Source organism: Lachnoanaerobaculum sanguinis (assembly GCF_033242365.1).
Lineage (GTDB): Bacteria > Bacillota > Clostridia > Lachnospirales > Lachnospiraceae > Lachnoanaerobaculum > Lachnoanaerobaculum sanguinis.
On the sequence record NZ_BTHK01000010.1, the window covers coordinates 1 to 115,343 of the forward strand.

Consider the following 115,343-nt stretch of genomic DNA (forward strand, 5'->3'; position numbering starts at 1 on the left):
TTTTTAGAAGCTCTGTATAGTGTTCAAAGTTAGCCTCGTAGTATTTAGTTCTGTATAGATCAAGAACCTGACTTCTGATATCAGGGTGGATGGTGGTAGCCGGCTTCTTACCTCGGTTACCATGAATAAAGAATACTTTACCATCTTTAATATAGCCTTGTATCATACGGTTTATATGCCTCTTGGTGCATCCTAGGATAAGAGCAGCTCTATCCTTATTAGCTGTATCGGGGTGATCTACCAGACCCTTAATAACCTCGTACTTTCTTTGTTCATCCATTGATAAAATAACCTTTCTGATAAGTCAGTCCCTCCTAGTGTTAGAATATACAAAATAGTATTCTACCATAAGTGGGACATTTTTATTTGTGGTATAATGGGACTTTATCATATATGGCTTATAATCGTGTAATTTATTTGAAATACATATTGACGAATCTGTACTTTATGGTATAATGATATAGATTTTGAATTTCACAACCGGAGGGAGGTTAGATCTTAGATGTCAAACGTGATTGTGAAAGAAAACGAGAGTCTTGACAGTGCACTTAGAAGATTCAAAAGAAATTGTGCTAAGGCAGGCATTCAACAAGAAATTCGTAAGAGAGAGCATTACGAGAAGCCAAGCGTAAGACGTAAGAAAAAGTCTGAAGCAGCTAGAAAGCGTAAGTTTAATTAATTGCGTGTTTTCACAACCTCGGTCATTTGACCGGGGTTTTCTTTTTAAAGAAAACTTTTAAGGAGAACAATTTGAGTATAATTGAAAATATTATAGATATACCTATGGAGCATGAAAGGAATGTCTGTGGTGAGTTTGATGTATATTTGAAGAAAATAGAGAGAACGCTGAAGGTAAGTATGATTGCCAGAGACGGCAGTATAAAAATAATAGGCCCGAAACCTTATGTAGATAAGGCGAAATCTGTTTTCAACAATCTTATAGAACTTTCTAAAAGAGGGAATCAAATCACAGAGCAAAATATAGATTATGCCCTTTCATTGTCATTTACACTTGAAGATGACAAGATTCTTGAAATCGATCAGGATGTTATAGCAAGAACTATCTTAGGCAAACCTATAAAGCCGAAGACTCTGGGGCAAAAACAGTATGTAGATCTTATCAGAGAAAAGATGATAGTTTTCGGTGTAGGCCCTGCAGGAACGGGAAAAACTTATCTTGCTATGGCAATGGCGATACAGGCTTTTAAAGAAGGAAGTATAAACAGAATTATCCTTACCAGGCCTGCAATAGAAGCCGGAGAAAAACTGGGATTTTTGCCGGGAGACTTGCAAAGTAAAATAGACCCTTATTTAAGACCTCTATATGATGCGTTGTATCAGATAATGGGTGCCGACAGTTTCCTGCATAATCAGGAAAAGGGATTGATTGAAGTCGCTCCTCTTGCATATATGAGAGGTAGAACTCTTGATAATGCATTCATAATTCTTGATGAGGCGCAAAACACCACACCTGCACAGATGAAGATGTTTTTAACAAGAATCGGTTTCGGTTCAAAGGTGATAGTGACCGGAGACCAAAGTCAGAAGGACCTTCCTCAGGGACAGACTTCGGGTCTTGACAGTGCACTTAAGATTTTAAAAAATATAGATGATATAGGTATATGTATGCTTACCAATAAGGATGTGGTACGACATCCTTTGGTTCAAAAAATTGTGGAAGCCTATGATATATATGAAAAGAAAAATATATCAAAGGATGATAAAAAGAGATTTAGAAAATAAATACAGCCTTTTGGCAGATTTTATAACGGCGAGGGAGTATGACTATAGAAATAAGCTATGAGTCTAAAACGAATCTTGAAATACCATATGAAGAAATAATCAATAAAATGGTAGTTGCATCACTTGATTTTGAAGATTGTCCTTATGAGGCGGAAGTTTCGGTGACAATTGTGGATGATGAGGAAATAAGAAGGATAAATAATGAGTACAGAGGCATTGACAGGGCTACAGATGTGCTTTCATTTCCTTTTAATGAGTTTTCCGCCCCCGGAAATTTTGATGATATTGAAGAAAATATAGATGCATTTAATCCGGAAACCGGAGAATTGCTTCTTGGAGATATTATACTTTCTACAGAGCATATACTGGAACAGGCTAAGGAATATGGGCACAGCAAAACCAGAGAGTTGGCTTTTTTGGTGGTACATTCCATGCTTCATCTGATGGGATATGACCATATGGAAGATGATGAAAGAATTGTTATGGAAGAAAAACAAAGAAAAATTTTAGAGCTTGAGGGGATTAGCAGATAATGCCGGTAAAAACAACAAAGAAAGAATCTAATAATTTTTTGGTGCAGGGAGCCATATTGGCGGTTGCGGGAATTTTGGTCAGACTTATAGGACTTGCCTACAGAGTACCTCTTCTTAGAATAATAGGAAGTAAGGGTATGGGATATTATTCCACCGCATATAATTTGTATGCGATTATTCTTTTGCTTTCTTCATATTCATTGCCGCTTGCCGTAAGTAAGATGGTTTCTTCAAGAATTGCAAAGAATGAATACAAAAATGCAAATAAAATACTCAGGGCAGCCCTTATATATGCAACGATAGTGGGAGGCCTTGGTTTTGTTATAGTTTTTTTCGGAGCAAACTTTTTTGCAAGCAATCTGTATCAGATGCCTTTGGCAAAGTATGCTCTGCAAAGCCTGGCACCTACCATATGGATTATGGCATATCTTGGAGTGCTTCGAGGATACTTCCAAGGTCATTCTACAATGGTACCTACGGCTCTTTCTCAAATCTTTGAGCAGATAGTAAATGCTGCTGTATCAGTGGGTGCGGCTTATTATTTGTGTGAGGCGGCATTAAAACAGGCAAAGGGTGAGGATGTAAAGGCGGCTTACGGTGCAGCCGGAGGTACAATAGGTACCGGTGCAGGTACAGTTATAGCCTTGTTTGTAATGCTTGCATTCTTTTTTGTGACTGCGAATGTAAGAAGAAAGAATATCTTAAATGATAAAACACTAAGAAAAGAAAGCTTTTCTACAATTACAAGAGTGTTGATACTTACAGTAATACCTGTAATAGCGTCTACAGCTATTTATAATATAAACTCTGTGCTTGACGGAATGGTGTTCGGACAGAGTATGAAAGCTTTGGGACTTGAAGAAGAGACATCAAGACTTTACGGAATATACACAGGTGGATATCTTGTACTTGTAAATGTTCCGGTTGCTATAGCAAATGCTATGTCTTCATCCCTTATACCGACTATTTCAAGAAGTTTTAGTAAAGGTGAGAGAAGTGATGTAAACTCAAAGATATCAATGGTTATCAGATTTGCCACTATTGTAAGTTTTCCATGTGCAATAGGGCTTGCGGTTATTTCAATGCCTGTAATGGGAATACTTTTTAATTCTGCGGAAGATGCCATGTTGGCTGCATACTTGATGATTCTCGGATCGGGAGTTGTTGTATTGTACTCTGTTTCTACAGTTACAAATGCTGTACTTCAGGGAACCAGCCTTATAAATAAGCCGGTTAAAAATGCTTTTATATCACTGATAATACATTTTATTATACTGTATATATTATTATTTACATTTAAATCAAATGTAATCGGATTGGTATTCGGAAATATGGTATTTGCTCTTTCGATGTGTATTTTGAATGCCGGAAGTATAAGAAGAAATCTATCCTATAAACAGGAACTTATAAAGACTTATCTTATGCCTTTTATTTGTGCAGGTCTTATGGGAATAGTTGTTTATATAGTATATACTTTTATTCTAAGATTCAGCAGCAGCAGGGTTATACTTACATTAATACCTATTATGGTTGGAGCACCTGTTTATGCAATACTTTTGATCGGTACAAGAACTATATCAAAGAATGAGATATTGCAGATGCCAAAGGGCAGAAAATTAGTAAATATTTTACAGAAAGTCAGGCTTTTGAAATGAAAGTTGGGATTGTAGGCGGTGGAGCAGCAGGTATTATGTCTGCTCTATTTGCGTGTAATGGAAAGGATGAAGTTACTGTCATTGAGCACAATGACAAGCTTCTAAAGAAGATACTTTCTACCGGAAACGGAAAATGTAATTTTACAAATACAAAATTAGAGCCTTCAAATTATCACTATAATGAAAGAGCAATAAAGTTTATAGAAAGATTTAACCAATTTGATACTATAAAGTTTTTTAACAGTATAGGGGTAATAGAGTATATAAGAGACGGATATACATATCCAAACTCGGAGCAGGCGGCTTCTATCAGAAATGCACTTTTAATGGAGCTTGAAAGATATGATGTGAATATACTTTTAAATACCTATGTAACAGATATATATAAGAATGATGATTTATTTACGCTTTGTATCTGCAACGCAAATAATAAAAGCAAATCAAAGCTTTATTTTGACAAGATTATTATAGCTACAGGTTTAAAAGCAGCACCCAAACTTGGAAGTGACGGATCTTTTTTTCCTGTTTTAAAAAAGCTTGATATAAAATATAAGTCTGTTTTACCTGCACTTTGCGGTATCAGCTTAGATAATAAAAATTTCTTTAAAATGACATCAGGTGTCAGGGCAAAGGGGAAAATATCGGTAGCTGTTAAGGATGAGGAACTTGCAAGTGACTTTGGAGAATTGCAGTTTAGTGATACAGGTATATCGGGGATACCTACATTTCAAGTAAGCAGGTATGTAAGTATTGCTCTTGATAAAAAAGAAAGTGTTAAAGTTTCGCTTGATATGTTTTCACATCTTGGAAATATAGAAAATATATTAAATGAGAGAAGGAAAATACCTTCATTTATTACAATGGAGGATATAGGAAACGGACTCATAAACTCTAAGCTTTGGCTTGGAATAATTGGTTTGGCAGATATCAGGGCTGATCTAAAAATAAAAAAATGTGATAATAAGAGTTTTGATAGACTAATTGCTATTTGTAAAGAGATGAAATTTGATGTTAAAGGCACCGGAGATTTTGACAAGGCGCAAGTTTGTACAGGTGGTATTGCCTTGGATGATGTTGATGATAATCTGATGTATAGGGATATTAAGAGCATGTACTTTGCAGGTGAAATACTTGATGTTGACGGGATTTGCGGAGGCTACAATTTGCAGTGGGCATGGACATCCGGATATATAGCCGGTGCCGGAAGATAAGGAAGAAAAAATGTTACATATAAATTCTTTACAGCTGAATGTACATCATGATGAAAATGATTTAAAGAAAAAACTTGCCAAGACTATCGGTTGTAATATAGATGAGATAGAAGAATATGAAATAAGGAAAAGATCAATAGATGCCAGAAAAAAGCCTGAGATCTCATATTCTTATTCCATAGATGTCAGTCTTTTAAATGAGGCTAAATATTTAAAGAAAAATAAAGCTTTGAGCATTGCAAAGCCGGTTGTTTATGCTTATGAAGATGTAGAAAAGCATGAAATTTCGGAAGAGAGTAAAAGACCTGTGGTGGTGGGATTTGGTCCTGCGGGTATATTTGCAGCACTTTTACTTGCAAGGTATGGCTTAAAGCCTATAGTAATAGAGAGAGGTGGCTGTGTTGAAGACAGAACCTTGAGCGTAAATAAATTTTGGAGCGAAGGAAAGCTTGACACCGAGTCCAATGTTTCTTTTGGAGAAGGAGGAGCAGGTACATTCTCGGACGGAAAGTTAAATACCTTGGTAAAAGATACTTTCGGTAGAAACAAATTTGTGCTAAGTACTTTGGTGGAATACGGAGCACCAAAGGAGATTTTGTATGATAATAAGCCGCATATAGGTACAGATCTTTTAACAGGCATAGTAAGAAAGATAAGAGAAGAAATAAAGGAACTTGGTGGAGAGGTAAGATTTGATACCAAACTTATAAATATAGAAAATATAAAAGATAATAAAAAGAAGATAGAAGTAGTAAACAAAAGAGATTGCAAACATGAAATAATCGAATGTGAAAATATAATACTCGCACTTGGACATAGTGCCAGAGATACCTTTAAAGCTTTAAAGGAAATGGGAGTTTATATGGAACCGAAGTCATTTGCACTTGGTATAAGAGTTTCTCATTCACAACATTTGATAGATGTTTCACAGTTTGGCGAAAAAGAAGCGAGGTTTTTATCGCCTGCACCTTATAAACTTACGTTTAAGTCAAGCTTTGACAGGGGTGTGTATTCATTTTGTATGTGTCCCGGCGGATATATAGTAAATGCTTCTACGGAAGACGGAAGAATTGCCATAAACGGTATGAGCTATCATAAGAGAGATTCGGGAGAGGCAAATTCCGCTATTATTGTAAGTGTATCTGAAGAAGATTTTGATAAATACTCCGATCCTAAAGATCCGCTAAAAGGTGTAGAGTTTCAAAGAAGACTCGAAGAAGAGACCTTTCATATGGGCAATGGAAGAGTACCTGTACAAAGACTGGTTGATTTCCTTGAAGGAAGAGAAAGTAGCGGATTTGACAATACAAATCTGAAGATAAAGGGAAGTACTACTATTGCCAGAGTGGATAAGCTCTTCCCAAAAGAGATATATGAGAGCATGAAAGAGGCATTTTTAGACTTTAATCGTAAGATAAAAGGATTTATAAATGAAGATGCCTATGTAGCAGCTATAGAGTCAAGGACATCATCACCTGTAAGAATAAGCAGAGACGAGTCTTTACAAGCAAATATTTCCGGCATATATCCATGTGGTGAGGGTGCCGGATATGCAGGCGGCATAATGAGTGCTGCCATGGACGGATTAAAGGTTGCAGAAAGAATTATTGAAAAGTATAAGGAGGAGTATGGATATTAGACAAAAGGTAAGAGATGCAAAAAGAATTGTAATAAAAATCGGTTCTTCAAGTATCACTCACGCCCAAACTGGTGAGCTTCATCTTTCAAAAATAGAAAAACTTATAAGACAGATAGCAGATCTTAGAGGAGCAGGAAAGGAAGTTGTATTGGTTTCATCAGGTGCTATTGCAACAGGAAGACATTCTCTCGGTATAAATGAAAAGCCTTCCACACTTTCACAAAAGCAGGCTCTTGCGGCGGTAGGACAGGCCAGACTTATTATGGAGTACAGAAAGCTTTTTTCTGAATATAATCTTAGAATAGCACAGATTTTGATGACAAAATCAACAATAACGGAGGATACCTATCGTGATAATGCCAAGGCTACTTTTACACAACTTTTGGCATATGGTGCAGTGCCTATAGTAAATGAAAATGATACCATATCTACATATGAGATTCAGTTTGGTGATAATGACAGATTGTCTGCTCTTGTAAGTGCGCTTGTGGAGGCGGATCTTCTTATACTATTATCTGATATTGACGGACTTTATACCGACGATCCTAATACAAATAAGGATGCGGAGTTTATAAGCTTTGTAGAGGATGTAGACAAATATATGGATATGGGAAAAGCTACATCAAAGTCCGGTCTTGGAACAGGTGGAATGTATACAAAACTTTTGGCGGCACAGATTGCAACCAATTCAGGCTGTGATATGGTAATTGCAAGTGCGGAGGATATGAGTATAATAGAAAATATTGCAAATGGTGAGGAAATAGGGACATATTTCCCGGCAAAGAGCAATAAGGATTTTGATTGGTTAAATTGTTTGGAATAGTAGGTGAAAAAATGGATAATACAAAGATTGACAGAATTAATGAATTAGCTCATAAGCAAAAGAGCGTAGGACTTACAGAGGAAGAAAAGATAGAGCAGGCGGCACTTAGAAAAGAATATATTGAATCAATAAGGGAAAGTTTAAGAGCAAATCTTAATAATATTTCCATAGAAGAGGCTGACGGCAGTATAACAGACCTTGGTGAGAAGTTTGGAAAGAAGAATGAATAAGACAGGGCTTAGAAAGTACTTGTTGGAAAAGAGAAATTCACTGTCAAGAGAAGAGGTTTTATCTGCAAGTGAGAGTATAATAAGAAAAATAGATGCTTTAATAAAGAAAAATAAAAGTATGTTAATTCTGGGATTTATGCCGCTTGGAAATGAGATAGATCTAAGACCTTTATATGAAAAGATACTTGCCGGATATTATAAGGATGAGTTTGATATTGATATTATATTGGGCTTACCGAGAGTATGCGGTAAGGAAATGAAATTTTTTAAGATAAGCTCAATTAAAAATCTTGAAAAATCAAAGTTTGGCATTATGGAGCCGGAGATTAACAGTGAAGAAATCATTGCAAAAGATGCGCATGTTTTTGTACCGCTTATAGGACTTGACAAGAATAAGAAAAGACTTGGATTTGGCGGTGGATTTTACGACAGATATTTTGGAAAGCATAGAGAGAATACTTTGTACGGGCTCGCATATGATTTTCAAGTAGATGTTGATTTTGATGTGAATGAGTATGATATTGCAATGGACCATATTTTTATAGCAAAATATTAGAAAGAGGATTATGGAGAATTTAATACCTAATGAAGAACTGTTAAGACAGGAATATTTCATGTCTGAGGTTAATGATATAATACATGCAAAGGCAATGGAAAGGGGAGTATATCCAACTTATAAGGTGGTGACCTTCGGTTGTCAAATGAATGCGAGAGATTCCGAGAAACTTTCAGGAATTCTAACAGGCATTGGATATATGGAAGCTGAGAATGAGGAGGATGCAGACCTTGTACTTTTTAATACCTGCACTGTAAGAGAGAATGCAAACGACAGACTCTATGGTAGAGTGGGACAGCTCAAAAAAAGCAAAGAAAAAAATCCGGATATGATAATCGGTATCTGCGGATGTATGATGCAGGAAGCGGAAGAGGTTGAAAAGATCAAAAAATCTTACAGACATGTAGATCTTGTTTTTGGAACACACAATATATATAAACTTGCTGAGATACTTTTTGAGCATCTTACAACTAAAAAGCAGGTTGTAAATGTTATGGAAAGTGCCGAGATGATTGTTGAGAAGCTTCCGAATAAGAGAGAGTTTGCCTTCAAATCGGGTGTGAATATCACATTTGGTTGTAATAATTTTTGTAGTTATTGTATAGTGCCATATGTAAGAGGTAGAGAAAGATCAAGAAAGCCTGAGGAGATAATAGATGAGATCAAGAGCCTTGTAGCTGACGGCGTAAAAGAAATCATGCTTCTTGGACAAAATGTAAACTCATATGGCAGAGGACTGGGAGAAGAGATAAGCTTTGCGACTCTCTTAGACAGGATCGCTCAGATCGAAGGTTTGGAGCGACTAAGATTTATGACACCTCATCCCAAGGATCTTTCTGATGAAGTCATAGAGGTGATGAAAAGGAATAAAAAGATATGCAAGCATTTACATCTGCCACTGCAGTCGGGAAGCTCTGATATTCTTAAAAAAATGAATCGAGTATATACTAAAGAGGGTTATCTTGACTTGGTAAGAAGAATAAAGGCGGCTATTCCGGATATTTCACTTACAACAGATATTATAGTGGGATTCCCTGGAGAAACTGAGGAAGATTTCCTTGATACTTTGGATGTGGTAAAAGAGGTTAGATATGACTCTGCATTTACATTTATTTATTCAAAGCGTTCAGGAACACCTGCTGCAAAGATGGAGGATCAGATAGATCCTAAGGTTATAAAGGACAGATTTGACAGACTTTTAAAAACCGTACAAGATATTGCGGCGGAAAATACAAAGAAAAATGAAGGAAAATGTATGCCTGTTTTGGTAGAGGGCAATAATGATCATCTGGATGGCTATCTTAGCGGAAAGCTTGAGAATAACTTAACGGTACATTTCAAAGGTCAAGAAAGACTTATAGGTGAAATAGTGGATGTTATCTTGGATGAAGCAAAAGGCTTTTACTATATGGGACATATAAAGACAAGTGAGGCATAAATGGCACTATCTCCTATGATGTCAAAATATCTGGAGACTAAGAAAGAGTATCCGGATTGTATACTTTTTTATCGTCTGGGCGATTTTTATGAAATGTTTTTTGAGGATGCTACTGAAGTGGCAAGGGAGCTTGAACTTACCCTTACAGGTAAGGATTGTGGACTTGAAGAGAGAGCACCTATGTGTGGTGTGCCATATCATGCTGCTGAAACTTATATAAACAGACTTGTACAAAACGGTCATAAGGTTGCTATTGCGGAGCAGATGGAAGATCCTAAGCTTGCAAAGGGACTTGTAAAAAGGGAAGTTGTTAGAATTGTTACTCCGGGTACTATCACAAGTACCGGAGTATTAGCTGATGATAAAAATAATTATATTATTTCCATATTCTATATTGATGAGAGATTCGGGCTTGCAATATGTGATATTTCAACCGGAGATTTCTTTGTTACAGAGCTGGTTTCTATAAGAGAACTCTTTGATGAGATACAAAAATACCAACCCACAGAAATTATATGCAATCATGCATTTGAGATCAGCGGTATTTCACTTGAGGAACTAAAGAAAAAATATAATATTACAATAACATCACTTGATAATACATATTTCAGTGAGAAGAACAGTATAGATATATTAAAGAGACATTTTGCGGTTTCAAGTATTGAAGCATTGGGACTTTCAGAGTTTTTGGATGCGACCATCTCATCAGGAGCAATGCTTAGATATCTCTATGAGATGCAAAAGAGCTCCTGTGCACAGATAGTGGGAATAAGTGCATATAAAAACGGAGACTATATGATAGTGGATACCAGCTCAAGAAGAAATCTTGAGCTGGTGGAAACTATGAGAGAGAAAAAGAAAAACGGCTCACTCTTAGGTGTACTTGATAAGACAAATACAGCTATGGGTGCCAGAATGCTTAGAGGTTTTTTGGAGCAGCCGCTTGTAAATAAAGAAAGAATAATAAACAGGCAGGAAGCCGTGGCGGAACTCTTTGACAGATATATTGACAGGGAAGAGCTTAGAGAATATTTAAATCCGATTTATGATCTGGAGAGACTGATGTCAAGAGTTGTAACAAAGAATGCCAATACCAGAGATCTTCTATCACTATCTGCTTCTTTGAAGATGATAAGTCCGATAAAAGAGGCTTTAAAAACTTTTGAGTCTGAAGAGATCAAAAAGACAAATAATAATCTCGACAGGCTTCACGATATAATCGACATAATAGATAGGGCTATAAATGAAGACAGTCCACTTTCACTAAAAGAAGGCAATATTATAAATACCGGATATAATAGTGAGATAGATAAGCTTAGGCAGGCAAAAACTGAGGGTAAGAATTGGCTGGCTTCTTTGGAATCTGAAGAAAAAGAGAAAACAGGAATAAAGAATCTTAAAGTAAAGTTCAACAAGGTATTTGGATATTATTTTGAGGTGACCAATTCGTTCAAAGATATGGTGCCGGATTATTTTATAAGAAAGCAGACTCTTACCAATGCAGAAAGATATACCACAGATAAGCTTAAAGATTTGGAAAATATAATACTTGGGGCTGAGGATAAGTTAAACAGTCTGGAGTATGAAGTCTTTGTTGAAATCAGAGATGAGATTGCAAAGAATGTAAACAGAATACAATCAAGTGCCAAGGCGGTTGCTTATATAGATGCATTATGTTCATTGGCTACGGTGGCTTATAACAATAACTATGTAAAACCTGAAATAAATACTTCAGGTGTTATTGACATAAGGGATGGCAGGCATCCGGTAGTTGAGACAATGCTAAATGATGATTCGTTTATTGCAAATGATACCTATCTTGATCAGAATAAGAAAAGGATGTCTATTATTACCGGACCTAATATGGCAGGTAAATCAACTTATATGAGACAGACAGCTCTTATTTGTATGATGGCTCAAATAGGAAGTTTTGTACCTGCAAAGCAGGCAAATTTATGTGTTTGTGACAGAATATTTACCAGAGTGGGAGCTTCGGATGACCTTGCAAGCGGTCAGTCTACTTTTATGGTGGAGATGACTGAGGTTGCAAATATCCTTAGAAATGCCACCAGAAATTCTTTGGTTATTTTGGATGAGATAGGAAGAGGTACATCTACTTTTGACGGTCTTGCTATTGCATGGGCAGTGGTAGAGCATATTTCAAATATAAAACTGATAGGTGCAAAGACACTTTTTGCAACACATTATCATGAGCTTTCAGAACTTGAAGGTACTCTTCCGGGTGTAAATAATTACTGTATTTCAGTAAAGGAAAACGGTGATAATATAGTATTTCTTAGAAAAATAATAACAGGCGGTGCAGATAAGAGTTATGGTATACAGGTAGCAAAACTTGCAGGTGTACCCGATAGTGTAACAAACAGAGCAAAGGAGCTTATAGAGGAGCTTTCAAGCGCTGATATTGCGACCAGAGCCAGAGAGATTGCAGAGGCTACACCGGCAGTTTCAAAGAGAAAACCTGTAAAGAAGATGAGTGAAGTGGAGGCGGGACAGCTTTCACTATTTGATGCGATAAATAATGATACGATTATTAAGGAAATTTCAGAAATCGATATTACTTCAATGACTCCTATGGATGCTTTGAATACATTGTATGCTTTACAGAATAAGATAAAGAACAGGATATAAGTTTATGATTAATATACTGGATAAGGGGACTATTGATAAGATTGCGGCAGGTGAGGTGGTTGAGAGACCTGCATCAATAGTAAAGGAGCTTTTGGAAAATTCAATAGATGCGGGAAGTTCTTCCATTACAGTAGAGATAAAAAATGGTGGAATTGACCTGATAAGAATAACGGATAATGGCTGCGGTATTGATTCAAAAGAAGTAAAAACAGCCTTTTTAAGGCATGCCACTTCAAAAATAGTCAGTGATAAAGATCTTATCTCTATAAAGAGTCTGGGATTTCGCGGCGAAGCACTTTCAAGTATTGCTGCGGTTTCAAGATGTGAGATAATCACAAAGACAAGAGATGAACTTACCGGTGTTCGCTACTATATGGAAGGTGGTGTAGAGGTTGAATTTGAAGAAATAGGAGCACCGGACGGAACCAGTATAATTATCAGAGATATTTTTTATAATACTCCTGCCAGAAGAAAATTCTTAAAAACCGCTTCTACGGAGGGAGCACATATAAGTGAGCTTGTAGAGAAGATGGCTATGTCAAATACGGACATTGCCTTTAAGTTTATATCAAATAATCAGGTGAAGCTACAGACAAACGGAAACGGAAATCTGAAGGATATAATATATCAGCTTTATGGAAAGGAGATTTCCAAGGCCTTATGTGCGGTTGATTATGAAAAAGACGGGGTAAAGATAAAAGGTGTTATTGCAAGACCTGAAGTTACAAGAAGTTCCAGAAGTCTTGAAAATATCTTTGTAAACGGCAGATATATAAAGGACAATATTATTTCAAAGGCTATTGAAGACGGTTTCGGCGACAGACTTATGCAACATCAGTATCCTTTTTGTGCGCTCAGCTTCTATTTGGAAGGTGTGGATGTAAATGTTCATCCAAGAAAGATGGAAGTGAGATTCTCTGACGGAAATCATATCTACAACTGTACAAAAGAGGCTGTGGAGGAGATTTTTAAATTACAGAGCAGTATCAGAGAGGTACCTGTGGGTAAAGACACTGCCAATGAAAAGAAGGTGTTTATTAATACACCTGAGCCTTTTGAAAACAGAAGAAGAGATATTGACTTTAATAAATCCGCTAAAAGTGATGAGATACAGTGGACTATACCCAAGGAGACAAACTACAATCCGCAAAATGACTACGCACTTTTAAAAGATGATGTTTCAAATAATTCTTCTGATAATGCTGCAGGATATTATAGAGATTTTGAGTATGCCGCCGGGGCAAGGGATGTGTCAAAAGATTCATCAAGCGAGGCAGATACTTTAAGTGCAAGACAATCTGCATCACAGCTTTCATTTTTTGATACGGAAGCAAAAAAGTATATAAAGGTAATAGGACAAGTTTTTGATACATACTGGATAATTCAACTGGAAAATGAGATGTATATAATTGACCAGCATGCGGCACATGAAAAGGTAATGTATGAAAGACTTTTAAAGGAAAGTAAGGACAATAAGATTTCCGCTCAGATGATAAATCCGCCTATTATAGTTACCTTAACCGATTTGGAGCAGGATGTTTTAATTAAGCATATGGATGAGTTTAGGGCGGCAGGATTTGATATAGAGGAATTTGGAGGAAAAGAATATAAGATAAATGCAATTCCTAATATTTTTCCTTCAATACCGAAGGCGGAGCTTTTTAATGAAATGCTTGCAGACAGCACAAATTATGATATTATATCTCCGTCAGAGCTTATTTTGGCAAAGACGGCATCTATGGCTTGCAAGGCGGCTATAAAGGGAAATATGAGAATATCCCTGATGGAGGCAAATGACCTTTTTGATGAGTTGCTGTCACTGGATAATCCATACAATTGTCCACATGGAAGACCTACTATAATAAAAATGAGCAAGCAGGAAATTGAAAAGAAATTTAAAAGGATAGTATGACAAAGAATAAATTGATTATTCTTGCGGGACCTACCGCATCGGGTAAAACCTCAGTATCCATTGATTTGGCTAAAAGACTTGGGGGAGAGATAATAAGTGCGGACTCCATGCAAGTATATAAATATATGGATGTGGGCACTGCAAAAATATCGGTAGAAGAGATGCAGGGTGTAAAACATCATTTGATAGATGTGCTGAATCCAAAGGAAGATTTCAATATCGTAAAGTTTCAAAACATGGTAAAATGTTCTATAGAGGAAATAGTAAAGAACGGACATATACCTATATTGGTTGGAGGAACAGGTTTCTATATACAATCTGTTATTTATGATATTGATTTTAATAATGAGGATGATAACAGTTCTGTAAGAAAAAAGCTTGAAGAAGAATATGATGCTTTCGGTGCGGATTTTATGCATGAGAAACTGAAAAAAATTGACATTGTTTCAGCACAAACCATACATAAAAATAATAAGAAGAGAATAATTCGTGCAATAGAGTACTTTTTGATAAATAATGAGCCTATCTCATCACATAATGAAGTCCAAAGAGAGAAAAAATCACCATATGATTACAGATTCTTTGTACTGAATCCTCCAAGAGATATCCTATATGAAAGAATAAATAAAAGAGTGGATATTATGGTGGAAAACGGACTCGTTGATGAAGTTAAGAAGCTTAGAGAAATGGGACTCTCAACGGCGAATATTTCCATGCAGGGGATAGGGTATAAAGAGATAATTGAGTATCTGGACGGAGAGGTTTCTTTGGAAACCGCTATAGAGAATATTAAGCAAAATACAAGGCATATGGCAAAAAGGCAGGTAACCTGGTTTAAGAGAGAAAAGGATGTAATTTATGTGGATCCTTTCTCATTTGAGAGCAATGACAAAATAGTTGATTATATGATTGAGAAAATTAATACGGAAAGAATAGATAATGAGTGATTTAAATAATATTTATGCGGAATTCGGTATTTCAAAAAAAGTTATAGACTTGTCTGAAAAAGTATTGGCATCTTTGGAGGAAAGATTTCTTGAGATAGATAAGAATGCCGAGTTTAATCAGATGAAAGTGCTTGCGGCAATGCAAAAACATAAGGTAAGCGATATACATTTTGCGGCAACTACCGGATATGGATACAATGATTTGGGAAGAGATGTGTTGGAGGATGTATATGCTACAGCATTTAAAGCGGAGGCTGCACTTGTAAGACCGCAATTGGTAAGCGGCACACATGCACTTCATATAGCACTTTCAGGGAATTTAAGACCCGGTGATGAACTTTTATCACCTGTAGGAAAGCCTTATGATACTTTGGAAGAGGTTATCGGTATAAGAGATTCAAGAGGATCTTTAAAAGAGTATGGTGTTAAATATTCACAGGTTGACTTACTTTCAGACGGTTCTTTTGACTTTGAAGGAATAAGAAAAGCTATAAATGAAAAAACAAAGCTTGTTACAATACAAAGATCAAAGGGCTATGCTACAAGAAAAACATTGTCTGTGGAGAAGATAGGTGAGCTTATAAAGTTTGTAAAATCAATAGATCCTAAGATCATATGTATGGTGGATAACTGCTATGGTGAGTTTGTAGAGAGAATAGAGCCTATTGAAGTAGGTTCTGATATGATAGTGGGTTCTCTTATAAAAAACCCGGGAGGCGGACTGGCTCCTATAGGTGGCTACATTGTCGGAACTAAGGAATGTGTGGACAATGCTTCATATAGACTTTCGGCACCGGGACTTGGAAAAGAAATAGGAGCAAGTCTTGGGATGAATACAAGTATGTTTCAGGGGTTTTTCCTTTCTCCTACAGTAGTTGCGGGAGCGTTAAAGGGTGCTATATTTGCGGCAAATCTTTATGAGAGTCTTGGATTTGACTGTCATCCGAATGCTACCGAGCCAAGATTTGATATTATTCAGGAAATTACTTTAAGAGATCCGAAAGCCTTATGTGCTTTCTGTGAGGGCATACAGGCGGCGGCTCCTGTAGATTCATATGTAAAGCCCGAACCTTGGGCGATGCCGGGATATGACAGTGATGTGATAATGGCGGCAGGAGCTTTTGTTGGCGGTTCTTCAATAGAGCTTAGTGCGGACGGACCGATGAAAGAGCCGTATTCGGTGTTTTTCCAGGGAGGACTTACCTGGTATCATGCAAAACTTGGAATAATGCTGTCACTGCAGAAGATATATGATGCAGGACTGCTTTAGAACTTTACAAAATATTAATTAATTACTTTTATATTTTGTGATAAAATAAAATTACCTTTCATGCTTGGAGAGCGGAAAGGGATTTATGGGGAAAATAAAGGAATTACCACTTGAACAAAGACCATATGACAGAGCGCTGGAGTATGGAGTGGAATCGCTTACAGATGTTGAACTTTTGGCTGTGCTTCTTAGAAGCGGTACAAAGGATGTCAATGTTGTAAATCTTGCATACAATATTCTTGAGGGTAATGGTGAAGGATTTGGAATACATAGTATTTTTCACCATAATATTGATAAATTGATGGCCATCAAGGGTGTGGGCAAGGTTAAGGCCGTACAGATACTTGCGCTTGGAGAGTTTTGCAAAAGAGCTTGGGAGAGAAAAAACACAAGAAAGAGCATTTCTTTTTCTTCTCCTGACTTGGTTGCAAATTATTATAAGGAGAGTATCAGACACTTGGAAGTTGAGGAACTTAGAATTATTTTCCTTGACACAAGGCAGAGACCCATTTCCGATATGGTGATTTCAGTTGGAACTGTGAATGCTTCTTTGGTTTCTGTCAGAGAGATCTTGATAGAAAGCTTAAAGCATTTGGCGGTAAATGTTATTTTACTGCACAATCATCCAAGTGGTGATCCGTCGCCGAGTAAGGCGGACATAGATATAACAAAGGATATTAATAAAGCGCTTGATAGTATAGGAATAGAACTTATAGACCATATAGTCATAGGTGACAACTGCTATTACAGCTTTAAGGAACAGGGGATTATTTAATGGATTCTAGAAACCGACTTGTACTGATAATTTTAAGTATAATTAGTATCATTCTTATAGGAATAACTTCATTCAATGATTCTATTATTTCGCCTTTAAGACAGGCGGTAGGAATTGTATTATTGCCGGTTCAATCCGGAGTAAATACTGCCGGTAGGGCGATATATGACAATATAGAAGAGCAAAGAAAGTTGCATGACGCAATCAATGAAAATACCTTGCTCAATAAAAAAATTGATGAGCTAACGGAGGAAAACACGAAGTTGATGGCGGATAACGGGGAACTTGCAAGACTCAGAGAATTGTATAAGCTTGATGAAAGTTATTCGGACTACGAGAAGGTTGGCGCCAGAGTAGTGGCAAAGGACAGTACAAAGTGGTTTTCTACTTTTACTATCGACAAGGGAAGTGATGACGGCATAGCAGTAGACATGAATGTTATAGGCTATGGCGGACTGATCGGAATAGTGACCGATGTAGGGAAAAATTATGCAAATGTCCGTTCAATTATAGATGATATATCAAGAGTAAGTGCAATGTCTCTTAGAACAGGTTCTCTTTGCAGAGTTGACGGTAATCTTGAGCTTTATAATGACGGAAGATTGATTTTAAAAGATGTAAAGTCGGATGCGGATATCTCCGAGGGTGATATGATAGTTACATCAAATGTATCAACCAAGTATTTGCCGAATATTTTAATCGGCTATGCCAGAGATTTAAAGGAAGATTCTTCAAGGCTTACAAAGAGCGGATATATAATACCTATAGTGAATTTTGATACTATATCTGAAGTTCTTGTAATAACCAAAAAGAAGGAAGTGAGTGATTAAATGAGAAGAATAATAGTAAATATAGCTTTTATTATATTTGCATTTGCACTTCAGATATGCATTTTCCCGTTCATACCGTTTTTATATGCCTCGCCGAACTTACTTATAATACTGACATTCACTTATGGATTCAGTCTCGGTGTGGAAGAAGGAATGCTCTACGGTGTGTTATGTGGAGTTTTGATGGACTTGTACTTTGCAGGTCCTTTCGGATTTTTTACTTTATTATTTATATGGATAGGGTATATCAACGGTAAGCTTTCAGCCTTCTTTTATGAGGAATATATAGTTTTACCATTCATAGTGTGTACAATAAGTGAAGTTATGTACAATGTATTTATTTATGTTTTCAGATTCTTGATAAGAGATAAATTTGAATTTTTATACTATTTGAAAAATATTGTAATACCCGAGGTAATAATAACGCTTATATTTACATTGTTATTATACAGGTTTTTACTTTGGTACAATAAAAAACTCAGGATATTGGACAGTAGAGGAATTAATTAGTGATAAGGGATTTTAAAGATTTTTTAGGGGACTTTTTTGAAAAGATAAAATCCTCCAGACTATTTATACTTAGTGTAATATACGCCTTCATGGTATTTATCCTTGGATCTAAACTTTTCACCATGCAAATGGTAAACGGAAAAGAGGCACAGGATAAGTATGTTCAAAAAATAAAGAAAACGGTAGCCACCACAGGTGCAAGAGGAAATATATATGACAGAAACGGCAATCTTTTGGCCTATAATAAACTGTCTTATACGGTAACTATCACAGATGGCGGATACTATAAAAAGGTTAATTACAAAAACAATATGTACTACAGGCTGGTACAGATTTTAAGAAAACATGACGAAAATATCGAGGGAGATTTTTTGGTGGCGGTAGATGAAAACGGTGATTTCTACTATACCACAAAATCCGACACAGCCAGACTGAGATTTATTGCAGATATGTACGGCTTGAAATCATTGGATGAACTTGATGATAAGGCCGGAAAGTATCCTTCAAATATCAGTGCGCAGGAGATGGTTGATAAAAAGCTTAAAACCTACGGACTTGATAAAATGACTGACAGTGAAGGTAATATCTACAATCTGTCCGGTCAGGACAAAATCGATTTGATAAATATAAGATATGAGATGGGCAAAAAACTTTACAGAAGGTATGAGCCTACTATTATATCTACAAATATATCTGAAGAAGCAAAGATTGACATTATGGAAAATACGGCATCTTTAATAGGTGTCGATGTGGAAAATGACACCCTAAGAGTCTACAATGATGCGGTTTATTTTTCAGATATAATCGGATATACGGGAAAAGTTCCGGATGACAAGCTTGATGAACTTTTAAAGGAAAGACCTGATTATACATTAAATGATATTGTAGGAAGAATCGGTATAGAAGAGAGCATGGAGACCACATTACAGGGTACAAAGGGCTCAAAGACTATGATAGTTGATAATGTGGGAAGGATTATAGAGACCATAAGCGAAGTTGAATCAAGTGCGGGAAATGATGTATATCTGACTATTGATAAAAATTTGCAAATAGCTACTTATCGTTTGGTTGAGCAGCAGCTGGCAGGTGTTTTGGCAAGTAAGATTGTAAATGAGGACAATCCGAATACAGATTCAACAGATTCAACACATAGACTTATACCAGTAAAAGATGCTTACTATCAGCTTATAGGAAACAATGTACTTGATACGACTCACTTTGCAAAAGCGGATGCGTCTGCAACGGAGCAAAGTTTGAATGCAAAGCTTACAGCACAAAAGGAAAATATTTTAGTATCAATAAATAACGAGTTGACTTCAAGTACCCCTACGGTAATGGGCGGATTGCCTGAAGATACAAATGCATATTTAAACTATATTCATTCCGCACTTACAAAGAAGAGTATAATAAAGAAGGATAATATAGATACAAAATCCGAGGTTTATCAGGCATGGAAAAATGAGACCACTTCACTTAGAGATTATTTGTTTATAGGAATATCAAGCGGGTATATCGATACTACGATATTCTTTAACGACAGTAATTATTCAAGTGCTGAGGATATATACAGCAAGCTTGTAGAGTATATTCAAGATATGCTTAAGGATGATGCCGATTTTGATAAGCTTGTTTATAAATATTTGATCAGAAACAATGTGGTCACAGGAAGAGAACTTTGTCTGGCGCTTTTCGATCAGGGAATACTTAATATGGATGAAGCCGCATATGCTCAATTGGCTGCCGGAAATGAAGGCTTTGCTTTCCCTTTCTTTATTGATAAGATTTCAAGGATAGAGATAACACCGGCACAGCTTGCGCTTGATCCTTGTTCTGCCGGAGCGGTGGTTACAGATGTAAATACCGGTGAAGTGAGAGCATTGGTATCGTATCCGGGTTATGACAACAACAGATTGGCAAACTCTATGGACGTTACATATTTTAACAAATTGCTGGAGGACGAAAGTTTGCCGCTATATAATAATGCGACCCAAACAAAGAAGGCACCGGGTTCAACATTCAAGCCTATTACAGCAATTGCAGGTCTTGAAGAGCATGTTATAAACGCAACTGACACGGTAGTGTGTACAGGTATTTACGATACTATAAATCCTGCTATAAAATGCTGGATTTATCCGGGAAGTCACGGCCCCGAGTCTGTAGTAAAAGCTATACAGGATTCATGCAATGTATATTTTGCCGAAACGGGACACAGACTTTCTACAGACGGTAACGGTGAGTATTCATCAGAACTTGGTATAGAGAGACTTAAAAAATATGCCACAATGTTCGGACTCGATCATAAATCCGGAGTTGAAATAGTGGAAAATGAACCACAGATTTCAGATATCAACCCTGAACAGTCATCTATCGGTCAGGGTAATCACTCATTTGCAAATATTCAGCTTGCAAGATATGTAGCGACTATTGCAAATCAGGGAACTGTTTTTGAACTGAGTCTTTTGGATAAGGTTTGTGATCAATACGGAAATGTTTTACAGGATTACACCCCTGTTTCAAATTATCATGTGGATATCAGTCAGGATACATGGAATAATGTTCGAGAGGGTATGTACAGGGTTATAAAAGAAGGTTCCGCAAGGAAAGTATTTACAGATCTTAATATTAATATTGCGGGAAAAACAGGTACCGCACAGGAGTCAAAGACTAGAGGAAATCACGCTTTCTTTATCTCTTTTGCACCTTATGAAAGTCCTGAGATAGCTGTTACGGTAAATATCCCTTACGGATATTCCTCTACAAATGCGGCAGTTATCGCTAAGAATATTTATAAATACTATTATAATCAAATTAGTTTGGATTATATATTGAATAATAGTGCACTTGATGTAAGTGATGTAAGAATTGGTGACTGATTTTAGAAGAAAATATGTTAATTTTCAAAAAACACTGGATTTTTTTGCTAAATTCGTGTAGAATTTGGAGAGTAGAGAATGTTAGACGGTTTTAAGCTTAGATATTATCCGTTCAGGCTGTTGGTTTATATTATAGTTTTAAATACTATAGGTGTATTGGTTATTTCCAGTGCTACAGGCGGAGATAAAGGGATGGTGGCCAAGCAGATATTTGGCGTTGTCCTCGGACTTGTACTTGTGGTATTGATATCACTTATACACTACAGAAAATTGATGGAACTGATGTGGATAGTGTATGGAATATGTATTATCTTGCTGCTTGCGGTGTTACTTTTCGGTTATGAGCCGGAGGGGGCAGGAGCGGTGAGATGGATTAAGGTACCGGTTATTGGACAGTTACAGCCTTCTGAGATAGTCAAAATAGGTATGATTTTATTTATTGCCGCTTTTTTGGGTAAACATCAGGAGGATATCGACAGAATTTCATTTTTACTTGTATTTGCCGTAGTTGCTGCTATACCATGTATTTTAATACTGAAAGAGCCTGATTTATCAACTACAATTGTAGTATTTGTTATGATAATAAGTATGCTGTTTATCTCAGGAATCAGCTATAAATGGGTACTTGGCAGTCTTGCATTTTTAATACCATCAGCAGTAATATTTATATTTTTATTACAAAGTAACACAGTTCCCTTTTTAAGGGGATATCAAGCAAATAGAATACTTGGATGGATATATCCGGATAAGTATGCAGACATAAATGTACAGCAGGACAACTCGATTATGGCTATTTCATCAGGTCAGTTGATGGGTAAGGGACTGAATAATAACACTTTTGCTTCGGTTAAGAACGGAAACTTTTTATCCCAGGAGCAGACGGATTTTATATTTGCGGTTATTGGAGAGGAACTGGGATTTGTAGGCAGTATGGTGGTAATAGCGCTTTTTGCGCTTATAGTTGTTGAATGTTTTCACCTTGCTTCTAAAGCAAAAGATTTAGAAGGTAAGTTGGTTTGTGTAGGCTTTGCCGCATTGGTCGGATTTCAGAGCTTCACAAATATATCGGTTGCAACAGGACTTTTTCCTAATACCGGATTGCCGCTTCCATTTATAAGTTATGGAGTGAGCTCGCTTTTAAGCTTATTTTTAGGTGTAGGACTGGTTGCAAGTGTGGCTGTAAGACAGGGTAAGAACTAATATTTGGAGGTAAAGATGAATATAGGTTTGATCGCACATGATGCTAAGAAGAAGCTCATGCAGAATTTTTGTATTGCATATAGAGGTATTTTATCAAAACATAATTTATCAGCGACAGGAACCACAGGAAGATTGGTGGAAGAAGTTACCAATCTTAATATACATAGATATTTGGCAGGGCATCTTGGAGGCGAACAGCAGCTTGGTGCTCAGATAGAAAATAATGATATAGATCTGGTAATCTTCTTAAGAGATCCCCTCACAAAGAAGAGCCATGAACCGGATGCCGATAAGGTTATGAGACTTTGTGATACACATAATATACCTTTGGCAACAAATCTTGCTACAGCAGAGCTTCTTATAATGGCACTTGACAGAGGTGACTTTGAGTTTAGAGAGGCATATAGATAGTCTGATGGCGGATTATACTAAAAGAGGGAAAAAGCCGGTAAATAAAATATACTTAATTATTCCCGTTATTATACTGACAGCACTTTTCCTGGGAGGAGTATACTATTCTCAGTTTATGATGACCGAGTACGACTTCTCCGGAAGGCTTTCAAGTCTTGATATTGACACAAAAATTTCACCGCTTGCGGCAAATCTTGCATTGCCTGTTGAGGACAATGTTGACGTAGATGATATTTCTTCGGAAAGTGTCATATTGGCAGGGGGTGATGGAAGCCTTTTGGCATCGAAAGACGCTACAAAGCAGATGTATCCTGCAAGTACAACCAAAGTAATGACCGCATTGTTGGCACTCAAATACGGAAATCTTTCAGATGAGGTAACTGTGACCGACGACAGTGTTATAACCGAGGCTGGAGCAAGTCTGGCAGGAATCAAACCCGGAGATAAGTTGACACTTGATCAACTTCTATACGGACTTATGTTGCCTTCGGGAAATGATGCGGCAAATGCCATCGCCGTACATATCGGAGGCAGTGTAGATAATTTTGTAAAGATGATGAATGATGAGGCAAAGAGAATTGGAGCTGTGGATACCAATTTCGTTAATCCCAGCGGCCTTTCCGACAGCAATCATTATACAACGGCATATGATCTTTATTTAATATTTAATGAAGCTATGAAAGACAGCAGATTTATGAATTACGCGGGAGCCCCGTCTTATAATGTATCATATACGGCAGCTGACGGAAGTCAGGTTACAAAAAGTTGGAAAAACGGAAACAGATATATAACAGGTCAAGCGGCCGCACCGAGAGGTATAGTGGTTGATGCCGGAAAAACCGGAACCACCCTGGCGGCAGGTAGTTGTCTTGTGATTTGCAGTGAGAATGCTGAGGGAAAAAGATATATTTCTGTTGTATTGAAGTCTAAGAACAGAGCGGACTTGTACGACAATATGTCTAAACTTCTTTCAAAAATCAATAAATAGCATTGCACTATTCCTATTAATATTTTATAATATCATTATATTATTTTATATTTGATAACAGTAAGTTTAAGGAGGACGTTACCATGGTTTCTATTATTGCAGGAGAGAAGGGTAAGGGAAAAACAAAGATTTTACTTGAAAGAGCCAATGAAACTGTTTCAAAGGCAAACGGCTCAGTCATTTATCTTGACAAGAGTTCAAAGCATATGTATGAACTTAATAACAAGATAAGACTTATTAATGTTAGTGAATTTCCTATCATGTCAGCAGACGGTTTTGTAGGATTCCTGGCAGGACTCATTTCATCCGATCATGATATTGAAGCTATATTCCTGGACAGCTTTTTAAAACTGGCGGTACTTGAAGGAGCAGATATTACTTCAACAATCGATCGTATAGAGACATTGGGAGAGAAATATGGAATCACATTCGTTTTAAGTGTTTCAACGGATGCATCAAATCTACCTGAAAATGCAAAGAAGAATGTTTCTGTAGCATTATAATAAAGAAAATAATATCATATAATTTTGTACGTGAATTATCTGATTTAACAGATAAAGGCAGACTCGATTTTGAGGTCTGCCTTTTTTAAATTTAATTGAAAAAAACACTCTTGTGCAGTATAATGTAGAGAATTGTATTTATGCAGGCAATAATGGCTTGCTTTTTTAAGGAGAATAAAATTGGCTGATTCTAAAAAAATTATTCCCTATAGAAAAAAAAGAATTATTAATGTGGGTGTTATAATATTCCTGTTTGTATTCTTTTATCTGATATTAATTCTTGTTAAATTTGCTACAAGAAAACAGATAAGATATAATGAAGTGGTTGAGGGAAGTATGTCCGAGAATAAGACGCACACCGGACTTATACTAAGAGATGAGAGTGTTCAAGTTTCACCGGATGGAGGATATATAAATATATATATGAGAGACGGTAAAAGAGCGGCTGTAGGAAGCAGAGTATATTCCCTTGATGCTACCGGAGATTTAAAGAAGCTTATGGAGGCGTCGGCAGGAAAAGAAGATACCATATCGGATTCGAGTGTTATTGAAATGAAAAAGAAGCTTTCAAATTTTACTTCCAACTATTCGGATTCTGATTTTGAGTATGTCTATGATACAAAATATTTATTGGACAATGCCGCAAGTGAATATTCGAATTTAATAAACATAGAAAATATTGATAATATTTCAAATGCAAACGGTTTGAGCCTTAATGTGGTTACCTCACCTTATTCCGGAGAAATATCATATGCTATGGATGATATTGCCGAGAAAAAAGAGGAAGATCTGACTAAAAGCGATTTTGATACATCAAAACATCCTATAAGTTATATAAAGAATGAACAGCTTATAGAGGCGGAAACAAAGGTTTATAGGATTGTAAACAGTGAATCATGGAGTATATATTTTGAATTTGAAAAAGGTGAGGAAGAGCTATATGCAGAAAAGAAGGCTTTGACTGTAAAATTTAAATCAAATGGTCTGACACTTACAGGAGATTACTCTGTTGTAGAAACAAAAGACGGATATAGTCTGGGAAAATTGACATTTGATAAATATATGGTACAATTTATTTCAAACAGATATGCGGAGTTTGATATACAATCATCAGTTGTAAACGGCTTAAAGATTCCGTCCAAATGTGTGCTTGAAAAAGACTTCTATACTATACCTGTTGAATATATGGCAAAGGGTGGAGATGGTGTAAGCGACGGATTTTATAAGCAGGTGGATAAAGACGGTACGACTTCAACGGTTTTTGTGCCGGAAGATATAATCAAGATTACGGATACAAATTGCTATATCAGTACAGAGAATAAGGATATAGTATCCGGTGATAAATTGATAAAACCTGATTCAAATGAGATATTTGAGGTTTCAAATAAGGAAAAATTGTTGGGAGTATACAATATAAATAAAGGATATACGGTATTTAAGAATATAGATATACTCGGATCGAATAAGGAATTTTATATTGTAGATAAGGGTACCAAATACGGTTTAAAGGTATATGATCATATTTTATTGAATCCTGACGGTTTTAAAGAAGGAGATTTTATTTATCAATAGGAGAAACTATGGTTAAGGAAAACTTACAAAATGTTATAGACGATATGAAAATCGCCTGTGAAAAAAGCGGTAGAAATATAAATGATGTAACTCTTATTGCTGTAAGCAAAACAAAACCGAATGAACTTATTATGGAAGCTTATGAAAGCGGAGTAAGAGATTTCGGAGAAAATAAGGTGCAGGAGCTTTTAAGAAAAAGAGAGGAACTGCCGAAAGATATCAGATGGCATATGATCGGACATTTGCAGACAAATAAAGTCAGACAACTTTTAGGTAATACCGTACTTATACATTCTATAGACAGTATAAGACTTGCGGATACGATAGATACTGAGGCAAGAAAAAAAGGTATTCATGTTGACGGATTGCTTGAAATTAATATTGCAAAAGAGGCCTCAAAATACGGTTTCCTGGAAGAAGAACTTGATGAGATTTTACCTATATTTGCAAGATATAAGAACCTACATATCAAAGGATTGATGACAATTGCCCCAAATGTAGAAAAATCGGAGGAAAATAGAAAAAATTTCAAGAAAATAAAGAAAATATCTGTTGACATAATTGAGAAAAACTATGATAATATAGAAGTAGAATTTTTATCAATGGGAATGTCTGGCGATTATACTGTAGCGCTTGAAGAGGGTGCAAATTTGGTAAGAGTTGGTACAGGAATATTTGGGAAAAGATAAAAAAGATTGGAGAGAACACGTGAAGATGGAATTTTTTGATAAGATCAAAAGGTATTTACGAGTGAATGATAGCGATGATGAATCTTATGATGATGATATTATCGAAGTCGATGAGTATGAAGATGATGAAGATGATACAGACATCAAAAACGCAAGCGAGCAGGTAGAAGAAGAAGAGCCTATGAGGCCTAAAGTTGCGAGCAGAAATACTAAGGTTAACAAAGTTATTCCTATCAGAAAAGATATGGAAGTTACTATGTTCAGACCTACATCTGTAGAAGAGTCAAGAAATGTGGTTGACAGCCTTAAAGAAGGTAAGACGGTTGTTCTTAACCTTGAAGATGTAAGAATTGCTGTTGCACAGAGAATAGTAGATTTTATTTGCGGTGCTGCTTACGATATGGAAGGAAATCTTCAGAGCATCTCTGACAGTATTTTTATCGTTACACCTTCAAATATAAGCTTGTCAGGTGAGTTTGTCGATTTACTTGGTGGCTCAGGAAGTATAGAACGCAGCAGTGCAGACGCTTCAGGATATGGTATGAGGTTATAATTTTGGAAAAAGAAGAACTATTTCTAAGAAATAAGTTTTTAGATTTAGCAAGAAACGCATATTTTAAGAACATTGTTATGTATTCCATGTTCTTGAATTTAAATGAGCAGACAATTTTTGAAACAATTCAGAAGGATCTCCCGAATATAAGATATGTTATGTTTGGCGGTTATTCTGAAGCGGAAAGAAAAATTGTCTGCTTTTATTGTGATAATATTCCTGAATTTGATATGCTGGAATATATTAAGATTTCTCCTGTTAATAAAAAGTTTGCAGACGATCTTACTCATCGTGACTTTTTGGGTGCATTGATGAATCTGGGCATTGAAAGGCATATGGTGGGTGATATATGTATAGTAGACAATACAGCACATATAATTACGTTTAAGAGTATGTCGGAAACTATAATAAGCGAGCTTACTACGGTTAAACGCACAAAAGTCGTATTGGAGAGAGAAAGTGCGGATGAATTGAAGGCGGTAAACAGAGTGGAATATAAAAAGATAAATATTCCTTCCGAGAGATTGGACTCAATAATAGGTTCGATATACAATATTTCACGAAGTAAGGTTAATTTGTATATTGATGCCGGTAAGGTGTTTATAAATTCAAGACAATGTTTTTCACATTCATCAAAAATAAAATCAGGGGATATTATAACGGTACGAGGGCTTGGTAGAGCAAAATTTTTGGGCATAAGTGCTTTATCCAAAAAAGGCAGACTGTTTGCGGAAACGGAAATTTTTAAATAAGGATTAACAAATGTATTTAAACAGATTAGAAGTTAAATTTGAAAATAAGCCATGTTATGACATTGTTATTTATGATGACTTTTCTGACTTAAAAAATGAATTAAGTAAATTTGATATAGAAAACAGAAAAATTTGTATTGTCACAGACTCAAATGTGGCTGAAATATATCTTGATAAGGTAAAAGAAGAACTTGACGGACTAAAAGTATTTACGCATATATTCGAAGCCGGAGAACAGAATAAACATCTTGAAACTGTTTCAGGAATATATGATACTTTGATTTTTAATAAGTTTGACAGAAAAGATATCTTACTTGCTCTGGGTGGAGGTGTGGTAGGTGATATCTGCGGATTTGCTGCAGCCACATACCTTAGAGGAATTGATTTTGTGCAAATTCCGACAACTTTAGTTTCGCAGGTGGATTCAAGTATCGGAGGTAAAACCGGAGTTGACTTCAAGCATTTCAAAAACATGGTTGGAGCGTTTTATATGCCGAAGCTTGTATACGTAAATATAAATACTTTAAATACTTTGCCTGAAGCGGAATTTTCTTCAGGTATGGGCGAAGTTATAAAACATGGTTTGATATTTGACAAAGATTATTATTACAGTCTTTTTGAAAATCATAAAAAAATATTGTCGGGTGATATAAAAGCCTTGGCCGATATGGTACTTACAAGTCAGAAGATTAAAAAAGAGGTTGTGGAAAACGACCCTTATGAAAAAGGTCAAAGAGCTATATTAAACTTCGGACATACTTTGGGTCACGCTATTGAAAAAGAAAAGAACTTCAGCCTTTCACATGGAGCATGTGTGGGGCTTGGAATGCTTGCTGCTTTTGATATCTGTATAAAAAAGAATAAACTCGGTGTAGATGACAGAAAGTTTCTTAGTGATTTGATGGAAATTTATTCGCTTGAAACCGGAACGGATATAGATGTAGATAAAGTTTTTGAAGCTACATTTAATGATAAAAAGATGGAAGCCGGACAAATAAAGTTTATTCTATTAAATAAAATAGGAGATGCATATATAGACAGAAGTGTTAATAAAGAAGATATGGTGGAGGCGTTGAAGAGCATATGCAAAGAAATATAGTTTATAAGTTTGCATCATTTTTTATTATGGTTGCAATATTGGTGGGAGTTGACCAGTGGAGTAAATATGAAGTTATGATGAAATTAAAAGATGCTCCTGCTTATCCTCTTATAGATAATGTATTGTATTTCTGGTATTCGGAAAACTCCGGTGCGGCTTTCGGTATATTGCAGGGAATGCATATTTTCTTTTATATAATTACCGTAGCGGTTTTACTGGGTATAATCTATCTGCTTTTTAAGTTGCCTTCAGATAAGCGTTATTATCCTTTGCTGTTTTGTGGAGACTTGATTTTTGCAGGTGCAATCGGTAATTTTATTGACAGAATAATAAGAAGTTATGTGGTCGACTTTATTTATTTTAAACCTATTAATTTCCCTATATTTAATTTTGCGGATATCTGCGTAACAGTGGGTACATTTGTACTTTTTCTTTGCCTCGTATTTGTATATAAAGAAAACGAATTGGAATTTTATAAAAAATAATTTTAGTTTGGAGATAAATGGATAACTTTGAAATAAAAGTGGAAGAATCTGATATTAACAGAAGAATAGATGTATTTCTTGCGATGAATCTTGAGAGTTTTTCAAGATCGTATATTCAGGATTTAATCAAGAAGGGTAAGGCTTGTGTAAACAAAAAAGCCGTAAAGGCAAATTACAGGCTTAGAGACGGTGATATTGTAGATCTTGCCATACCCAAGCCCGAGCCGCTTGAAATTCTCCCTGAAAATATACCGCTTGATATAGTATATGAAGATGACGATGTAATACTTATAAATAAGCCGAAGGGTATGGTTGTACATCCGGCTGCAGGGCATTACAGTGGAACTTTGGTAAATGCTCTTTTATATCATTGCAAGGATAATCTCTCAGGAATAAACGGAGTGCTAAGACCCGGAATAGTGCATAGGATAGATATGGATACCACAGGTATAATAATTGCATGTAAAAATGATAATGCACATCAGCATATTGCAAAACAATTGGCCGAACACAGTATTACCAGAAAATATGTTGCTATAGTTACAGGCAATATTAAAGATGATGAGGGGACTGTGGACGCTCCGATAGCCAGATCGAAAAATGACAGGATGAAGATGGCTGTGGACAAAGACGGAAAGAGAGCGGTGACTCATTATAAAGTCCTTGAAAGATTGAATAACTATACATATATTGAATGTGTACTTGAAACCGGAAGAACTCATCAGATAAGAGTACATATGTCATATATACATCATCCTCTGCTTGGTGATGAAGTGTATTCCGGAAAAAAAGAAAATATGAAGCTGGAGGGACAATGCCTTCATGCAATGGTACTTGGTTTTATACATCCTCGAACAAATGAATATATGGAATTTGAAGCGCCTGTTCCGGATTACTTTAATGAAATATTAAGAAAATTTAGAAAGAATTAAATATAAAACAGCATAAACATTAGCTAAAAAGTGACAATTGAAAGACAGATATATATACATTCTGCTTTTTTTGTTATATAATAATACATATAAATTATCTGTGTTTACATTTTTAGTATTGTGAAAAATATGTAGACGGAAATTGATTATTTAGGAGGTAGGTATGGACAATAGATTGGTTATTACCATAGGTAGACAGTGCGGAAGCGGTGGAAGAAGGATCGGTCAGATGCTGGCTGAGCAATTGGGTATAAAATGCTATGATAAAGAAATACTCAACAGGGCTGCTAAAGAGAGCGGACTGGCTGCAGAGTTGTTTGAGACTCATGATGAGAAGCCGACAAGTTCATTTTTATACTCTCTTGTGATGGATACTTATTCTTTAGGATATACATCTTCATCCTATATGGATATGCCTATAAATCATAAGATTTTTTTGGCACAGTTTGACACTATTAAAAAGCTTGCATCCGAGGAGTCATGCATTATAGTCGGAAGATGCGCAGATTATGCTTTGGCTGACGATCCGAATGCATTTTCAGTATTTATTACAGGAAATGATGAGGACAAGATTAAGAGAATTATGGAAACCAACAATATTGAAGCCAATAAAGCAAAGGATATTATGGTAAAGACAGACAAGAAGAGGTCAAGCTATTATAACTATTACTCAAGTAAGAGATGGGCAGACTCAAGAAGTTATGATTTGACTGTAAACAGTTCAACACTCGGACTTGAAGGAAGTGTAGAACTTATTAAAACATTTGCAAAGATAAAAGGTTTATTATGAGATTAAAGTTTATTTGTCAGGCTATGCTTATAGCAGGAGTTTTGACGGCGTGTGGCGGTAATAATTCAAGTACTAAGAATACGGTTGAAACTTCATCCGCTGTAAGTGTGGAAAGCAGTGCGGACGGAAAGGTAGTGCAGACAGATGTCGTAAGAAAGGTGACAAGGAGCAACAAGGATTCAACAACTGCACAGAGCTCTAAAGAGCCTGAGAGCAGTACTGAAGTTACTTCGACAGCTGCCTCAAATACTACCGTGTCGGAGACCTCCGCTGTAGAAGAAACTACAACAGTCAAGGAAGCTCAAGCTGAAACTAAAGCACAAAAGTCTGAGGTAAAAGAAGCTGGAGAAATAGGACTTGATCCAAGTTGGCAGTATGCATCATTTTCAAAAATAAATTCAGGTAAAAGCGTGCTCTATAAGCCGAGTGAAAACGGTAACGGCATCACTATAGCCGTAAATGCCGGACATGGTACAAAGGGAGGCTCTTCACAAAAAACACAATGTCATCCTGACGGAACCCCAAAGGTAACAAGCGGTACCACAAAAGCCGGAGCCACCACAGCTATTGCCGTTTCCGAGGGTATGACATTCGCAGACGGCACACCTGAAAGTACCGTAACATTTGAGATGGCAAAGATACTGAAAGACGAGCTTTTATCCAGAGGATATAATGTGTTGATGATTCGTGACGGCAGTGATGTTCAGCTTGACAATATTGCAAGAACGGTAATAGCAAATAATGTTGCCTCTGCGCATATAGCATTGCATTGGGATTCCACAAATGCAGATAAAGGGGCGTTTTATATGGGTGTTCCTGAAGTGGACTCATACAGAAGTATGGAACCTGTAGCTTCAAACTGGAAAAAGCATGAAGCCCTCGGTAAGTCTTTGATAAACGGATTGTCTTCAAACGGAACAAAGATTTTCAGTAAGGGAAGAATGGAGATGGATCTTACACAGACATCTTATTCAACTGTTCCGTCGATTGATATTGAATTGGGAGATAAAACATCGGATCACGGAAAAGATGAACTGAAAAAACTGTCAAAGGGACTTGCTGACGGTATTGACAGTTATTTCGGAAGATAAAATCAAGCAAAAATTTAGGGAGTATTATGAAAAATAAATTAAAATATCTTATATGTATATTGGCATTTTTGCTTCTTACAGCATGTGGCGGTGTTGTTAAAACAGATATGAATTTTGATGATTCCTTTGCCGGAAGCAGAGTTATGACATATACAATATCAAATTCGGACTATACATCATATGTTCAAAAAGATTTTGCAACCGTAGCGGCAACATTGAAGGCGCTTTGTCCTGAAGATATTGAAATCACTTCCGTTACACAGGATGATTCAAATATTGTTGCTGTATTTACTATAAATTTCTCATCAAAAGATGACTATGAGAAAAAGGTTGGAAATATATTAAAAGCTGTCGGAAGCGACATAGAACCGAAGGTAACACTTTTAAGATCAAATACCGCATTTGCAAAGGGAGTTGCATTTCAGGAAAATTTCGGCACTGAAGACCTTCTAAAATGGATGCGTGACGGAATGATGAATAATGAATATATTACATCTTCATATGAGATTTATATATTCTCTACAAGTCAGGTCAGCCTTAGTATATCAGGTGAGGAATATGAAAAAGATGCCAATATGAGCATAATAGATGTAAATACTACAAAGTATTTGCCTATTAACGGTATCGAGTTCAATACAGTTATAAACAAAGACGGAAGTATTGACAGAAGTATTGCTATAGATATTCCGAATACCAGCTATGATCAGGCTAAAGATGATATAGATAAATTTATGGCTGAAAGATCGGGTGAAGTCGGAACAGGAACATGGTCGGAAGCAAATAATTCACATATTTTCACTGTTGAGGGTAAGGCTTTAAGTGCAGATGACTGTAAAAAGATGACTGAAAAGTTTACCGGAAAAAGTCTTGACAGTACGACCGGTTCAGTTGCAAAGGATACTCAAGTCTCAGAGGAGACTCAGGTGGAGTCTGAGAGTAAAGAAAGTACCGAGGAGAGCACTGAAGCCACATCCGATACATCGGATGCTGTAGATAAAAGACATTTGTTTTCTAAAAATTATACTCTTAATGAGTATATAAATTTGGAAGACTATATCAGTAATTACAATAATGCCGTAAGCTTTGATTATTATGTAAATCCTGAGAATAATTATGAAGGAACTATAACAGACGGTACAGGATACTCATCTACAGTTTTACGTTCTGCAATAAGCGGTGACGCAAATACTTTGCTTTACAGCGGTTACAGTTCAACTTTTGATATAAAGCTGGATGTGAATATTTTGCCAAATGTAAGCAAATACAAGCATATCGTTGAGATTACTCCTACAGGTAAGATAAAAAGAGATATTACCGTGGTTTTCAGTGAGTCTTTCAACGAGGATGATGCAAAGTCTCTTGAGGAAAAACTTAAGAATGTTCTTTCTGACAGCAAGATAAAGCTTGATAAAGTGTCTTTAAACGGTAAGGATCTTGAAGTTAAGATATCTTCTTCCGGTACTATTGAAGAAGATGCCAAGATGTGGGAAGAAACTACAGGATATACCGGATCAATCAGCAGCTTGGACGTAGATAAGAAGGGCCTTTTTGTAACAAAGCAGAGAATTTCATTTATGGATGACTTTAATCCTGAGATTTTCACATCCGGAAATGTTGATTCATATGAATACATAGTTAAAAATGCCGGTAAGCCTGTAGATAAGGATTTATACTTGGCAGGAAGTTTTGAAAACGCAGAAGCAAAGTTTAAGGGCAATAACTTCATTGTAAAGGGTGAGAATGTTATGATGTCAAATTACAGTTCTCCATTCTTTGTGAGCGTTCGTACAAACTTTACTATATATATTATCTTTGCAGCTGTTGCATTTGTATTTATTTTGATAATAGCTATACTTCTTCTGATTTTGTTTAATAAATCCAAGAAGAATAAGAATGATGTAAAGGTTGCAGATGCACCCGTTAATACAACAAGCAATACGGTAAGTATTAAAAAGGATGATGTTAAGGAAGCTGTAGTAGCGGATAAAACTCCTGAAAATACACAGGATACGGAAGTTGTGAATGAAACAAAGGATGAGGTTAAATTAAATACTGTTGTATGTGACAGTTGCGGCAATGAGTGTCCTGAAACTTCAAGTTTTTGCACTAAATGCGGGCACAGCCTTGAAGATGCGAAAAAGGCTAAAGAAGCAACATCTTCCTATGTAGATGAGGCTGCAAAGCTTGCAAGAGAGATGGCATCAGATGATACGGAATCAAAAGGAGTATCACTTTCTAAATAAAATATTAAGAGATAGCGTTTAATACTTTAAGGTGGGCTTTTGCCCGCCTTTTTTATAGAAATATCACTTATTATTCTATTTTTCTTAGTGTATATTGTTTTCATCTATGATAGAATATATAGAAGTACTTCTTGAAAGGAGCATTACTCCAAAATGAGAGATGATGATTTTTACAGAGAACTTAGTGAAGCTGACAGTGAAGATCTTGAAAAATACTTAAAAGATTTAGCTAAGCTTAAAAAAATTAGAGAAGAAGAAAAACTTAAAGAAGAAAATAAAAAACTGCTTAAAACATTAAGTGAAAACAATAAGAAACTTGAAGAAATCGGACAGAATATAAGAAAAGTGGAAAAGAAACCGGATAAGATAAATATCATAGGTTCAAAGAAATCTTCAAAGATAAAGAACGGAAGAAATATAAAAAGTAATACTAACGATGATGAGGAAACCGGCGGAATAAAAATTCCTTTGCCAAAAAGCAGTCAAAAAGCTGTAGTAAGAAGGGATGATGTATACAGAACTCAGACCGTTCAAAGAGAAGAGACACCTAAAAAGGTGGTTAAAAAGAAGGTTACAAAGCCTGTTACCAAAAAGATCGTTAAAACTAAAAAAGTTACGAAAAATGTGAATCCAAGGACTGTGAAAAAAGTCGAAAAAGAAAAAGTTAAAAAACCTAAAAAGAAAAGAGGTTTTTTGACAAGGCTTTTCCTTTTGGTATTACTGTTTACAATAGTCGGAGGAGGAACTTATTTTGCATTCCACTATGTTAAAAATCAAAAGGGTTACTATACCGTGGCAGTTTTCGGTGTGGACTCAAGAGACGGAAATGTGGAAAAGGGTGCATTAAGTGATGTGAATATGATTGTCAATGTAGACAGAGAAAGCGGAGATATACAGCTTATATCAATCTATAGAGATATGTATTCAATGATAGATGAGGACGGAAAATTCCATAAGTTCAATCAGGCCTATGTAGAAGGCGGACCTGAGCAGGCGCTGGAGACTCTAAACAGAAATCTTGACCTTGATATAAAGGATTATATAACGGTGAACTGGAAGGCGGTAATTGACGCCATAAATATACTCGGTGGAGTAGACCTTGAAATAACGGATGCAGAGTTTAAATATATGAATTCATTTATTGCAAAGACTGTAGAGGCTACAGGCGTGGGATCATATGAGCTTGAGCATGCGGGAATGAATCACCTTGACGGAGTCCAGGCTGTAGCATATGCGAGGCTGCGACTTATGGATACCGATTTTAACAGAACGGAGAGACAGAGAAAGGTTGTAAGCCTTGCTTTTGATAAGGCTAAGAACGCGAATTTCTCTACTTTGTACAGTATTTTGGTGGCTGTTCTGCCTCAGACCTCTACTAATGTAGGAATAGATAATCTTATACCTTTTGCAAAGGATATATCAAAATATCATTTGAGTGAAACAACAGGATTCCCTTTTGATAAAGATACAAAGAAAATGCATAAGAGAGATTATGTTATTCCGATAACATTGAAATCAAATGTTATAGCTCTTCATGAGATGCTTTACGGTAAGATACCGGGATACAGCTATACCCCGAGTGAAATGCTGAACAAGATAAGCAATAGAATTATCAAGGATACAGGTATGGGAGCCGATAAAGAGAATACCGATATAACTCTGGATTCCAATTTGGACGGTGCCATAGGAATAAGTCCTCATAAGAGTGAAGGTGAGGAGCATCATGAAAATAATGAGGGTGAGCATCCTGATGAGACACAGGAACATGAGTCACATGAAGAATCACATGAAGATACACAACCTGAAGAGAATATAACTGAAGCTGCAATTGAAGGTGAAAGTGAAACAAGCAGTGAATAAAAGGAGAATATAATGGCGGATACAAATATTTTAGTAGTAGATGATGAAAAGGAGATTGCTGACCTTGTTGAAATTTATCTGGTCAGTGACGGATATAAAGTTTTTAAAGCAAACAGTGCGGAAGACGGATTGAAGATAATAGAGAACGAAGATATACATCTTGCAATACTTGACATAATGATGCCCGGTATGGACGGACTGGAGATGTGTAAGAGGATAAGAGAAACACATAATTTCCCTATAATACTTCTAAGTGCAAAGAGTGCGGATCTTGATAAGATACTTGGACTTGGAACAGGTGCTGATGACTATGTTACAAAGCCTTTTAATACTTTAGAGCTGACGGCAAGAGTTAAATCACAGCTTCGCAGATATACTCAGCTTAATCCGAACAGTACAGTTTTGGAAAAGGACGATCCTAATGAGATAAGACTTAAGGGAATGTCTATAAACAAAGATAATCATAAGGTAGTCATAGAGGGAAAAGAAGTTAAACTTACACCTATAGAGTTCGATATCTTATATTTGCTTGCAAGTAATGCCGGAAGAGTATTCTCAACAGATGAAATCTTTGAAAAAGTATGGAATGAAAAGGTATATGAGGCCAATAACACAGTAATGGTTCATATAAGAAGACTTCGCGGAAAAATGAATGAAGATGAAAGAGAAAACAAGATTATAACTACTGTATGGGGTGTTGGATATAAAATTGAGAGATGATTTGGAAAAGAAATTTCAGACTAAAGTAATAATTAACATACTATTCAGTCTGGTGATTTCTATTTTGGTAGAAACTCTTTTGCTCAGCAATATTTCGATGTTCTCAGGATTGCATATAATAAATCGTGAAAATGATACTCTTTTGATAAGGGGTAACGGAAGCGACCTGGTTGTTATTCTGATTTTACTTGTATTCGGCATAGGAGTATTTGCACTTTCGTTTTGGATTTTGCAAAGAAAGTCATTTGAGTATATAGATGACATACTTCTGGCAATAAAGAAGATTTCGGCCGGAGATTTGAATACAAATATTGATGTAAAAGGCGATAACGAGTTTTCAGAGATAGCCGCAAGCATTAATAAGATGGCTGAGGAGATCAGAGTTTTGATGGAGAGTGAGAGACATAATGAAAAGTCAAAAAATGAGATGATTACAAATATTGCTCACGATCTTAGAACTCCGTTGACATCAATACTCGGATATCTTGATTTGATAAATAAAAGAGATTTGTCTGAGGAGACCAAAAAAGAGTATTTGAAAATAGTTTATGAAAAGTCAAAGAAGCTGCAGGATCTTATTGAGAGTCTTTTCAGCTTCACAAAGACAAATTCATCAAAACTTGTATTGAAAATAGATAAAATAGATATTATAAAGCTTTTATGTCAGCTTATGGAGGAGTTTTACCCTAATTTTGAAAATAAAGGTATTACTTGCAGTGTAAATACAAATGAGGATTCATGTGTAATAGACGGAGACGGTACTTTATTGGCAAGATTGTTTGATAATCTTATTAATAATGCCATCAAATACGGTGCTGACGGAAAAAGAATAGATATAAAAATTTCTGTTGAAAAGAAAATAGTAAAGATTGCGGTAATCAACTATGGTAAAGTTATTCCGGCAAACGAGTTACCTCTTATTTTCGGCAAATTCTACAGAGTGGATCAGGCCAGAAATTCTAATACGGGAGGAACCGGACTTGGACTTGCCATAGCAAAAAATATCACAGAGCTTCACCATGGAATTATTGATGTAAGCAGTGATTTGAGCGGAACAATATTCAGCGTAACATTACCAAAGGAGTTAGATGTTGAAAGGGAAAATTTTAAGAGGACTGAATAAAATACTTTTATTATCATTGGTATTATTTTTACTGTCTGCAGTACAATTTCCTATAAACACATTATCTGCAACTGAACAAAATAAGGAAATAACTATAGATATAAGCTACGGTTACGGGAATATAGCAAAGGGAGGGAGATACCTCCCTATTCATGTATATTATAAAAATTTCACAAATGATAATTTTACCGGAAAAGTATCTATTGAATTTAATGAGGCGGATAATAAAAAATATGCTTATGAGTACAATGTAAATCTTGAGCAAAAGAAGAGTTATTTGGCTGATTATTACATAAGAATCAGCAATGAAGTGAATAAAATTGTAGTTGTACTGAAAGATGAAAATAAAAAAACAATAATAGAAAAAGAAGTATCTTTGAATATGGAAGCCAACCGTTCAAAAATAATGGTTGGCTTACTTAGTGACAGTCAAAATAAGCTGGATTACTTTGACGATGTGGCAATAAATTTCGGCCTTTTAAATTTGAATACGGTAAATTTGGCTGCAGGATCATTTCCGAAGTCAAGTTCAGGGCTTGAACAGCTGGATATGATTATAATAAGTAACTTTAGAATAAGAGATTTGTCAACGGAACAGTCCAGAGCATTGATGAATTGGGTAAAACAGGGAGGAGTCCTTGTAATGGGTACAGGTCAAAGAGCTGATGATACGATTGGAAGATATGCTCCTGAGCTTTTGGAGGACATATATGATTCTCCGCAGATGAAAACTTTGAACTTTACATTTAACAATGAAAGTAAAAGTATCGACCTCTACACTACATCAATAAATATGCATGGAGGAAATGTCCTTCTCTCAGACGGAGATTTTCCTCTTATAACTTCTGTAAATAAACAAAAAGGATTGATAGCGGTTGCAGGTTTTGACTTTTGTGATTTAAATGTTTTTGCGGCAGAAAATACTCAGTTTGCAAGATATATTATTTCGACCGTTCTGGGAGATGAGAGGATAGAGACTTTTTCAAAGCAAAGTGAAGTTTCAGATGATACATTCCAAAATATTGAGCCTATATTAAATTCGTCGGAAACCAATAAGTTGCCGCCTATGACTGTCTATACCTTGATATTTATTGCTTATGTACTTTTAATAGGACCTATTTCTTTTATATATTTAAAAGACTATGGACTTGCAATATATTACAGGAAGATAGTAGTGCTTATGTCCTTATTATTACTTGCGGTAATTATTATATATAACGGAAGAACAAGGTTTACCACAACATTCTACAACTACGTTACGGTTTATGAAGCCGGAGATCTGGATGTATCGGAATCCACATATGTAAATCTTAGAAACCCTTATAATAAGCCTTACAATGTGGTTATAGATTCAAATTACTCTGTTATACCGGTAATAAGAGACAGGTCGGATGTGGACGACAGAAGAGTTTTAAATAAGTCTACATCTGTAAATATTGATAATGAGGAGTACACAAAAAATATTTCTCTAAATCATGTAGGTGCATTTGCTTCAAATATCTGGAAGCTGGATAAAACAATAGAGAATTTGAACAATGAGGGATTTACAGGTGAAATAAATTTCTTTGACGGAAGTTTAAGTGTTGAAATTACAAATAATTATGATTATAAGGTAAAAAATGCCACCCTTATTCTGTATGGAAAAATTGCGCTGCTTGGAGATTTTGATAAGGGAGAGACAAAGCAGATAGATAATTGTCAGTTTATAAATATACCTTTGACAGACTTTGATATTACTTCAAGAATTATTACAGGAATGGTTGGAGAAACTACGATAAATCAAAACGGCAGTGTGAACGGTATGGACACCGAGAAATATATGCAGCTTTTAAATGTCTCAAATTTCCTTTCATTTTATCTTGGAGAAAATTCCAACGGATATACTGCAGATGCAAGAATTATCGCATTTTCGGATACGGCGCTCTCAAATCCTATATTTTTTAATAATACCATGGAGGGTAGCGGACTGACATTACTTACATCTGTTATACCTGTAAATTCTATTGAAGACGGAAAAATTTACAGACAGTCGCTTTTAAAGATGCCTATAGTGCTTAGCGGAGATTATTCTTACATAAACAATGCACTAAAGAGCAATGAAGCTACGGTACTTGAGTATTTCTTGGGCGAAAATATAAATATCGCACAAGTAAAATTTGAGCAGATATCAGATATATTTTCAGATACAAGATACAGTGACAGTGTGAAGGTCTTTAAGGGAAATATTGCTTTGTATAACTTTAAAACCGGAAACTTTGATTATATTTCAAAGAACAATTTCTCTATATTGGAGTTATTGACATATCTGTCGGATACAAATACTATCAGAGTAAGATATTCAAATATAGAAAACGGGAATTTGGAAACCGCTTTGCCGATGGTAAGTGTTTTAGGTGTGGAAAAATAGATGTTAGAAATAAAAAATATAAGTAAATCATATGGAAGACATCCGGCATTATCAAATCTTTGCCTAAGAATACCGGATGGAGCACTTTACGGACTTGTCGGTCCAAACGGTGCAGGTAAGACAACCGCTATAAAGATTATTTCGGGAATTATATATCCTGATAAAGGGAGTATATTTTTTGATGATATAAATCTATGTGACGATCGGAAAAATTCAAAGGAAACGGTAGGTTACGTTCCGGATGTGCTTGGAATTTATGATGATATGACGGTATTTGAATATATGATGTTTTTTGCTTCTACATACGGTTTGACCGGGTATCTTGCAAGAAAGAAGTCGGAAATTCTTTTGGAGCAGGTCGGTATGACTGATAAGAGAGAGTTTTATTTGAACGAGCTTTCAAGAGGAATGCAACAAAAACTTTGTGTAGCAAGAGCATTAATACATGATCCAGCACTTATCATTATGGATGAGCCTGCAAGCGGACTTGATCCGAGAGCCAGATACGAGCTTAAGGAACTTTTACAGGAGTTAAACGCCGCAGGTAAAATGGTGATTTTAAGCTCACATATTTTATCGGAGATTTCAGAAATCTGTACGGACATAGGAATTATAGAAGGCGGAAAGATGATAATATCCGGAAGTGTTGAAGAAATAATGGCAAAAGTTGAGGGGGCAAACCCTATAAAAATAAAGGTATTAAATAATGAAAATTTAGCACTTGAAATATTAAAAAATAATAAAAATGTCAGATTTTTATCTGTAGATAACAGCTATTTTATGGTATACTTTGAGGGTAAAAAGATAGATGAAGCCGGATTATTGTCGGAACTTATAAGAAACAATGTTTTAGTAAGTGAATTTATAAGAGAACCGGGAAGTCTGGAATCATATTTTATTAAGGTTACAAACCATTCAAATGAAAGCGTGATTTTTAGCAATGAATATTAATCCGATTTATGAAAGGGAACACAGAGTAAGTACAAGAAGTATGAAACTCTCAATTGCTATTCTTGTATTTAACTTTATTGTGGCGGCAGTTACTCTGATAGAGATGAATGATGTTGTAGACTTTGCAAGGAAAACGTCATTTATAGACTATACTTCTTTTTTACAAATATTCAGAATAGTTATATTTGTTCCTGCGCTTTTACTTATATTTGTGGCACCAAGTTTTATATCAGGTGCAATAAGTGATGAGAGACAAAGAGGAACACTTGAAATATTACTGACTACAAAGATGACCGCAGAAAATATAGTCTTCGGTAAGTTTTTGAGTTTATTTTCCTCGATTATGCTTATACTGATATCACAATTACCAATTATGGCAATTTTATTTTTATATGGCGGAATAACTGTTCCCGATATTATAAAACTTGTTATAAACTTTGTTGTGTTTGTAGTACTTATTATTTCAATGGGGATATTTTGCTCAAGCATATCTATGAGGACAAGTGTTGCAACAGCTCTCCTGTATTCGGGAGTTTTAGGGCTGTTTATAGGAACATTGATATTATATTTTTTATCTGCAAATTCATTTGTAACGGATGAAAGCGGATTTTTCGGAATTGTTTTTATCAGATTCAGTAAGTTTGTTTTGTTGTTTAATCCTTTAGTCAGCATAGATTTTTTGTTATCGAAGATTATGGGAGAAGACAGTTCGGATATATTGGTAAGCCTTTTTTGGTATAATAATTGGTTTTACATAAATATGTTTTTGGATTCGGTATTGTCAATTGTATTTTTGGCATTGTCTGTATTAAAAATTAAACCGCATGGTAAGACTTGGAGGAAGCATGGCAACAGTAATTTATAAATGTAAAAATTGTGGCGGTCCGGTAAAGTATTCTGCAACACTTGGGAAGTTTAATTGTGAATATTGTAATACGGTTTATACGGAGGAAGAGGTAAAAAACTTAAGCCTTTTGTCTCAAGATGAAGATGTGGTGGAAGACGGAGACAATGGTGAGTATCTTGAATATCACTGTCCAAGTTGCGGCGCAAATATTGTAACGGATGAGACTACCGTAGCAACCACATGCTATTATTGTAAAAATCCTATAGTGATGTTCGGAAAACTTGAGAAATCACAGATGCCTACAAAAGTTATACCTTTTAAGGTGGACAGAACAAGAGCTCTTGAATCTTTTGAAAACTGGATGAAGACAAAGAAATTTGTGCCGAAGAGTTTTTTCAATGACAAGAAAGAAATCGAAGAAATAAACGGAGTATATTTCCCATACTGGCTGTATGACACAAATGTACTTGTAGATCTTGACAGAGAGGGAAGCAGGACATATTCAAGAACTGAAGGAAATTACAGAGTGACTTATGAAAAGCATTTCAGGATTATCAGAAAAGGAGATGTGGATATTAAAAATCTCCCGAAGCTTGCTCTTGCCAAGTCAAACAAAGTTCTTGTAGAGTCTGTATATCCTTTTGATTTTAACGGTGCGATAGATTTTGATTCTTCATATTTAAGCGGATTTGTAGCGGAAAAAAAGGATATAGAAAAAGAAGCCCTTATGTCATCGATAGAAGATGATGTATATAGATACTCTACAAAGGTTGTAAGAGATTCTATGACGGGAGAAAGTGTAAATGTGGTAAATAATGATTTCACCATAGGTCAGGGAAGCTTTAAATATGCCATGTTGCCGGTTTGGGCAATATCATATAATGATAAAGACAGTAATAAGCACTTTTTCTTCAGTGTAAACGGACAGACCGGAAAGGTAGTGGGTAAATTACCTCTGGATATGGGAAAACTTTATCTGTCCGGACTTATGTATGTTTTACCGATATTTGCAATAATCATGGCAATACTTTATTTTACAAATAATTTACAGAGCAATATTTTTTGGTTTACCTTGGTGGGAAGTATAGTGGGATATTTTCTCTATATATCCAAAGTTGCGGCTGACTACAATATGACTTCCGCAAGTGTAAAAAACCGTGGTATAAACCAGATAGATTTCAATAATAATTATTCTGAAAAGATTGAGTATTGTAAGGATATAGACCTGGGTACAAGAATAATCGGAAGGTCGAGAATAGAAAGCAGAAAATAAACTTTATTATTTTTAATATATATGTTATAGTTTAGACAATCTAGAAATAGGAGTTTAGAATGGAATTCATAAAGTATAAAAGTACCAGAGGCAAAGAGACCGGAGTAAATGCGTCAGAAGCTATTCTTAAAGGATTGGCGGATGACGGCGGACTGTTTATGCCTGAAAAATTTCCGAAGTTCGATTTTTCTTTGGAAGATTTAAAGGGGAAAAGATATCAGGAAGTTGCCTATGAGGTAATGAAGCTTCTTTTGAGTGATTATACAAAAGAAGAATTGACGGATTGTATAGAAAAAGCATACGATGAAAAGTTTGATACTGAAGAGATTGCACCGCTTGTAAAGGCGGGAGGGGCGTATTTTCTGGAACTTTTCCACGGTGATACTATAGCATTTAAGGATATGGCTCTTTCAATATTGCCTCATCTGCTCACAACAGCCGCCAAGAAAAACGGTATAAAGAATAAAATAGTTATTCTTACAGCTACAAGCGGTGATACCGGTAAGGCTGCAATGTCGGGATTTTGTGATGTTGAGGGTACAGGCATTATAGTATTCTATCCTAAGGACGGTGTCAGCAATGTACAGAGATTGCAAATGGTGACACAAAAGGGTAACAATACGGATGTAGTAGCAATACACGGAAATTTTGACGATGCACAAAGCGGAGTAAAAAAGATATTTTCCGATAAAGAGTTTGCAAAAAAACTTTCAGAAAACGGAATACAGCTTTCCAGTGCAAACTCCATAAATATAGGACGTCTGGTACCACAGATAGCTTACTATGTATATGCTTACGTTAAGCTGCTGGAAAGTGGCGATATAGCTGCAGGCGAAAAGATAAATGTATGTGTTCCTACAGGAAACTTCGGAAATATACTTGCGGCATATATTGGAAAACAGATGGGATTACCTGTGGATAAACTCATATGTGCTTCAAATGAAAATAAAGTTTTATTTGATTTCTTTGAGAATGGGGTTTATGATAGAAATCGTAAGTTTGTTTTAACATCTTCACCGTCTATGGACATACTTATTTCAAGCAATCTTGAAAGATTGATTTATTTAAGCTGTGGAAGTGACGGAGAGTATGTTTCAAAGCTTATGAAAGATTTATCATCAGGCGGTAAATATGAAGTTACCGAAGCTATGAAGGATTTTATGAAAGACTTCATCGCCGGATTTGCTGATGAAGGGAAAAATTTTGAAGGTATAAAATCTCTGTATGACAGTACAGGTTATATTATAGATACACATACCGGAGTGGCATTCTCAGTATATGAGGATTATAAAAATGCCACAAAGGATATGACAAAGACGGTCATAGCATCCACAGCAAGTCCATATAAGTTTGCTGACAGTGTACTTGAAGCAATCTTTGGACAAAAGCAGGATATGGGAGATTTTGAAGTCATTGACAAATTGCATGAGATTGGAGCACCTGAAATTCCGAAGGCAATATTGGAGATAAAAGATGCAAAGATTCGACATACAAGAGAATGTGACAGTGCAGATATGCAAAAAGAAGTAGAAGATATTCTATTCAACAACAGGAGGTAGATATGTTAGTATCAGCAAAAGAAATGCTTGATAAGGCAAAAGCCGGACATTATGCGGTAGGACATTTTAATATCAACAACTTAGAGTGGACAAAGTCTATTTTGTCGGTAGCTCAGGAGATGAATTCACCTGTAATCCTTGGAGTTTCAGAGGGTGCGGGAAAGTATATGACAGGCTATAAGACAGTAGCTGCAATGGTAAAGGCAATGATAGAGGAGATGGGAATTACAGTTCCTGTAGCACTTCACCTTGACCACGGTTCATATGAGGGATGTAAGAAGTGTATTGAAGCAGGATTTTCTTCAATAATGTTTGACGGTTCTCATTTCTCAATCGAAGAGAATATTGAAAAGACAAAGGAGCTTGTAGCTTTGGCACATGCAAACGGAATGTCACTTGAGGCCGAGGTAGGATCAATCGGTGGCGAGGAAGACGGTGTTGTAGGTGCAGGTGAGTTTGCAGATCCTAATGAGTGCAAGATGATTGCAGATCTCGGAGTAGATTTCCTTGCAGCAGGTATCGGAAATATTCACGGTAAGTATCCTGCAAACTGGCCGGGTCTTAACTTTGACGTTTTGGCAAAGGTACAGGAGAAAACAGGAAACCTTCCATTGGTTCTTCACGGCGGTACAGGTATTCCTGCAGAGATGATTCAAAAGGCAATTAACCTTGGTGTATCAAAAATCAATGTTAATACAGAATGTCAGCTTTCATTTGCAGATGCTACAAGAAAGTATATTGAAGCAGGTAAGGACCTTGAAGGTAAGGGATTTGACCCGAGAAAGCTTTTAGCTCCGGGTGCCGAGGCTATCAAGGCAACTGTAAGAGAGAAGATAGAGCTTTTCGGTTCAGCAAATAAGGCTTGATTTATTAAGATAAAATTTTAGGGCGTCACATATGTGATGCCCTTTTTACATGTCTATTTTTCAAATTTATAATTTATGCATGATAATATAAATATCAGTATTGCATTTACAATCAGCATAAAAACCGCAGTACTCATATTAAAGGTATTGGAAATAACGCCTAAGATATATGGAGTTATGATTCCGCCGATCGCTGTAAGTGCTGTAAAAATTGTCATTGCAAAAGCGGAACCGTGTAATGACTCCTTTGAAACGGCATAACTTAGCGGAAATACCGGTGCCATAAAAAGTCCTAAAATAAATAATGATATTACAATAATAAAAACATTTTTGGTTGAGATAAGCATAATAAAGCCTGTCAAAAGTCCTAGTGAGTCAAATACCATTATTTTTTTCGGAGATATATTTTGACTTATTTTGGCTATAAAAAGTCTTGAAATCAAAATGGCAATCCAGGTAATCGAAACAAGGGTGGTTGCAAGTGAAATGCTCATAATACCCGTATCCTTCAGATAAGTGATAAACCATCCGTTTACGCTGTATTCAAATCCCAGGTAGAAAAATAAAAGTATTGTATTTATATAAAACTTTTTATCTTTAAAAAATTGCGTATCTTTATTTGTTCCGTTTGCAACCGAGCCTTTGGCATTATTTTTATAAAAAAGAAGAGTATCATTATCGGTTGTAAAAAATCCTGCTACGACCAAAGCCGCAATAATTGCTATAAGTCCCAAAATATATCGCCAATTAAATCCCAGATAAAGAATAAATGACAGCAGGAAAGGTGATATAAATGCACCTATTGCGAACATGGCGTTAAGTATTGCACCCTTGGGAGCGGGATTTTCATACATATTATTTACATAGTAATTATTAAAAAGTGTAATTGATTCCTTTGTAAGTCCGAGGATAAGCATCAATATATTAATGATTATCAAGGGAGGTGTATTTATTAAAATAACAAAACTGAGGAATGACAAACAGGTCATAAGTGTTATACTGAATTTATCACCAAGTTTTGCAGACAGTGCGGTATATAAGAAACTTCCGAAAAAATTTCCGATATAAAAGAAAGTCAGTATACTGCCTGCACCTATGTAGTCAAGTCCTATTTCTCTCATAAGATGAGGCAAAGTTGCACCGATGATAAGAGTTGCCATGCCGCTGAAAAAATAGCCAAGGCAACATCTTAAAAAAATCTGTTCACGATTCTTTTCCATAAATTATCCTTAAAAAATTAAATATAATACTATATTCTATCATATTACTTTATAAATTAATAACTCGATATTTGACATTTGGAAAAAATGTGGTAAAGTAGTGGTAACAACCTACATGGAGAAAAAATGGACTTATTTGATTATATGAAAGAAGTTAATGAAAAAGAGGATGCCCCGTTAGCTTCAAGATTAAGACCCGATTCTTTAGATTCGATAGTAGGGCAGGAACATATTTTGAGTAAAGATAAATTCTTATATAGGGCGATAAAGGCTGATAAACTGAGTTCGATTATATTCTTTGGTCCTCCGGGATGTGGAAAAACAACTATAGCAAAGATCATTGCAAATACCACCAAATCAAATTTTAAGCAAATTAATGCCACTACGGCCGGTAAAAAAGAGATGGAAGAAGCGATATCTGAAGCTAAAATATCCTTTTCAATGTATAAGAAAAGAACTATTTTATTTATCGATGAAATTCATAGATTTAATAAATCTCAACAAGACTACCTGCTGCCTTTTGTAGAAGACGGTACTGTAATTTTAATCGGAGCAACAACGGAAAATCCTTTCTTTGAGGTAAATAAGGCTTTGATTTCAAGATCAAGACTTTTGGAATTGAAACCGCTTTCATATCAGGATATAGAGACCATTTTAGATAGAGCAATTAAAGACAAAGAAAGAGGGATGGGAAGGTATGAAGTAGAAATTTCTAAAGAGGCTGTAGAATTCCTTTCTAAAAGCGCGGACGGTGATGCAAGAAGTGCATTGAATGCTTTAGAACTTGCAATTCTTACAACAGATATTTCAGAAGACGGAAAGATTCATATTGATACAAATATCGTAAGTGAATGTATTCAAAAAAAGATAGTGAAGTATGATAAGGACGGAACAAATCATTATGATACCATATCGGCATTTATAAAAAGTATGAGAGGCTCGGATCCCGATGCGGTTATGTATTATCTGGCAAAAATGCTCTATGCAGGTGAAGATATAAAGTTTATAGCCAGAAGAATTATAATATGTGCGGCCGAGGATGTAGGCCTTGCAGATCCGAATGCTTTAAGTATTGCGACCAATGCCTTTTTGGCAATTGAAAGAGTCGGTATGCCTGAGGCAAGGATAATTTTGGCTCAAGCTGCAAATTATATTGCTTGTGCGCCTAAGTCAAATTCATCATATCTTGCTATAAATGAAGCATTAAGATTTGTGAAGGAAAACGGTGATTTTGAAGTGCCAAAGCATATCAGAAACGCAAATTTTACGGGGGAAAAAGATATAGGAATAGGTGTGGGCTATAAATATGCTCATGACTATGAAAATCATTATGTTAAACAACAATACCTGCCTGATGAGATAAAAGATAAGGTGTTTTTTAATCTTACAGATATGGGATTTGAAAAATCAATCAAGGACTATTTTAATAAAATAAAAAAGGACAGATAATATATGCGAGAAAAGTTACAAACTTTATCATTGGTACAGTTGAAAGAGATTGCAAAAGAACAGGGCTTTAAAGGAGTCAGCAATTTAAATAAGGCAAATATAATAGAGTTGTTAGTGGAGTTCTCCGAGAACCGAAGTAAAGAGGTTTCAAACAGTGAAGGAGGCTCGCCTGATATGACCGGAAAAGATAATTCATATCAAAGAGACGGATATGCCGGACAAAACTATTCCGGTCAGAGTAATTATACAGGTCAAAGCAGAAGTACATATAACAGTGCACAAAGAAGCACTTCAAATCAAAGCAGAAATAACGGATATAATAATACATATCAAAACGGACAAAGGTATAGCCAGGTAAGTGCTCAAGGCAATATGCCTAATTACTACCAAGGCCAGTACAATAATCAAAACCAGTATGTAAATTCAAATCAATATGTAAATCAGTATCCTAACCAGTATCCGAATCAATATCCTTTACAAAATCAACCGGGATATAGAAATGAATACTATGATAATCGCTTCGGAGCGGGATTTGCAAGAGATTATCCTACAGACATAAGAGATCTGGATTCAGGTGAGATTGCGGAGGGTATACTTGAGGTAATGCCTGACGGTTTCGGATTTATAAGATGTGAAAATTTCTTACCGGGTGATAATGATGTGTATGTTTCTCCTGCACAGATTAAAAAGTTCAGAATGAAGACAGGTGATGTGGTATCGGGAATTAAAAAAATAAAAACCGCCTCAGAAAAGTTTGCGGCACTTTTATATATAAATACTGTAAACTCCTTCCCTCCTGAGACTTTGGAAACAAGACCTAATTTTGAGGATTTGACACCTATTTTCCCAAACAGCAGAATACATTTGGCAAATGATGATTCCGCATCAAAAGCTATGAGAATAGTTGATTTGCTCTCACCTATAGGCAGAGGACAAAGAGGTATGATAGTTTCACAGCCAAAGGCAGGTAAGACTACGCTTTTAAAGGAAATAGCAAAGTCTATTACAACAAATCAAAAGGATATGCATCTTATTATTCTGCTTATAGATGAGAGACCTGAAGAGGTTACAGATATCAAAGAGGCAATAGTAGGAGAAAACGTGGAAGTTATATATTCCACATTTGATGAACTTCCGGACAGACATAAGAGAGTTTCCGAGATGGTTATTGAGAGAGCAAAAAGACTTGTGGAGCACGGAAAGGATGTAATGATATTGCTGGATTCCATTACAAGACTTGCAAGAGCTTACAATCTTACAATAGCACCAAGCGGAAGGACGCTTTCAGGAGGACTTGACCCTGCGGCGCTTCATATGCCTAAGCGTTTCTTCGGAACGGCAAGAAATATAAGAGAGGGCGGAAGTCTCACAATACTTGCAACAGCTTTGGTAGATACCGGAAGCAGAATGGACGATGTTGTATTTGAGGAGTTTAAGGGTACAGGAAATATGGAACTTGTACTTAACAGAAAGCTCTCTGAAAAGAGAATCTTCCCTGCTATAGATGTTTTAAAGAGCTCTACAAGAAGAGATGATTTATTATTGAGCAAGGAAGAGGCCGAAGTGGTTAGTATAATCAGAAAGTCCACAGATCTGGCAAAGCCTGATGAAGTGGCCGAAAGAATTATCGAAGAATTCAATTCAACAAAAAACAATGAAGAACTTGTTGAAAAAATATTGGCAAACGGCCAATTGATGTAAAATAAAGTATGAATGTAACAGTTTGGTTTTGCCGGACTGTTACATTTTTGTAAAAGTGAGGTTTTATGCAGGACTATAATGCAGGCAGTATTACAGTACTTGAAGGACTTGAGGCTGTTAGAGTAAGACCGGGTATGTATATCGGTGGAGTCGGTGTAAAGGGGTTAAACCATCTTATTTATGAGATAATGGATAATTCTATTGATGAACATTTGGCCGGATTTTGTAAAAATATATGGGTGACTTTAAATGCGGACGGCTCATGTACCGTGAAGGATGACGGTAGAGGAATACCGGTTGAGATGCATCAAAAAGGTATTTCAGCGGAAAGAGTTGTATTGTCCACCTTGCATGCAGGCGGAAAATTTGATAATGAATCATATAAAACCAGTGGTGGATTGCATGGTGTAGGTTCATCAGTGGTTAATGCTTTGTCCAATTTCCTTGATATAAAAATATCAAGAGACGGATTTATACATTATGACAGATATGAAAAGGGTATACCTACAGTAGAATTAAAAAACGGACTTTTGCCAACTATAGGAAAAACAAGAAATACAGGTACTGAAATTACATTTCTACCTGATGATACTATCTTTGAAGTTACAAAGTTTAAGGCTGACTGGTTGAAATCCAGAATGCATGAAAGTGCATACTTAAATCCCGGCCTTATGTTGCATTTCAAAAACTTAAGAGATAATGAACATGAAGAAACAGTTTTCCATGAACCCGAAGGCATAGTGGCATATGTAAAAGAGCTTAATAAGGGCAAGGAAGTAATGCATGCTCCTATACTTTACAAAGGAGTATGTGACAATATAGATGTGGAAATAGCCATACAGTTCGTGGATGCATTTGAGGAGAATATACTGGGATTTTGTAATAATATATTTACTCAAGAAGGCGGTACACATATAGCCGGATTCAAGACAAAGTTTACAGGTCTTATAAATACCTATGCAAGAGATCTCGGTATATTAAAGGATAAGGACAGCAATTTTACCGGTGCGGATACCAGAAACGGTATGACCGCCATTATCAGTGTAAAGCATCCGAATCCTATGTTTGAAGGACAGACAAAGACAAAACTTGCATCGGCCGATGCCACAAGGGCTGTACTTACGGTTACAGGGGATGAGCTTACAAGGTTTTTTGACAGGAATGTAGATGTGGTAAAAGCTATAATTTCCTGTGCGGAAAAATCCGCCAAGATAAGGAAGGCTGAGGAAAGAGCCAAGACAAATATGCTCACAAAATCAAAGTTTTCATTTGAGTCAAACGGAAAACTTGCAAACTGTGAGTCAAAAGATCCAAGCAAATGTGAGATATTTATAGTAGAGGGAGATTCTGCCGGCGGTTCCGCAAAGACTGCAAGAAACAGAAATTTTCAGGCTATTTTACCGATAAGAGGTAAGATATTAAATGTTGAGAAGGCTTCTATAGATAAGGTACTTGCAAATGCAGAGATAAAAACAATGATAAATACTTTCGGTTGTGGATTTTCTGAAGGCTATGGCAATGATTTTGATATTTCAAAACTTCGTTATGACAAGATAATACTTATGACCGATGCGGACGTGGACGGAAGTCATATAGATACTCTGCTTTTGACCTTCCTCTACAGATTTATGCCTGAGCTTATATATGACGGACATGTATATATTGCAATGCCGCCGCTTTTTAAAGTGGTACCGAAAAGAGGTGAGGGCATTTATCTATATGATGAAAAAGCACTGGAAGATTATAAAAAGAAACATAAGGACAATTTCACTCTGCAAAGATATAAGGGACTTGGAGAGATGGATGCCGAACAGCTTTGGGAGACAACTCTTGACCCTGAAAGAAGAGTGCTCAAAAAAGTTGAAATAGAAGATGCAAGACTTGCAAGTGAAGTAACTGAGCTTTTAATGGGATCCGATGTGGCTCCGAGAAGAAACTTTATACATGAGCATGCAAGAGAAGCGGTAATTGATGCATAGGAGGGTATATGGCTGAGAAGATATTGCGAACGGAATATTCGGAGGAAATGCAAAAATCCTATCTGGATTATTCTATGAGTGTTATAACCGCAAGGGCTATACCTGATGCGAGAGACGGTCTAAAGCCTGTACAAAGAAGAGTTTTATATGATATGAGTGAACTGAGAATATTCAGTGACAGACCGCATCGTAAGTCTGCAAGAATAGTCGGAGATACCATGGGTAAATATCACCCGCATGGTGACAGTTCGATATATGAAACTTTGGTTGTTTTGAGTCAGGACTTTAAAAAAGGAATGCCTTTAATAGACGGTCACGGAAACTTCGGTTCTATAGAAGGAGACGGAGCCGCGGCAATGAGATACACCGAAGCGAAGCTTGCAAAATTTGCTGAGGAAGTTTATTTAAAGGACCTTGATAAGACTGTTGAATTTATTTCAAATTATGATGAGACAGAAAAAGAACCTGCGGTTTTGCCTGTAAGAGTACCTAATCTTTTGATAAACGGTGCGGAGGGTATTGCGGTAGGTATGTCAACCTCAATTCCTACACATAATCTGCTTGAAGTATGTAATACCTGTATTGCCTATATTAAAAACAGGAATATAGATACTAAAGGACTTTTGGAAGTACTGCACGGTCCGGATTTTCCTACAGGCGGCATTATTGCAAATAAAAAGGATTTGCTTGATATCTATGAAACAGGTAACGGAAAGCTAAAGCTGCGAGGAAAGATAGAAGTAGAGCTTGGAAGAAAAAAAGCTGACAAGGACAAGCTGATAATTTCTGAGATTCCATATACTATGATCGGTGCCGGAATAAACAAGTTTTTAGTGGATGTGGCAAATCTTGTGGAGAGTAAGAAGCTCTCGGATGTAGTGGATATCAGCAATCAATCCGATAAAAACGGTACGAGAATAGTTCTGGAGCTTAGAAAAGATGCGGATATTGAAAAGATAAAGAACATCCTTTATAAGAAAACCAAGCTTGAAGATACATTCGGAGTAAATATGCTTGCGATTGTAGACGGAAGGCCTGAGATTCTTTCATTAAGAGATATTTTAAAAAATTACCTTGAGTTTCAGTATGAAATCACTACAAAAAAATACAATATACTCTTAAATAAAGAGCTTGAAAAGAAGGAAATACAGGAAGGTCTTATAAAGGCTGTAGACGTTATCGATCTTATCATTGCCATACTTCGCGGTTCCAAAAATCTGACTCAGGCAAAAAAATGCCTTACGTCCGGTGATACCACAGGTATAAACTTTAAGGTTAAGGCGCTTGAAAAGGATGCTAAGAAGCTTTCATTTACCGAGAAGCAGGCGCAGGCGATTCTTGATATGAGACTTTATAAGCTTATAGGTCTTGAGATAGAGGCTCTTTTAAAGGACAATGCGACTACTCTTAAAAATATAGAGGAATATGAGAATATTTTAAAAGATCATAAAAATATGGATAAGCTCTTTATAAAGGATCTTGAAAAGATCAAAAGAGATTTTGCTATTCCAAGAAAAACCTTGATAGAGGATGCAAAGGAAGCTGTTTATATTGAGGAGCCAATAGCAAGTGAAGAGGTTATCTTTGTTATGGATAAATTCGGATATTGCAAGATACTTGACAGAAATACTTTTGATAAGAATGCGGAAACTGTGGAAAGTGAAAATATCCATGTATTTCCTGTGATGAATACGGATAGAATATGTATTTTCTCTAATGCAGGTGTATTATACAAATTCAAGGCTATGGATCCCGGTGTTTCAAAGCTTAGAGATAAGGGAACCCCTATTGATAATTTAACTAAATTTGACAGCAGCAATGAAGAGATACTTCTGGCAGTCAGTGAGGACAGTATGAAGGGAAACCTTATTTTAATGCTGACTAAAAACGGATATATAAAGAAAGTTTCCGGTGAAGAATTCAAAACAAATAATAAGCAGGTTGCCTCTACAAAGCTGAATAATGATGATGTGCTTATAGGTGTAAAAATGCTTGGTGCGGCATCAAATACAGATTTATGTATTGTAAGTGATGCAGGATATATTTTAAGATTTAATGTTTCAGAGGTAAATGAATTTAAAAAGAGTACCAGGGGAGAGAAGGCAATTACACTTGGATATAATGAATTTGTTGAGAATTTGTATCTTACAAACGAGGTTGGACTTGCAAGCGTATCCGGAAAAGAAGTTAATTTAAGTAAAGTTAAACTTAGCCATAGAGGTTATAAGGGGCAAAAAATCAAATAATATTTTGTAAAAACAGACAAGTAAAATAAAATGTCTCTGTCAGGCGTACAAATGTGCGCCTGATGCGAAAAAATGCTTGCAATATTATTTATTGTGTACTATGATTGCAACCAGTTAAAAATAATAGTCCACAAGATTTATGAACTGTTATTCAAAATAAACAGATATGGAGAGATAATATGGATAAGAAATTAAAAGTTGGTGTCCTCGGTGCAACAGGTATGGTAGGACAGAGATTTTTGTCATTACTTGAAAATCATCCTTGGTATGAAGTTGTAGTTGTAGCAGCAAGTCCAAGCAGTGCGGGAAAAAGATATGAGGATGCTGTAGGAAGTCGTTGGAAAATGACAACTCCTATGCCGGAGGCTTACAAAGACCTTATTGTAATGAATGTAAATGATGTTGATGCGGTTGCCTCAAAGGTTGACTTCGTATTCTCAGCTGTGGATATGACAAAGGAAGAGATAAAGGCTATTGAAGAGGCTTATGCAAAAACAGAGACTCCTGTGGTTTCAAACAATTCGGCACATCGTTGGACAAAGGATGTACCTATGGTTGTTCCTGAGATAAATCCTGAGCATTTTGCAATTATTGAGTCACAGAAGAAGAGACTCGGAACAAAGAGAGGATTTATTGCGGTAAAGCCTAACTGTTCTATACAAAGCTATGCTCCTGTGCTTAATGCATGGAAAGAGTATGAGCCGTATGAAGTTGTAGTTACAACATATCAGGCTATATCTGGTGCAGGAAAGACTTTCAAGGATTGGCCTGAGATGGTTGAAAACATTATTCCGTTTATCGGCGGTGAGGAAGAAAAGAGTGAGAAAGAGCCTCTCAGAATCTGGGGACATATTGAAGGTGATGAGATTGTTCCTGCAACTTCACCAAAGATTACTTGCCAATGTGTAAGAGTACCGGTACTTAACGGACATACAGCTGCAGTATTTGTAAAGTTTAAGAACAAGGCTTCCAAAGAAGATCTCATAAAGAAACTTGTAGAGTACAAGGGAGAGCCTCAGGAACTTAACCTTCCTTCAGCACCGAAGCAGTTTATACAGTATCTTACAGAAGATAACAGACCACAGGTAAATCTTGATGTTGATTTTGAGAACGGTATGGGTGTTTCAGTGGGTAGACTTAGAGAAGATTCAATGTATGACTATAAGTTTATCGGACTTTCACATAATACTTTAAGAGGTGCTGCAGGCGGTGCACTTCTTTGTGCGGAGTACCTTACAGCAAAGAATTTTATAACAGCAAAATAATTATTAATGAGGCATTTGCATTGCAGATGCCTTTTTAAATTTCATATATTGAAGCAATTATCATGCTATGGTAATATTTACACTAAGTCTTGCAAGGGAATGGAAAAATTTGTATAATATAGTATAATAGCTGTCACGTAGAGCTGTGATGGCTTTTTCTTTGTAAAGTGAGGAAAAACATGGGTATTAAGACAACTGAATTTGGGAAAACAAAAGACGGTAAGATTGTAAATCTATATACTCTGACAAATAAAAACGGAGTAAGCGCATCTTTTACCGATCTTGGAGGTACTTGGGTAAGTATGATGGTACCTGATAAAGACGGAAAGTTTGAAGATGTATGCCTTGGATATGATACTGTGGACGGATATGAGAATAATATTCCGCATTTCGGTTCTATTATAGGCAGATATGCGAATCGTATACCGGAAGGAAAGTTTACAATTGACGGCAAGGAATTTCAACTTGCTCTGAATAACGGAAACAATGCACTGCACTCGGGACCTGACTATTGGCATGACAGAATCTGGGAAGTGGGTACATTTGAAGACGAAGACAGAGATATGATAACATTTATGCTTATAAGTCCTGACGGCGATCAGGGTTTTGGCGGAGAAGCAAGGATAAATGTAAGTTATGTCTTGTCTGATGATAATGCACTTACAATAGGATACAGCTTTGTTTGTGATAAAAAAACGGCTGTAAATTTAACAAATCATGCATATTTTAATCTTGCCGGACAGGACAGTAAGAATATATATGATCAGGAGGTTATGATTTTAGCAGACAGCTTCCTGCCATGTGATGAAAACTCCGTACCTACAGGTGAGATAAGAAAAGTTGAAAATACAGCAATGGACTTTAGACAATACAAAAAGATCGGTAAGGAAATCGACTCCGATTATGAATCTGTAGTGCAGGGTAACGGATATGATCATAACTGGGTAATCAGAGATTATGACGGTAATCTCAGACTTGCCGCAAAGGCAAAAGATGAAAACAGTAAAAGAGTTATGGAAGTTTATACCGATTTACCGGGTGTACAGTTTTATACAGGTAATTATCTGACAGAAGAAATAGTCGGAAAAAGAGGTGTAACATATCCGAAGAGAAGCGGATATTGTTTTGAAACACAATTTTTCCCTAATGCGATAAATATGCCGGAGTTTATACAGCCGGTAGTATATGAACTTGAAGAGTTTATCAGTGAAACTGTATATAAGTTCAGTGTAGAAAGAGATTAATGAAGAAACTTTTTATAGCGGAAAAGCCAAGTGTAGCGACCGAGTTTGCAAAGGCTCTGAAAGTACCTACAGGAAGAAAAAACGGATATCTGGAAGGCGATGATATTATAGTTACTTGGTGTGTGGGACATCTTGTAACTATGAGCTACCCTGAAAAGTATGATGAGAGGCTGAAAAGATGGTCACTTGATACTTTGCCTTTTTTACCTAAAGAGTTTAAATATGAGATAATTGACGGTGTAAAAAATCAGTTTACCATAGTTTCGAATCTTTTAAACAGAGAAGATGTTGATACGATATATATTTGTACCGACTCGGGAAGAGAAGGAGAATATATATACAGACTTGTAGATATGATGGCGAATGTGCAGGGAAAGCAAAGAAAAAGGGTGTGGATAGATTCTCAAACCGAAGATGAGATACTAAGAGGTATAAGAGAAGCAAAAGATTGGTCTGAGTATGATAATCTTTCCGCAGCCGCCTTTCTTCGTGCAAAAGAAGATTATCTTATGGGAATCAACTTCTCCAGAATCCTAACCTTAAAATACAGCAGAAATGTTGCAAGTTTTTTAAAGCTTGACAGAGCGGTACTCAGTGTTGGAAGAGTAATGACCTGTGTTGTGGGAATGGTGGTAAACAGAGAAAGAGAAATAAGAAACTTTGTAAAGACTCCATTCTTTAAAGTTTTGGGTAAATTTGAAAATCAGGGAATGAGTATAGATGGAGAGTGGAAGGTAAATGAGAAGTCAAAATACTTTAATTCTCCTATGCTTTACAAGGATAACGGTTTCAGAGAAAAGATATATGCAGAAGAACTTATATCACATATAGAAAAAATTGCCGATGAAAACAATAGGGAAGCAGTTGTACTTTCAAATGAGAAAAAGAAAGAAACAAAAAATCCTCCTTTACTTTTCAATCTGGCAGAGATACAAAATGAATGTTCAAAGAGATTTAAAATAAGTCCTGATGAAACATTAAAAATAATTCAGGAATTGTATGAAAAAAAGCTTGTTACTTATCCTAGAACGGATGCGAGAGTGCTTTCCGGCGCCGTAGCAAAGGAAATAGACAAGAATATAAAGGGACTTTGTAAGTTTTCGGCACTTGCGGATTTTGCAAATAATATTCTTGAAAAGGGTACATATAAAAATATTTCAAAAACAAAGTATGTTAATGATAGTCAAATCACCGACCATTATGCTATAATACCTACCGGGTTTGGAAATATGAATTCACTGAGTAAATTGTCATTGTCTGTATATGAACTCATATGCAGAAGATTTCTTAGTATATTTTATCCTCCGGCAATATATCAAAAGTTTGCTATACGCTTCGGTATAGGAGATGAGATATTTGTTGCAAATACGAAAGTATGTGTTGAAAGAGGATTTTTAAATATATTAAGCCCTGTAAAAACAGAGGGTGAAGATGACGAAACCGGTGACGATCAAAATCCGGAGTATATAAAGATGATTTCATCACTTAGAAAGGGTTCAAAGCTTACACTTAACTCTTTGAGTATTAAAGAGGGTGAGACGGTACCTCCAAAGAGATATTCGTCAGGCTCTATTATACTTGCAATGGAGAATGCAGGACAGCTTATAGAGGATGAGGAACTTAGAAGTCAAATAAAGGGAAGCGGTATAGGTACTTCCGCTACAAGGGCTGATATTTTGAAAAAATTATTTTCGATAAAATATCTGGCTTTAAATAAAAAGACTCAAATAATTACCCCTACACTTTTTGGTGAAATTGTATATGAAGTAGTAAATTGTTCTATTTCACAACTTTTAAATCCGGAGCTGACTGCCAGCTGGGAAAAGGGACTTACGATGGTATCAAACGGTGATATTACATCTGAAGAATATATGACAAAACTTGAAAGATTTGTAGGTATTCGATGTCTTAATGTGAAGCAACTTAATAACCAATATAGTTTAAATGCCGTATTTGAAGAGGTTTCAAAAGAATATAAGGGCATGAAAGGATAGAAAATGAAAAAAATCGATGTAAAAACAAAAAAACTTTTTGATTTGGAAGAAACTATAGCAAAGTCTCTCTTCGAAAAATACACATATCCTTGGGAAGTATTTAAGGAACTTGGAAGTTTTATAGAAGAAATCGGTGCTACATTACCTGATACGGAGTATTTAAAAATCGGAAAGAATATCTGGGTTCATCGTTCGGTAAAGATAATGCCTACAATTGCGCTTGCAGGTCCGCTTATTATCGGAAAAGATGCAAGTATTCGTTCATGTGCATTCTTCAGAGGTAATGTAATTATAGGTGAAGGTGCAGTGGCAGGAAACTCTTGTGAGTTTAAGAATGCTATACTTTTTAACAAGGCACAGGTACCTCATTTCAGCTATGTTGGAGATTCTATCATCGGTTATAAGGCGCATCTCGGCGCTTCCGCAATTACATCAAATCTTAAGAGTGATAAGTCCGATGTTGTACTTCATTTGGAGGATGCGGAGCTTGAGACAGGACTCAGAAAGCTTGGAGCTATAGTAGGTGATGAAGCTGAAGTAGGTTGCGGATCGATTTTGAATCCCGGAACCGTTATAGGAAAGAACACTACAATATATCCGCTTTCAAGTGTAAGAGGTTGTATCGGCAAGTCATCTATTTATAAGAGTGCTGACGATATTGTAACAAAGGCAAAGAAAAAGCCGGCAGCTGCAAAATTATAAAATTTATGCGTATGGGTTTTCCCATACGCATTTTTTATCTAGTCGGATTTGGTTTTTAATATATTCTCTAAAAGTTCAAACGGAATCTTTAAATCACCGTATCCTTTACCTATTTCAAGTCCCGGCTTGTTTCCTCCGTGAAAATCGCTGCCTCCTGTAGGAAAAAGCTTGTATTTATCCGCCAATAAACGGAGGTTTTCAATATCTGAAGCCGAGTGAGTGGAATGATATACCTCTATACCGTTTAATCCGAGTTCAATCAAATGTGATATAAGAGCATTCAAGTCATCATCAGAAAATTTATATTGAAAAGGATGTGCAAGTGAAATAAAGAAATTATGTTTCTTTAAAAACTCCATGCATCTTATTGTTGTGATATTCTTAACCGGTATATATTTACCGCCATATTCAAGATACTTATCAAAAGCCTCAGCCTTATTTTTTACAAGACCAAGCTTTATAAGAGCATTTGCAAAATGTGCTCTTGTTATCTGGGCATTCGGATTTGAGTTGTTCAAATCATTTTCGGAAATTATTATTCCGTCATTTTTAAATCTCCTGATTATTTCAGCGTTTCTTTCAGCCCTTTCTTTTGCAAAAAAACTCAAATCCTCAAATATTTCTTTTGGAATATTCAGTTCTCTCTTAGAAATTGAAGAAGGCAGCAGATAACCCAGAATATGTATTTCTTTATCTTTATATACACAGCTCATTTCAACTCCGGCTATTACGGATAAATCAAGTTCCAATCCTTTTTTAAAACATTCTTCCACACCTGCCATAGTGTCATGGTCCGTAAGTGCAATAAGGCTAAGAGAAGCTTTCTTTGCCGATATGGCAACCTCTGCGGGAGAGCATGTACCGTCTGAAGCGGTAGAATGTGTATGAAGGTCTATATATTTAAAATTTTCTTTCATAAATCACCTTAAAAAAATACTTTTTACATATATTAAATATTTCCATTAATAAGTCTAGCACAATAAATTTTGTAAAGCAAATATTGATAAGTGATTTTAATTGTTTTAAAATCATATTATTGGTATAATTTAATCCCAAGGTATGTTTTTATCAAAAAATAGCATAAGGGCATTTTATTAATAGATCTTATAAGGAATTGAAATGTTAAATAGACAAAACAGCAGTAAAAAAACAGGCTCGGAGAGAGTAAGAGAAGCAAGAAAGAGATCGCAAAAAAGGGGCTTTACGGCAGATATAAATATGAGAGCTGTAGCTGTTCTTGTTGCGGCATTTATTATACTGGTATTGATTGCCATATCGGGATTACAAAAAGTCGGAAAGTTTTTGAAGTCATCAAAAGTTGACGGTACTGAGGTGACTACTGAAATTGCAGATGAAAAATTAAAAAAACAGATAACTATTGATGAGATAGATATTACCGGAATGAAAATGTCGGAGGCAAAAGCGGCAATAGACAAAGTATATCCGTGGAAATTAACTTTACATATCGGTGATGATTTAAGTGACAGTATGGTACTTGACAATGTTTTGGATACAAAGGTAACAAAACTTTTAAATGAGATATATACAGATGTTGACAATGCAGCATCACATTATGAGATAAACTTTGATGATGCCGACATAGATTCAATGGTGGAAAAAGCAAAGGAAAAATGGAATATAAACCCTGTAAACGGATCTATATCAGGATTTAACAAGGAAACAAAGAGTTTTACATATGCTGATGAAAGTGACGGGTATCTTATTGATGAAGGCAGACTTAAGTCGGATCTTAAGTCATATGTGAGTCGTAAGAATTTTGAGGCTGATATTTCCGTTGTAAGAAATGAAGTAAAAGCCGGTATTTCGGCTGCAAAAGCAAAAGAGATGTACAAGGTAATAGGTACATTTACTACAAAGACTACAGATAATAAGGACAGAAATACAAATATTTCACTTGCATCCGAAGCGCTTGACGGACTTATAATAAAGCCGGGAGAGGAATTTTCTTTCAACAACACTACAGGTAACAGGACGCTTGAGAGAGGATATAAGCCTGCAGGAGCCTATGTAAACGGTGTTTTATCTGAAGAGCCGGGTGGCGGTGTATGTCAGGTTTCATCAACTCTTTACAATGCGGTTATTTTCTCAGGCTTAAAGACAACCGAGAGGCATGCACATTCATTTGAGCCAAGTTATGTAACTCCAGGTGAAGATGCTATGGTAAGCTATGACGGATATGCAGGTCCGGATATGAAATTTATAAATACATCCGACACCGCTATTGCGATTCGAGCGGTGCTTACCGGACAGACACTTACATGTTCAATTATAGGAATTCCTATTTTGGAAGAAGGTGTTACCGTTGAAATGTCGTCAAAGAAGATATCGGATTTAAATCCTCCGGTTCCTGAGTATATTGAAGATAAGAGTTTGAAAAAGGGAAAGCAGGTAGTTGTAACCGAGGCTAAAAAGGGCTCAAGATGGGCAACTACATATATTGTAAAAAAAGACGGTGTGTTGGTAAAGGAAGAGCCTTTCCACAATTCAACATATAAGGGAAAACCTGCCAAAATAAAGGTGAACTCCGAGAGTGAGGAAACCACCGCTTCAAAGAGTAATGAAAGCAGCGTATCAAGTACTGAAAGTACGTCAAGTGCTCATGTAAGTCAAAGTGCAAGCGCAGCTACAACTCAGGCTGAAAGCACCGGGGAAAAGACTGCAGAGAGTACAACAAAGAAAAAAGATTCAGGAAGTAGTGAAAGCACCGTAGAAAAGTTAAGTACCGAAGAAAAGGCTACTAAGGCAAAGGAAACCAAGGAGAGTGCTAAGCCTGCGGAGACTTCGGCTAAGCCTAAAGAAAGCACCAAAGCGAAGGAAAGTACCAAAGCAAAAGAAAGTACAAAGGCGAAGGAAACCACGGCTGAACCTACTGTTGAGAAGCTGACCACAACTGAGGCTGCAAAAACTGAAGAGACTGTGGAGAAACTGGAGAATTAATATAATACGGGGGATAATTTATGAATAGGGACAAGGAAAATGTAAAGTATTTAAAACTTCTGAAACAAAATTATTCGTCAAGTCAGGCAGTAATAAGAGAGATTATAAATCTGTCTGCAATAACAAATCTGCCTAAGGGTACAGAGTTCTTTTTAAGTGATATACATGGCGAATATGAAGCTTTTTTACATATAATGAACAATTGCTCCGGAGTAATAAAAGAAAAAGTCGATATTATATTCGGAGAAACATTGTCCGAGTTTGACAGGCAGGAGCTGTGTACTCTCATATATTATCCAAGAGAGAAAATGACTATGCTTGCAGAAATTGACAGGATAGATAATGACTGGTATTCGATGACACTGAATTATCTTATAATGCTTGCAAAGTTATTATCATCCAAATATACAAGATCAAAAGTCAGAAAGGCTTTGCCTGAAGATTATGCATATATCATTGATGAGCTTTTACATGCACAAAAGAATGAAGACACAAATAAAGTAAGCTATCACAGACATATATTACAGACCATTATAGATCTTGATGATGCCGATGAATTTATAATTGCACTTTCTGCACTTATAAAAAGGCTTGCGGTCGATCATCTTCATATAGTAGGTGATATTTTTGACAGAGGCGGCAATGCGGACAAAATAATAGACTTACTTATGAATTATCATTCTCTTGATATTGAGTGGGGAAATCATGATATTCTTTGGATGGGAGCCGCATGTGGAAATGATGCATGTATTTGTAATGTTATCAGAAACAACTTAAAGTATGGAAATGTAGAAATTCTTGAGAACGCTTACGGTATCAGCTTAAGACAACTTATGCTTTTCGGAATGTCAAAGTACGGTATTGACGACGGAATACAGGCTGCGCTTGCCGCAATAAAAGTGATACTCTTTAAGTTGGAAGGTCAGCTTATAAAAAGGCATCCTGAATACGGTATGGATGACAGACTGCTTTTAGAGCATATAGATCTTGATGAAGGATATGTGACTGTTGACGGAGTGAAGACAAAACTGAAAACGAATATATTCCCGACATTAAATAGGGAAAATCCTTATGAACTTACTGCCGAGGAAAATGAAATCATGCTGAAGCTGCATAGAAGTTTTGTATCAGGTCAGAGATTAAATAAACATATAAAGTTTTTATATGATAAAGGCGGTATGTACAATGTTTACAACAGGAATCTTATATACCACGGTTGTGTTCCTGTGGATGAAAACGGAATATTCGATATGCTTTGTATAAACGGAAAATGCTATCATGGAAAAGCCTTGTTTGATATATGTGATGAAAAAGCCAGGGCGGCCTATACAGATAATCCGAGTCAGGATGACATTGATTTTATGTGGTTTTTATGGGGTGGTGAAAAGTCGCCATTATGCGGTAGAAAAATAAAGACTTTTGAGCGTGATTATATTGAAGATAAGAGCTTTTGGAAGGAAAAATCAAATCCATATTACAGCAAGTACTATGATGAAAGCTTTTGTATTCAGATTTTACACGAGTTCGGTCTTTATGATACGCACTCACATATTATAAACGGACATACACCGGTTCATGCGATTGACGGTGAACATCCTGTACGTGCAAATGAAAGACTGTTTGTAATAGACGGCGGATTTTGCCGCTCTATGAATAAGACTACAGGAATTGCGGGTTACACTTTGATATTTAACTCACATGGTCTGAGACTGAAAGCACATACACCTTTTACATCGGTGGAAGATGTCCTGATAAATAACACCGACATTAAATCGGAATCTGAGATAGTTGAAAAGGACGTATATCGAATGTTTGTAAAGGATACGGATATAGGCAAAAAGTTGCTTGAAGATATTGCGGATTTGAAAATGCTGTTGGATAATTACAGAAAATTTTAAATAAATTTAACGGAAAGATGGTGAGATATGAGCAGTCATGGCAAAAGAAATTACAGCCTTGATATATTTAAAGGTGTGTTGATTTTTCTTGTGGTATTCGGACATTTTCTTTTGCCTGTAAAGGAAAGAGAATATACGCTTTTTAATAAACTTTTTTTCTTTATTTACAGTTTTCATATGCCTGCATTTATATTTTTATCCGGATATTTTTATTATGATTCATGGAAAAAGAAGGGAACTAAATTAAAATCTGTTATTTCTCTTATAATGCTGTTTTTTATGATGAAGATATTATTGCATATAAGTGATATGTTATTCTATGGAGACAGGAATATAATTCCCGATTTTTTACATGAATCATCTACACCTTGGTATATATCTGCGCTTGTTTTTTTCAGATTGTCACTATATCCTTTGGAGTTGTTTTTGAAGCTGAATAAGAAAAAAACAAGTCGAGTTAAAAGAGAACAATTTACTTCTGATGCTGTTACAATGTATGTAACGGTATTGATAATATTTTTTATATTTTTTTCAATGCTTAATATGAATTGGCAGGTGAAAATAGATGTTTTTTTATCTTTAGACAGGGTAGTATCTTTTGCTCCGTATTTCTATATCGGTGTATTGTATAAAAAATACTCATCTTTAAGTAAGACTTCAATTTTTGAAGAAACAAATATGCGCCTCTTTTCAATGGGAGCTTTTTGTGTATTAGGATTTTTTGTTTTCTTTAAATATGTCAGATTTTATACTTTGATTTTCTATGGACCTTGGGGATATCGCATAGCTGAAGGAAATATATTGCCTATATTTAAAGGTGTATTAAATCCGCTTAGAATTATATATATGCCGTATGCCTTGAGTACTTCATATTTCATATTTGCAGTAACATCATTAAAGAAGAATTTCTTGACAAATATATTCAAAAGATTCGGTGTATACAGTTTGCCTATATTTGCATTTCACAGAATTATAAGAGATGCCTTTTCACATTTGTTACTCGATAATTTTATATGGCCTGTATTTGGTAAAATAAGTATATTGATTATACTTTTGACAATCTCTTTTTTGACATGTAAGATATTAGGTAATGATAAGGCAAACAGATTTTGCAGATTTAAATAATATAAGGCTCATACTTATTGAAAATCATTTTCAGAGTATGAGTCTTTTTGTATGTAAAAATATGCAATAATTCATGCAAATCACTGTAGAATAGGAATTGATATTTTCAAAGTTCGTGTTATAATTTCTTGTATACAGTGATAAAGTTTTATCAATATGTATTGAAGTTTAGCTATGTATCGGTATTTAAAGTTTTAATATAATTAAGCTTTACTATATCGATGAAGATAGTGTAGTAAATAAAGGAGAAAGTATGGGGAAAAGGGGTTATATATTTTTACCCGGTGGATTCAATAAAGTAATTGAGGAATTATCAAAAAGCTACCGTATTTATGCACCTGTGCTCAAGGTGGGAGAAGGAAGATTTACAGATACCGACGTAGTAAGATATGATTTTGTAAAAGAGGCTTCAGAAATCGAGCTTGATAAAAAATCCGATTATTCATTTAAGGAGATTTTGACACCTCTGTCACAGACATTGTTTTTCTTTACGGAAAATGATGTAAAGGAGTCTGATATAGATGATAGAGAAGTTTTGGTGTTTTTAAGAAGTTGTGACCTCAACGCATTAAAAAGACTTGATCAGATATATCTTCACAACGGAAGAGAAGAAGATTATTTTTACGCCCGAATCAGAGACAAAGTGAAATTTGTTCTTATAGGTTGTGCTCATTCATATGAGGACTGCTTCTGTGTGGATATGGGTACAAACCGTGCAGATGATTTGGATTACAGTTTTTCAGTGGATTATATAGACAATCAGTTTCATTGTCAGTTAAAAGATAGTGTTCTTGAAGAGATATTTACAAATAACGCCTTAAAAGAGCAGGATATTACTCCAAGATTTGTAACTGAAAATGAAACAAGAGTAAAGTTGCCGGACAGCGTACCTCTTTCAATATTTACATCCGATATGTGGGAGGAATATAACACAAGATGTATAGGATGCGGAAGATGTAACTATGTGTGTCCTACATGTACCTGTTACACAATGCAGGATGTTTATTATACAGATAACGGTAAAGTCGGAGAAAGAAGAAGAGTCAATGCTTCATGTATGGTAGACGGATATACAAATGTTGCAGGCGGTGGAGAATACAGGAAAAAGCATGGTGAGCGTATGAGATTTAAAACCATGCATAAGATATATGATTTTAAAAAGAGATTCGGCTACAATATGTGTGTGGGATGCGGAAGATGTGATACCGTATGCCCTGAGTATATTTCATTCTCAAATATTATTAACAAAGTAACAGCTAAAGTAGAGGAGGTGCAGAATGAGAAATAATCCTTATATTCCTTTTCCGTCAAAGATTTTAGATGTTATTAAACATACAGAGAAAGAATACACATTCATACTTGAGTTTAAAGGTGATGTAAAGCCGGGACAGTTCTTTGAAGTTTCAATTCCAAAATTCGGTGAGGCACCGATTTCAGTAAGCGGAATAACGGAGAACAGTATCGATTTGACTATCCGTAAGGTGGGAAGAGTTACTGATGAGGTGTTTGAAAATTACATAGGTGATACTTTGCTTCTCAGAGGGCCGTACGGTAACGGTTTTGATGTTGATAAATATATTAACGGAGAATGTGTGGTTGTAGCCGGAGGTACCGGAGTTTCTCCTGTACGCGGAGTGATCAATGCACTTGGTGAAAGTAAAGATTCAAAGGATAAACATGTGATACTCGGATTCAGAAGTCCTGATGATATGTTGTTCAGAGATGATATTATCAGATGGGAATCTCAAATGGATCTTATTTTAACAATGGATAAGGAAGCACAAGGCTATACCGGAAATGTAGGTCTTGTAACAAAGTTTATTCCTGAGCTTAAGCTTAAGGATATTGAAACCGCACAGGCTGTGGTAGTCGGACCTCCTGCGATGATGAAGTTTTCCGTAATAGAACTTTTAAAGCTTGGCTTTAAGGAGGAGAACATCTGGGTTTCATATGAGAGAAAGATGTGCTGCGGTATCGGTAAATGCGGACATTGTAAGGTTAATGATACTTATATTTGTCTTGACGGACCGGTATTTAACTATGTTGACAGTAAGGCTTTGATTGATTAGTGAGGTAAAGATGGATATTAATGTAAAAAAGCTTAAAAAAAATGCCTTTCGTGTTTCTAAAGTGCGTGGTGAGACAGCTTCCAGAATAAGAATGCCGGGCGGATATATCGATGCGGAGAGTTTAAAGAGAATTGCAGAAGTTGCGGATAAGTACGGAAACGGAAGCATTTTTCTTACGAATCGACAGGGTGTTGAGATTCCGGGTATCAAAATATCGGATATGGATGCCGTAAATAAAGAAATACAGCTTATTATCGATAATGAAGGTACGAATCAGGAAAAGAGAGATACGGGATATGCCGCTTCGGGAACAAGAAATGTAGTTGCATGTCCGGGTAAAAGACTTTGTCCTTATGGAAATTATGACACTACAGAGTTTGCAAGAAAAATGGAAAAGCAGATTTTTCCGAATAATCTGCATTTCAAGGTGGCGTTTACAGGTTGCTCAAATGACTGCGCCAAGGTTCGTATGAATGATTTCGGAATTATGGGTATGACGGAGCCGCAGTATAACCCGGATCGCTGTGTTACCTGTGAGGCGTGTGTAAAGGGATGTAAGTCTAAAAGTGTGGATGCCCTTAAGGTTGTTAACGGTAAGATAGTAAGAAATACGGAAAAATGTATCGGATGCGGTGTATGTATTACAGTCTGCCCGACAAGAGCATGGACAAGAAGTAAGGAGAAGTACTACAGACTGGTTTTACTTGGCAGGACCGGAAAGAAGAATCCGAGAATGGCTGAGGACTTTATCAAATGGGTGGATGAAGACAGTATTCTTAAAATTGTGAAAAATGCATATTCATATGTTGAAAGATATATTGACCCGAATGCACCTGACGGTAAAGAGCATGTAGGATATATAGTAGACAGAACAGGCTTTGAAGAGTTCTATAAATGGATTATGGAAGGTGTTACTCTAGGACCGAAGGCTGAGGTTGCAAAGACGATGTATTGGGGCGGTAAGCACTACGACCATGAATAATCGGTCTGAAAATAAGATATTGAATGTTTTATTGTTTTAAAACGGAAACAAAAGTTATTGTACTAAGAATAGTACACAAAATACATACATAATTATTTGCAAATATTTTTAAAATTGGTATAATGAGATACGAAAAACTAATATTTTATTATTATAAATATTATAAAGAATTACTTAGTAGGAGGAATTAAATGGCTAAGAGACAAATGAAGACCATGGATGGTAATCAGGCAGCTGCTCATGCATCATATGCGTATACTGATGTTGCTGCAATTTATCCGATAACACCATCATCTGTCATGGCAGAGCACACCGATGAGTGGGCAACAGAGGGTAGAAAGAATATTTTCGGCCAGACTGTACAAGTTACAGAAATGCAATCAGAGGCAGGTGCTGCAGGTGCAGTTCATGGTTCTCTTTCAGCTGGAGCTTTAACTACAACATATACAGCTTCACAGGGCCTTCTTCTTATGATCCCAAACATCTATAAGATAGCAGGTGAGCAGCTTCCGGCAGTTATTAACGTTTCTGCACGTGCTATTGCAACACATGCACTTAGTATTTTCGGTGATCATTCAGATGTTTACGCTTGTCGTCAGACAGGTGCTGCAATGCTCTGTTCATCATCAGTTCAGGAGGTTATGGACTTAACACCTGTTGCACATTTATCAGCGCTTAAGGGTAAAGTTCCTTTCATCAACTTCTTTGACGGATTCAGAACATCACATGAGATTCAGAAGATTGAAACTTGGGATTATGAAGATCTTAAGGATATGGCAGATATGGATGCTATAGCCGCTTTCAGAAAGAATGCACTTAATCCTAATCGTCCTGTAGAGAGAGGTTCAGCACAGAACCCTGATATCTTCTTCCAGGCAAGAGAAGCAAGCAATCCTTATTACGATGCATTACCTGCAATCGTTCAGGAGTACATGAATAAGGTTAATGCTAAGATCGGTACAGATTATAAATTATTTAACTACTATGGTGCTGCTGATGCCGAGACAATCATCATCGCTATGGGTTCAGTTAACGATACAATAGAAGAGACAATTGATTATCTTTTAAAGCAGGGTGAGAAAGTCGGTGTTGTTAAGGTAAGACTTTACAGACCTTTCAGTGCACAGGCACTTGTAGATGCTATCCCTGACAGCGTTAAGAGAATCGAAGTTCTTGACAGAACAAAAGAGCCGGGATCACTTGGTGAGCCACTTTGGCTTGATGTTGTTGCAGCACTTAAGGGAACAAAGTTTGATGCTGTTCCTGTCTTCAGCGGTCGTTACGGTCTCGGTTCAAAGGATACAACACCTGCTCAGATAGTTGCAACATTCCACAACACAGAGAAGAAGAGATTTACTATCGGTATCAATGATGATGTTACACATCTTTCACTTGATCCGGGTCCTGCTCTTATTACAACACCTGAGGGAACTACAAACTGTAAGTTCTGGGGTCTTGGTGCAGACGGTACTGTAGGTGCTAACAAGAACTCTATCAAGATTATCGGTGATAACACAGATTTATATGCTCAGGCATATTTTGACTATGACTCAAAGAAGTCAGGTGGTGTTACAATGAGCCACTTGCGTTTCGGTAAGAAGCCTATTAAGTCAACATACCTTATTCGTAAGGCAAACTTTGTAGCATGTCACAATCCTGCATATATGAGAAAGTACAACATGGTACAGGAACTTGTTGACGGAGGTACATTCCTTCTTAACTGTACATGGTCAGATGCGGAGCTTGAGGAGCATATCCCGGGACAGGTTAAGAAGTATATCCATGATCACAAGATCAACTTCTACACAATCGACGGTGTAAAGATCGGTATTGCTACAGGTATGGGACCTACAAGAATTAACACAATTCTTCAGTCAGCATTCTTTAAGCTTTCAGCAATTATTCCTGAGGAGCAGGCTATTGACCTCATGAAGAAGGCTGCTGAGAAGACTTACGGAAGAAAAGGTGAGGATGTAGTTAAGAAGAACTGGGCGGCTATTGAAGAAGGTGCTAAGAATGTTCATAAGGTAGAGGTTCCTGCAAGCTGGGCAAATGCTGAGGATGAGGGACTTGACTATGCAGTACATACAGAGGGTAGAGAGGATGCAATTAAGTTTGCCAACACTATTCAGACAGCTGTAAGTGCACAAGAGGGTAACAATCTTCCTGTATCTGCATTCGCTGACTATGTTGACGGTACAACACCTGCTGGTACATCAGCATACGAGAAGCGTGGTGTTGCTGTAAATATGCCTATCTGGAACAGTGATAACTGTATTCAGTGTGGATTCTGTTCATATGTATGTCCTCATGCAGTTATCAGAACAGTTGCTCTTACAGAGGATGAGGCAAATAACGCTCCTGAGGGAATGAGCGTACTTCCGATGACAGGTATGCCGAACTACAAGTTTACAGTAGCCGTATCAGCTCTTGACTGTACAGGTTGCGGTTCTTGTGCTAACGTATGTCCTGGAAAGAAGGGCGAGAAGGCTCTTGTAATGGAGAGTATGCCGGAGAATGTACATAGACAGGCTTGGTTCGACTACGCGGCAGCTACACCTGAGAAGGCTGAAGTTATAGCTAAGTTCAAGGAGACAACAGTTAAGGGATCACAGTACAAGAAGCCGTTACTTGAGTTCTCAGGCGCTTGTGCAGGTTGTGGTGAGACACCTTATGCAAGACTTATTACACAGCTCTTCGGTGACAGAATGTACATTTCAAATGCTACAGGATGTTCATCAATCTGGGGTAACTCTTCACCTTCAACACCTTATACAGTAAATGATAAGGGACATGGTCCTGCTTGGTCAAACTCATTGTTCGAGGATAATGCGGAGTTCGGTTACGGTATGTTCCTTGCAAATGAGGCTATCAGAAAGGGTCTTAAGTCAAAGGTAGAGGCTATTGCTGAGAACGGTTCAGAAGAACTTAAGGCAGCAGCTAAAGAATACCTTGATACATTCACTGTAGGTGCATTAAACGGTACAGCAACAGATAATCTTGTAGCTGAACTTGAGAAGTTAAATACAGCTGAAGCTAAGGAAATCTTAGATAACAAGGAATTCTTATCAAAGAAGAGTCAGTGGATCTTCGGTGGTGACGGTTGGGCTTACGATATCGGTTTCGGCGGTCTTGACCATGTAATCGCAAGCGGTAAGGATGTAAACATCATGGTATTTGATACAGAGGTTTACTCAAATACAGGTGGACAGAGCTCAAAGTCAACAAAGACAGGTGCTGTAGCACAGTTCGCTGCCGGCGGTAAGGATGTTAAGAAGAAGGATCTTGCAAGTATTGCAATGAGCTACGGTTATGTATATGTAGCACAGATCGCTATGGGTGCAGATTACAACCAGACTGTTAAGGCATTGGCTGAGGCAGAGGCTTATCCGGGTCCATCACTTGTTATTGCATATGCTCCATGTATCGCTCACGGTATCAAGAAGGGTATGAGCAAGGCTATGACAGAGGAGAAGCTTGCTGTTGAGGCAGGTTACTGGAATAACTTCAGATTCAATCCTGATGCTGAGAACAAGTTCACTCTTGATTCAAAGACACCTACAGGAGATTACCAAGAGTTCCTTAAGGGTGAGGTTCGTTACTCATCTCTTGCACTCAAGGATCCTGAGAGAGCAGCTAAACTCTTCGAGAAGAATGAGGAAGATGCTAAGGAAAGATTCTCATATCTTGAGAAGCTTGTAACATTATATTCAAAATAATATAATCTTAGATTTAATATAAATAGAATTAATGGACGAAAGTTTATTTAGTGTACAGACGGAAGCCGCTTTTGCGGTCAAAGAGAGTCGATACTTTAAGTATCGGCTCTTTTTGTATTAAAATATTATATTCACTTGTTATAATATGAAAGTTGGGATAGAATAGAAGTATAAAGTGAAATTTTAGGAGATACTATGTATAAAGAGAATGAAATATGGGTGGCAAGCGACGGTGATGCCAAATTATGTATAAAATCAAAATATGCAAACAGACACGGACTGATTGCGGGAGCTACAGGAACGGGTAAAACAGTTACTTTAAAGGTAATGGCGGAATCATTTTCAGACGCCGGAGTTCCGGTATTTTTATCTGATATAAAGGGTGATTTATCAGGTATGTGTAAGCCGGGTGAAGAAAAAGAAAGTATAACTAAAAGAGTTGCAGAGCTTGGTATGGGAGAAGATTTTTCTTTTAAAGCATATCCTACAGTTTTCTGGGATATATTCGGGAAGAAGGGATTACCTCTCAGAACCACAATTTCGGAGTTCGGACCTATGCTTTTGGCAAAGCTTCTTGACCTTAATCAGATTCAGACAGACATACTGAATATTATATTCAAGATAGCTGATGATGAGGGATTACTTCTTATTGATTTAAAAGATTTAAAGAGTATGCTCAACTATGTCAGTGAAAATGCCACAGACTATAAGGCGGAGTATGGAAATATAGCACCTCAAAGTGTCAATGCCATAATGAGAGGTCTTGTAGCTCTTGGAGATAAGGGCGGAGATGTATTTTTCGGTGAGCCGGCACTTGATATAAATGATTGGTTTGTTACCAAGGACGGCAAAGGTATGATAAATGTTCTTGATGCAACAACTATCATAAACGATCCGGGAATATATGCAACTTTTATGCTTTGGATGTTGGCTGAACTCTTTGAGATAATGCCTGAGGTCGGAGATCTTGACAAGCCTAAGATGGTATTTTTCTTTGATGAAGCACATCTTTTATTTAAAGATACTCCAAAAGCTTTGCTTCAAAAGATAGAGCAGGTAGTAAAACTTATACGATCAAAGGGTATCGGTGTATACTTTATAACACAAAACCCAAGTGATATACCGGATGAGGTACTTGCGCAGCTCGGTAACAAGGTTCAACATGCACTCAGAGCTTATACACCTGCAGAGCAAAAAGGTATAAAGGCCGCAGCACAGAGTTACAGAGCAAATCCTGATTTTGATACGGCTGAAATTATAACAAATTTGGGTATAGGTGAAGCAGTTGTATCATTTATAGAGGATGACGGTGCACCTGCTATGGTAAGAAAGGCTAAAGTACTTCCGCCACAGTCATATCTCGGAGCAATTGATGATATGATGAGAGCCGCAGTTATTTCAATGTCGGATTTGGCAGAGAAATATAAAGACATGGTGGATAGAGACTCGGCATATGAATTCTTACAGAGATTGCAAGTGGAAATTTCACAAAAGCAGGAAGAGGAAAAACAGGCTGAGACAGCAAGAAAAGAAGCTGAAAAACAGGCTGAAATAGAAAGAAAAGAGGCCGAAAAGCAGGAAAAGGCGGCACAAAAGGAAGCTGAGAGGCAGGCTAAAGAAGCCGAAAAGGAAGAAAAAAAGAAAAAGGATGCCATAAAGAAGGGGGTAGCTGCTGTGGCAGGTACGGCTGCAGGAACTATCGGAAGGCAGATTGGTAAGACTTTAGGAAAATCAGGCGGAAAATTCGGTTCAAGCCTGGGAGGAAATCTGGGAGCAAGCCTTGGAAGAGGAGTACTCTCAACATTATTTAAACTGAAATAATTATGAATATAAGAGAAGATATAGAACTTAGAGAGGAATTGACTCTAAGTAAATACGCCGCTTTAAGTAAAAATTCTTTAGGAAGAGACAGGTATGAAGAGGCCTGTGATATAAGGACTGTATATCAAAGAGACAGAGACAGAATACTTCACTCAAAGGCGTTTAGAAGACTGAAACATAAGACTCAAGTTTTCCTGGCGCCTGAAGGAGATCATTACAGAACAAGACTTACTCATACACTTGAGGTGGCGCAGATTGCAAGAACTATAGCCAAGTCTCTAAGATTAAATGAAGATTTGACGGAAGCGATAGCTTTGGGGCATGACCTTGGACATACGCCTTTCGGACATTCGGGGGAGGATGTTTTAAATGATGTATGTTCATTCGGTTTTGCACATTATGAGCAGAGTGTTAGAATTGTTGAGTTCATAGAAAAATCCGGACGTGGACTTAATCTTACAAAAGAAGTCAGAGACGGTATATTAAATCATCGTACATCAGGTAATCCTTCCACCTTGGAGGGTCATGTTGTAAGACTTTCAGATAAGATTGCCTATATAAATCATGATATAGACGATTCTATAAGAGCACGTATTATGGAAGAAGATGATATTCCGAAAGAATACAGCGATATACTCGGCCATTCGGTGAGAGAAAGACTTAACAATCTGGTACATGGTGTGATAGAAGGAAGTATTGATAAGCCTGAAATTTCCATGAACAGAGAGATATATAAGGCAATGATGGGACTTAGAACATGGATGTTTAAAAAGGTATATTACAATGAAGTCCCAAAATCTCAGGAGGGAAAGGCCAAGACTATGATAAAGTCATTATTTGACTATTATATGTGCCATACCGATAAGCTTCCGGATGAATATATATATTTTATAAAAGAGTTGAATCAGGACAGAGAACTGGTAGTTTGTGATTATATTGCAGGAATGACTGATTTATATGCAATAGAAAAATTCAAAGACATATTTGTTCCAAAGTCCTGGGATGTATATTAAGGAGAAATAATTGTATTATTCAAATGAAATAATAGATGAGGTAAGATCTGCAAATGATATAGTGGATGTTGTTTCAAGCTATGTGAAAATACAAAAAAAGGGTGCCAACTATATGGGACTCTGTCCCTTTCATGCAGAAAAATCTCCTTCATTTTCAGTATCACCAAGCAAGCAGCTTTTCCATTGCTTCGGCTGTGGTGTCGGGGGAGATGTAATAGCTTTTATAAGGCAGTATGAAAATTATTCTTTTACAGAAGCGTTAACACTGCTGGCTAAAAGAGCCAATATAGAATTGCCACAGGTAAGTGACAATGACAGAGCAAAAAATGATGAAAAAAACATTATTCTTGAAATAAATAAGACTGCCGCAAAGTATTTCTATGAAAACTTGCTTTCAAAAGACGGTGAGATCGGATTGAAATACTTCAAAGACAGAGGGCTTGAGAGCAGACATATTACTCATTTCGGACTTGGATTTGCAAAAAAAACATCAAATGATCTGTATCAATATCTTAAAGGTATGGGATACAGTGATGATATATTGAAAAAAAGCGGTCTTATAAATATTGATGAAAAGGGTGCAAGAGACAGATTCTGGAACAGAGTTATGTTTCCGATAATAGACGTCAATTCCAGAGTTATAGGGTTTGGTGGAAGAGTCTTGGGCGACGGACTTCCAAAATATGTAAATTCACCTGAGACCCTTGCTTTTGATAAGAGTAGGAATCTTTACGGATTGAATTTTGCAAAGAGAACAAGAAGAGACTTTTTTTTGGTGTGTGAAGGATATATGGATGTCATAGCTTTACACAATGCAGGATTTGAGAACTCTGTGGCAAGTCTTGGAACCGCACTCACACCTCTGCATGTAAAACTTATAAGTAGATATACAAAAAAGGTTATACTTACATATGATTCTGACGGTGCAGGTATAAATGCGGCAAAGAGAGCTATTCCTCTTTTAAAAGAAGAAAACTTAAATGTAAAAGTATTATCTATGGCTCCGTACAAAGATCCGGATGAATTTATAAAAAATCTCGGAAGTGAGGAATTTCAAAAGAGGATAGATTCTGCAGATAATGCCTTTCTTTGGGAAGTTGAAATACTGAAGAAAGATTATAATTTAAACGAGCCTGATGAAAGGACAAACTTTTACAGGGAAGTTGCAAGAATGCTAAGCGGCTTTGGAGAAAAGCTTGAAAGAGAAAATTACACTCATGCTGTAGCAAAGAGATTGATGATTGAATATAATGCACTCTTTGATATGGTTAATTCCTTCGGAAATACTACAGTTTCCGAAAATAAAAATTCGAGTAAAGAAAATAAAAAAATTGATGACGGATATACAAAAGCACAGGGACTTTTGCTTACATGGATGGTTGAGGAAGTGTCACTTTTTGATAAGATAAGTGAGTATATTTCTCCGGAAAATTTCAGCGAAGGTTTCTATAGGGATGTAGCTGTAAAGATATTTGAAAAACTTAGAACCGGAGATTTGAGATTTTCAAATATATGTGATGACTATGCGGATGACATGGAAAAACAGAGACTGCTTTCCAAAATACTTAATACAACTTTGGGGACTAACCTCAGTGACGACGAAAAGAAAAAAGCTGTCACTGAAAGTATACTTAAAATCAGACAGGCGAGTTTAGACGAGAAAAGTAAAAATGCAAAAGGTATAGAAGAGTTTCAAAAAATTATCGAGGAACAGGCGATATTGCGAAAACTTCATGTTGATTTAGGTTAGTGGAGGAAGTATGAGGGGGAAGAATTTAAATAATGAGTTTGAAAAGATATTAAAGAAAGATTTTAACGGAAAAATCAATGCTTCAAATATCCAAAAGATTTTCTCTGATAATGATATACCGAAGGAATATCTTCCTGATTTTATTGAATTTCTTGAAAAGAGAGATATTTTTATTGATGAGGATTATGAGAAAGAGCCTACTGAATTTGACAGCGATGCAGATCCGGAAGAATTCATTATTCTAAAAGAAAATGACTTTGAAGATGAGTTCAATGAAGAGGATATAAAGGATCTTGAAAATATAAATTTAAATATACTTGATGATTTGGACGATTACATTTCCGTAGAAGATCCTATAAAGATGTATCTGAAGGAAATAGGCAAAATTCCTCTACTTAGTGTGGAAGAAGAGATGGTACTTGCTCAGAAAATTTCCGACCATGACGCAAATATAAGAAAGGAAGCTGCAAAAAAAATGGCGGAATCCAATCTAAGGCTTGTTGTAAGTATTGCCAAAAGATATATGGGCAGAGGAATGCAACTTTTGGATCTTATACAGGAAGGAAATCTTGGACTTTTGCGTGCTGTTGAAAAATTTGATTATCAAAAGGGATTTAAATTTTCAACTTATGCAACATGGTGGATAAGACAGGCTATAACCAGATCTATTGCAGACCAGGCCAGAACCATAAGGATTCCGGTGCATATGGTTGAGACAATAAACAGGCTTATCAAGACACAGAGAAAACTTGTTCAGGAGCTTGGAAGAGAGCCGAAACCTGAAGAAGTTGCAAAGATAATGAGTCTGCCTGTATCAAAAGTGAGGGAGATAATGAACTTTGCATTGGAACCTGTATCTATGGAAACACCTATAGGTGATGAAGACGATTCACATCTTGGAGATTTTTTACAGGATTTTAATGCTAAAGTTCCTGTCAACTTCGCAATGGATGTGCTCTTACATGACCAATTGATTGAAGTAATAAAATCACTTACCGAAAGAGAACAAAAGGTAATCCTCCTTAGATTCGGACTTGAGGACGGAAAACCCAGAACACTTGAAGAGGTAGGAAAGGTCTTTGGAATCACAAGAGAGAGAATAAGGCAAATTGAAGCAAAAGCTCTAAGAAAGCTTAGAAATCCGTCAAAAACAAAAAGATTAAAAGATTTTTTGGAATAGAAAAAATGAAATTGTCAAAAAGATTGCAAACTATTGCTGATTTTGTGAAGAAAAATTCAGTGGTAGCGGATATAGGAACGGATCACGCACATATACCTATCTATCTTATAGAAAATAATATAATAGATAAGGCTTATGCCTGTGATATAAATAAAGGACCATTGGAAAAAGCAAAAGAAAACATAGAAAACTTCGGTGTAAGTGAAAATATTGTTCTGAGACTTTCCAACGGTCTTGATAAAATGTCAAGTAAAGAGGTGGATACAATAATAATAGCCGGAATGGGTGGAGAACTCATTATAGATATTTTAAATAGAGGAAAAGCATTTTTTGATAAGAAAAATACCTTTATATTGTCGCCTCATACAAAAACAGATGAAGTGAGAGATTATCTGATAAGAAAAGGATTTAAAATATTAAAAGAAGATATGTGTATAGATGAGGGCAAGTTTTATACAGTAATGGAAGTAAGGTATACAGAAAATACAGAAAATACAGAAAATACAGTGATGTATTCGGAGGCTGAGCTCTTATACGGTAAATATCTTATAGAAAATAAACATCCGGTATTACTTAGATTTCTAAAAAAAGAAGAAGAAAAGTACCTAAGTATTCTATCAAATACCGGATTAAATGAGGACAGAAAAAAAGAACTTAGACATAGACTTGATATAATTAAGGAGACAATGAATGAAATGCAGTGAGATTTTTGAATACTTAAAAAGATTATATCCGCTTGAGCTTGCTATGGACTGGGACAATTCAGGTTTTTTACTGGGAAGAAGTGATAAAGAGGTAAGAAATGTCTTGGTAGTACTTGATATTACAAATGAAGTACTTGACTACGCCGGCGCAAAGAGTATTGATTTGATTGTGTCACATCACCCTATTATTTTTTCAGATATAAAGAGAGTTACAGATGACACACTCCTTGGAAACTATATTTTAAGGATACTTAAAAATGATATTTCCGTGATTGCAATGCATACAAATTTTGATATTGCAATAGGCGGTATGGCAGATATTGCAGAGGAAAAACTTTCACTTTCAAATACAAAACCGCTTGAAGTTACGGCAAATGCGGACGGTAAAGAGCTTGGAGTCGGAAAGATAGGAGATTTAAAAAAAGCGCTTTCATTTGATGAATTGCTTACTTTAATAAAGGAGACATTCGATTTAAAAAAATTAACTGTATTTGGAAGAGAGAATATAAAGGGGAATATTAAAAGAATTGCTATAAGCCCGGGCTCAGGAAGAGGAATGTATAAGTATGCTCTAGGTGAGGCGGATGTACTGATAACAGGTGATATTACACATCATGAAGGACTTGATGCTATTAATGAAGGCATTTGTATCATAGATGCTACACATTATGGCTTAGAGCATGTATTTACAGAAAAAATTGTAAATGATTTAAAAAAATATAGTGAATTGAATGTTTTTGAATTCAAAAATACAAATCCGGTGGAGATAATGTAGGGGATGGTAAAAGTCTTTTTAGTTGAGGATGAAAAGTTTGTAAGAGAAGGTATAAAAAAAGAAATAGATTGGAATTCATATGGATTTGATTTTGTAGGGGAAGCTGCCGACGGTGAATTGGCACTTCCCCTAATTGAGATTTCAAAACCGGATATATTGATAACAGATATAAAGATGCCTTTTATGGACGGATTGGAACTTGGAAGAATAGTAAAGGAAAGGTTTCCGGAGACCGTTATTATATTTTTAAGCGGTTATGATGATTTTGACTATGCCCAGAAAGCTATACATATAGGTGCATCCGAATATCTTTTAAAGCCGGTTTCAAAAGAAAAGCTCATATCGGTTTTAAAGAAAATAAAGCCGATTGTAGATGCAAAACGACACAGTATCTTGCGAAATATAAAGGCAGACAATATCGAGTTTAATATAAAGAAATTCGATACATCAGGATTTAATAAAGGAAGCTTCAAGGAATTTATTATAAATGGAAAGAGTCAGGATATTAAAAGTTATGTTGAAGAATATACTGACAATATGGACGGACAGTTAAAATCTTTAATATTCAGACAGTATGTAATAATGGATGCTTTTATAGAATCTGAAAAATTCCTCAGTAATGTTGATGATAAGGAGGAGCTTGGAAATAAATTCGGAAGTATGGAAGTATTTGATGAAGCTGTTACAGATATTTATACTATGAAGCAATATTTTTTAAAGTTACTGGAATATATGATCGATAAAAGAGATCAGATTACAGGAAGGCAGTACAGCTTTTTGCTTAATAAGGCAAAAGACTTTGTGGAGAAAAAATATATGGAACCTGAGATTTCTTTAAACAGTGTTGCGGAATATATCGGGCTGAGTCCAACATATTTCAGTACTGTTTTTAAGCAGGAAGCGGGGATGAACTTTATAGACTATCTGACAAAAACCAGAATTGATGAAGCTAAAAGACTTCTTAGAAGCACGGATAAAAGGATATCTGATATAGCAATGGAAGTCGGATATCGTGATCAACATTATTTCAGTTCGGCTTTTAAAAAATATCAAGGAGACACACCTAAGTCGTACAGAGAAAATAAAAATGAAGAATAGTATACAAAATTATATTATGAAAAGGTTGTTTGTAACCTTTATACCCATTGCATTTATTATTATTTACCTGTTATTCGTGATGAAATGGCAGAATGATAAGTATGGGAGTATAGTAAAAAATATAAGTATTGCAACAGAATTTAATTTTAAATTTAAAGAGAATGTAGACCATAAGATGTACAGGGTGGTAATAGGTGCGGATACTATAGAAAATCAAAATCCGTATGAAGACCTTGAATATGCAAATAAAATATTTGAAAAGTTGCTTGAAACGAACAATAAAGATGAAGGAATAAACAGACCGAAAGGCCTTATAATACTTTTAAATTTGCTCAAGAAACAAATAGATAATATCGGTAAAAGTGATATATATAAAGACTATAATAAAAATATAGACAGTTTGGAATATGATATCAGGGTTACAACCGAGCTGATAGAAGATACTGTAAATGACTATATATATGAGGAGACCAAAGAGCTTAACATAGTAAGTATAAAGATAAGAAATCAGATGGCTGTTATATTTATGCTTAGTATTATCAGCGTATTTCTTATTTTGTACTTTACTTTATATATGTATAAAAAGGTATCAAGACATATTGCTGCTCCTATTATAAATCTTTGTAATTATACAAAAAGAAGTGAAAATGATTTATTGGAGAATAATCCGGAGAGCAGTATTTTAGAAATCGATGAACTGTCGGAAAATTTTAATGATAAAATAATCAGAATAAAAGAGCTTATCGAGAATATAAAGACAGAGCAAAAGAATAAGAAAAACACGGAACTTTGGCTTTTACAATCTCAGATAAATCCACATTTTTTATATAACACACTTGATACTGTTGTATGGATGGCTGAAGCAGGTGATTCAAAAAAAGTGGTTGATATGATAACCGCATTGTCGGGATTTTTAAGGATAGGATTAAATAACGGAAAAAGATTTATACAGATAAGAGAAGAAATAAGGCATATAGAAAATTATTTAAAGATACAAAAATTCAGGTATGAGGATATTTTGGAATACAGTATTGATATAGAAGATAATCTGTTTGATATAAGAATTTTGAAACTTTTATTACAACCGATTGTAGAAAATGCACTTTACCATGGTATAAAGTATAAAAGAAGCGGCGGTAAGATTTCGGTAAAAGGCTATAGAAAAGATGAGTATATAATTTTACAGGTAACAGATAACGGGATCGGAATGGAGACTAAAAAGCTTGAAAGCTTGAAAAATATTATAAAAAATGAATATATAGATGAAATTGATATGGTAAAGTCATCAAAAGAGAGCTTCGGACTTTATAATGTGGCGGAAAGGATAAGGCTTTATTATGGTAATGAATATGGACTTAATATAGACAGTACCGAGAATATAGGTACGACTGTAAGTATAATACTGCCTGTAGAAAGTGATTTAATCTAATCTGAATATATTAAACAAATATCATAAAATAATATAAATAAATTTCTTATAATGAAAATAATATAAAAAACGCGTAAAAAAATCTATGTTTACATAGATTTTTTTGTATTACAATATAGTAAACAAATAAATGTTTCGTAAATAATTTTAAGGAGGAGTTTATGAGTAAAAGAGGTTTAAGTTTATTTGTATCTGCAGTTATGCTGACAATGTTTGCACTTACAGGTTGCGGTGGAGGTACAAAAGCACCTGAGGAGAGCAAGGCGGTTGAATCATCAGAAACCGCAGGTGAGAGCAAGAGCGAGGAAGCAAAGAGTGAAGAGTCCAAGGATTCTTCAAAGGTTATTGTAGTAGGTTATGCACAGGTTGGAGCAGAGTCTGATTGGAGAACTGCAAATACGGAGTCATTCAAATCTACATTTGTTCCTGAAAACGGATATGAGCTTATATTTAACGATGCTCAGCAAAAACAGGAAAATCAGATTAAGGCTATCAGAGATTTTATTCAGCAGGAAGTTGATTATATCGTACTTGCACCTGTTGTAGAAACAGGATGGGATACGGTTTTACAGGAAGCGAAGGATGCAGGAATTCCTGTAATACTTTCAGACCGTATGATAAAGACTTCAGATGATTCTCTTTATACAGCACTTGTATGCGGTGACTTTATAAAAGAAGGTGAGACTGCAGGACATTGGCTTGAAGATTATTTGAAGTCAAAGAATATAGCTGCTGACGAGAAGACAAACATTGTTACTCTTCAAGGTACAATCGGTGCATCTGCACAGGTTGGCAGAACAGACGGATTTGCAAATATTTTAGGACAGAACGCAAATTGGAATATGCTTGCAAAGCAAACAGGTGAGTTTACACAATCAAAGGGTCAGGAAGTTATGGAGTCATTCTTAAAGCAGTTTGATGATATTGATGTAGTGGTTGCCGAAAATGACAATATGGCTTTCGGAGCTATTGATGCGATAAAGGCTGCAGGAAAAACATGCGGACCGGAAGGCGATATAACAGTTATATCATTTGATGCTGTAAAGGCCGCATTTGATGCAATGATTGCAGGTGATTTAAATGCAAGTATTGAGTGCAGTCCGCTTCATGGACCTAGAGTAGCTGAAATCATTCAAAAGCTTGAAAAGGGTGAAACGGTAGATAAAATTCAGTATGTAGATGAATCATATTTCGATACAAGTATGGATCTTGAGAAAATTAAGGCAGGAAGAGCTTATTAATAAGGCATAATTTTATATTTTGCATAAAGAAAATACCGGGAGTGAGGAGTTATTTGCTCCTCACTCCTTTTGAGGTGATTATGGATAATCTATTGAAAATGAGAGGAATCTGTAAAAATTTTCCGGGAGTAAAAGCACTTGATAATGTGGATTTTAGTTTAAACAAGGGTGAAATACATGCTTTAATGGGAGAAAACGGTGCGGGTAAGTCCACACTTATAAAGGTACTTACAGGAGTGGAAGAGTTTGAAAGCGGACAGATAATTCTTGAAGATAAAAAAAGTATAATAAATAAAAGTCCAAAAGAAGCACAGGAAAATGGAATAAGTACCGTGTATCAGGAAGTAAATCTTTGCCCGAATATCTCAGTGGCTGAAAATTTATTTTTGGATCGTGAGCCAAGAAAATTCGGACTTATTGACTGGCAAAAAATGAATAGAATGTCCAAGGAACTTTTGGATAAATTGGATATCAAAATAGATGTAACTAAACCTACAGAAAGCTATTCTATTGCAATACAGCAAATGATTGCTATAGCAAGAGCGGTTGATATGTCGGCAAAAGTATTGATACTTGATGAGCCCACTTCATCACTTGATGACGGAGAGGTTGAAAAACTTTTTCTTTTAATGAAAAAATTGAAAAATGACGGAATAGGAATAATATTTGTTACCCATTTTTTGGAGCAGGTATATGCGGTATGTGATAAGATAACTGTTTTAAGAAACGGAGCTCTTGTAGGGGAGTTTGAAGTGAATAATCTCCCGAGAGTACAGCTTGTAGCAAAAATGATGGGTAAAGATTTTAACGACCTTGAAAATATTAAGAGTGAAAGCACACAGACTACCGATAAAGAAGTACTTCTTAGCACAAAGTCACTCGGATCAAACGGTAATATAAAACCGTTCGATCTTAAGTTAAATAAAGGAGAGGTTATAGGAATAACCGGTCTTTTGGGATCAGGGCGTTCTGAACTTGTCAGAGCTATATACGGTGCTGACAAAACGGATACCGGTCAAATGGTATTTAAAAACAAAGAAGTTAAAATAACTGCTCCGATTGATGCCATGAAACTTGGGATGGCATATCTTCCTGAAAACAGAAAAGATGAAGGAATTATAGCGGATCTGTCTGTAAGAGAAAATATAATAATAGCCATGCAGGCAAAACAAGGAATATTTAAACTTATACCGAGAAAAAAGCAGGAAGAATTTGTAGATAAGTATATCGAAATATTACAGATAAAAACAGCCGGGAGAGAAACACCTATAAAACAGCTTTCCGGTGGAAATCAGCAAAAGGTAATTCTTGCAAGATGGCTGCTCACAAATCCTGAACTTCTTATTCTTGATGAACCTACCAGAGGAATTGATGTAGGAACAAAAACTGAGATTCAAAAATTGGTTTTAAAATTGGCGACCGAGGGTATGAGTGTAATATTTATTTCATCAGAAATTGAGGAGATGATCAGAACTTGCCAAAGAATGATAGTAATGAGAGATAAGAAAAAAGTAGGTGAATTAGAATCTGATGAAATATCTCAAAATAATATAATGAGTGCTATAGCAGGAGGGGAATAAAATTGAGAGCATTAAAAATAAAAAACATAACATCTGCAAAACTCTTTCTGCCTATAGTAAGTTTGATTTTAGTCTTGATTATAAATATGATAAAGACACCGAACTTTTTTAATATTACTATACAAAACGGAGTGTTTTACGGATACATAATTGATGTAATAAACCGTGCAAGCGAGCTTGTAATACTGGCTGTAGGCATGACTCTTGTAGTTGCTTCATCAGGAGGTACGGATATTTCGGTAGGTGCGGTATGTGCACTTGCAGGTGCTGTTGCATGTTTTATTCTTGCAGGTGGAGAAGTTTCAACAGATGTATATCATGCACCTTATATAACAGCATTTATTGCTGCAATATTTGTTGGATTACTTTGTGGCTCTTTCAATGCTTTTCTTGTTGCAAAGATGAATATTCAACCTATGGTTGCAACTTTAATATTGTTTACAGCAGGTAGGGGAATGGCACAGCTTGTTACGAACGGACAAATAACCTATATAAGAGTTGAATCATTTAAGATGCTTGGAAATTCTATTCATGGCATACCGCTTCCAACACCTGTATTTGTGGCGTTAGCGGTCGTTTTGATAACACTTATTATACTCAAAAAAACAGCTTTGGGACTTTATATAGAAACTGTTGGAATAAATAATAAAGCAGCAAGACTTGTGGGGTTAAGTCCGGTATTTATACAGTTTATAGCTTATGCATTTTGTGGTCTTTTGGCGGGGCTTGCAGGAATGATAGTTTCGTCAAGAGTATATTCTGCAGATGCAAATAACGCCGGACTTAATATAGAGCTTGATGCAATACTGGCGGTGGCACTTGGAGGAAACAGTCTTGCAGGTGGAAAATTTTCACTTCTTGGAAGTGTTATAGGAGCTTACACTATTCAAGCATTGACTACAACATTATATGCTATGAGTGTCTCGGCAGATCAGCTTCCTGTATATAAGGCGATTGTAGTTGTAATAATAGTATCATTACAGTCAAAGGAATTTATAAAGATAATAAGAGGATTTAATTTAAATAAGAAGAAAGCCGAGGTTGTATATGAAAGATAAGTTAAAAAATATAGATAATAAAGCCTTCTTACTTTATATGACAATTGTTCTCTTTATTATAATGTATGGAATAGGGGTTATAATGTTTGGAAATAAGGGATTTCAAAAACCGCAGGTATTTTTAAATCTCTTCATATCTAATGCAGGACTGATCGTTATAGCAACAGGCATGACAATGGTTATAATATCAGGTGGAATAGATATATCGGTCGGTTCATTTGTAGCACTTACCTGTATGGTATTGGCATATTTAATGGAGAAAATCAAGATAAACGCGCCAAGTGCAATTGCAGTCGTAATCATAATCGGTCTTATATTCGGACTTGTACAGGGAATACTTATTTCATATCTCAATATTCAACCGTTTATAGTTACATTGGCAGGCATGTTCTTTGCCAGAGGTATGACGGCAATTATATCTCAGGAGATGATAAGTATAACAAATGAAACATTTCTCTCATGGGCGAATAAGAAGATAACAATTCCCTTGTTCGGTATAGTGAATAAGAAAGGTGCGGTAGTTTATCCGTATATCTATCCTACAGTAATAGTCGCTCTTATTATACTTGTACTGATGTTCATACTTTTAAAATATACCAAGTTTGGAAGAAGTGTATATGCTGTAGGCGGAAATGAGCAGTCGGCACTGCTCCTTGGATTAAATGTTAAAAAGATAAAACTTCAGGTATATGTACTGAACGGATTATTATGTTCTATCGGCGGATTTTTATTCTGCCTGAATACCTGTGCGGGATTTGTAGAACAGGCTAAAGGATTTGAGATGGAAGCAATAGCGGGAGCGGTAATCGGTGGAACATTACTCACCGGAGGTGTAGGTAATGTGTTCGGAAGTCTTTTCGGTGTACTGATAAAAGGTACTATAGAAGCTTTTGTAAGTTTTCAGGGAACATTATCATCATGGTGGACAAAGATAATAATAGCTGCCATACTTGCATTTTTCATAATACTGCAAAGTATACTTGCAATGTCAAAGAGAGGGAAAAAGTAGCAATAAATGGACATTTGTAGAAAAGTGTACATTTCTATGAAAAATACTGTCATATATTTTATGGCGGTATTTTTTGTTTCTTGTTGAAATTTTATAAACATATGTTATGATAAAGTCATTAAATTTTGGGTAGAGGAGGTGCGTAATAATTTTAAAATTTGTATACAAACATTTCAGAAAAATATTGTTTGTTTTTTTCATGTGCTTAATTGCGTACCTGTTTACCGACTCTTTGGCAGATATGGCTACACCTTCAAATGCCGAGTTTAACGATATTGTTATAACACCCGGTATGGATACGGCTACTTCTTCCGATGCAAGGCGGCATGAAGTAAAGCTTGATGGCATAAGTGTAATTGTGGATGTGCCGGAAGGTGCCTTTGATACAAAGGTAACGCTTAAGGCCAAAAGATTAACCGTAAACGAGCTTGAAAATAATGTGACTCCTGAAAGGGGAGATGATATAAAAGACAGTGACCCGGAAAAATTAAGTGAAACCACAGTTGGGGCGGACGGTATAGAAAATGTTGAAGACTCCTCTGATAGTTCGGGAACTGTAGAAGTTCAAAAAACTGATGAAAGTACTGAAAGCATAAACGGTACACAAGTTCCGGAAACTGTTGAAAGCATTGAAACGGTTTTGAATGAAACTGAGACAACCCTATCTATAAACAGTGATGAAACAATTGAAACTGCAAAGGTTGCAGGTAATGATTCCGGTGAAAGCGTAAAATTATCTGACGAAGGCAATCAGGCGGACGGAAGCAATCAGGTTCCGGAGACATTAAGTGAATCTGTAAGTGAGAACACAAATTATTTGGAAGATGCGGTTATAAGAAATACCGAATCTGAAAATGAAGAGTTTCCGAAAGATTCGATTTCTCTTGATATTCATTTTGAGGATGAAAACAATGTAGAGATAGAACCTTTGACAACTGTATATGTAAATATAAAAATCGACAATAATTTACTTCCTGAAGGAGCAAAGCCTGAAGATACGGAAGTTTATCATATAAAGGATGATAATACCGTAAATAAGATAGAAGATATAGCTCTTATAGAGGATAAAGATGACAACAGTATTACCACAAACTTCAGTGCGGACGGGTTTTCGACCTTTACAATTTCATGGGGGCTGGCTGCCAGCAAGTTTAAAGTAAATGTAAAGTATGTTGACACAAATGGAGATGAAATAACTGCCGATTTGGCAAAATTGGGAGATTTATACACTAGTGGAGGTAATTTTGGTGTAGCACCAAAAGAAAAGATAACACCAATACATCTGGATACTGGTATAGTTGGTATGAGATATAAATTTGCCAGAGCCAGAATGTCGAACGGGACTGTAGTAGACAATATACTTCAGATAGAAAGAGAAACAAGTATATCACAGGGGCTTAGATATACTGTTGATGGAACAAATTGGGTGCCGTTTAGACAACAAGATATGAAATTTCTTGAACTTGTGTATGAGCCTGAAGGAAGGACTATTTCAAACCGAAGAATAAGGACTGATATAAGTAAGACTGTAGAAGATCCTGATAAGGATGGAATCTACGATCTTACACTTACAATAAATAATCAGACCGGAAGTACCTCAAACAGAACGAATATGGATGTACTGTTCCTGCTCGATACTACAAGCAGTATGAGTGAGGGTATTGGAGGTCGTGGTACAGATCCGAAAATATCTTCAGTTTACAGTGTACTTAGAAATGTAATAAGCAACAATTACTTTGACAGCAGTAAATATAATGTAAACTATGCGCTTGTGGGAATTGACAGCGAGCCGCATCTTTATCAAAATTGGACAAGTAACGGAAATTCCGTTATAAGTAAGATTCCTGTAAGTCCGAATAATGTGAGCAGAATAAACTATGAAAAGGGATTTGTTAAGGCAAATGAACTTTTTAGAAACGGCAGAAGCGATGCACAAAAAGTTCTTTTCTTTATTACAGACGGAAACCCTACCTACTACACAAATCACAATACAGGTTGGAATGAGGGACATATAATTGACAGGTACAGTACAATGGCGATGCTTCACGGACAGTTTGCATTGTATGCTATTGATTTGGACTATTTCTTTACAATAGGTCTTGGTAATCAGGGAGATTATGATAAGCTGAAACTTTTGACAAATTCAAATGACTCTGACAGCCCTGTAAGAGGATATAAGGGTATCACCTTACCTGCGCCGGGAGTGGAGGTTGGTAGAAGTCCATATTCAGCAGACAGTAAAAATTCTTTTTTAGATAGAATGAGGGAAATAGTAAGTGTGCTAAAAAGTCCAAGGCTGAGTAATGTCGTGCTGGAGGATAAACTCAGTCAATATGCAATGATTGCAAAGGATCCTTCAGGTAATCCATATCCCCTTGAAATTGAGGTTTTAGGGCCTACAGGAATTCATACAGGAAATTATGTAGTGCGAAACAGTACGTACAGATTATTTTCCACTCCGAGAAATGCAATGGCGGATATTGTATCCTCATACAATGATGCTACCAAAACAATCAGATTGGAGTTTCCGACCGCCTATACTTTAGAGACGGGATATACCTATATGATAAAGGCAAAGATAAAGACTACACCTTTAGCCGAGGCAAAATATGCCGCCACAAAGCAGTTCCAGAAAAATTCCAACGGAACGGATGTGGTCGGAGATCCGGGAACCGGATCGAAGTCATCAAACCAAAAGGGATTTTATTCCAATGATATGGCAAAACTCACATACAAGTATAAGGATCAGGAAATAATTGAAACATTTAAAAAGCCTGTTATCCAACCATACATAAATCCGATACCTACGGGTGTGGCGTTTGATATATCTTATGCCGTAATTTTTATAATAATGTCGATTCTTTCGATTGGAATATTTTATTTTAACAGGAGGAAGAGATGTTAATATATTTTAAACTATTCAAAACCTGTGCCATATGAGAGCATGAAAAAGCAATAGTTAACACATATATAGGAGGATGGATTTATAGAGGAAAAGGAGAAAATCAAAAAGCGTAGTATAGCGGAATTAAAGTCGTTTATAATAAGGTTTCTTACACTTGCCGCAATGATTTATGTCTTGGTATTCATAGTATTCGGAATAAGGATTTCGCCGAATAATGAGATGTTACCGAGAGTAAGAGCAGGGGATTTATTATTTTTCTATAGACTGGAAAGCAGACTCAAATCAAGTGATGCCATATGCTATCATTTTGACGGTGAAAAGTATATAGGGAGAATAATAGGAGCGCCGGGAGACACTATTGATATAGATGATAACGGAAGTGTTATACTAAACGGTGCCGTGTTGGTAGAGGATGATACCAGAGGCAAAACAGATAAGTACGATACGGATGTAACATATCCTATTGTACTGGGGGAAAATGAATTTTTTATACTTGCCGATAACAGAACGCTGGCAAAAGACAGCAGATATTTCGGCGCTATAAAAAAGAAAGATATTGAAGGTAAAATAATTATCGTTATAAGAAAGGATAATATATGATGTTAAAAAGAATTATGACTTTGGCGGCAGTGTCTGCCATGACAATCGCAATGGCGGGAAGTGCAATAGCTGCAGAGACAACAAAGCAGTTAAAGCCTGCAGCAGGATCACCTAATAAAATTAAGTTCACTAAGGAAATGAAAATCTACAATGTTGACGATCCGACAGGCGGAAGTGCAAAGGCACCTGATGTAAAGTATACATATACTATCGCAGGAAGTACCGGCGGTGGCGGAAAGACACCTGTCAGCGGTACCGACGGTGGACTTACAGTAGTTGCAGGTACAGCAATGCCTACTATATCATCGGCTGAATTCAGCCACAATGATACAATTACAAGCAACCTTGTAAAAAAGGAAGTTACAGTAGACTTTACAGAGCAGTTTAATGAGGACGGTAATAACGATATAACAGTTCCGGGTATCTATAGATATGAAATTACAGAGACAGGAAACTTTAACCTTACTACAAGCCAGCATGACTACACAGGAGATGTAAGCCAGCTTACAGGCGGTAAGGAGAAGAGATATCTTGATGTATATGTAGGATACAATGCGGCAGGAAAGCTCGAAGTAAAGACAGCCGTTATGATGAAAAAGGATACTACAGTTACTGACAACTCAAAGACTACAGGTTATATTGATGATTTAAACGGTGCGACTACAACAGACAATAAGGATGATGTAAGTACATTTAAAACAAGAGATATTATCCTTCAAAAGGATGTAGCGGGTAACATGGGTTCTACAACTGAAGAGTTTAAGTTCACTATAGATCTTAGCAATATCGGTGTAGGTATGGACTATAAAGTAACATCTACAAATACTGCAAACCCGACTGCCATTACAGGTGTTACAGCAAATACATATTCACTTACTAATGTTAAGTTAAAGAGCGGTCAGACTATAAAGATTTCAGGTCTTCCATCTACAGCAAAGTACAAAGTTACCGAGGATGTTACTACTGTAGGACCTGCAGGATACAAGACAACTCATGGTATAAATGTTGCAAGAATTGCAGCACCTACATCTACAAATCAGTATGCCAATGTGGCCGCTGTAACAGCAGTTACTCCTGTAAAGGCAGACGATACAGTTGCGGATACAATATTCTTCTTGAACTACCGTGATACACCTACACCTACAGGTGTTGCAATGAGCGTAGCTCCTTTTGCAATCATGGCAGGATTCGGTATCTTACTTATCTTGGTATTCTTTAAGAGAAGAAAAAAAGAAGAAGTTGAGAACTAAAAGATGAATCTTATAGGAAAATGTGCATACATAGGAAACAGGATTATAGATATAATCGTTATTCTTATGGCGGTGATAATGCTCTTATTCGGGGCATATTCACTATATGATATTTTTCATGTATATAAAGGGGCATCTCTTTCAAGTGAAATCTTAAAGAGTGCCCCCGGTACCGCCGGAAATGCGGATGATACCGTAAATGTAGAGGCTTTATTTAACAAATATCCTGATATGAGAGCGTGGCTCAATATTTTTGATACCAATATAAACTATCCTATAGTTCAGGGCATTGATGATGCGGAGTATCTCAATAAGGATATAGACGGTGAGTTTTCTCTGGCCGGATCGATATTTTTAAGCAGTCTTTGTAACGGTGACTTAAATGAGCATTACTCACTTGTTTACGGTCATCATATGGACAATGGAGCTATGTTCGGTGATGTGGAAAAGTTCCTTGATAAGAGCTTTTTTGACAGTCATGTGGACGGAATACTCTATACCAAAACAGAGATATATGATGTAAAGGTATTTGCCGTTTTGGAAACCGATGCCTATAATGAGAAGATTTATTTCCCGTATTTTGCAAATGAAAACAAAGATGATTTTTATAATTATCTTCAGAAAAATGCGGTACATATAAGGGATGTAAACCGTAATAATAAGGTTATTACAATGTCTACATGTACAGAGTCCTATACAAACGGAAGGATTGTGCTTTTTGGCGAACTTATAAGGAGATGATATGAAGCAAATTTATAAGAAAATCATATTTTTCCTTTTGTTGACATATTTTATATTTGTGCCAAGGGATGCCTTGGCTGCAAATGTAAAATTGCCTATTAACATAAATGTATCGGGAACCAATCCTGTTTACTACAGATATGATGTAAATATCAGTAAGCTTGATTCAAGGAATAATGTTGTTTCAACTGAAGAAATTTCGATGCCTTTAAGAAGAAACGGTACATATACTTATGATTTCGGAGATTTTGACGATGTCGGAGAGTATAAATACAGTATAAGTCTGGCAAATGCCGATGATGAGAGATTTGCCTTTGACAGAAGAAATTATATTGTTCATATACAGGTATTAACAAACGGAACTGATATTTATACAAATACGTATCTTGAGGACCCGAATGAAACGGCAAAGCCTGCTGCAGTGGATTTTAATGTAAAATATCTTGTAGAAATAGTTTATCCGAACGAGAGGGATAAGAACAAAGGCGGCTCCGATACAGGGGATAATAGAAAAGATAATAATAAAGATAATAAAAAAGACGGTCAAAAAAATACAGATAAAAATAATAAAAAGCCTTCAGATGATGAAAGTCGTCCTGATAACAGATCGGACGGCGAGCCTTTAATTATCATAGACAAGCCGGATAATAACAAGTCCGATGATAATAATAATGGTAAAATGATTGAAGTGGCAAAGAGATTACAAAAGGCTATTGTAAAGACAGGAGATGAGAGCTCTCTCAGTTTCTATACAACTCTGTTTTTTGTTTCAACATGTATTTTTATACTACTGTTCTTTAGAAGAAAGAAAAACCACCGGTAAAGTATCTGGATATATTTTTTACATGGTGGTTTTTTCTTATAATTTTAAATTCTCTTCACTTGGAGGATATCCAAACTTTGCCTTGTATCTTTTGCTGAAATAAAATATATCGGAATATCCGCATTCTGTCGCTATATCTACTATTTTCATATTACTGTTTCGCAAAAGTTTTTTCGCTTTTTCAAGTCGGTAATCCGAGAGAGTTTGTTTTATCGTACTTCCATATACTTTTTTAAATACCGTATTGATATAGGACGGATTTTTGCCCATATTATTTGCAATTTCTGCTACAGTGTAATCATAATTCGAAAAATTTCTTTCTATATCTTCAAGTATCTGCTTTCCGATAAGCTGCTCCTTGGTTAAGATAGTGTTTAATCCCATACAGTCAACACCGATCTCAATTAAAATATCCTCAAGTTTTTCTATACAGGATATATCCTTTTCAAAAATATTTTCCTGCATATACTGAACCAGGGTAAGACTTTGCAGTATATGATACTTTATATCAAGGCTGTTCAGTATTTCTCTGATAAGCTTGTAAAGTGTGGTGGCATTATAATTTTCCAAAATATCTTTTGTATTTTCTTTTATAAAATTTGCATATGACTCTTTATCCGAATTTGACATATATTTTATTACAGCCGGTCTTATGTTGCTTATATCTTTAGCCTGTATAATCAAATTTTCTTTATTAAACAATCCGGATAAAAGAGCTATACTTTTGTCCTTAGGCATATTTTTTGAAGACTCAATAACATCAATGCATTTATCAAGGCTTTCTAAAAGAGCCTCTTCACTTATAGGCTTTGTGAGATAGTCAAAAACACCGTAGCGCATCGCCTCTACGGCAAAATTAAAATCATTATATCCTGATAGAAGTATTATTTTGGTATTCAATTTATTTTCAAAAATATATCCGGCCACTTCAAGACCTGTTACAGATATCATTTTTATATCCATAAGTAAAAGATCTACTTTAGTAAGTGAAAGACATTTTATAACATCTTCCCCGTCTTCACATAAGGAGACTATATCTATATTTGTCCTGTTATCGGATATAATCTTTTCAAGTCTTGCACGAATAAAATATTCATCATCGGCAATAACTAGTTTTATCATAAGAACTCCTTTTTTATTTTAAAAGAAATACTACATCCCGGGTTTTGATTCTCAAAGTCGAGCCTGTAATCATTACCGTAATACAGCTTTAAAATTCTGTTTATATGCTTTAGAGCAAAGTGGTGGTTATTATCGGTTTCATCGTTAAGGATATGATTTAAATTATCCATATCTATTCCGAAGCCGTTATCTGAAACCTTAAATAATATATTATCTTCATCCTGATTTACTGTAATATTTATATTTCCCTTATATTTTAAGCCTTTTATACCATGATAAATACTGTTTTCCGCAAGAGGGAGCAGTATAAGTTTCGGGCATTTAAATTGCTTTATATTTCTGTCACAGGAAATGCTGTATTCAAATTTATCATGGTATCTTACAGACATTATATCAAGATAAGCCTTACAAGTATGTAACTCTTCTTCTATATTCACAAAACTTTTTCCCAGACTTAAACTTCCTCTGTAAAATTTTGAAAGATTCATCACAAGTTCCATCAAAGTCTGTTTCTCATCAAGGCTTGCAAGAGAATATATATTATCCAGAGTGTTATAGAGGAAATGTGGCTTTATCTGTTCATTCACCTTATCGATTTCAATACGATTTTTTTCCTTTTCAATATCTATCAACTTGTTTTTCAGTTCGTTTTGAGACTTCAACATTATATTAAAATCTCCTATAAGTTCTTTCATTTCAGGAGAGTCGGCTTCATAGGAAAATTCTCTCCAATTACCTTTACTTACAAATCTTGTATGTTCTACCAAAGCATAAATAGGCTTACTGAGGTTTTTAGCAATATCTTTTGACATAAAAAGTGCAAGCCCGAGAGAAAAGCATGCGGTTATAAAAAAAGCGATTCCCATAGTAAGTGCAGGCTTTATAAAAAAGAATAGAGGAATAAAATGTACAAGCTTCCAAGGATAGGACTTTAAAGGCATTGTATTTATAAAGCCGTAACCTGAAAAAATATGCCCCGATTTTCCTGATTTGACTGCGCCTATTATAGTGTCCGTAAGAGTGTTTTTCTCATTCAGATAGTCGGATTTACTTATAATATCGTACTCATTGTCTACAAGCAGATAAAGAGAACTTGAAGTATCGGATACCGCATATATATCGGATATACTTTTTTCAGAGATTATAAGCTCTATATAGCCGTAGAGATCACCGCTTCTGTAGTCATATATCGGATGTACATATGAGAATGTATCGATCAGATTATCACTGGAGGTATCATACTTTTTTGTTGCAAACCATTTTCCACCGGATACACGGATAGCTTTAAAATCACTTGGATATTGCTTCCTTTCGGAGCTCATAATAATACTGTAGTCCTTATCATATATACTTATACCGTAAATATATGGTGCAGGATATATAAGCTTGTAAATTTCCAGGCTCATATTGATTTTCTGAGCGGAAAAACCGTACGTATTATTATAATAAGTGTCAAAGCCGTGCTGTATAACATCATTGTTTAAAAGAAGTCTGGAATAGTGGGTTGCTGAAGTAAAGTAGTGGTCAAGACGATTTTCTATATGGCCAAGCTGTATATCTGAAGCCTCGATTCGATCGTCTGTATAATAAAACATAAATATAATACTTGTAATAAAAAACAGTATACCTACAGGAAGTAATACCATAAGCCTGAGGCCGTCAAACAGTTGCAGATAAATACTCTTACTTTTCAAACTCAACTCCTAAAATAATGATAAATAGTCTGATATTTTTTAACCTTGTCAAAAATATAACTCTTGATATGCATTTTAATCAAAAATTTATAGAAATAATTATACATGGAGGCATTTAAAATGACAAGAAATCTATAAAAATTCCATGGGATGCCTGACCGGGAATTGCTATAATCAAAACATAAATTTTGTATCGTGTTTTTAAGGAGGAGTTTATGAAGTTAAAGAAAATTGCGATGCTGGGTATGACATTGGCACTTTCAATCGGAGCACTTGCAGCTTGCGGTTCGGGAAAAAACGGAGGCGGTGAGTCACAAAAGGCGGCCGATTCCGCAAACAGTTCGGGTGATTCAAGTGAAAAGGTTAAGATAAGACTGCTTACCCGTATGGCAGGAACTTCAGATATTGTAAAAATTTACAACGGTATTATAGATGAATTCAAGGCAAAGCATCCTGAAGTTGAGATAATTGACGATTCACAGGGTGATGAGAGCGCATTCAACAATATCTTATCAACAGATATGGCTTCAGGTAAAATGGCTAATATCTACCGTGTACAGGGTGTTGCAAACCTTCAAAAGTATATTGATAACGGATTCTTACTTGACGTCACACCATACCTTGAGGCGGATCCTGAGTGGGGTAAGAGCTTTGCACCGGGAGCATTGTCATACTACAGTGTTCCGGGTAAAGAGGGAACTTATGCAATTCCTATGGAATCGGGTCTTATAGGTGTTTATTATCACGAGGATATATTAAAAGAGGCCGGAGTTGAGAAATTCCCTGAGACATGGGATGAGCTTTTAGCAGCTATAGATAAGTTGAATGCAAACGGTGTTACACCTATAGCTTTAGGTGAGAGCTCAAACTACATGGGCGGACATTTACATGATCAGATTTTCTATAAGTGGCTTGGAACAGAGGCTGCAAAGGAACTTGGAAACAGAAGCAAGAAGTGGACAGACCCTGATGTTGTACAGACACTTCAGTATATCAAGGATTTAATTGATGCTAAGGCATTTGATCCTAATGCTGTAGGTATGCAGGATGATGTGGCGATGACAGCTTTCCAAAACGGTGAGGCTGCAATGGTTGTTACAGGACCTTGGATGATCGGCAGATTTACAGATCCTGAGAAGACACCTGTAAATGAAGATATCAAACTTGCAAAATTCCCTTATTTTAAAGAGAAGCCGGAATACAAGAACTATGATATGCAGGTAATCAGCCCATATATGATAAACGGAAAGCTTGAAGGAAAAGAGTTGGAGCTTACAATTGAACTTGTAAAGATGCTTACAAGCAAAGAAGCGGCAAAGAAATACGCGGAAGAAGCACAGTTTATTATGCCTATAGAGGGCGTTGATATTGACGAGAGCAAGGTAACACCTTTATTTGTGGAAAGCATGAAGCTTGGTGCTACAAGTGAGGGTATCGGAGTTGATGTATTTGACTTTGATGAACTTACATCTATGCAGGACAGAACAAGAAACTCAATTATGAGCTTGTTTACAGGATCAAGTGCAGAGGAAGCAGCTGTCGAGATTCAGGCTGAAATAGATAATGCAAAATAAGAATAGCTTAGAGCCGAAATATAGACTAAGCTTTTAGAGGTATTAGAGCTGTTTGATTTAGCAAACAGCTCTATTTTAAATATTAAGGAGACAAAATGATAAAGTTAAGAACCACCAAAGCAAAATTCACGATTTTTCTATTTATCTTGCCGGCATTACTCCTATATACAATATTTCAGCTGATACCTATAGCCGGAGGAATATACTTCTCCTTTGTAGAGTGGGACGGACTGGCAGGTACCAAGCTGACATTTGTAGGTTTTGATAATTATATAAGCGCATTTCACAATAAGCAGTTTATACTTTCACTTTCAAATATGGCGAGAATGGTTGTATTCAGTGTGCTTTTACACACGCCCTTAGCGCTTCTTTTGGCTGTGGCCGTAAATGCAAAGCTTAAAGGATACAGATTGTTTAAAACAATATTTTTTGTACCGACAGTTTTTCCTATGACTGCAATAGGTCTTATGTGGTACTTTGTTTTCATGCCTACAGGTGCACTGAATACTTTACTTACAAATATCGGATTAAAGCAATTTGCCATTCCTTGGCTTGTAAATAAAGCAACTGCAATGAATACAATAGTAGGTGTAAATGTCTGGGCCGGAATAGGTTATTATATGGTAATAATCTTGGCAGGACTTACAGTAATTCCGAAAGACTTATATGAGGCGGCATCTATTGACGGTGCCAATCCTGTACAGATGTTTTTTAATGTTACAATTCCGATGTTAAAGCCTACTTTGATTATGTGTATAGTTATGGATATCATAGGAAGTGTGAAGGTATTCGATCTTGTGTATGCAATGACAAGCGGAGGTCCGAACGGACTTACAAACCTGCCGACAACTCTCATGATAAGTGAGGCGTTTAAATACAGCCATTATGGTGTAGGTTCAGCTATAGGTATAATTATTATGCTTATATGTCTTATAGGAACCGTTGGAAGTAATACATTATTAAACAGAGGAAGGAGAGTGGACTGATATGAAAAAATCAAATATAAGTATGAAGGTAATAGCATATACTTTCCTGATAATTATGGCAATAATATTTGTAATGCCCATGTTATTTACTATTATTTCTTCTTTGAAAACAAAGTTGGATATATTTTCAGATCCTTTTGCACTGCCTAAAAATCCGCAGTGGAGCAATTATGTTATAGCATGGAAAGATGCAAACATGAGTGCTTACTTTATAAACTCTGTTATACAATCAGGCTCAACCGTTATTTTAACAAGTTTGATTTCCACAATGGCTGCATATGCTCTGGCAAGATTTGATTTTAAACTTAATAAGGTTTTGGTATTGGTATTTATGCTTGGAATGATGGTACCGATGCATACTATCTTGGTTCCCGTATCTTATATTATAGGACTCTTTAATTTAAAGAATAATATTTTTGCTCTGGTACTGGTATATGTTGCATTTAATCTTCCTTTCAGTATTATGGTAATGATAACCTTTATGAAGGGAGTTAACCGTTCTTTAGAAGAGGCTGCGATTATAGACGGGGCAAATTATTTCCAGATTTATTCTAAGATAATGATACCTCTTACATTGCCTGCAATATCCACTATTTCCATATTCAACTTTATGGGCGCATGGAATAATATACTTTTCCCGCTTCTCTTTATCAACGATAAGAGACTTCGCCCGATTTCACTCGGACTTTTAAATTTCAACGGTGAAAGAGGATCTGAATACGGTCTTATGATGGCAGGTATAGTTATAACTGTTGCTGTACCACTGGTAATTTATCTTTTATTCCAGGAAAAAGTTGAGAGCGGACTTGCAGCAGGTGCTGTAAAGGAGTAAATATGTGTGAATATTTTATTGAGATGGAAGACAGACTTAAAAATCATCCTTTTGCAGATTCGATAAAGAACTTTATTTTAAGTTTTGAAGATGAAGAACTTAAAAAATATTTGTCATTTTTATATTTACATATGCCGTATGCGGATATAGCAAATGTAGATAAGGAAGTGATTTTAGACTATGCAAAGTCAGGTGTGTACCTAAGAAATACAAGATGTAAAGATCTGGATGAAGATATATTTTTAAACTATGTTTTATTCCATAGGATAGGTAGTGAAAAAATAGTTGCAAACAGGACTTTTTTCTATGATCTTATAAAGGATATGCTTGGAGAATCTGAGACGGAAAATGTTTTGAAACTCAACTATTTTTGTGGCAAAAATGTTACCTACAGAACTACGGATATAAGGACCTTGGATCCGATAACAATATATAAGTCCTCTTTTGGAAGATGCGGTGAAGAATCAATTTTTGCAGTATCTGTATTCAGAGCGGCAGGTATACCGGCAAGACAGATTTATGTACCGCTTTGGGCCCATTGTGATGACAATCATGCATGGGTAGAGGTGTATGTGGATAATGACTGGCATTATCTTGGAGCATGTGAACCTGAAGAAATACTTGATAAAGGCTGGTTTGATGATGCTTCAGCCAGATCAATGATAGTAAAAAACATATTGTATGGAAATATAAAAAAAGAGGAAAAGGACTATCTTGGATGTAATGCCGGACTTTATGAGATAAATCAAACAAAAAGATATGCTGATACAAAGCATATAAAGATATATTTATATGCCGGTGACAAAATTCTTTCAAACTTTGATTTTAATATCTGTCTTATGAATTATTCGATGTTTTCGCCTATAATAAAGGCAAAAACAGATGTATATGGAGAGTATGAGACAGATATAGGAATAGGAGATGTTTTCCTAAGCATGTATATCGATAAGAACTATATAATACCTTTAAACCTTAAGGATAAAAATACTTTTTATATTGATATATATGATTTTGAGCCTGAGTACAATAAATATAAAGAAATCTTTATTAATGTTCCACAGGCAAGTACAAGAAACAGAAAGAAATCTCCAAAAAAGAGAGAAAGCGAGTACAAAATAAAGGAATTTCCAAATGATACTGTAAGAAAAACGGCTGTATCTGAAGGAATGGAAAAACTTTGGGATATACTCTCGGAGAAGGATAAGAGAGATATAAGTATAGAAGTGCTTAGGGACTGCTTTGATTCAAAGAATATATATAATGTAAATGGAGAAATATATTTAAACTATATTCAAAATCCAAGAGTTTACTTTGAACACCTTACCCCATGCAGACATTTTTTCAGAGATAAATTTACAGATATAGAATCTTTACTGAAGTTTGTTAAAGGAATAAGTCTTACAAGAGAAAAGCCGATTACCGGAGCAATAGGAGTATATAAAACAAGGATTTCAAATGCGCTTTCTGTAAAGATTTTTGCTGTTAATGTACTGAGAAGTATGGGAATAGCTTCTAAACTTGTAAATGCTGATGTATATATATATGAAAATGAAGAATTCAGATTGCTGTCTGAACTTTCCAAGATACTTGATACTTTAAAGTATATAGACAGTTGCTGTATCAGGGAAGAGGTTACAAATACAGAAATATCTCATTTACATATTGAGGGAGATCTTAGCGGATTTGGAGAATCATTTTCAATCTCAAAATATGACAGTTTTGAAAATAATCTTATTTCTCTTGATAAGAGCAGTATTAAAGAACATATGGAATTGCCTGCCGGAGAGTATGTTTTGGCAACTCAAAACAGATTGCCGAACGGAAACATATGTGCAAAATATAATATATTGAATCTAAAACCTGCCGTTGAAAATAAGGTTAAATTGGAATATATGCAGGCTGATATAAATGATATGCTTTCTACCTTCATATTGCCAAGGGAACTGGAAGAAAGGTTAAATATTTCCGAAAACAGTGATGAGATAAGACTTATTATGTGGATGGAGGAAGAAGAGGAACCGTCACAACATATTGCAAATGATCTTTTGATAAAAGAAGATCTTTTAAAGAATATAAAGTTAGACCTTATTTTTACAAATGAATTTGAAAATAAAGACAGTGCAATAAATGAACTATTGAAAAAAAGCTTGTATAATAATATTCATACAAACTTTGGTGAGGATCTGCAGGAGGCATTCGGAAGAAGTACTTTTGTAAATCATGAGACTTTGCCGATAGTTGCTCTTTGTAAGGGCAATAGGGCTGTATATGCTTTTAGCGGTTATCAGGTAGGAAGCGGAAATTTAATAGAAAAGATAAGCAATATTATAAAGGAGAAGTGATGAATAAACTTATTGAAGAGAGAACAAAAAGAACCGAGTGGTATAGGGATGCCAGATTCGGCATGTTTATACACTGGGGACTTTATGCAATACCTGCAAGAGGCGAATGGGTGCGTTCCAGAGAGAGGATAAAAAAAGAGGACTATGATTATCTGATGGATGAGTTTTCATGTGAGAATTATGATCCCAAGGAATGGGCAAGACTTGCAAAAAAGGCCGGTATGAAATATGCTGTGCTGACAGCTAAGCATCATGACGGATTCTGTCTTTATGACAGTAAGGTGAGTGATTTTAATTCTATGAATGCAGCATGTCACAGAGATTTGGTAAGAGAGTTTTTGGATGCATTCAGAGCGGAGGGTATAAAGGTAGGTCTTTATTTTTCACTTCTTGACTGGAGACATGAGGACTATCCACACTATGGTGATATGCACCACCCAATGAGAGATAATGAAGAGTGGAAGGGATATAATCATAATTTTGACAATTATCTTGATTTCATGCATGCTCAGATAAAAGAACTTGTAACAGGATACGGAAAGCTTGATCTGATGTGGTTTGACTTTTCCTACGGTCCTATGAACTGTGATAAGTGGAAGGCAAAGGAACTTATGGAGATGGTAAGAGAGTACCAGCCTGATATTATCACAGATAACAGACTTGAGGGCAGTGCTGAATATGCAGGTACAATAAAAACCTTAAACCCGAGTACTTATGCAGGTGATTTTGCATCACCGGAGCAAATGATACCGCCTGAGGGAATTGTGGATGAAGCAGGTAACTCAATTCCTTGGGAGGCATGTATCACAATGAATAATAACTGGGGATATCATGCTCATGATAAGCATTTTAAATCGGACAAGCTTATAATCAGAATGCTTGTGGAATGTGTAAGCAAGAACGGAAATCTTATTTTAAATGTAGGACCTAAGGCAAATGGTGAAATACCGAAAGAATCTGTGGAAATTCTTGAAAAAGTCGGAGAATGGATGAAGGAAAACTCAAAGAGTATTTACGGATGCGGAATTTCGGAATATAATAAACCTGAGTGGGGTAGATTTACTCAAAACGGAAAGTTTTTATATGCACATGTTTTTGAGGAACAGGCAGGTGCTATAGCTTTATGCGATATGGTCGGTAAAATAAAGAAGATGCGTCTTTTAAGAGATGGAAGTGAAATATTGCAAAGTAATTACTGGAATTTAAAAGAATTTGCAAAGGATGCTTTCTTCTTCTTTGATACATCTGCAAGTGATTGTTATCCACTTCCGGATGATAGAGATTCTGTGGTGGAGATAGAATTGAAATAGGGAGAGAATATGATTTTAGAGGCTTGTATTGAAAATATTACTTATTTGAAGGAAGTGGTAAATGCCGGTGCAAAAAGAATTGAGCTTTGTGACAATTTGGCTGTAGGAGGGACTACGGTAAGTGTCGGAGTAAGAGATTATGCCAAGTATTTTTGTGATTCAAATAATGTAGAGCTTGCAGTCATGATAAGAGCCAGAGGCGGAAACTTTGTATACAACAATATAGAAAAGGCCGTTATGTACAATGATTTAAAAGAAATGGCAAAACAGGGTATAAAAAGAGCCGTAATAGGTGCTTTGAAAGAGGACGGAGAACTTGACAAGGAATTTATAAAAGAACTTGTGGGTGCACCTAAGTTTTTCAGAAAAGATATGGATTTTACATTTCACATGGCATTTGATCAGATAGGTGTCGGATTAAAGCCTGAGGAAGCCCTTGAAAAAAGACTGGAAGCAATAAAGACATTATCAAAACTTGGAATAGATACCATCCTTACACATGGTTATCATGAAAATAATGATATATTTGACAATATAGATACTCTAAAGGCATATATTGAATGTGGAAATGAATGCCATGTGGATATAATGCCCGGCGGTGGTGTAAGCTTTAAAAATCTGGATAAATTAATAAAGAAGCTCCCTAATATAGTTGCGGCGCATGGAACTAAGATAGTGGAGATATAATGTGATGAAAAACAGCAATAATTTTAAGTTGCTGTTTTTCTTAAATTATTCTCAAGGCTTTATTGACTTGTAAAAGAGAAATAAGTATAATCAAGTGTATATGTCATAAACCTGAATGGAGATAAAACATTGATAAAGAGTATGACAGGCTTTGGAAGAGCCGAAGAAATAACAGGTGATTATAAATTATCTATAGAGATTAAGTCAGTAAACCACAGATATCTGGATTTAAACATAAAAATGCCCAGGAGATTTTTCCCATTTGAAGCCGAGATAAGAAATATTGTAAAAAAATATGTTTCAAGGGGTAAAGTGGACCTTTTTATCAATTATCTGGATTTCAAGGACAAAGCAAACGGAGTATATCTGAATAAAAACATTGTAAAAAAATATTTGGATATAGGTTTGGAACTTTGTAAAGAGTATAAAATAGTTGATGATTTGAAGGTTTCACATCTTTTAAATCTTCCTGATGTAATAAGTATTGACGAGCCTAAGCTTGATGAAGAAGAGATAAAGGCGATTTTATTTAAAGTACTGGAATATGCTTGTAAATCTTTTTACGATACCAGAGAAGCGGAAGGGAAGAAGCTGTTTGAAGATATAAGTTTAAAGCTTGAGCTTTTATCATCTACAACGGAAGATATAAAGGAAAGATATCCTGCAGTTTTGGATGAATATAAAAATAAGCTGTATTTAAAAGTGAATGAACTTTTAAACGGATCCGGTATAGAAGAAAACAGAATTGCTACAGAGGTAACACTCTTTGCAGACAAGATATGTGTGGATGAAGAGGTTGTAAGACTTATAAGCCACATAAAAGCTATGTCTGATGAAATGAAACTGGATGTGGGAATAGGAAGAAAGCTGGATTTCCTTGCTCAGGAAATGAACAGAGAAGCAAATACAATTCTTTCAAAATCAACTGATTTAAATATAGCAAATTATGCTATAATATTAAAAACTGAAATAGAAAAAATAAGGGAACAAATTCAAAACATAGAATAGAGGAATTATGGCTGACGGAATTTTGGTTGTTGTATCAGGTTTTTCAGGCTCGGGTAAAGGTACTTTGATGAAAAAGCTGCTGTCAGAATATGATGATTATGCATTGTCTGTCTCTGCTACAACAAGAGCTCCAAGAACAGGAGAGGTAGAAGGAAGAGAATATTTTTTTAAAAGCAAAGAAGATTTTGAAAAACTTATAGAAAATGATGAGTTGATAGAGTACGCATCATTTTGTAATAATTACTACGGTACACCAAGAGATTATGTGCTGGAGCAAAGAAAGAGTGGAAAGAATGTTATTCTGGAAATAGAAGTACAGGGTGCCCTAAAGGTAAAGGAAAAGTATCCTGATGCAATGCTTATCTTTGTAACACCGCCGGATGCTCATACACTTAGAGACAGGCTTGTAGGCAGGGGAACCGAGTGTGAGAAGGATATAAAAGCGAGACTGCGTCAGGCGACGAAAGAAGCTGATTGCATGAGCAAGTACGATTACGTTGTTGTAAATGATGATTTGGAAAGGGCTGTAAAAGAGCTCAATCAGATCATTTCACACCGTGGAGAAATAAAGTCGAATAATACAGATTTTATTGAGAAGATAAAAGAAGATTTAAACAGGATTTTTATGGAGGAAGAATAAATGTTACACCCATCATATAGCGAACTTATTAATGTTGCAAATGCGGATGTAGATCCGGGTGAGGCACCTGTAGTACAGAGCAGATATTCAATTGTAATTGCAAGTGCAAAGAGAGCAAGACAGATTATTGACGGTGAAATACCTGAGGTAAAGGCTGACGGAAAGAAACCTCTTTCTATTGCGGTTGAAGAGCTGTTTGAGCAGAAGGTCAGAATAACAAATGATGATCCTAATAACGAAGCTTAAGAATCATTTTGATTTGCCATCATTTTCATGATGGCTTTTTATTAATATTAGGATTTATATTGAAAGGTTTATATGAAAATGTCTATGGTGTCACTTGGATGTGACAAAAATACAGTGGATTCAGAGATGATGCTGGGTCTGATGAATGAAAAAGGATTTGAATACACGGATATTGATGAAGAAGCGGAGATAATGATTATTAATACATGCGGCTTTATACAGTCCGCAAAAGAAGAAAGTATTAATGCCATTTTGGAAGCGGCAAGATTAAAAGAAGAAGGTGCTCTTAAGGCGTTGATAGTTACAGGCTGTCTGGCTCAAAGATATAAGGATGAGATTATAAAAGAAATCCCTGAGGTAGATGCTCTTCTTGGAACATCAAGTTTTGATAAGATTGTTGAAACTGTGGAGGATGTACTTGGTGGAGAGATAAAAAATGAATTCCTTGACCTTGACAGACTGCCTTCCATTTCAAATAAGAGAAAAAATTCCACAGGCGGATACTATGCATATTTAAAGATTGCCGAAGGCTGCAATAAAAACTGTACATACTGTATTATTCCTTCGTTACGTGGCAATTACAGAAGCTATCCGATAGATGATTTAATTGCTCAGGCGAAGGATTTGGCGGCACAGGGAATAAAAGAGCTTATCTTGGTAGCTCAGGAGACTACACTTTACGGTGTAGACCTTTACGGTGAGAAGAGTTTACCTAAGCTTTTAAAGGAACTTGCAAAGGTGGACGGCATAGAGTGGATAAGAATACTTTATTGTTATCCGGAGGAAATCACAGATGAGCTTATAGAAGTTATTGCAAATGAAGATAAGGTTTGCAAATATTTGGATATCCCGATACAGCATGCTTCAGACAATATACTCAGAAGAATGGCCAGAAGAACTTCACATGACGATCTTATAAATATTATAGGTAAGCTTAGAAAGAATATACCGGGTATTACACTTAGAACGACAATAATCTCAGGATTTCCCGGTGAGACTGAAGAAGATCTTGAGACTGTAATTGATTTTATAAAGAAGATGAAGTTTGAAAGACTCGGTGTTTTCACATACAGTGAAGAAGAAGGCACGGTTGCGGCAGGCTTTGATAATCAAATTTCGGAAGAAGAAAAAGAGGCCAGAAGAGATCGAATAATGAGAGTGCAGCAGGAAATCTCCGAAAAGAATCTTGAAAAAATGGTAGGAAAGACATTTAAGGTACTTATAGAGGGCAGACTTCCTGAGGAAAATGTATACATCGGAAGAACATATATGGATGTTCCGGGTGTGGACGGATATGTTTTTGTAAATACGGATAGAGACTTTATGACCGGAGATTTTTGTGATGTAATCATAACAGGTTCATCCGAGTATGATTTGATAGGAGATGCACTATGAATTTGCCGAATAAATTGACGGTTTTGAGAGTACTGCTTATACCTTTTTTTGTGGCAAGCCTTTTATTTAAAGGTGGAGAAGATTATAAGTTCAGAATAATTGCGCTTATTATATTCGCTGTTGCGGCGCTTACAGATACTTTGGACGGTATAATTGCCAGAAAATATAATCTGATTACAGATTTCGGAAAGTTCATGGACCCGCTTGCGGATAAGGTTTTGGTATGCTCAGGACTTATATGTTTTGTGGAGCTTAGACAGTTAAGCTCCGTTATTGTGCTTATTGTCATAGCAAGAGAGTTTATTATAAGCGGTATAAGACTTGTTGCTTCCGACAACGGCGTGGTTATTGCGGCGGCTATGTCCGGAAAATTAAAAACAGTTGTACAGATGGTTACCGTTATTTTACTTATATTGAATCTACCTAAGCTTAGCTTGGTAACAAATATTTTTATTATCTTGATGCTTTTCCTTACAATATTTTCTCTTTGTGAGTATATTATCAAGAATAAGAATGTTATAATGAGCAGTAAGTAATATGCATTTATAAAGGAGTGGAAATGGATACTGTTACCAGAAATAAAACGATAAAACTTATTGGAATAAATGAGGCGGAGATAAGAACTTCTATTTCAGACTTGATTGATAATGAAGATGTTAAAATTGAAATAAAGCCTTTTGATGCTAAAACTTATATTATTCTCTCAGCCGATGCGGATACCGAAGAGGCTGCAAAAGATTTGATAAAGCCTGTTTCAAAGGAAATAAAAAGAAGATTCGGTAAATATATTTATTCAACGAAGGAAAAAATAACTCTTGAAATGAGTGTGGTAAATCTTCTTGAAAAGAACGAACTTACAATTTCTACAGCCGAGTCATGTACAGGCGGACTTTTAGCGGGAAGACTTATAAATGTACCGGGAGTTTCTGACGTATATAAAGAGGGATTTATTACATATACAAATAAGGCAAAGAGAAAGACTCTCGGTGTAAATAAATCAACTCTGAAAAAATACGGAGCGGTAAGTGAGCAGACGGCAAAAGAGATGGCTGTAGGTGCGGCCCTTGCGGCGGATACAGATATAAGTATCTCTGTAACGGGTATTGCAGGTCCTGACGGAGGAACAAATGAAAAGCCTGTAGGACTTGTATATGTGGGAGTTTGTATAAAGGATATTGTACATGTAGAAGAGTTCAGATTTTCAGGTGACAGAGCCAATGTCAGAGAGCAAACAGTTATTTGTGCACTGGGATTACTGAGAAAGTGTATTTTGGAACATTTCTCTTAAGAAAGGGACAGATATTTAGGTATCAAGGTAGATTATGGTATTTTCAAAAAAGATATATCTTTCACCGGATATAAAACAAGACTATAGAAAATATATGAGAATGCTGAAATTTAATAAACCGAGTTTTTTACTGCATCTTGTTGTATTTCTTGAAGGTGAAGAGAAGCTTTCACTTGTACATAATTCCATATTTTTGAATAATTACAGAAAGACTGATGCTCTCATAGTGGGTCTTGCTCTTGGTAAAAAATCGGGAATTGAGCTTATCTCAAATATAGTTGAAGATACCTATAGAAAAAGAAAAGATTTTGAGTATTACAGCTTTTTTAAGATGGAGGAAGTATGATCGGTGTACTGCTTGCGGCATTGAAAATTATAGGTATTGTCATACTTGCAATCATTGCTTTGGCATTACTGATTATACTGATGGTACTTTTTATTCCTGTAAGATACAGAGGTAAGATATATTTTAAGGAAGTACCTGATATAGCACTAAGTGTGACATGGTTCTTTAAATTTTTATCTCTTAATATTACATATAAAGACGGTCTTGATATTATAGGTAAGGTGGGCTGGCTTTTTAAAGTATATTCAAATCGTGATGATGAAGAAGAGACGGATTCCATTGAAGGAATAGAAAATTACGAGTCGGAAGTTGAAGAAAACCCGGATACAGTTAATGAAAATAAAAAATTAGATATTACTGTAGAGAATAATAAGAAAGCCGGTGTAATTTCCGGAAAACAAGAAAATTCAGAAGCCGATAATAAAATAAAAGAGCTGGATAAACAAGAAAAGAAACAATCAAAAAAGAAGAAAAACAAACCTGAGAAAAAGAAAAGCTCAGCTAAGAAAGAAAGTAAACTTGATAAGCTTATAAATAAGGCAAAGGATATTCATTACTTACTTACAGAAGAGGAAAACAAGAAAACTCTTTTACTGATGCTTGAAAAGACCAAAAATCTTTTGGTACATATATTGCCGAAAAGAATAGTGGGATTTTTTAAATTCGGTTTTGATGATCCGTCTACAACAGGGCAGGTGCTTGAGGCGGTTGCGATATTCTATCCGCTTTACAAAGATGATTTTAAGATTGTACCTATGTTTTATGATGAGATCATAGAGGTGGATATATCTTTTAAAGGAAGACTTAGAGTTTTCTATGCTCTTTATATAGGATTGATTTTATGGTTAAACAAGAAGAAAATAAAAACAAGGCCCAAATAAGGGCCTTTATTTTAAAAAGGCATGTTTTGGAGAAAATATGAATATACAGATATTTGGGACTAATAAGTCATCAGACACAAAGAAGGCTGTCAGATTTTTCAAGGAAAGAAATATTAAGTTTCAGCTTGTGGATATGAAGGAAAAGGGCTTATCAAAGGGTGAGTTTACTTCAGTAATGCAGGCGGTAGGCGGATTTGAAAATATGCTTGATGAAAAATGCAAGGACAGAGAAACTCTTACTTTGATAAAATATCTTTCTGAGGAAGATAAGATACCTAAGATTTTAGAAAATCAGCAGGTTCTAAAACTTCCGATAGTAAGAAACGGTAAGGAAGCAACTATAGGTTATGCACCTGAAGTATGGAAAGGATGGTCATAGTGAATACAGCCGGATACAATATAGATGAATATATAAAGGAACTTGGCTCTAAGGCTCCTGTACCGGGAGGTGGAGGTGCAAGTGCCGTTGCAGGTGCACTGTCGGCGGCTCTTTCAAGTATGGTCTGTAATCTTACAGTAGGTAAGAAGAGCTATATATCAGTGGAAGATGATATAAAAAAAATATTGGAAGATATGAATAAGCATATGGAGAGCTTTATAAAGCTTTCAGATAAGGATGCCGAAGTTTTCTATCCGCTTTCACAGGCATACGGCTTTAAACCTCAAAATGATGAGGAAAAGAAAATGCATGAAGAAAATATGGAAAAACTTCTTTTTGATGCGGCCATGGTTCCGCTTGATATTATGAAAGAGGCTTACAGTATGCTTGTTGCTGTTGATTTTCTTGCAAAGAAGGGCTCAAAGCTTGCCGTATCTGATGCAGGCGTAGCTGTAAGTATGCTTAGAAGTGCGGTATGCGGTGCTATGATGAATGTAGTGATAAATGTAAAGTATATGAAGAACAGAGAGAAAGCTCAAGATCTTATGGATGAAGCAAGTGAAATACTTGAAAACACTATGAATAAGGCGGATATCATATACAGGGAAGTTCTGGAGGTGCTTTTGTGATTTTATTATATGGAGCAGATACGGCTGAGAAAATAAAAGATGAAATTTCAGGAATGCTTTCAGAGCTTAAGGGATATATTCCTACTCTCGGAATAGTCAGAATAGGCTCAAATCCTGCAGATATTTCATATGAAAAAGGCGCTGTAAAAAAAATGGAGTCTCTTTCATTAAAAACAAAAGTTTTTGAATTTGATGAAAATATTTCATCGGATGATTTTATAGATGAGTTTAAGAAGATAAATGAAGATGATGAAATTGACGGAATTTTGCTTTTCAGACCTTTGCCAAAGCATATAGACGAGAAGAAGGTTATAGAGGTACTGGATGAGAGAAAAGATTTGGACGGTATTTCATATAAAAATATAGCAAAGGTTTTTGCGGGAGATGAAAGCGGTTTTGCTCCTTGTACCGCAAGGGCGGTAATAAAAATCCTTGAAAGCAATAATATAGAGCTTGAGGGGAAAAATGTAGTGGTACTTGGAAGAAGTATGGTAATCGGTAAGCCGGTAGCCATGCTTGCAATTCAAAAAAATGCCACGGTAACACTTTGTCATTCAAAAACGGCTGATTTAAAGAAGATGTGTAAAAATGCAGACATTTTAATAGTAGCAATCGGCAGAGCTAAGATGATAAATGACGATTATATAGGTGAAGATGCTGTTGTAATCGATGTAGGTATAAACTTCTTTGAAGGAAAACTTTGCGGAGATGTAGACCTTGAAAATGTAAAAAATGCAGCTATGGCAACACCTGTTCCAAAGGGTGTAGGGGCTGTGACCACATCCGTATTGGCAGAACATCTTGTAATTGCAGCTTTAAAAAAGAGACTGTATTAAATACTTAATATTTTAGATACTTGTTTTTAACATTTTATTTGCTAGAATATAATTATACTTACAAGGCTTTCTTAAGGAGAAAGCTATGAAAAAGATTTTTTTAATAATGTTTTTAACGATTTTATTAACATCTTGTAAAGAAGATTCAGGTATAGAGTTTGGAAAAAATACTGAAACTGAGGTCGAGGAAGTTATTTCAGAGAGTGTAACCAAAGAGAGTATATCCGAAGCCGTAACTGCAGAAGAATATATTGATGTTTTTATTTCGGGCTGTGTAAATAAACCTGATGTATACACTCTAAAAAAAGGCTCTATAATAAAAGAAGCTGTTGAGATGGCCGGAGGCTTCAGTGAAAATGCATGCAGGGATTATGTAAACTTGGCAAAAAAGCTTGAACCGGGTGAACATATAATAATCCCGAGTCAGGATGAGGCTAAAGATCTAAAGCCGATTCAGATTGAAGATGCCATAAACAGCAGTTCACTTGTAAATATCAATAAAGCTTCTAAGGAAGAACTGATGACTTTACCCGGTATCGGTGAGAGAAAAGCTGAAGCTATAATAAAATACAGAAACTCTAAATCTTTTTCAAATATTGAAGATATAATGAATATATCGGGAATAAAAGAAGCGGCATTTAATAAGATTAAAGATAAGATTTGTATAAATTAGGAGTAAATAATGAATAAAGCACTTGTTGTAGATGATGAAAAATTAATAGTCAAAGGAATAAAGTTCAGCCTGGAGCAGGACGGTTATGAGGTGGATGTAGCCTATGACGGAAGTGAAGCTTTAAAGATGGCTAAAGAAAAAGAATATGATATAGTGCTTTTGGATGTGATGTTACCTGAAATGGACGGCATGGAAGTTTGTCAGGCTATCAGAGAGTTTTCCGAGATGCCGATTATCATGTTGACTGCCAAGGGAACAGATATGGATAAGATTCTCGGGCTTGAATACGGAGCAGATGATTATATTACAAAACCTTTTAATATACTTGAGGTTAAGGCAAGGATAAAGGCGATTATAAGAAGAAATTCAAAGAAGGCTAAGGCTGCACAAAAAAACGAGAGAATTATCGAAGTTTCAGATCTTAAGCTTGATCTTGACAGCAGAAGAGTATTTGAAAAGGATAAGGAGCTTAATCTTACGGCAAAGGAATTTGATATTCTTGAGCTTCTCACACAAAATCCTGATAAAGTATATTCCAGAGAGAAGCTTTTAAATATTGTTTGGGGAAATAAGTTACATGAAGCAGGTGATGTAAGAACTGTTGATGTACATGTGAGAAGGCTTAGAGAAAAGATTGAACCGAACCCAAGTGAGCCGAAGTATATTCATACCAAATGGGGTGTCGGATATTACTTTAAGGAATAGTTTATGAATATAAATATTGTGGTTGTCGGAAGTATTAAAGAAAAGTTTTTCAAAGACGCTATAGATGAATATTCAAAAAGACTTTCAAGATATGCAAAGTTAAACATAATAGAATTAAAGGATGAGAAAACTCCTGCAAATGCAAGTTTACTTGAAGAAGAAAAAATCAAGGAAGTTGAAGCCGAAAGGATTTTATCAAAGCTTTCAAACAGCTATGTTGTTGCGCTTGCAATAGACGGTAAGAAATATTCTTCAGAAGATTTTTCTAAGAGAATGGAAAAATATGATATTCTATCAAAAGGAAATCTGGCATTTGTAATCGGAGGCTCTTTAGGACTTCATAAAACCGTGCTTGACAGAGCTGATGAAAGCTTGAGTTTTTCAGAGATGACTTTTCCGCATCAGCTGATGAGAGTTATTTTACTGGAACAAATATATAGAGCATACAGGATCAGAAATAATGAACCGTATCATAAATGAGGGCAGAGCCCTCATTTTGGTTTTTCCAATAAAATCATCAGCCTTGAAAATAATTTTTTGATAGTATATACTATTCTGGAAAACTAGGAGGAAATATGGTTAATTTGTACAATGGTGGAGCTTACCTTATTAACGGTAAGACACTTATAGAAGAGAATGATTTAGATAAATTAAAAGCTGTTACAGTCAAAGATATAGATAAGGAAGAAGCCAGAAAGGGAAGTATAGCTTACAATATACTTGAAAAACACAATACTTCAGGAAATATGGATAAGCTCAGACTGAAGTTTGATGCCATGGCTTCACATGATATTACTTTTGTTGGAATAATACAGACTGCAAAGGCAAGCGGTATGGAAAAATTTCCTATACCCTATGTTTTGACAAATTGTCACAACTCACTTTGTGCAGTTGGCGGAACTATAAATGAGGACGACCATATGTTCGGTCTTTCCGCCGCAAAAAAATATGGCGGTATATATGTACCACCTCATATTGCGGTAATACATCAGTATATGAGAGAGGCATTTGCAGGTTGTGGAAAGATGATACTCGGTTCCGATTCACATACCAGATACGGAGCACTTGGAACAATGGCTATAGGTGAAGGCGGTGGTGAGCTTGTAAAACAGCTTTTACAGGATACTTATGATGTAAACAGACCTGAAATTATTGCAATCTATCTTGAGGGAGCACCGAAGGCCGGTGTCGGACCGCAGGATATCGCACTTGCAATAATAGGTAAGGTATTTAAAAACGGATATGTAAAGAATAAGATAATGGAGTTTGTAGGACCCGGAATAGCATCTATGACCACAGATTATAGAAACGGTGTAGATGTTATGACTACAGAGACTACATGCCTTTCATCTGTTTGGGAGACTGATGAGGATACAAAGAAATTCCTTACAGTTCACGGAAGACCTGAGGATTATAAAGAATTAAAGCCTGCCGATATAACATATTATGACGGTGTTGTTCATGTGGACCTTTCTACAATCAAGCCGATGATTGCACTTCCATTCCACCCAAGTAATGTATATGAAATAGATTTCCTTAATGAGAATTTAGAAGATCTTCTTCATGAAGTTGAGCTTGAGGCAATAAAGATAGGTGGAGAAGCCGGAAAGGGTCTAAGACTTTTAGATAAAATAGAAAACGGAAAGCTTAGAGTATCACAGGGTATTATAGCAGGTTGTGCAGGCGGAACTTATTCAAATGTAATGGAGGCTGCACATATACTTAAAGGATACA

Annotated in this window: 98 protein-coding genes and 1 pseudogene (1 of these 99 running past the window's edge); 94 read left to right on the forward strand and 5 right to left on the reverse strand. The window is 35.9% G+C overall.

The annotated features are described in order from the left end of the window. Positions 1 to 280: pseudogene (locus SBH76_RS07775) on the reverse strand (ISNCY family transposase); the annotation flags it as partial. Between the two features lie 222 nt (positions 281 to 502). On the opposite strand from SBH76_RS07775, the gene rpsU reads away from it, so the two are divergent. The 41 genes from rpsU (at position 503) to fba (ending at position 46,508) form a co-directional block, all read left to right on the forward strand. Continuing rightward, entirely contained in the window at positions 503 to 679 is a 177-nt protein-coding gene (rpsU, locus tag SBH76_RS07780; RefSeq protein ID WP_005539624.1) for a 30S ribosomal protein S21, read from the forward strand. Positions 680 to 750: 71 nt separating this feature from the next. Beyond that, positions 751 to 1,743 (forward strand): PhoH family protein, encoded by a 993-nt coding sequence (locus SBH76_RS07785; RefSeq protein ID WP_317977399.1) that lies wholly within the window; start codon positions 751 to 753, stop codon positions 1,741 to 1,743. A gap of 38 nt (positions 1,744 to 1,781) precedes the next feature. After that, positions 1,782 to 2,276 carry an rRNA maturation RNase YbeY gene (gene ybeY / locus SBH76_RS07790; protein WP_317977400.1) on the forward strand — a complete coding sequence of 165 codons (495 nt, stop codon included), beginning with the start codon at positions 1,782 to 1,784 and terminating at the stop codon, positions 2,274 to 2,276. Beyond that, positions 2,276 to 3,931: a putative polysaccharide biosynthesis protein gene (locus SBH76_RS07795; protein WP_317977401.1), complete on the forward strand. Its 1,656-nt coding sequence runs from the start codon at positions 2,276 to 2,278 to the stop codon at positions 3,929 to 3,931. The genes ybeY and SBH76_RS07795 overlap by 1 nt, the downstream gene beginning before the upstream one ends. Then, positions 3,928 to 5,142, forward strand: coding sequence for an aminoacetone oxidase family FAD-binding enzyme (locus tag SBH76_RS07800; protein WP_317977402.1), 1,215 nt, complete (start codon positions 3,928 to 3,930; stop codon positions 5,140 to 5,142). Before SBH76_RS07795 ends, SBH76_RS07800 begins: the two co-directional genes overlap by 4 nt. A 10-nt stretch (positions 5,143 to 5,152) precedes the next feature. Next, positions 5,153 to 6,781 (forward strand): NAD(P)/FAD-dependent oxidoreductase, encoded by a 1,629-nt coding sequence (locus SBH76_RS07805; protein WP_317977403.1) that lies wholly within the window; start codon positions 5,153 to 5,155, stop codon positions 6,779 to 6,781. Then, positions 6,771 to 7,604: a glutamate 5-kinase gene (gene proB, locus SBH76_RS07810; RefSeq protein ID WP_317977404.1), complete on the forward strand. Its 834-nt coding sequence runs from the start codon at positions 6,771 to 6,773 to the stop codon at positions 7,602 to 7,604. The genes SBH76_RS07805 and proB overlap by 11 nt, the downstream gene beginning before the upstream one ends. Positions 7,605 to 7,615: 11 nt before the next feature. Further along, complete coding sequence (locus SBH76_RS07815) at positions 7,616 to 7,834, forward strand: DUF896 domain-containing protein (RefSeq protein WP_317977405.1); 219 nt, start codon at positions 7,616 to 7,618, stop codon at positions 7,832 to 7,834. After that, positions 7,827 to 8,390 (forward strand): 5-formyltetrahydrofolate cyclo-ligase, encoded by a 564-nt coding sequence (locus SBH76_RS07820; protein WP_317977406.1) that lies wholly within the window; start codon positions 7,827 to 7,829, stop codon positions 8,388 to 8,390. Before SBH76_RS07815 ends, SBH76_RS07820 begins: the two co-directional genes overlap by 8 nt. Positions 8,391 to 8,400: 10 nt before the next feature. Beyond that, positions 8,401 to 9,828: a tRNA (N6-isopentenyl adenosine(37)-C2)-methylthiotransferase MiaB gene (gene miaB / locus SBH76_RS07825; protein ID WP_317977407.1), complete on the forward strand. Its 1,428-nt coding sequence runs from the start codon at positions 8,401 to 8,403 to the stop codon at positions 9,826 to 9,828. After that, on the forward strand, positions 9,829 to 12,477 hold the full coding sequence (gene mutS, locus SBH76_RS07830; RefSeq protein WP_317977408.1) for a DNA mismatch repair protein MutS: 2,649 nt from the start codon (positions 9,829 to 9,831) through the stop codon (positions 12,475 to 12,477). Between the two features lie 4 nt (positions 12,478 to 12,481). Next, complete coding sequence (mutL, locus tag SBH76_RS07835; protein ID WP_317977409.1) at positions 12,482 to 14,389, forward strand: DNA mismatch repair endonuclease MutL; 1,908 nt, start codon at positions 12,482 to 12,484, stop codon at positions 14,387 to 14,389. Continuing rightward, positions 14,386 to 15,336 carry a tRNA (adenosine(37)-N6)-dimethylallyltransferase MiaA gene (gene miaA / locus SBH76_RS07840; RefSeq protein ID WP_317977410.1) on the forward strand — a complete coding sequence of 317 codons (951 nt, stop codon included), beginning with the start codon at positions 14,386 to 14,388 and terminating at the stop codon, positions 15,334 to 15,336. The genes mutL and miaA overlap by 4 nt, the downstream gene beginning before the upstream one ends. Then, complete coding sequence (locus SBH76_RS07845; protein ID WP_317977411.1) at positions 15,329 to 16,606, forward strand: methionine gamma-lyase family protein; 1,278 nt, start codon at positions 15,329 to 15,331, stop codon at positions 16,604 to 16,606. The genes miaA and SBH76_RS07845 overlap by 8 nt, the downstream gene beginning before the upstream one ends. A gap of 85 nt (positions 16,607 to 16,691) precedes the next feature. Continuing rightward, positions 16,692 to 17,381: a RadC family protein gene (gene radC, locus SBH76_RS07850; protein ID WP_317977412.1), complete on the forward strand. Its 690-nt coding sequence runs from the start codon at positions 16,692 to 16,694 to the stop codon at positions 17,379 to 17,381. Continuing rightward, positions 17,381 to 18,211 carry a rod shape-determining protein MreC gene (gene mreC, locus SBH76_RS07855; protein WP_007591590.1) on the forward strand — a complete coding sequence of 277 codons (831 nt, stop codon included), beginning with the start codon at positions 17,381 to 17,383 and terminating at the stop codon, positions 18,209 to 18,211. Before radC ends, mreC begins: the two co-directional genes overlap by 1 nt. After that, the gene (gene mreD, locus SBH76_RS07860; RefSeq protein ID WP_007591592.1) at positions 18,212 to 18,721 is read left to right on the forward strand and encodes a rod shape-determining protein MreD; all 510 of its coding nucleotides are present in this window, start codon (positions 18,212 to 18,214) and stop codon (positions 18,719 to 18,721) included. After that, on the forward strand, positions 18,721 to 21,594 hold the full coding sequence (locus SBH76_RS07865) for a penicillin-binding transpeptidase domain-containing protein (RefSeq protein ID WP_317977413.1): 2,874 nt from the start codon (positions 18,721 to 18,723) through the stop codon (positions 21,592 to 21,594). The genes mreD and SBH76_RS07865 overlap by 1 nt, the downstream gene beginning before the upstream one ends. A gap of 78 nt (positions 21,595 to 21,672) precedes the next feature. Then, the gene (locus tag SBH76_RS07870) at positions 21,673 to 22,794 is read left to right on the forward strand and encodes an FtsW/RodA/SpoVE family cell cycle protein (protein ID WP_007591594.1); all 1,122 of its coding nucleotides are present in this window, start codon (positions 21,673 to 21,675) and stop codon (positions 22,792 to 22,794) included. Positions 22,795 to 22,809: 15 nt separating this feature from the next. Further along, entirely contained in the window at positions 22,810 to 23,205 is a 396-nt protein-coding gene (locus tag SBH76_RS07875; protein ID WP_007591595.1) for a methylglyoxal synthase, read from the forward strand. Positions 23,206 to 23,209: 4 nt separating this feature from the next. Next, complete coding sequence (locus tag SBH76_RS07880) at positions 23,210 to 24,193, forward strand: D-alanyl-D-alanine carboxypeptidase family protein (protein WP_315036364.1); 984 nt, start codon at positions 23,210 to 23,212, stop codon at positions 24,191 to 24,193. Positions 24,194 to 24,276: 83 nt separating this feature from the next. After that, positions 24,277 to 24,696, forward strand: a complete 420-nt coding sequence (locus SBH76_RS07885) for a hypothetical protein (protein ID WP_009662563.1) — start codon at positions 24,277 to 24,279, stop codon at positions 24,694 to 24,696. A gap of 180 nt (positions 24,697 to 24,876) precedes the next feature. Further along, on the forward strand, positions 24,877 to 26,268 hold the full coding sequence (locus SBH76_RS07890) for a biotin/lipoyl attachment domain-containing protein (protein ID WP_317977414.1): 1,392 nt from the start codon (positions 24,877 to 24,879) through the stop codon (positions 26,266 to 26,268). 8 nt (positions 26,269 to 26,276) lie between these two features. Further along, positions 26,277 to 26,957, forward strand: a complete 681-nt coding sequence (locus SBH76_RS07895; protein ID WP_315036341.1) for a YggS family pyridoxal phosphate-dependent enzyme — start codon at positions 26,277 to 26,279, stop codon at positions 26,955 to 26,957. Positions 26,958 to 26,982: 25 nt separating this feature from the next. Continuing rightward, positions 26,983 to 27,510: a cell division protein SepF gene (locus SBH76_RS07900; RefSeq protein WP_035619863.1), complete on the forward strand. Its 528-nt coding sequence runs from the start codon at positions 26,983 to 26,985 to the stop codon at positions 27,508 to 27,510. Positions 27,511 to 27,512: 2 nt separating this feature from the next. After that, positions 27,513 to 28,262: a YlmH family RNA-binding protein gene (locus SBH76_RS07905; RefSeq protein WP_009662681.1), complete on the forward strand. Its 750-nt coding sequence runs from the start codon at positions 27,513 to 27,515 to the stop codon at positions 28,260 to 28,262. Between the two features lie 10 nt (positions 28,263 to 28,272). Continuing rightward, positions 28,273 to 29,361, forward strand: a complete 1,089-nt coding sequence (gene aroB / locus SBH76_RS07910; RefSeq protein ID WP_009662640.1) for a 3-dehydroquinate synthase — start codon at positions 28,273 to 28,275, stop codon at positions 29,359 to 29,361. Further along, positions 29,346 to 29,846 carry a signal peptidase II gene (gene lspA, locus SBH76_RS07915; RefSeq protein WP_009662577.1) on the forward strand — a complete coding sequence of 167 codons (501 nt, stop codon included), beginning with the start codon at positions 29,346 to 29,348 and terminating at the stop codon, positions 29,844 to 29,846. Before aroB ends, lspA begins: the two co-directional genes overlap by 16 nt. A gap of 17 nt (positions 29,847 to 29,863) precedes the next feature. Continuing rightward, complete coding sequence (locus SBH76_RS07920; protein ID WP_009662548.1) at positions 29,864 to 30,778, forward strand: RluA family pseudouridine synthase; 915 nt, start codon at positions 29,864 to 29,866, stop codon at positions 30,776 to 30,778. A gap of 163 nt (positions 30,779 to 30,941) precedes the next feature. Next, positions 30,942 to 31,568, forward strand: coding sequence for a cytidylate kinase-like family protein (locus SBH76_RS07925; RefSeq protein ID WP_007591627.1), 627 nt, complete (start codon positions 30,942 to 30,944; stop codon positions 31,566 to 31,568). Beyond that, a complete protein-coding gene (locus tag SBH76_RS07930; RefSeq protein WP_009662655.1) occupies positions 31,565 to 32,659 on the forward strand; it encodes an N-acetylmuramoyl-L-alanine amidase family protein in 1,095 nt (364 codons plus the stop codon). Before SBH76_RS07925 ends, SBH76_RS07930 begins: the two co-directional genes overlap by 4 nt. A 26-nt stretch (positions 32,660 to 32,685) precedes the next feature. After that, a complete protein-coding gene (locus tag SBH76_RS07935; RefSeq protein WP_009662414.1) occupies positions 32,686 to 34,902 on the forward strand; it encodes a zinc ribbon domain-containing protein in 2,217 nt (738 codons plus the stop codon). Positions 34,903 to 35,055: 153 nt separating this feature from the next. After that, entirely contained in the window at positions 35,056 to 36,762 is a 1,707-nt protein-coding gene (locus SBH76_RS07940) for an LCP family protein (RefSeq protein WP_009662487.1), read from the forward strand. A 12-nt stretch (positions 36,763 to 36,774) separates the two neighbouring features. Then, positions 36,775 to 37,482, forward strand: coding sequence for a response regulator transcription factor (locus tag SBH76_RS07945; protein ID WP_007591633.1), 708 nt, complete (start codon positions 36,775 to 36,777; stop codon positions 37,480 to 37,482). Further along, positions 37,457 to 38,605, forward strand: coding sequence for a sensor histidine kinase (locus tag SBH76_RS07950; RefSeq protein WP_315084525.1), 1,149 nt, complete (start codon positions 37,457 to 37,459; stop codon positions 38,603 to 38,605). The genes SBH76_RS07945 and SBH76_RS07950 overlap by 26 nt, the downstream gene beginning before the upstream one ends. Next, positions 38,571 to 41,012 carry a DUF8725 domain-containing protein gene (locus SBH76_RS07955; protein WP_317977415.1) on the forward strand — a complete coding sequence of 814 codons (2,442 nt, stop codon included), beginning with the start codon at positions 38,571 to 38,573 and terminating at the stop codon, positions 41,010 to 41,012. The genes SBH76_RS07950 and SBH76_RS07955 overlap by 35 nt, the downstream gene beginning before the upstream one ends. After that, complete coding sequence (locus SBH76_RS07960; protein WP_317977416.1) at positions 41,013 to 41,963, forward strand: ABC transporter ATP-binding protein; 951 nt, start codon at positions 41,013 to 41,015, stop codon at positions 41,961 to 41,963. Next, positions 41,953 to 42,828, forward strand: a complete 876-nt coding sequence (locus tag SBH76_RS07965) for an ABC transporter permease (protein ID WP_317977417.1) — start codon at positions 41,953 to 41,955, stop codon at positions 42,826 to 42,828. Before SBH76_RS07960 ends, SBH76_RS07965 begins: the two co-directional genes overlap by 11 nt. Continuing rightward, positions 42,809 to 44,083, forward strand: coding sequence for a TFIIB-type zinc ribbon-containing protein (locus SBH76_RS07970; protein ID WP_317977418.1), 1,275 nt, complete (start codon positions 42,809 to 42,811; stop codon positions 44,081 to 44,083). The genes SBH76_RS07965 and SBH76_RS07970 overlap by 20 nt, the downstream gene beginning before the upstream one ends. Before the next feature lie 59 nt (positions 44,084 to 44,142). Further along, positions 44,143 to 45,642 (forward strand): threonine synthase, encoded by a 1,500-nt coding sequence (thrC, locus tag SBH76_RS07975; RefSeq protein WP_317977419.1) that lies wholly within the window; start codon positions 44,143 to 44,145, stop codon positions 45,640 to 45,642. A gap of 2 nt (positions 45,643 to 45,644) precedes the next feature. Beyond that, on the forward strand, positions 45,645 to 46,508 hold the full coding sequence (gene fba, locus SBH76_RS07980; protein ID WP_009662420.1) for a class II fructose-1,6-bisphosphate aldolase: 864 nt from the start codon (positions 45,645 to 45,647) through the stop codon (positions 46,506 to 46,508). A gap of 53 nt (positions 46,509 to 46,561) precedes the next feature. Here the strand turns inward: fba and SBH76_RS07985 are convergent, their stop codons facing one another. Further along, positions 46,562 to 47,728, reverse strand: coding sequence for an MFS transporter (locus tag SBH76_RS07985; protein WP_317977420.1), 1,167 nt, complete (start codon positions 47,726 to 47,728; stop codon positions 46,562 to 46,564). Between the two features lie 126 nt (positions 47,729 to 47,854). Here SBH76_RS07985 and SBH76_RS07990 point away from each other — a divergent pair, with 126 nt between their 5' ends. From SBH76_RS07990 to SBH76_RS08025, 8 genes are all read left to right on the forward strand, one after another. Beyond that, positions 47,855 to 49,177, forward strand: coding sequence for a replication-associated recombination protein A (locus SBH76_RS07990; protein WP_317977421.1), 1,323 nt, complete (start codon positions 47,855 to 47,857; stop codon positions 49,175 to 49,177). A gap of 3 nt (positions 49,178 to 49,180) precedes the next feature. Further along, positions 49,181 to 50,878 carry a transcription termination factor Rho gene (gene rho / locus SBH76_RS07995; RefSeq protein WP_317977422.1) on the forward strand — a complete coding sequence of 566 codons (1,698 nt, stop codon included), beginning with the start codon at positions 49,181 to 49,183 and terminating at the stop codon, positions 50,876 to 50,878. 65 nt (positions 50,879 to 50,943) lie between these two features. Further along, positions 50,944 to 52,857: a DNA gyrase/topoisomerase IV subunit B gene (locus SBH76_RS08000; RefSeq protein WP_317977423.1), complete on the forward strand. Its 1,914-nt coding sequence runs from the start codon at positions 50,944 to 50,946 to the stop codon at positions 52,855 to 52,857. 8 nt (positions 52,858 to 52,865) lie between these two features. Further along, complete coding sequence (locus SBH76_RS08005) at positions 52,866 to 55,103, forward strand: DNA gyrase/topoisomerase IV subunit A (RefSeq protein ID WP_317977424.1); 2,238 nt, start codon at positions 52,866 to 52,868, stop codon at positions 55,101 to 55,103. Positions 55,104 to 55,282: 179 nt separating this feature from the next. After that, positions 55,283 to 56,368 (forward strand): aspartate-semialdehyde dehydrogenase, encoded by a 1,086-nt coding sequence (gene asd, locus SBH76_RS08010; protein WP_317977425.1) that lies wholly within the window; start codon positions 55,283 to 55,285, stop codon positions 56,366 to 56,368. 179 nt (positions 56,369 to 56,547) lie between these two features. Further along, positions 56,548 to 57,612 carry an aldose epimerase family protein gene (locus SBH76_RS08015; protein WP_317977426.1) on the forward strand — a complete coding sequence of 355 codons (1,065 nt, stop codon included), beginning with the start codon at positions 56,548 to 56,550 and terminating at the stop codon, positions 57,610 to 57,612. Further along, positions 57,612 to 59,606 (forward strand): DNA topoisomerase, encoded by a 1,995-nt coding sequence (locus SBH76_RS08020; protein ID WP_317977427.1) that lies wholly within the window; start codon positions 57,612 to 57,614, stop codon positions 59,604 to 59,606. Before SBH76_RS08015 ends, SBH76_RS08020 begins: the two co-directional genes overlap by 1 nt. A 3-nt stretch (positions 59,607 to 59,609) precedes the next feature. After that, positions 59,610 to 60,308: an LbetaH domain-containing protein gene (locus SBH76_RS08025; protein ID WP_009662447.1), complete on the forward strand. Its 699-nt coding sequence runs from the start codon at positions 59,610 to 59,612 to the stop codon at positions 60,306 to 60,308. 38 nt (positions 60,309 to 60,346) lie between these two features. Here the strand turns inward: SBH76_RS08025 and SBH76_RS08030 are convergent, their stop codons facing one another. Then, entirely contained in the window at positions 60,347 to 61,225 is an 879-nt protein-coding gene (locus SBH76_RS08030) for a PHP domain-containing protein (protein ID WP_317977428.1), read from the reverse strand. A 202-nt stretch (positions 61,226 to 61,427) separates the two neighbouring features. On the opposite strand from SBH76_RS08030, the gene SBH76_RS08035 reads away from it, so the two are divergent. From SBH76_RS08035 to SBH76_RS08150, 24 genes are all read left to right on the forward strand, one after another. Continuing rightward, positions 61,428 to 63,266, forward strand: coding sequence for a VanW family protein (locus SBH76_RS08035; protein WP_317977429.1), 1,839 nt, complete (start codon positions 61,428 to 61,430; stop codon positions 63,264 to 63,266). Positions 63,267 to 63,286: 20 nt separating this feature from the next. Beyond that, entirely contained in the window at positions 63,287 to 65,164 is a 1,878-nt protein-coding gene (locus tag SBH76_RS08040; protein WP_317977430.1) for a fructose-1,6-bisphosphatase, read from the forward strand. Between the two features lie 27 nt (positions 65,165 to 65,191). Further along, positions 65,192 to 66,289 carry an acyltransferase family protein gene (locus tag SBH76_RS08045; protein WP_317977431.1) on the forward strand — a complete coding sequence of 366 codons (1,098 nt, stop codon included), beginning with the start codon at positions 65,192 to 65,194 and terminating at the stop codon, positions 66,287 to 66,289. A 253-nt stretch (positions 66,290 to 66,542) separates the two neighbouring features. Then, positions 66,543 to 67,577 carry an anaerobic sulfite reductase subunit AsrA gene (asrA, locus tag SBH76_RS08050; RefSeq protein WP_317977432.1) on the forward strand — a complete coding sequence of 345 codons (1,035 nt, stop codon included), beginning with the start codon at positions 66,543 to 66,545 and terminating at the stop codon, positions 67,575 to 67,577. Continuing rightward, positions 67,567 to 68,358, forward strand: coding sequence for an anaerobic sulfite reductase subunit AsrB (asrB, locus tag SBH76_RS08055; protein ID WP_317977433.1), 792 nt, complete (start codon positions 67,567 to 67,569; stop codon positions 68,356 to 68,358). Before asrA ends, asrB begins: the two co-directional genes overlap by 11 nt. A gap of 10 nt (positions 68,359 to 68,368) precedes the next feature. Next, positions 68,369 to 69,340, forward strand: coding sequence for a sulfite reductase subunit C (gene asrC / locus SBH76_RS08060; protein ID WP_317977434.1), 972 nt, complete (start codon positions 68,369 to 68,371; stop codon positions 69,338 to 69,340). 191 nt (positions 69,341 to 69,531) lie between these two features. Then, positions 69,532 to 73,059 carry a pyruvate:ferredoxin (flavodoxin) oxidoreductase gene (gene nifJ, locus SBH76_RS08065; RefSeq protein WP_317977435.1) on the forward strand — a complete coding sequence of 1,176 codons (3,528 nt, stop codon included), beginning with the start codon at positions 69,532 to 69,534 and terminating at the stop codon, positions 73,057 to 73,059. 195 nt (positions 73,060 to 73,254) lie between these two features. Further along, on the forward strand, positions 73,255 to 74,880 hold the full coding sequence (locus tag SBH76_RS08070) for a helicase HerA-like domain-containing protein (RefSeq protein WP_317977436.1): 1,626 nt from the start codon (positions 73,255 to 73,257) through the stop codon (positions 74,878 to 74,880). 2 nt (positions 74,881 to 74,882) lie between these two features. Continuing rightward, a complete protein-coding gene (locus SBH76_RS08075) occupies positions 74,883 to 75,893 on the forward strand; it encodes a deoxyguanosinetriphosphate triphosphohydrolase (RefSeq protein WP_007591692.1) in 1,011 nt (336 codons plus the stop codon). Positions 75,894 to 75,903: 10 nt separating this feature from the next. Next, complete coding sequence (dnaG, locus tag SBH76_RS08080) at positions 75,904 to 77,643, forward strand: DNA primase (protein WP_317977437.1); 1,740 nt, start codon at positions 75,904 to 75,906, stop codon at positions 77,641 to 77,643. A 10-nt stretch (positions 77,644 to 77,653) separates the two neighbouring features. Continuing rightward, positions 77,654 to 78,823, forward strand: coding sequence for an RNA polymerase sigma factor RpoD (gene rpoD / locus SBH76_RS08085; RefSeq protein WP_317977438.1), 1,170 nt, complete (start codon positions 77,654 to 77,656; stop codon positions 78,821 to 78,823). A 5-nt stretch (positions 78,824 to 78,828) separates the two neighbouring features. Beyond that, on the forward strand, positions 78,829 to 79,527 hold the full coding sequence (locus SBH76_RS08090; protein ID WP_317977439.1) for a tRNA (adenine(22)-N(1))-methyltransferase: 699 nt from the start codon (positions 78,829 to 78,831) through the stop codon (positions 79,525 to 79,527). Then, positions 79,514 to 80,302: a Nif3-like dinuclear metal center hexameric protein gene (locus tag SBH76_RS08095; RefSeq protein ID WP_317977440.1), complete on the forward strand. Its 789-nt coding sequence runs from the start codon at positions 79,514 to 79,516 to the stop codon at positions 80,300 to 80,302. Before SBH76_RS08090 ends, SBH76_RS08095 begins: the two co-directional genes overlap by 14 nt. A 3-nt stretch (positions 80,303 to 80,305) precedes the next feature. Next, positions 80,306 to 81,400 carry a response regulator transcription factor gene (locus SBH76_RS08100; RefSeq protein ID WP_317977441.1) on the forward strand — a complete coding sequence of 365 codons (1,095 nt, stop codon included), beginning with the start codon at positions 80,306 to 80,308 and terminating at the stop codon, positions 81,398 to 81,400. Further along, entirely contained in the window at positions 81,390 to 82,829 is a 1,440-nt protein-coding gene (locus SBH76_RS08105) for a sensor histidine kinase (protein WP_290648444.1), read from the forward strand. The genes SBH76_RS08100 and SBH76_RS08105 overlap by 11 nt, the downstream gene beginning before the upstream one ends. 161 nt (positions 82,830 to 82,990) lie before the next feature. Next, positions 82,991 to 84,070 carry an ABC transporter substrate-binding protein gene (locus SBH76_RS08110; RefSeq protein ID WP_290648442.1) on the forward strand — a complete coding sequence of 360 codons (1,080 nt, stop codon included), beginning with the start codon at positions 82,991 to 82,993 and terminating at the stop codon, positions 84,068 to 84,070. An 80-nt stretch (positions 84,071 to 84,150) separates the two neighbouring features. After that, a complete protein-coding gene (locus SBH76_RS08115; RefSeq protein ID WP_317977442.1) occupies positions 84,151 to 85,650 on the forward strand; it encodes a sugar ABC transporter ATP-binding protein in 1,500 nt (499 codons plus the stop codon). A gap of 2 nt (positions 85,651 to 85,652) precedes the next feature. Further along, positions 85,653 to 86,708: an ABC transporter permease gene (locus SBH76_RS08120; protein WP_317977443.1), complete on the forward strand. Its 1,056-nt coding sequence runs from the start codon at positions 85,653 to 85,655 to the stop codon at positions 86,706 to 86,708. After that, positions 86,698 to 87,717 (forward strand): ABC transporter permease subunit, encoded by a 1,020-nt coding sequence (locus tag SBH76_RS08125; protein WP_317977444.1) that lies wholly within the window; start codon positions 86,698 to 86,700, stop codon positions 87,715 to 87,717. Before SBH76_RS08120 ends, SBH76_RS08125 begins: the two co-directional genes overlap by 11 nt. A 199-nt stretch (positions 87,718 to 87,916) precedes the next feature. Next, complete coding sequence (locus SBH76_RS08130; protein WP_317977445.1) at positions 87,917 to 90,622, forward strand: vWA domain-containing protein; 2,706 nt, start codon at positions 87,917 to 87,919, stop codon at positions 90,620 to 90,622. Between the two features lie 138 nt (positions 90,623 to 90,760). After that, positions 90,761 to 91,222, forward strand: coding sequence for a signal peptidase I (lepB, locus tag SBH76_RS08135; protein ID WP_317977459.1), 462 nt, complete (start codon positions 90,761 to 90,763; stop codon positions 91,220 to 91,222). Beyond that, positions 91,219 to 92,472: a DUF7601 domain-containing protein gene (locus SBH76_RS08140; RefSeq protein ID WP_009662489.1), complete on the forward strand. Its 1,254-nt coding sequence runs from the start codon at positions 91,219 to 91,221 to the stop codon at positions 92,470 to 92,472. The genes lepB and SBH76_RS08140 overlap by 4 nt, the downstream gene beginning before the upstream one ends. Positions 92,473 to 92,475: 3 nt before the next feature. Then, positions 92,476 to 93,213 (forward strand): class B sortase, encoded by a 738-nt coding sequence (srtB, locus tag SBH76_RS08145; protein ID WP_034215706.1) that lies wholly within the window; start codon positions 92,476 to 92,478, stop codon positions 93,211 to 93,213. Position 93,214: 1 nt separating this feature from the next. Beyond that, on the forward strand, positions 93,215 to 94,036 hold the full coding sequence (locus SBH76_RS08150; protein ID WP_007591728.1) for an LPXTG cell wall anchor domain-containing protein: 822 nt from the start codon (positions 93,215 to 93,217) through the stop codon (positions 94,034 to 94,036). 36 nt (positions 94,037 to 94,072) lie between these two features. Here the strand turns inward: SBH76_RS08150 and SBH76_RS08155 are convergent, their stop codons facing one another. Beyond that, positions 94,073 to 95,158, reverse strand: a complete 1,086-nt coding sequence (locus SBH76_RS08155) for a response regulator transcription factor (protein WP_007591730.1) — start codon at positions 95,156 to 95,158, stop codon at positions 94,073 to 94,075. Further along, on the reverse strand, positions 95,155 to 96,852 hold the full coding sequence (locus SBH76_RS08160) for a sensor histidine kinase (protein ID WP_007591731.1): 1,698 nt from the start codon (positions 96,850 to 96,852) through the stop codon (positions 95,155 to 95,157). The genes SBH76_RS08155 and SBH76_RS08160 overlap by 4 nt, the downstream gene beginning before the upstream one ends. Positions 96,853 to 97,067: 215 nt before the next feature. Here SBH76_RS08160 and SBH76_RS08165 point away from each other — a divergent pair, with 215 nt between their 5' ends. From SBH76_RS08165 to SBH76_RS08265, 21 genes are all read left to right on the forward strand, one after another. Next, complete coding sequence (locus tag SBH76_RS08165; RefSeq protein ID WP_317977446.1) at positions 97,068 to 98,426, forward strand: ABC transporter substrate-binding protein; 1,359 nt, start codon at positions 97,068 to 97,070, stop codon at positions 98,424 to 98,426. A gap of 95 nt (positions 98,427 to 98,521) precedes the next feature. Then, positions 98,522 to 99,412 carry a carbohydrate ABC transporter permease gene (locus SBH76_RS08170; protein ID WP_317977447.1) on the forward strand — a complete coding sequence of 297 codons (891 nt, stop codon included), beginning with the start codon at positions 98,522 to 98,524 and terminating at the stop codon, positions 99,410 to 99,412. 1 nt (position 99,413) lies between these two features. After that, on the forward strand, positions 99,414 to 100,244 hold the full coding sequence (locus SBH76_RS08175; RefSeq protein WP_317977448.1) for a carbohydrate ABC transporter permease: 831 nt from the start codon (positions 99,414 to 99,416) through the stop codon (positions 100,242 to 100,244). A gap of 2 nt (positions 100,245 to 100,246) precedes the next feature. Further along, a complete protein-coding gene (locus tag SBH76_RS08180; RefSeq protein WP_317977449.1) occupies positions 100,247 to 102,586 on the forward strand; it encodes a transglutaminase-like domain-containing protein in 2,340 nt (779 codons plus the stop codon). After that, positions 102,586 to 103,896: an alpha-L-fucosidase gene (locus tag SBH76_RS08185; protein ID WP_317977450.1), complete on the forward strand. Its 1,311-nt coding sequence runs from the start codon at positions 102,586 to 102,588 to the stop codon at positions 103,894 to 103,896. Before SBH76_RS08180 ends, SBH76_RS08185 begins: the two co-directional genes overlap by 1 nt. A 9-nt stretch (positions 103,897 to 103,905) precedes the next feature. After that, a complete protein-coding gene (locus tag SBH76_RS08190; RefSeq protein WP_034215692.1) occupies positions 103,906 to 104,583 on the forward strand; it encodes a copper homeostasis protein CutC in 678 nt (225 codons plus the stop codon). A gap of 129 nt (positions 104,584 to 104,712) precedes the next feature. Further along, positions 104,713 to 105,591, forward strand: a complete 879-nt coding sequence (locus SBH76_RS08195) for a YicC/YloC family endoribonuclease (RefSeq protein WP_007591747.1) — start codon at positions 104,713 to 104,715, stop codon at positions 105,589 to 105,591. A 7-nt stretch (positions 105,592 to 105,598) separates the two neighbouring features. Further along, positions 105,599 to 106,231, forward strand: coding sequence for a guanylate kinase (gene gmk / locus SBH76_RS08200; protein ID WP_317977451.1), 633 nt, complete (start codon positions 105,599 to 105,601; stop codon positions 106,229 to 106,231). Further along, on the forward strand, positions 106,232 to 106,477 hold the full coding sequence (gene rpoZ, locus SBH76_RS08205; RefSeq protein ID WP_007591751.1) for a DNA-directed RNA polymerase subunit omega: 246 nt from the start codon (positions 106,232 to 106,234) through the stop codon (positions 106,475 to 106,477). It begins immediately after the preceding gene. A 72-nt stretch (positions 106,478 to 106,549) separates the two neighbouring features. After that, the gene (gene rimO, locus SBH76_RS08210) at positions 106,550 to 107,872 is read left to right on the forward strand and encodes a 30S ribosomal protein S12 methylthiotransferase RimO (protein WP_317977452.1); all 1,323 of its coding nucleotides are present in this window, start codon (positions 106,550 to 106,552) and stop codon (positions 107,870 to 107,872) included. Then, positions 107,869 to 108,408 (forward strand): CDP-diacylglycerol--glycerol-3-phosphate 3-phosphatidyltransferase, encoded by a 540-nt coding sequence (pgsA, locus tag SBH76_RS08215; protein ID WP_317977453.1) that lies wholly within the window; start codon positions 107,869 to 107,871, stop codon positions 108,406 to 108,408. Before rimO ends, pgsA begins: the two co-directional genes overlap by 4 nt. Before the next feature lie 23 nt (positions 108,409 to 108,431). After that, on the forward strand, positions 108,432 to 109,160 hold the full coding sequence (locus SBH76_RS08220; RefSeq protein WP_315052256.1) for a nicotinamide-nucleotide amidohydrolase family protein: 729 nt from the start codon (positions 108,432 to 108,434) through the stop codon (positions 109,158 to 109,160). Positions 109,161 to 109,194: 34 nt separating this feature from the next. After that, positions 109,195 to 109,506, forward strand: coding sequence for a hypothetical protein (locus tag SBH76_RS08225; protein WP_315052259.1), 312 nt, complete (start codon positions 109,195 to 109,197; stop codon positions 109,504 to 109,506). Beyond that, positions 109,503 to 110,387 carry a hypothetical protein gene (locus tag SBH76_RS08230; protein ID WP_317977454.1) on the forward strand — a complete coding sequence of 295 codons (885 nt, stop codon included), beginning with the start codon at positions 109,503 to 109,505 and terminating at the stop codon, positions 110,385 to 110,387. Before SBH76_RS08225 ends, SBH76_RS08230 begins: the two co-directional genes overlap by 4 nt. Positions 110,388 to 110,424: 37 nt before the next feature. Next, positions 110,425 to 110,766 carry an arsenate reductase family protein gene (locus SBH76_RS08235; protein ID WP_317977455.1) on the forward strand — a complete coding sequence of 114 codons (342 nt, stop codon included), beginning with the start codon at positions 110,425 to 110,427 and terminating at the stop codon, positions 110,764 to 110,766. After that, positions 110,757 to 111,395: a cyclodeaminase/cyclohydrolase family protein gene (locus SBH76_RS08240; protein WP_317977460.1), complete on the forward strand. Its 639-nt coding sequence runs from the start codon at positions 110,757 to 110,759 to the stop codon at positions 111,393 to 111,395. Before SBH76_RS08235 ends, SBH76_RS08240 begins: the two co-directional genes overlap by 10 nt. After that, entirely contained in the window at positions 111,392 to 112,231 is an 840-nt protein-coding gene (locus SBH76_RS08245) for a bifunctional 5,10-methylenetetrahydrofolate dehydrogenase/5,10-methenyltetrahydrofolate cyclohydrolase (protein ID WP_317977456.1), read from the forward strand. Before SBH76_RS08240 ends, SBH76_RS08245 begins: the two co-directional genes overlap by 4 nt. Before the next feature lie 85 nt (positions 112,232 to 112,316). Continuing rightward, positions 112,317 to 112,904: a helix-hairpin-helix domain-containing protein gene (locus SBH76_RS08250; RefSeq protein WP_317977457.1), complete on the forward strand. Its 588-nt coding sequence runs from the start codon at positions 112,317 to 112,319 to the stop codon at positions 112,902 to 112,904. A gap of 9 nt (positions 112,905 to 112,913) precedes the next feature. Then, positions 112,914 to 113,609 carry a response regulator transcription factor gene (locus SBH76_RS08255; protein WP_007591776.1) on the forward strand — a complete coding sequence of 232 codons (696 nt, stop codon included), beginning with the start codon at positions 112,914 to 112,916 and terminating at the stop codon, positions 113,607 to 113,609. A gap of 3 nt (positions 113,610 to 113,612) precedes the next feature. Then, positions 113,613 to 114,089, forward strand: coding sequence for a 23S rRNA (pseudouridine(1915)-N(3))-methyltransferase RlmH (rlmH, locus tag SBH76_RS08260; RefSeq protein ID WP_290648390.1), 477 nt, complete (start codon positions 113,613 to 113,615; stop codon positions 114,087 to 114,089). Positions 114,090 to 114,184: 95 nt separating this feature from the next. Continuing rightward, positions 114,185 to 115,343, forward strand: partial view of a hydratase gene (locus SBH76_RS08265; RefSeq protein ID WP_317977458.1) — the 5' portion only. The gene runs 1,136 nt beyond the window's last position; the window shows 1,159 of its 2,295 coding nt (coding positions 1-1,159); its start codon is at positions 114,185 to 114,187; the stop codon falls past the right edge of the window.

Bases quoted from the DNA above. Each gene is read 5' to 3' on its own strand.
- rpsU (WP_005539624.1), top strand. From the start codon at position 503: ATGTCAAACGTGATTGTGAAAGAAAACGAGAGTCTTGACAGTGCACTT.
- ybeY (WP_317977400.1), top strand. From the start codon at position 1,782: ATGACTATAGAAATAAGCTATGAGTCTAAAACGAATCTTGAAATACCA.
- SBH76_RS07795 (WP_317977401.1), top strand. From the start codon at position 2,276: ATGCCGGTAAAAACAACAAAGAAAGAATCTAATAATTTTTTGGTGCAG.
- SBH76_RS07800 (WP_317977402.1), top strand. From the start codon at position 3,928: ATGAAAGTTGGGATTGTAGGCGGTGGAGCAGCAGGTATTATGTCTGCT.
- SBH76_RS07805 (WP_317977403.1), top strand. From the start codon at position 5,153: ATGTTACATATAAATTCTTTACAGCTGAATGTACATCATGATGAAAAT.
- proB (WP_317977404.1), top strand. From the start codon at position 6,771: ATGGATATTAGACAAAAGGTAAGAGATGCAAAAAGAATTGTAATAAAA.
- SBH76_RS07815 (WP_317977405.1), top strand. From the start codon at position 7,616: ATGGATAATACAAAGATTGACAGAATTAATGAATTAGCTCATAAGCAA.
- SBH76_RS07820 (WP_317977406.1), top strand. From the start codon at position 7,827: ATGAATAAGACAGGGCTTAGAAAGTACTTGTTGGAAAAGAGAAATTCA.
- miaB (WP_317977407.1), top strand. From the start codon at position 8,401: ATGGAGAATTTAATACCTAATGAAGAACTGTTAAGACAGGAATATTTC.
- mutS (WP_317977408.1), top strand. From the start codon at position 9,829: ATGGCACTATCTCCTATGATGTCAAAATATCTGGAGACTAAGAAAGAG.
- mutL (WP_317977409.1), top strand. From the start codon at position 12,482: ATGATTAATATACTGGATAAGGGGACTATTGATAAGATTGCGGCAGGT.
- miaA (WP_317977410.1), top strand. From the start codon at position 14,386: ATGACAAAGAATAAATTGATTATTCTTGCGGGACCTACCGCATCGGGT.
- SBH76_RS07845 (WP_317977411.1), top strand. From the start codon at position 15,329: ATGAGTGATTTAAATAATATTTATGCGGAATTCGGTATTTCAAAAAAA.
- radC (WP_317977412.1), top strand. From the start codon at position 16,692: ATGGGGAAAATAAAGGAATTACCACTTGAACAAAGACCATATGACAGA.
- mreC (WP_007591590.1), top strand. From the start codon at position 17,381: ATGGATTCTAGAAACCGACTTGTACTGATAATTTTAAGTATAATTAGT.
- mreD (WP_007591592.1), top strand. From the start codon at position 18,212: ATGAGAAGAATAATAGTAAATATAGCTTTTATTATATTTGCATTTGCA.
- SBH76_RS07870 (WP_007591594.1), top strand. From the start codon at position 21,673: ATGTTAGACGGTTTTAAGCTTAGATATTATCCGTTCAGGCTGTTGGTT.
- SBH76_RS07875 (WP_007591595.1), top strand. From the start codon at position 22,810: ATGAATATAGGTTTGATCGCACATGATGCTAAGAAGAAGCTCATGCAG.
- SBH76_RS07880 (WP_315036364.1), top strand. From the start codon at position 23,210: ATGGCGGATTATACTAAAAGAGGGAAAAAGCCGGTAAATAAAATATAC.
- SBH76_RS07885 (WP_009662563.1), top strand. From the start codon at position 24,277: ATGGTTTCTATTATTGCAGGAGAGAAGGGTAAGGGAAAAACAAAGATT.
- SBH76_RS07895 (WP_315036341.1), top strand. From the start codon at position 26,277: ATGGTTAAGGAAAACTTACAAAATGTTATAGACGATATGAAAATCGCC.
- SBH76_RS07900 (WP_035619863.1), top strand. From the start codon at position 26,983: ATGGAATTTTTTGATAAGATCAAAAGGTATTTACGAGTGAATGATAGC.
- aroB (WP_009662640.1), top strand. From the start codon at position 28,273: ATGTATTTAAACAGATTAGAAGTTAAATTTGAAAATAAGCCATGTTAT.
- lspA (WP_009662577.1), top strand. From the start codon at position 29,346: ATGCAAAGAAATATAGTTTATAAGTTTGCATCATTTTTTATTATGGTT.
- SBH76_RS07920 (WP_009662548.1), top strand. From the start codon at position 29,864: ATGGATAACTTTGAAATAAAAGTGGAAGAATCTGATATTAACAGAAGA.
- SBH76_RS07925 (WP_007591627.1), top strand. From the start codon at position 30,942: ATGGACAATAGATTGGTTATTACCATAGGTAGACAGTGCGGAAGCGGT.
- SBH76_RS07930 (WP_009662655.1), top strand. From the start codon at position 31,565: ATGAGATTAAAGTTTATTTGTCAGGCTATGCTTATAGCAGGAGTTTTG.
- SBH76_RS07935 (WP_009662414.1), top strand. From the start codon at position 32,686: ATGAAAAATAAATTAAAATATCTTATATGTATATTGGCATTTTTGCTT.
- SBH76_RS07940 (WP_009662487.1), top strand. From the start codon at position 35,056: ATGAGAGATGATGATTTTTACAGAGAACTTAGTGAAGCTGACAGTGAA.
- SBH76_RS07945 (WP_007591633.1), top strand. From the start codon at position 36,775: ATGGCGGATACAAATATTTTAGTAGTAGATGATGAAAAGGAGATTGCT.
- SBH76_RS07955 (WP_317977415.1), top strand. From the start codon at position 38,571: ATGTTGAAAGGGAAAATTTTAAGAGGACTGAATAAAATACTTTTATTA.
- SBH76_RS07960 (WP_317977416.1), top strand. From the start codon at position 41,013: ATGTTAGAAATAAAAAATATAAGTAAATCATATGGAAGACATCCGGCA.
- SBH76_RS07965 (WP_317977417.1), top strand. From the start codon at position 41,953: ATGAATATTAATCCGATTTATGAAAGGGAACACAGAGTAAGTACAAGA.
- SBH76_RS07970 (WP_317977418.1), top strand. From the start codon at position 42,809: ATGGCAACAGTAATTTATAAATGTAAAAATTGTGGCGGTCCGGTAAAG.
- thrC (WP_317977419.1), top strand. From the start codon at position 44,143: ATGGAATTCATAAAGTATAAAAGTACCAGAGGCAAAGAGACCGGAGTA.
- fba (WP_009662420.1), top strand. From the start codon at position 45,645: ATGTTAGTATCAGCAAAAGAAATGCTTGATAAGGCAAAAGCCGGACAT.
- SBH76_RS07985 (WP_317977420.1), bottom strand. From the start codon at position 47,728: ATGGAAAAGAATCGTGAACAGATTTTTTTAAGATGTTGCCTTGGCTAT.
- SBH76_RS07990 (WP_317977421.1), top strand. From the start codon at position 47,855: ATGGACTTATTTGATTATATGAAAGAAGTTAATGAAAAAGAGGATGCC.
- rho (WP_317977422.1), top strand. From the start codon at position 49,181: ATGCGAGAAAAGTTACAAACTTTATCATTGGTACAGTTGAAAGAGATT.
- SBH76_RS08000 (WP_317977423.1), top strand. From the start codon at position 50,944: ATGCAGGACTATAATGCAGGCAGTATTACAGTACTTGAAGGACTTGAG.
- SBH76_RS08005 (WP_317977424.1), top strand. From the start codon at position 52,866: ATGGCTGAGAAGATATTGCGAACGGAATATTCGGAGGAAATGCAAAAA.
- asd (WP_317977425.1), top strand. From the start codon at position 55,283: ATGGATAAGAAATTAAAAGTTGGTGTCCTCGGTGCAACAGGTATGGTA.
- SBH76_RS08015 (WP_317977426.1), top strand. From the start codon at position 56,548: ATGGGTATTAAGACAACTGAATTTGGGAAAACAAAAGACGGTAAGATT.
- SBH76_RS08020 (WP_317977427.1), top strand. From the start codon at position 57,612: ATGAAGAAACTTTTTATAGCGGAAAAGCCAAGTGTAGCGACCGAGTTT.
- SBH76_RS08025 (WP_009662447.1), top strand. From the start codon at position 59,610: ATGAAAAAAATCGATGTAAAAACAAAAAAACTTTTTGATTTGGAAGAA.
- SBH76_RS08030 (WP_317977428.1), bottom strand. From the start codon at position 61,225: ATGAAAGAAAATTTTAAATATATAGACCTTCATACACATTCTACCGCT.
- SBH76_RS08035 (WP_317977429.1), top strand. From the start codon at position 61,428: ATGTTAAATAGACAAAACAGCAGTAAAAAAACAGGCTCGGAGAGAGTA.
- SBH76_RS08040 (WP_317977430.1), top strand. From the start codon at position 63,287: ATGAATAGGGACAAGGAAAATGTAAAGTATTTAAAACTTCTGAAACAA.
- SBH76_RS08045 (WP_317977431.1), top strand. From the start codon at position 65,192: ATGAGCAGTCATGGCAAAAGAAATTACAGCCTTGATATATTTAAAGGT.
- asrA (WP_317977432.1), top strand. From the start codon at position 66,543: ATGGGGAAAAGGGGTTATATATTTTTACCCGGTGGATTCAATAAAGTA.
- asrB (WP_317977433.1), top strand. From the start codon at position 67,567: ATGAGAAATAATCCTTATATTCCTTTTCCGTCAAAGATTTTAGATGTT.
- asrC (WP_317977434.1), top strand. From the start codon at position 68,369: ATGGATATTAATGTAAAAAAGCTTAAAAAAAATGCCTTTCGTGTTTCT.
- nifJ (WP_317977435.1), top strand. From the start codon at position 69,532: ATGGCTAAGAGACAAATGAAGACCATGGATGGTAATCAGGCAGCTGCT.
- SBH76_RS08070 (WP_317977436.1), top strand. From the start codon at position 73,255: ATGTATAAAGAGAATGAAATATGGGTGGCAAGCGACGGTGATGCCAAA.
- SBH76_RS08075 (WP_007591692.1), top strand. From the start codon at position 74,883: ATGAATATAAGAGAAGATATAGAACTTAGAGAGGAATTGACTCTAAGT.
- rpoD (WP_317977438.1), top strand. From the start codon at position 77,654: ATGAGGGGGAAGAATTTAAATAATGAGTTTGAAAAGATATTAAAGAAA.
- SBH76_RS08090 (WP_317977439.1), top strand. From the start codon at position 78,829: ATGAAATTGTCAAAAAGATTGCAAACTATTGCTGATTTTGTGAAGAAA.
- SBH76_RS08095 (WP_317977440.1), top strand. From the start codon at position 79,514: ATGAAATGCAGTGAGATTTTTGAATACTTAAAAAGATTATATCCGCTT.
- SBH76_RS08100 (WP_317977441.1), top strand. From the start codon at position 80,306: ATGGTAAAAGTCTTTTTAGTTGAGGATGAAAAGTTTGTAAGAGAAGGT.
- SBH76_RS08105 (WP_290648444.1), top strand. From the start codon at position 81,390: ATGAAGAATAGTATACAAAATTATATTATGAAAAGGTTGTTTGTAACC.
- SBH76_RS08110 (WP_290648442.1), top strand. From the start codon at position 82,991: ATGAGTAAAAGAGGTTTAAGTTTATTTGTATCTGCAGTTATGCTGACA.
- SBH76_RS08115 (WP_317977442.1), top strand. From the start codon at position 84,151: ATGGATAATCTATTGAAAATGAGAGGAATCTGTAAAAATTTTCCGGGA.
- SBH76_RS08125 (WP_317977444.1), top strand. From the start codon at position 86,698: ATGAAAGATAAGTTAAAAAATATAGATAATAAAGCCTTCTTACTTTAT.
- SBH76_RS08130 (WP_317977445.1), top strand. From the start codon at position 87,917: ATGTGCTTAATTGCGTACCTGTTTACCGACTCTTTGGCAGATATGGCT.
- SBH76_RS08140 (WP_009662489.1), top strand. From the start codon at position 91,219: ATGATGTTAAAAAGAATTATGACTTTGGCGGCAGTGTCTGCCATGACA.
- srtB (WP_034215706.1), top strand. From the start codon at position 92,476: ATGAATCTTATAGGAAAATGTGCATACATAGGAAACAGGATTATAGAT.
- SBH76_RS08150 (WP_007591728.1), top strand. From the start codon at position 93,215: ATGAAGCAAATTTATAAGAAAATCATATTTTTCCTTTTGTTGACATAT.
- SBH76_RS08155 (WP_007591730.1), bottom strand. From the start codon at position 95,158: ATGATAAAACTAGTTATTGCCGATGATGAATATTTTATTCGTGCAAGA.
- SBH76_RS08165 (WP_317977446.1), top strand. From the start codon at position 97,068: ATGAAGTTAAAGAAAATTGCGATGCTGGGTATGACATTGGCACTTTCA.
- SBH76_RS08170 (WP_317977447.1), top strand. From the start codon at position 98,522: ATGATAAAGTTAAGAACCACCAAAGCAAAATTCACGATTTTTCTATTT.
- SBH76_RS08175 (WP_317977448.1), top strand. From the start codon at position 99,414: ATGAAAAAATCAAATATAAGTATGAAGGTAATAGCATATACTTTCCTG.
- SBH76_RS08180 (WP_317977449.1), top strand. From the start codon at position 100,247: ATGTGTGAATATTTTATTGAGATGGAAGACAGACTTAAAAATCATCCT.
- SBH76_RS08185 (WP_317977450.1), top strand. From the start codon at position 102,586: ATGAATAAACTTATTGAAGAGAGAACAAAAAGAACCGAGTGGTATAGG.
- SBH76_RS08190 (WP_034215692.1), top strand. From the start codon at position 103,906: ATGATTTTAGAGGCTTGTATTGAAAATATTACTTATTTGAAGGAAGTG.
- gmk (WP_317977451.1), top strand. From the start codon at position 105,599: ATGGCTGACGGAATTTTGGTTGTTGTATCAGGTTTTTCAGGCTCGGGT.
- rpoZ (WP_007591751.1), top strand. From the start codon at position 106,232: ATGTTACACCCATCATATAGCGAACTTATTAATGTTGCAAATGCGGAT.
- rimO (WP_317977452.1), top strand. From the start codon at position 106,550: ATGAAAATGTCTATGGTGTCACTTGGATGTGACAAAAATACAGTGGAT.
- pgsA (WP_317977453.1), top strand. From the start codon at position 107,869: ATGAATTTGCCGAATAAATTGACGGTTTTGAGAGTACTGCTTATACCT.
- SBH76_RS08220 (WP_315052256.1), top strand. From the start codon at position 108,432: ATGGATACTGTTACCAGAAATAAAACGATAAAACTTATTGGAATAAAT.
- SBH76_RS08225 (WP_315052259.1), top strand. From the start codon at position 109,195: ATGGTATTTTCAAAAAAGATATATCTTTCACCGGATATAAAACAAGAC.
- SBH76_RS08230 (WP_317977454.1), top strand. From the start codon at position 109,503: ATGATCGGTGTACTGCTTGCGGCATTGAAAATTATAGGTATTGTCATA.
- SBH76_RS08235 (WP_317977455.1), top strand. From the start codon at position 110,425: ATGAATATACAGATATTTGGGACTAATAAGTCATCAGACACAAAGAAG.
- SBH76_RS08240 (WP_317977460.1), top strand. From the start codon at position 110,757: ATGGTCATAGTGAATACAGCCGGATACAATATAGATGAATATATAAAG.
- SBH76_RS08250 (WP_317977457.1), top strand. From the start codon at position 112,317: ATGAAAAAGATTTTTTTAATAATGTTTTTAACGATTTTATTAACATCT.
- SBH76_RS08255 (WP_007591776.1), top strand. From the start codon at position 112,914: ATGAATAAAGCACTTGTTGTAGATGATGAAAAATTAATAGTCAAAGGA.
- rlmH (WP_290648390.1), top strand. From the start codon at position 113,613: ATGAATATAAATATTGTGGTTGTCGGAAGTATTAAAGAAAAGTTTTTC.